Genomic DNA, 113765 nt, shown 5'->3' on the forward strand with positions numbered 1-113765 from the left:
TGGCCTGCGGGCCGCCGTGCCGGGAGCCGGTGCCCGAGGCGCCGACGCCGCCGAAGGGCGCCACCGCCTCGTCGTTGACCGTCTGGTCGTTGACGTGCACCAGCCCGCTGGGGATGCGCTCGGCGAGCTCGAGCCCGGCGGAGACGTCGCGGGTGAGGATGCCCAGGCTCAGCCCGTACTCGGTGCCCGAGGCCAGCTCGACGACCTCGTCGAGGCTGGCGAACGGCGTCACCGGCGCGACCGGGCCGAAGATCTCCTCCGCGTAGGCCGGGTGGTCGACCGCGACGCCGCCGAGGACGGTCGGCCGGTAGAACAGCCCCTCGTAGGTGCCGCCGGTGCGCACGGTGGCGCCGCGCTCGACGCTGGCGGTGACCAGCCCGTGCACGCGGTCGCGCTGGCCGGCGTCGATGAGCGGGCCGAGGGCCACCTCCTCGCGGTACGGGTCGCCGACCGGCAGCTTCTCGACCTTCTCGGTGAGCACGGCGGTGTACTCCTCGGCGATCGACTCGTGCACCAGGTGCCGGCTGGTGGCCATGCAGATCTGGCCCTGGTGGGCGAACGTCCCCCAGGCGCCGACGCCCGCCGCCGCGGTGACGTCGACGTCGGGCAGCACGATCAGCGCGGAGTTGCCGCCGAGCTCGAGGTGCGCGCGCTTGAGGTGCTGCCCGGCCAGCGCGCCGACGGCGCGGCCGGCGCTCGTCGAGCCGGTGAAGGCGATGACCCGCACCCGCGGTGCGGTCACCAGCGCCTCGCCGACGTCGGCCCCGCCGGGCAGCACCTGCAGCACGCCGGCCGGCAGCCCGGCCTCCTCGAAGACCCGGGCGAACAGCACGCCACCGGAGATCGCGGTGCGCGGGTCGGGCTTGAGGACGACGGCGTTGCCGAGCGCGAGCGCCGGGGCCACGGCCCGGATGGCGAGGATGGTCGGCACGTTGAACGGCGCGATGACCCCGACCACGCCGGCCGGGAGGCGGCGGGCGAAGGACAGCCGCGGCGCGCCGGTGCGCAGCAGCTCGCCGTAGGGGTGGCTGGGCAGCGCCGAGGCCTCGTAGCACTCCTGGGCGCTGGTGTGGACCTGGAAGTCGCCGAACGGCGGGATCGCGCCGGACTCCCGCGCCAGCCAGCCCCGGATCTCCTCGGCGGCGTCCTCGAGCACCTGCCCGGCGCGGCGCAGGACGCGGGCCCGCTCCTCGAACGGCGCGGCGGCCCACTCCCGCTGGGCCCGTGCCGCCCGCTCGGCCGCGGCGTGGACGTCCTCCGGGGTCGCCCGGCCGACCGGCGCGATGACGTCGCCGGTGGCCGGCTCCACCGCGTCGTAGGTGCCGCCGGACCCGTCGGTCCAGGCCCCGGTCCAGACCCTGCCCTGCCACGCGCCGTCGTCCAGGAGTGCCACGTCGGTCCTCTCGTCGGTGGTCCTGTTCCGATCCTCACCGAGGTGCGGCGCGCCCGCTGTGCAGGGGCCGACCCGGCGCCCGGACCGCGAGATCGGCGATCCCGTGGTCATCAGCGGCTGATGGCCACGAGACCGCCGGTCTCGGTGCCGACAGCGCCGCACGGCCCACGGCCGGGCGCGACCGGGGGCTGCCGGGGTGTGACGACGCGCCGGGCGGTCCGGACACGCGCCGCCGGTCGACCCGGAGCACGTGATCGGGGCCCGGGCCGTCCCTACCGTCGGAGGCCGTGAGGGATCCACGGTCGTACTGGGACGGCGTCCGCGGGCGGCTGCTCGTCGCGGTCCTCGTCGGCCTCGGCGCCGCCGGCCTGCTGTTCCTGCTGGACGACGACCTCACCGCGGTGGTCCTGGTCGGCGTCGTGACGCTGCTCAGCGTCGCCCTGGTGCCCACCCCGGAGGAGCGGGCGCGGCGGGCCTGAGCCGGCTCAGCCGGCGCGCATCTCCTCGAGCACGGTCCCGGCGACCTTGAACGCGTGGTTGGCCGCCGGCGCCCCCGCGTAGACGGCGGCGTGCTGGACCACCTCGGCGATCTCGGCCTCGGTCAGCCCGTTGCGCACCGCCGCGCGGACGTGCAGCGCGAACTCGTCCCAGTGCCGCAGCGCGATGCAGATCGACAGCGTCGCGACGCTCCGCTCCCGCCGCCCGAGCCCCGGCCGCTGCCAGACGTCGCCCCAGGCCACCCGGGTGATGAAGTCCTGGAACCCCGCGGTGAACGGCGTCGTGCCGGCCACCGCGCGGTCCACCCACGCGTCCCCCAGCACCTCGCGCCGGGTGCGCATCCCCGCCTCGCGGCGGGCGTCGTCCGAGTCGAGGGGCGCGTCGCTCACGCGTGCCGCCCCGCGGCGTCGAGGTGGGCCAGCAGCGCGCCGGTGACCTCGAGCGGCTGCTCCAGGTTGGGCAGGTGCGCCCCGGGGTCGACCGTCAGCAGGGCCGACCCGGCGATCCCGTCCGCGATCGCCTGCTGGTGCGGCGGCGGCAGCGCGGGGTCCTGCGCGCCCGACACGACCAGCGTCGGCGCGGTGATCCGGGCGAGGTCCTCCCGGCCGTCGAAGGAGCCGACCGCCTCGCAGCAGGCCGCGTACCCCTCGTCGTCGGCGCCGGTGATCATCGCCTCCAGCCGCGCCACCAGGTCGGGGTGCTGCGCGGCGTACCCGGGCGTGAGCCAGCGGCCGACGATCGTCGGCGCCAGCGGTGCGGTGCCACCCGTGCGCGCCTGCACCGCCCGGTCGAGGAACCCCTGCGGGTCGGGCGCCGCCGACGTGCACAGCAGCGCCAGCCGGTCCACCCGCGACGGCTCGCGGGCGGCCAGCCGCATCGCCGTCATCCCGCCCAGCGACAGGCCGGCCACGTGCGCCCGCCGCACGCCGAGCCGGTCGAGCAGCGCGACGACGTCGTCGACCAGGTCGTCGACCGTGTACGGCCCGGCCGGCGCCGGCGACTCCCCGTGCCCCCGGGCGTCGTAGGTGACCACCCGGTAGCGCTCGGCCAGCGCCGGCACCTGCGGGTCCCACATCCCGCGGGTGGCGCCCAGCGAGTTGGACAGGACGACGACCGGCGCGTCGGCCGGCCCGTCCACGGTGTAGCTGACCTCGACCGCGCTCACGGCGCTCCCTCCACCAGCCTCTCGTGCTCGGCCAGCGCCGCGTCCACCTGGGCGCCGGCCTCCCCCGCGTCCGGCGCGGCCGCGGCGAGCACCGCGGCGGCGTCGACGTCGTCGCGCGCGGCCACCACCTCGGCCAGCGGCCGGCCCGACGCGTGTGCCTCGCGGGTCGCCGCGGCCGCCGCGTCGTGCGCCGCGCCGCGTCCCAGCGCCGGCGCGAGGGCCTCGGCCAGCGCACCGGCCAGCGGCCCCTCGCCCGCCGCGGCCACGGTCGCGGCCATCCGGTCGACGTCGGGCCGCAGCCCGCGCAGGCCCTCCGCCAGCCACGACGCCGCCGAGCCGACCGTGACCAGCAGGTCGGTGAGCGTGGGCCACTCGCTGTGCCAGGCACCGGCCGCCCGCTCGTGCTCCTGCTCCATCGCGCCGAGCAGCGTGGCCACCAGCCCCGGCGCCCGCCGCGCGCACGCCCGCGCCGAGATCGCCGCCACCGGGTTGCGCTTGTGCGGCATGGCGGAGGACCCGCCGCGCCCCTCGCCGGCCTCGGTGACCTCCGCGACCTCCGACTGGGCCAGCAGCACCACGTCGACGGCGACGGTGGCCACCAACCCCGCGGTCGCGCCGAGCGCCCCGGCGAGGTCGGCCACCGGCAGCCGCACGGTCGACCACGGCACCGCCGGCGCCACCAGCCCGAGCGCGCCGGCCAGCGCCTCCCGCAGCACCACCCCGGCACCCGACGACGCCGCGAGCGTGCCCACCGCGCCGCCGTACTGCACCGGCAGCGTGGCCACCACCTCGGCCAGCCGCAGCCGCGCGCCGTCGAGCCCGGCCAGCCACGTCGCCGCCTTGAGCCCGAAGGTGGTCGGCAGCGCCTGCTGCATCAGCGTCCGGCCCATGACGGGGTCGTCGCGGTGCGCGCGGGCCAGCTCGGCGCACCGGCCGGCCGCGGCGGCGAGGTCGGCGTCGACCGCCGCGACCGCCGACCGGGCCAGCAGCACCAGGGCCGTGTCGACGACGTCCTGGCTGGTCGCGCCCACGTGCACGGCGACCGCGTCGCGCTCGCCCACCGCGTCCTGCAGCGCGCGGACCAGCGGCGGCACCGGGTTGCCGGCGTCGGCCGCGCGGGCGACGACGCCGGCGAGGTCGAGCCGCGACGGGTCGGCGCAGGCCGCGGCCACCGCGTCGGCCGCGGTCGCCGGCACCAGGCCCACCGACGCCGCGGCCCGGGCCAGCGCCGCCTCCACCTCCAGCAGCGCGCGGATCCAGGCGTCGTCGGAGACGGCCGTCGCCGCACCGCCGCGGGCGAAGGTGCCGGCGAACAGACCCGTCACGACGTCCTCCCCACCGGCCGTCGTGCTCAGACGGCGAAGAAGACCGTCTCGCGGTCCCCCTGCAGGTGCACGTCGAAGCGGTACCCGTCGTCGGTCGGGGTGGCCAGCAGCGTCGCCCGCCGGTCCTCCGGCAGTGACCGCAGGACGGCGTCCTCGGCGTTGGCCGCTTCCTCGTCGGCGAAGTAGACGCGGGTGACCACCCGGTCGAGCAGGCCGCGGGCGAACACCGAGACGTCGACGTGCGGCGCCTGCAGCCCGCCCTCGCCGTCGGGCACCCGGCCGGGCTTGAGCGTGCAGACGGCGTACTCGCCGTCGGGCACGGTCTGCACGCGGCCGAACCCGGTGAAGCCGGGGCGGGCGACCGCGCCCCGCGGGTCGTCGGGGTGGTCGAACCGGCCGTCGGGGTCGGCCTGCCAGGTCTCGATCATCGCGTCGGGGACGACGTCGCCGTCGCCGTCGAACACCGTCCCGCGGATCCAGATCGCGCCCTCGGTGCCGGGCGGGACGACGAACTCGCCGCCCTCCCAGGTCAGCCCGATCGCCAGGTACGGGCCGACGGTGGCGCTGGGCGTGAGAGGGAGGCGGCTCACGCGACGTCCCCGTCGTCCTCGGTCTCGAACGGCGTCCGGTCGGCGCCGCGCAGCACGACGTCCCACTCGAAGGCCAGCGCCCAGTGGTCCACCGTGCGCGAGTGGTCGTACCGGCTGACCGCCGCCGGCCGGGCCGCCTCGGGGATGGCGTTGTAGATCGGGTCCTGGGAGAACAGCGGGTCGTCGGGGAAGTACATCTGCGTCACCAGGCGCTGGGTGAAGGCCCGGCCGAACAGCGAGAAGTGGATGTGGGCCGGCCGCCAGGCGTTGTCGTGGTTGCGCCAGGGATAGGCGCCGGGCTTGACGGTGAGGAACTCGTAGCGGCCCTCGGCGTCGGTCACGACCCGGCCGAGGCCGTCGAAGTGCGGGTCCAGCGGCGCGGGCCAGGTGTCGACGACGTGCCGGTAGCGGCCGGCCGCGTTGGCCTGCCAGACCTCCACCAGGGTGTCGGGCACCGGCCGGCCGTCGCTGTCGAGCACGCGGCCGTGGACGACGATCCGCTGACCCACGGCCTCGCCGCCGGCGCGCCGGGTGAGGTCGGCGTCCTCGGGGCGCACGCGGTCCTCGCCGAGCAGCGGGCCGGTCACCTCGGTCAGCCGCTGCGGCAGGTCGACCGGGGTCCGCAGCGGCGCGCGCAGCGCGGTGCTGCGGTACCCGGGGAAGCCCACCGGGGTGCGCGCCGCGGCGTCCGCGCGCAGGTAGCGGGGCAGGTGCAGCCCCGGTGGCGTCACCTCGGGTGTGGTCCGGGTCATGCCGGGAACGTACGTCCGGGCGGGAGCCGTCCCAAGCGCCCGGTTCCGCTGGGAGGAAGTCCGGGTGCGGTCAGCGGCCGGCCGCGGCGCCGGCGAGCTCGGCCAGGTGGGCGTGCACCAGCGTCACCGCCAGCGCACCCTCCCCCACCGCCGAGGCGACCCGCTTGACCGATCCCTGGCGCACGTCGCCGGCCGCGAAGACACCCGGCGTGCTGGTCTCCAGCAGGGCCGGCGGCCGCTCCAGCGGCCACGCCGGCGAGGCGTCCTCGGTGGTGAGCGAGGAGCCGGTGAGCAGGAAGCCCCAGCGGTTGCGGGCCAGGGTGCCGGCGAGCCAGTCGGTGCGCGGCTCGCTGCCGATCATCACGAACAGCATCCCCGCCTCCTCGGTCTCGGCGCCGGTGTCGAGGTCGCGCAGCACCACCGACTCCAGGACGTCGCTGCCGCTCCCGCCGACCACCTGCACCCGGTACCGGATCTCGACCCGCGGCAGCGCCACCAGCTCGCGGATGAGGTAGTCCGACATCGTCTCGGTCAGCGACGCCCGGCGGACCAGCAGGGTCACCTTCTCGGCGTACCGCGAGAGGTACACCGCCGCCTGCCCGGCCGAGTTGCCGCCGCCGACGACGAAGACGTGCCGGCCGGCCATCGCCGGGGCCTCGCTAACCGCCGCCCCGTAGAAGACGCCGCGGCCGGTGAACGACTCCAGCTCCGGCACGCCGATCCGACGCCAGGCCGCGCCGGTGGCCACCACCACGGTCCGCGCCTGCACCGTGGACCCGTCGTTGAGGGTGAGCCGGTGCACGCCGCCCTCGGTGGTCAGCGCCGTGGCGGTGCGCATGAAGGAGAACGTCGTGCCGAACGCCCACGCCTGCAGGTAGGCGGAGAACGCCAGCCGGCTGCCGCTGACGCCGGTGGGGAACCCGAGGTAGTTGCGGATCAGCGAGCTGGTGCCGGCCTGCCCGCCGACCGCCTCGCACTCCAGGTGCAGGGTGTCGAGCCCCTCGGACGCGGCGTAGACGCTGGCGCCGAGACCCGCGGGCCCGGCACCGACGATGGCGACGTCGTGGACGGCCTCGGTGTCCAGCGGGTCGAACAGGCCGAACGCCTCGGCCACCTCCAGGTCGGTCGGGGCCTCGAGCACGGTGTGCTCGGGCCGGAAGCGGACGACGACCACCGGCAGCCGGGGCTGCTCGAGCTCCAGGTCGGCGAGCATCGCGCGGCCCTCGGGGGAGCCCGCCTCGTAGACGCCGATCGGGATGCGGTTGCGGGTCATCTGGTCGCGCAGGTGCTGCGCGTGGGGGTCCCACTGGTCCCCGATGATCCGCACCGCCTCGAACCCGCCGCCCCGCCGCGAGGACCACTCGTCGAGGATCTCGGTGACCGAGCGGTGGAACTCCTCGTCGGCGCGTCCCTGCGGCGCGTAGACCCAGCGGTCGAGCTGGCCCACGGTGATCGCCTCGAATATGGGCCGGGCGGTCTCGAAGGCCCCCCACCGCACCAGCGCCACCGCCACCGCGCCGGGGTACCGGCCGTGGCAGGCGCGCAGCACGTCGAGCCCGTCGGGGTCGGCGTCCCCGAGCCCGCCCAGCAGCACGGCCACCGGCGGGTCGCCCGCGGCGCGCATGGCCGCCTCCGCCTCGGCCGGGTCGGCGCCGGACACGATCCGGTAGTCGCTGCCGTAGCGGCGCTCCAGCTCCCGGGTGGTGGCGGTGCGCACGCCGGCGTCCCGGGTGACGACGACCAGCGCGGCGCCGGGGTCGTGGGCGGTCACGACGGCGCCCCGTCGCGGACCGGGAGGAGCCGGGAGGGACCGGGCTGGGCAGGGGCACGGGTCACGGTGGTCTCCGAGTGCGCGTCCCCCGTGCTGTCGTCGGCCGCCGGTATGCAACCACCCAGGCCGGGGCCCTGTCACCGGGTTCCGGGACGCCCGTGACGGGACGGCGGGCCGTCCCTAGACTCGCGGCGTCGGCAGACTCCCCGGCGTCGGCGACCCCGGACGGGCGGAGCGCCCGTCGACCGGGCGGGAGGTGCACGCACGTGACCGCAGTGGCGGACGTGCCCGGCGCCCCTCCCCCGCCCATCGCGACCCCCGACCGCCGGCTGCGCGTCTTCGTCTCCTCCACCCTCGAGGAGCTGGCGGCCGAGCGGCGCGCCGTCCGCGACGCCATCGCCCGCCTGCGGCTCACCCCGGTCATGTTCGAGCTCGGCGCCCGCCCGCACCCGCCCCGCGACCTCTACCGCGCCTACCTCGCCCAGAGCGAGGTCTTCGTCGGCATCTACGGCGACCGCTACGGCTGGGTCGGCCCGGACATGACGATCTCGGGTCTGGAGGACGAGCTCGTGCTGTCGGCGGGCATGCCCCGGCTGCTCTACGTCCGCACGCCGGCCCCCGACCGCGACCCCCGGCTGACCCGGCTGCTCGCGCGGGTGCAGGCCGAGGGCGGCATGTCGACCACCCCCTACCGCGACCCCGCCGGGCTCGCCGACCTGGTCGCCGACGACCTCGCCGTGCTGCTCAGCGAGCGCTTCGGCCGGCCCTCCCCGACGCCGTCCGGGCTGGCGGCGGGCTGGCTGCCGACGCCGCCCACCCCGATGGTCGATCGCACGGCCGAGCTGGCCACGGTGACCGGCCTGCTCCGCGACCCGGCCGTGCGGCTGGTGGCGCTGACCGGCCCGGGCGGCATCGGCAAGACCCGGCTGGCGCTGGCCGCGGCCGCCGCCGTGGAGCCCGGCCGCGACGGCACCTGGTTCGTCGACCTCTCCGCGGTCCGGGACGCCGCGGACGTCCCCGCCGCCGTCGCCGAGGCGGTCGGGGTGGCGGCCGAGGGCCGGCGTCCGCTGCTCGACCTGGTCGCCGACCGGCTGGCCGGCCGGCGGGCGCTGCTGGTCGTCGACAACCTCGAGCACGTGACGGCGGCCGTGCCCGGCCTGGCGACGCTGCTGGCCCGCTGCCCGTCGACCCAGCTGCTGGTGACCAGCCGCACCGTGCTGCGGCTGCGCGGCGAGCACGACGTGCCGATCGAGCCGCTGGGGACACCGGCGCCGGGCGACGCCGGTGTCGCGGACGTGACCGGCGTGCCCGCCGTGGACCTCTTCGTCGCCCGCGCCCAGCAGGCCGACCCCGGCTTCGCCCTCACCGAGGCCACCGCGGGCCCGGTCGCGGAGCTGGTCCGTCGCCTCGACGGCCTGCCGCTGGCGGTGGAGCTGGCCGCGGCCCGGGTGCGCACGCTGCCCCCGCGGCTGCTGCTGGCCCGCCTCGACCGCGCGCTCGACCGTGCCCTCGACATGGGCGACCCCGACGTCGACGTCCCCGACCGCCAGCGCACGCTGCGGGCCACGATCGCCTGGAGCCACGACCTGCTCGACGAGCGGGGCCGGGCGCTACTGGCCCGGCTGTCGGTGTGCGCCGACGGCTGCACGCTGGACACCGCCGAGGCGGTGGGCGCCGACGGCGACGACCTCGACGTCGTGGAGACGCTGTCGGACCTGGTCGGGCACAGCCTGGTGAGCCCCACCGACACCGGCGACGGCGAGCCGCGGTTCCGCATGCTGGAGCTGGTCCGCGCCTACGCCGCCGAGCGGCTGCGGGAGCGGGGCGAGGAGGAGGCGACCCGCGCCCGGTGGGCCGAGCACATGGCGGGCCTGGGCGCCGACGCGGGCGCCGGGCTGGCCGGCCCGGCGGCGCAGCTGTGGCGCGCCCGGCTCGACGCCGAGACCGCCGACCTGCGGGCCGCGCTGCGCTGGGCGGTGGCCACCGACCGCGCCGAGCTGGCCGTGCGGCTGACCGCGCCGCTGGTCCGCTGGTGGTGGGCGCGCGGGCTGCTGCCGGCCATGGCCGAGCTCGCCGAGCAGACCGCGCAGCTGCCCTCCGCCGCCGCGCTGCCGCCCGACCTCGCCGGCCGGCTGGCCTGGGCCCGCGCCGCGCTGCGGATCGCGATGGGCTCGCCGGCGACGGCGGCGCCGCTGCTCGACGGGCTGGTGGCCGACGCCCGCCGGCGCGGCGACGTCTGGCTGGTCGGCCACGGCCTGGGCGCGGAGGCCATGACCCTGCCGCCGGGCGACCCCCGCGTCGCCCCGCGGCTCGACGAGGCCCTCGCCGAGCTGCGGCGCAGCGGCGACGGGTGGTCGGTCGCGTTCAACGGGATGCTGCGGGGCGGGGTGGCGCTCGCGGCGGGGGACCTCGAGGGAGCCGAGCGGGTCGCCGACGAGGCCCGCGGCCTGGCCCGCGCGGCCGCCGACGACCAGCTCACCGCGCTGCTGACCGACACCCTCGCGCTGGCCGCACTGCTGTCCGGGGACCTGCCGCGCGCCCGCGCCCGGCTGGAGGAGGCCGCCGCGCTGCACCGCCGGACCCGCGACCTGGAGGGCGTGGCCTCCTGCCTGGAGGTGCTCGCCGGGCTGGCCCTCGCCCAGGGCCGGCACGCGCCGGCCGCCCGGCTGGCCGGCGCGGCCGAGAACGCCCGCGCCGCCCTCGGGGTGGCCCGCTGGTCACCGCACCAGGCGCTGGCCGACCGGCTCCGGGAGACGCTGCGGGCCGCGCTCGGCGACGCGGAGGAGGCGGCCGAGCGCGCGGCCGGCGCGGCGCTGGGCCCCTGGGCGGCGCTCGACGAGGAACTACCGGGCGGCGGCTGATCGTTCCAGCGCGCCCGCCGGGTACTGCGACATCGGTGCGGTCCCCGGGTGCGCCACGGTGAACCGGCCGAAGGGGGCGTCGCTGCCGGCGTACGGCGCGGGCGGCGCGGCGTCGGCGGCGCCGAGCGGCCGGCCCGCCGGCAGCGTGCTGCGGTACTCGACGGCGCGGAAGGCGGCCAGCGCCGGGGACAGCTCGAGCCGGCGCAGCGCGCCGGCCACGGGGTGCTCCCCCAGCACGAGCCCGGCCCCACCCGGGACCGGCCGGGCCTGCCACCGGGCGAGCACCGGGATCGTCGTCTCGTGCAGCCACCCGTCCCGCACCGACCACAGCCGGCGCGTGCCGGTCCCGCGCAGCGCCGGGCCCCACGTCCGCACGGTGTGGGTGAGCACCTCGGTCCCACCCTCGGACAGCCGCACCACCTGGCGGTCGGCGGCGTCGAGGAAGTCCATGTCGGCGAGCCACTTGGGCAGCCCCCACTCCTCACGGCCCAGGTCGCGGGCCTCCCGCGAGGTCACCGGGAGCTGCAGCACGAACCCCCCGATCGCGGGCCGGGTCCTGCGGCGCGCCGCCGGCCCGGCGAGGACGCCGGCGGTCACCCCGACCTCGCCGTAGGGCGCCACGGTGTGCGTGCCGCCGTCGGCGTCGGTCCAGGTGACGGTGCGGTAGCGGTAGGCGTGCACCGCGACCAGCGTGCGGCCGCCCGGCAGCGGGATCGGCCGCAGTAGCGGCCGGCCTCCGCGCCGCGGCAGGGCCGCGGCGACCGCCTCCGCCGAGGCGAGGTGGTAGGAGCAGGCCACCGCCGTGTCGTGGTAGGCCAGCGGCAGCCGGACGGACTCGGTCATGCCCACCTCCCCGGCGTCCGGCCCAGCACACCGCTCCGCGGAACAGACCGGCAAGACCCGAGGTCGCCGCGCTTCCGCTGGGTGGGAGACTGCCGCCGTGGCGGGCGGCGCGGCCGAGAGTGGGCGATCGGTGACCTCCCGCGCCCTGGCGCTGCTCGACGCGTTCGACGCCGCGGCGCCGCGGCTGTCGCTCAGCGAGATCGCCGAGCGGTCGGGCACCCCGCTCACGACGGCGCACCGGCTGCTCGCCGAGCTCACCGGCTGGGGCGCGCTGTCCCGCCGCGCCGACGGCCGCTACGAGATCGGCCGCAAGCTGTGGGACCTCGGCCTGCTCGCCCCCGTGCAGCTCGAGCTGCGCCAGGTGGCCACGCCCTTCCTGCTCGACGTGCACACCGCCACCCGCGACACCGTCCACCTCGCCGTGCGCGACGGGACCAGTGCGCTCTACGTGGAGCGGATCTCGGGCCGCGAGTCGGTTCCGGTGGTCAGCCAGGTCGGCAGCCGGCTGCCGCTGCACGCCACGGGGGTCGGCAAGGTCCTGCTGGCCGCCGCCCCCGACGAGGTCGTCGCCGAGGTCCTCGCCGCACCCGTGCGGGCCACCCGGCACACCGTGGTCGACCCCGGGCGGCTGCGCCGGGAGCTCGGCGAGGTGCGCCGGCGGGGTTGGGCGCGCACCGCGGAGGAGATGTCGCTGGGCACGCTGTCGGTCGCCGTCCCGGTGCGCGTGGAGCGCCCCGGCAGCACCGTCGTCGCGGCGGCGCTCGGGATCGTCGTCCCCAGCCACCGGCGCGACCTGCCCCGCCTGGTGCCGGTGCTCGAGGTGGCCGCGCGCGGCATCGGGCGCGCGCTCGCCGGCACGGCTCCCTTCCGCTGACCGGGAGGCGGCGGTGTCCTCCCGGGCGTAGCCGGGGTCACACTCGGCCGCATGCGCACCCAGGTGGGGATCATCGGCGCCGGCCCGGCCGGCCTGCTGCTGTCGCGGCTGCTCGCCCTGCAGGGCGTCGACTCGGTGGTGCTGGAGAACCGCTCGCGGGAGTACGTCGAGGCCCGGATCCGCGCCGGGATCCTCGAGCAGAACACCGTCGACGTGCTCACCGAGGTGGGCCTGGGCGACCGGCTGCACCGGCAGGGCCTCGAGCACCGCGGCATCCACCTGCAGTACCCGGGCGTGCGCGCCACCCTCGACTTCCCGCAGCTGTGCGGCCGCCGGGTGTGGGTCTACGGGCAGACCGAGGTGGTCAAGGACCTCGTCGCCGCGCAGCTCGCCGGCGGCCCGCCGCTGCACTTCGAGGTCTCCGACGTCGCCGTCGAGGACGTCGACACCGACAGTCCGCGGATCCGGTTCACCGACGCCGAGGGCCGCCCGCAGGTGCTCGAGTGCGACGTCGTCGCGGGCACCGACGGCTTCCACGGCCCGTCGCGCGCCGTCGTCGCCGAGGGCACGCGGCAGCGGCTGTGGGAGCGCACCTACCCCTACGCGTGGCTGGGGATCCTCGCCGACGCCGCCCCGGCCACCGACGAGCTCATCTACGCCTGGCACCCCGACGGGTTCGCGCTGTACTCCATGCGCTCGCCGTCGGTGTCGCGGCTGTACCTGCAGGTGGACCCGTCGGAGCGGATCGAGGACTGGTCCGACGACCGGATCTGGGAGTCGCTGGCCACCCGGTTCGCCCACGAGGGCTGGGAGATCAGCACCGGCCCGGTGACCGAGAAGTCGATCCTGCCGATGCGCTCGTTCGTCAGCGCGCCGATGCGCCGGGGGCGGCTGTTCCTCGCCGGCGACGCCGCGCACATCGTGCCGCCCACCGGCGCCAAGGGCCTCAACCTCGCCGTCGCCGACGTCGTGCTGCTGTCCCGGGCGCTGGTGCGGCTGCTGCAGGAGAAGGAGTCCGACCTCGCCGACGCCTACTCCGACACCGCGCTGCAGCGGGTGTGGCGGGCCACCCACTTCTCCTGGTGGATGACCTCGATGCTGCACACCACCGGCGACCCGTTCGACGCCGAGCTGCAGCTGGCCCAGCTGCGCCGGGTGTGCTCCTCGGAGACCGCGGCCCGCGAGCTGGCGGAGAACTACACCGGCCTGCCGCTGTAGCCCCCCGCCGACTGCGCAGTTGCCGCCGCCCGCACCGGCGCGTCGCCACGTGTCGGCGACCGGAACTGCTCAGTGGGCGTGCAGCAGCTCGCGCACCCGCCCGGCGGTCCCCTCGGCCAGCGGCAGGTGCGGCAGCACCCCGGTGACCTCCTCGGGCTCGAGTCCCTGCTCCACGAGGACGGCCAGCAGCCGGCGGGCCTCGGCCGGCGGCACCGGCGAGGGCAGCCCGGCCTCCCGGACGGCGGCCAGCGCGAGGAACAGCGCGCCCGAGAGGTCCTCGTCGCGCTCGTCCGGCGGCGGCGCCGGCGCGGCCGCCCGCGCGGTGGCCTCAGCGGCGCGCACCAGCGACAGCGGCAGCCCCTCGGACTCGACCTCCAGCAGCGGCGCCCGCCCCAGTGCGGCCAGCACGACGTGCTCGGCCTCGGTGCGCAGCGGCTCCTCCCAGTCACCGGCGCGGACGACGTCGGCCGGGTCGGCGTCGGCGGGGTCCTCCCCCAGCTCGTCGAGCAGCTCGGCCCACTGACCGGGCCGGGTGCGGCGGGCGCGGTCGGCGGCGAGCACGCAGGTCTCGTGCACGAACGGCTCGATCACCTCGCGGTCGAACCGGTCGGCGAACACGGTGCCGTCGGCGTCGACGGCGTTGAGCGCGTCCTGGAAGCTGCCGGGTGTGGCGTCGCCGAGCTCGATGCGGCCGTCCTCCTCCCCCGACAGCGGCTGGCCGGTGGCGGCCCGGTCGCCGATCGTCGAGCCGGTGGCCACCAGCCGGCCGCGCAGCCGCAGGTGGTGCGGCCGGTCGGACAGGCCCACGCTCCACGCGCAGGCCTCGGCGATGAGCGCGGCACGGCGCTCGCGGAGCAGCTCGCGGCCGAGCAGGCCGAACCAGTCGGGTTCGAAGTCGGGCACCGCACCGTTCTACCCGGCCGGCCGGGCTCGGGGACCGCGGACGAGGTCCTCGACCGTGGCCCGGACCCCCCGCTGCCGCAGCGAGGTCAGCGTCTCCACGAAGGCCGCGGCCACCCGCGGGTCGTCGGCGAGGTCGCCGAAGACGTCGGTCTCGCGGAGGAAGGCCAGCGGGTCGGGGTCCCGGGCGCGGGCGAGCAGCGCGTCGCGCCGCGGGTCGGACAGCTCGATCGGCCGGCCCGCGTCGTCGGCCCCCTCCGCCGTGCGCGCCCAGCCGGCCAGGACGGCCACCGACCGGCGGATCTCCCGTCCCGCGGCGAGGTCGTCGCGCAGCACCGGGAGGAGGAACTGCGGGATGCGGTCGGAGGCGTTCTCGCAGATCCGGGCCAGGGTGTCGCGGACGGCGGGGTTGGCGAAGCGGCCCACCAGGTCGGACCGGTAGCGGCGCAGGTCGATGCCGGGCACCGGCGGCAGGGTCGGGGTGGCCTCCTCGTCGAGGTAGCCGAGCAGCAGCGCGCGGAACAGCGGGTCCTGGCAGGCGTCGTGCACGTGTTCGTGACCGGCCAGCCGGCCGAGGTGGGCGAGCACCTGGTGCCCGGCGTTGAGCAGCCGCAGCTTCATCGTCTCGTAGGGGGCGACGTCGGCCACGAGCTGCACGCCGACGTCCTCCAGCGGCGGGCGGCCCCCGGGGAAGGAGTCCTCGAGCACCCACTGCGTCCACGGCTCGCACACCACCGGCCAGGCGTCCTCGACGCCGGTGGCGGCGGTGAGCTGGGCCCGGTCGGCGTCGGTGGTCACCGGCGTGATCCGGTCGACCATCGAGTCCGGGAAGGGCACCTCGGCCGCCACCCACTCCCCCAGCGCGGGGTCGCGCAGCGCGGCGAAGGCGGCGAAGCTCGCGCGGGCCAGGTGCCCGTTGCCGGGGATGTTGTCGCACGAGACGACGGCGAAGGGCGCCACCCCGCGCTCGCGCCGCCGCACCAGCGCCTCGGCGACCAGTGCGAACACCGTCCGCGGCGGCGCGCCGGGCTGCAGGTCGGCCACCACCGCCGGCGCCGTGGCGTCGAAGGCGCCGGTGTCGGGCGAGGTGTTGTACCCGCCCTCGGTCACCGTCAGCGACACGATCCGGGTGCCGGGCGCGGCCATCGCCTCCACGACCGCGTCGGGGTCGTCGGGCGCGAGCAGGTACCCCGTGAGCGAGCCGACCACCCGCGCGTCGAGGTAGCCGTCGGGGTGCTTGACGACCAGCGTGTACAGGCGGTCCTGGGCCGCCATGACCTCGGCCATGCGCCGGTCCGACGGCAGCACGCCCACGCCGCAGATCCCCCAGTCACGGTGCCCGGCCGCGAGCAGGTCGTCGGCGTACACGGCCTGGTGGGAGCGGTGGAAGCCGCCGACGCCCAGGTGCACGATGCCGGTCCGCACCGCCGGCCGCTCGTAGCGCGGGGTCCGCACCGACGCGCTCAGTCCGGACAGCGTGGTCGCGTCGAGCCGGGGCATGGGGGTCCTCCTCGGGTGCGGGCCCCCGGGCTACCCGGCCCGGCCGCCGTCACCCGCCGCGACGTCGACCCGCGCGGGCACCGGCACGCGCTGCAGGTCGGAAGCGACGACGAGGTCGCCGTCGTACTCCGCCCGCGCCTCGTCCTCGAACCGGCGGGGGTCGGCGTAGCGCTGGGAGAAGTGGGTGAGCACCAGCCGCCGCACGCCGGCCTCCGCCGCGACGCGGGCCGCCTGGCGCGCGGTGAGGTGGCCGTACCGCCGGGCCAGCTCGGCGTCCTCGTGCAGGAAGGTGGCCTCGATGACCAGCAGGTCCGCGCCGTCGGCCAGGGCCGCGACGTTGGCGCACAGGCGGGTGTCCATGACGAAGGCGAACCGCTGACCGCGGCGCGGGACGCTGACCTCCCCGATCCGGACCGTGCGCCCGCCGGCGTGCAGCACGCCCTCGCGCTGCAGCCGGCCGACGTCGGGGCCGGTGACGCCGGCCGCGGCGAGCCGGTCGGGCAGCATCCGCACGCCGTCGGGCTCGACGAGGCGGTAGCCGAAGGTCTCCACGGGGTGCTCGAGCCGGCGCGCCTCGACGACGCCGGCGGGGTCCTCGGCGACGGTGCCCTCGCAGTGCACCGGCTCGGCGCGGATGTCGGCGAGGTCGGCGAAGGCGCTGGCGTGCCGCAGCCGGTCGAAGAAGACCTGCCCCGATGCCGGGTAGTGCACCGCGACCGGGTGCGGGACGCCGTCGAGGGACATCCGCTGCACCACCCCGGGCAGGCCCAGGCAGTGGTCGCCGTGGAAGTGGCTGACCAGCACCCGGTGGACCGCGCTGCTGGGGACCCCGGCCAGCAGCATCTGCCGCTGGGTGCCCTCGCCGGGGTCGAACAGGAAGCCGCGGCCGTCCCAGCGCAGCAGGTAGGCGTTGTGGTTGCGGGTGCGGGTGGGCGCCTGGCTGGCGGTGCCGAGCACGACCAGCTCCCGCCCCGCCACGGCCGGGAACCTACCGGCGGCCGGCCGGGAGGTCCTGCCGTGCGCAGTCGTGCTCTGCCTACAGGTGTGTGCAGAGCACGACCGTCCGCGGAGGTGAGGTGTCGCCCTAGCCGAACAGGTCGGACAGGAACGACTCCTTGCGCTTCTTGCCGTGCGAGCCGTAGGAGCCGTGCGAGGAGTGCGACGACGACCGGGTCACCGCGCCGAGCACCTCGTTCACCACGGCGCCCAGGCCCGCTCCGCCGGCGGCCGGGTACTGCGCGCCGTGCTGCTGCGGAGCGCCGTGCGGCTGCGGGGTGCCGTACTGCTGGGCGGCGCCGTGCTGCTGCGGGGCCGGCCGGGCCCGCTGCTGCGCGCCGTGCCAGGAGTTCTCGGCGTCGATGAGCCGCTCGAGCTCACCGCGGTCGAGGAAGATGCCACGGCACTCGGTGCACTGGTCGACGTGGACGCCGTTGCGCTCGTAGGTGCGCATCGTTCCCTGGCACTTGGGACAGACGAGATCCATGCCGCACGGTACGACGCTCGGGAGTGCCCCGGACGGCGCCGGACCGTGCCACAGTGCGCGCCCGTGACGACGACCCGCACGGTGACCCTCCGGTTCGGCGCGGCCTCCCGCGAGGACCTCACCCACACCAACCTCTCCGCCGTCCGCAGCGACGGCCGGGTGCTCTGGGTCGCCGGCGACGAGACCGCCACCATCGAGCGGCTCGTCGCGGACGACCCCGCGGACCCCACAAGCTACGGCGACCAGACCACCTTCTCCCTCGCCGATCTCGTGCCCCTCCCGGGCGGGACCGGCCCCGGCGTCGAGGAGGAGGCCGACATCGAGGGCATCGCCCGCCACGACGGCGCGGTGTGGGCGGTCGGCTCGCACAGCCTGCGCCGCCGCCGGATCCGCGACGAGCACGACGGCCAGCAGGCGCTGCGCCGGCTGGCGAAGGTCACCGGGCAGCCGCGCCGGCAGATCATCGCCCGGATCCCGGTGGTCGACGTCGACGGGCTGCCCACCCTGGTCAAGGACGACGGCACCCGCAGCGCCGCCGTCTTCGGCACCCGCGGCAAGGACCTGCGCGACCTGCTCGCCGACGACGAGCACCTCGGCCCGTTCCTCGCCATCCCCAGCAAGGACAACGGCCTCGACGTCGAGGGCATCGCGGTCGCCGGCGACCGGGTGTACCTGGGCCTGCGCGGGCCGGTGCTGCGCGGCTGGGCGGTGGTGCTGGAGCTGCGGCCCGAGGTCGACGAGCGCGACCCCGCCCGGCTGCGCCTGCGGAGGTTCCCCGACGGGTGCCGCTACCGCAAGCACGTGCTGCGGCTGGCCGGCCTCGGGGTGCGCGACCTGTGCCCGCACGGCGAGGACCTGCTGGTGCTGGCCGGGCCGACCATGGACCTCGACGGCCCGGTGTACGTCTACCGCTGGCACGGCGCGCTCGTGTGCGAGGAGCCGGCCGTCGTCCGCGGCGACCGGCTCACCCGCGAGCTGGCGCTGCCCTACGGCGACGGTGACGACCACGCCGAGGGCATCGGGCTGCTCGGCGCCCCGGAGGACGGCCGGCTGCTGGTCGTCTACGACAGCCCGGCCCCCGAGCGGCTGACCGCCGACGGCGGCGTGGTCGCCGACGTCGTCCAGCTGCCCTGACCCCCGCTCAGCCGATCCGGACCGGGCGGGCGGCGGCCACCCCGGCCGCCGCCAGCCCGGCGCCGACGGCGAGCAGAAGCACCAGCGGCGCGGTCCACCCGCCGGTGGCCTCCGACAGCGCACCGACGACGACCGGGCCGAGCGCGCCGGCGGTGTAGCCGACCAGCTGGGTCATGCCCGACAGCCGGGCGGCGGTGCCCGCGTCGGCCGAGCGCAGCACGACGAGGGTCACCGCCAGCGCGATGCCGGCGCCCTGCGCCAGCCCGCCCAGCACCGCCCACAGCGGCCAGCCGCCGGGGGCGGCGAGCAGCCCGGCGACCGGCACGGTCCACAGCGCGGCGACGGCGAGCGCGAGCCCCGCCTGGCCCGGGCGGCGGGCGAGCACGACGGGCACCAGCAGGCTGCCGGCGATGCCGAGCACCTGGAACACCGACGCGGCCAGCGAGCCGGTGGCCGCGTCGGTGCCGGCGCGGTCGGCCAGCAGGGTCGGCAGCCACGCGGTGAGCGAGAAGTACAGCGTCGAGTGCAGCGCCTGGACCGCGGTGACCGCCCACGCCACCGGGGACCGCCACAGCCGCGCGCGCCGGGCCGGCGCCGGGCTCGCGGCGTCCGGGCCGGCGGTGGCGTCCCGGGCGGCCCGCGCCCACACCGCCGCGGCGGCCACGGCCAGCAGCCCCTCCGCGGCGAGCGCACCGCGCCAGCCCAGCACGGCCGCCAGCGGCGCGGTGAGCGCGGCGCCGGCGGCGGCACCGGCGACCAGCGCCGCGGTGTAGAGGCCGGTCACGGTGGCCGCGCGCCCGCCGAACCCCGCCTTGACCACGGCCGGCAGGAGCACGTTGCCCACCGTCATGGCCGCGCCGGCCAGGAGGGTGCCGGCCAGCAGCACCGGCGGCCCGTCGAGCACCCGCAGGCCCTGGGCGACGGCGAGCACCACCAGCGACCCGAGCACCGCCGGCCCGGCACCCAGCCGCCGCCCGGCCGCGGCGGCGGCCGGCGCGAGCACGGCGAAGCACAGCACCGGCAGCGCGGTCAGCAGCCCGGCCTCCGCGGCCGAGAGGTCCAGGTCGTCCCGGACGTCGCCGAGCACCGGGCCCACGGCGGCGATCGCGGCCCGCAGGTTGAGCGCGGTGAGCAGGACCGCCGCCAGCAGCAGGCGGTTCCCCCCGGGCACCCGCCCATCGTGCTCCGGGCCCGTCACGACGACCCGCCGCCCGTCCCGGCGACGGGTCCGCGACACCGCCCCGCGACGCGCGGGAGTCGCACGTACTGATCAGTAACCGGTGTGGGATCGTCGGAGGACACGTCGAGACGGCCGCCACCGGGCGCCGTCAGGAGAGAGGTCCCATGCGGTTGCAGCTTTCCCCGGAGATGGAGGCCTTCCGGGATGAGATGCGCACCTTCTTCACCACGCAGGTGCCGCAGGAGGTCCGCGACACGCTCGCGGCGCGCCGGCACCTGAGCCGCGAGCAGTACATCCAGGCCCAGCGGGTGCTCAACGCCGCGGGCCTGGCCGTACCGCACTGGCCGGTGGAGTGGGGCGGCAAGGACTGGACGCCGCTGCAGCGGCACATCTGGCGCGAGGAGATGCAGCTGGCCAACGTGCCCGAGCCGCTCGCGTTCAACACCAGCATGATCGGCCCGGTCATCGCCGCCTTCGGCAACCAGGAGCAGAAGGAGCGCTTCCTGCCGGCCACGGCGAACCTCGACATCTGGTGGTGCCAGGGCTTCTCCGAGCCCGACGCCGGCTCCGACCTCGCCTCGCTGCGCACCACCGCCGTCCGCGACGGCGACGACTGGGTGGTCAACGGGCAGAAGACCTGGACCACCCTCGGCCAGCACGCCGACTGGATCTTCTGCCTGGTCCGCACCGACCCGACGGCGGAGAAGAAGCAGCGCGGCATCTCGATGCTGGTCTTCCCGATGGACTCCCCCGGCGTCACGCTGCGCCCGATCCAGCTGATCGACGGCGGCCACGAGGTCAACGAGGTCTTCTTCGAGGACGTCCGCGTGCCCGCCGAGAACCTGATCGGCGAGGAGAACCGCGGCTGGGACTACGCCAAGTTCCTCCTCGGCAACGAGCGCGTGGGCATCGCCCGCGTCGGCGCCACGAAGAAGCTCATCGCGCAGGCCAAGCAGTTCGCCCGCGAGGTGCACGCCGGCGGCCGGCCGCTGTCGGAGGACCCCCGCACCACCGCGCGCATCGCCGAGCTGGAGAACGAGCTGCTGGCGCTCGAGCTCACCGCGCTGCGCGTGGTCGCCAACTCCGCCGACGGCAAGCCGCACCCGGCGTCGTCGGTGCTCAAGCTCCGCGGGTCGGAGCTGCAGCAGGCGGCCACCGAGCTGATCGTCGACATCGCCGGCCCGCTCTCGCTGGCCTCGTTCGCCGACGGCGGTTCGCAGGTCCCCGACTGGGCCCGGGTGGCCACGCCGGAGTACCTGAACTACCGCAAGGTCTCCATCTACGGAGGCAGCAACGAGGTCCAGCGGACCATCATCGCCGGCACGATCCTGGGGTTGTGAGGTAGCCGTGGACTTCACCTACGACAGCGAGCAGAACGACCTGCGGGAGGCCGTGCGCGGCCTGCTGCAGCGCGCCTACGCCGACAGCGAGCGGCGCCGCCAGGTCGTCGCCGCCGAGCCGGGCTTCGACGAGAAGACCTGGGCCCAGCTGGCCGAGATGGGCGTGCTGGGGCTGCCCTTCGCCGAGGAGCACGGCGGCATGGGGGCCGGGCCGATCGAGGTCGGCATCGTCGCCGAGGAGATGGGCCGGGTCCTCGCGCCCGAGCCCTTCGTCGAGTCGGTCGTGCTGGCCGGCGGGCTGGTCGCCGCCGTCGGCACCGACGCGCAGCGGACGGCGGTCCTCGGGCCGCTGTCGGAGGGCTCGAGCGTGCTCGCGTTCGCGCACGCCGAGCCGGCCGCGCGCTGGAGCCCCGCGGCGTCGGCGGTCACCGCCACGCGCGACGGCGAGGGCTGGGCGCTGACCGGCGCCAAGGAGCCGGTGCCGAACGGCGCCCGCGCCGACGTCCTGGTGGTCTCCGCGGCCGTCGACGGCGGCACCGCGCTGTTCCTCGTGCAGGGTGACGCCACCGGCCTCGCCCGCACCGGCTACCGCACGCACGACGGCGGCCGCGCGGCCAACGTGGTCTTCGAGGGGACCCCCGCCGAGCTGCTCGGCGAGGGCACGGCCGACCGCAGCGCCGACGTCGAGCGCGCCCAGGCCCTGGCCCGGATCGCCTACGCCAACGAGGCGGTCGGGGCGATGGACACCGCGCTGCGGACCACGTCGGAGTACCTGAAGACGCGCAAGCAGTTCGGCGTCACGCTCAACCGGTTCCAGGCGCTGACCTTCCGGGCGGCCGACATGTACGTGTCGCTGGAGCTGGCCCGCAGCACCGCGCTGTGGGCGAGCATGGTGGCCGACGCCGGCGGCGACGTCGTCACCGCCGGGCACCGCGCGCGGCTGCAGACCAGCCGCGCCGGCCGCCACATCGGCAAGGAGGCCATCCAGCTGCACGGCGGCATCGGGGTCACCGCGGAGTACTCGGTCGGGCACTACACCAGCCGGCTCACCGCGATCGACCACCTGCTCGGCGACGGCGACTGGGCCGCCGACCGGCTGGCGGAGACCGTCGACTCCTACCCGACCGTCGACCCGCTGGGCGCGCCCTACACGGGCTGACGACCCCGCACCCACCGCACCGCGGCCGGCGTAACCCCTCGGGGGCGCCGGCCGCGCGCGTCTGCGGGCCCGTCCGGGCCGGCGCCGCCTAGGGTGCCCTGCCGTGCACGTCGCCTGGCTGCTCCTCCCGCTCGCGATCGGCGTCGCCCTGGCCTGGGCGGCGGCCCGCCCGGTCCGCCGCCGCAGCGGGCGCGTCGCGGCGGGGTTGGTCGCGGTCCTGGTGTGGACGGCGGTGGCCGCCGGCGGGCTGCAGCTGTGGGCGCGGGCGTCGCTGGACTCCTCCGCCACCGCCCGCGCCGTCGTGTGGATGGACGCCGACGTCGACGACTGGCGCCGCTTCCCGGCCCTCCCGATCCCGGCCGGTGGGACCCCGCTGCCGCTGCGCCCCGGCACCCTGCCCGCCGGCGTCCTCGACCGGGTGACCGTCCCCGGATCCGGCGAGGAGGACCTCGACGACCTGCTGGCCCGCACGCAGACGACGGCCTTCCTCGTGCTGCGCGGCGACGAGCTGCTCGTGGAGCGCTACCCCGGCGGCGGGTCCCGGGAGTCGGTGCAGACGTCGTTCTCCGTGGCCAAGTCCGTGCTGTCCACGCTGGTGGGCATCGCGATCGAGCGCGGCGAGATCGGCGGCCTCGACGACCCGGTCACCGCCTACGTGCCCGAGCTGCTCGACCGCGACCCCGACGCCGCCCGGATCACCCTGCGGCACCTGGTCACCATGTCCTCGGGCCTGGCCTACGAGGAGCAGGGCCTGCCGTGGAGCGACGACGCGCTCACCTACTACGACCCCGACCTGCGCGCGCTCGCCCTCACCGTCGAGGTCGTCGAGCCGCCCGGGCGGACGTGGCTCTACAACAACTACAACCCGCTGCTGGTCGGGCTGGCGCTGGAGCGGGCGGTGGGCCGGCCGGTGGAGGAGTACGCCGCCGAGGTGCTGTGGGGGCCGATGGGCGCCGAGGCCGACGCCAGCTGGAGTGCCGACAGCGAGGCCACCGGCTTCCCGAAGATGGAGAGCGGGGTCAACGCGCGGGCGGTCGACTTCGCCCGCTTCGGCCTGCTGTTCGCCCGCGAGGGCCGCGCCGGCGACGCGCAGGTCGTACCCGCCGCGTGGGTCGCCGAGGCGACCGCGCGCGACACCGCCACCGACCCGGCCGAGCACTACCAGTACTGGTGGTGGGTCGACACCGAGCGGGAGGGCCGCTTCTCCGCCCGCGGCAACAAGGGGCAGTTCGTCTACGTCGACCCGGCCACCGACGTCGTCGTCGTGCGGATGGGCCGGGAGGCGGTGCTGGAGGACTGGACGGCGGTGCTGCGCGACGTCACCGACCGGGTCGCCGCGGCCTGACCGTCAGCCGGTGATCGCCCGGCGCAGGTCCTCGGCCGCGGCGGCCACCTGCTCCAGCACCGCCGCGACGCCGTCCTCGCGCAGCAGCCCGCCGCTGAGCCGCTCCACCGGCACCGGCTCGTGCGCCGGGTCGGCGGAGCGCGCGCCGACCTCGAAGGCGACGCGCAGCAGCGCGCCGTCGGGGGCGGCGGGGTCGTCGGCGGCGGCCAGCGGCCCGACCATGACGGCCGGGAAGCCCCACTGCTCGAGCGCCACCGCCGACAGCCGCAGCGCGGAGATGCCGTAGCGGGACACCTCGGCGGCGCGCCGTGCGGCGAACGAGCGGGCGCCGCCGGCCAGCGCCCAGTAGCCCGCGGGGTCGTCGCCGTGCAGCAGGGCCACCCCGACCTGGGCGAGCAGCCCGAGGCACAGGGCGTCCTGCGGCCGGGCGCCGAAGCGTGGCGCCAGCACCGACGCGGCCAGCGCCACCCCGGTGCTGGTCTCCCAGAACCCCTCGGGCAGGTGCTCCTCGTCGTCGAGGCAGGTCAGCGCGACCGTCGCCATGGTCCGCACCGCGGTGAAGCCGACCACCGTGACCGCGAACTGCAGCGTGGTCGCCCGGCCGCTCATGCCGAAGTAGGCCGAGTTGGCCAGCTTCATCACCCGGCCCGCCAGGGCGACGTCGCCGGCGAGCACCCCGGCCAGCCGGGTGGCGCTGGCGTCCTCGGTGGTGGCCACCGCGACCACCTGCGCGGCCACCGGTCGCTGCCCGGCCATCGTGTCCATCCGGGCGAGCAGCCGGTCGAGGTCGACCGCCGGCGGGGCGCCCAGCGACGGGACGGCGTGCAGGTGCGCGCTCACCGGGCACCGGCCCACGCGGCGGTGGTGGCGCCGTCCATCGGGCGGGCCAGGGAGAAGCCCTGCAGGTAGGTGGCCCCCAGCGCGGTGAGCGCCGCGGCCTGGCCGGGGGTCGCCACCCCCTCCGCGACCGTGGACAGCCCCAGGCTGCGGGCCATCGCGATCACGGCGGTGGCGATCTCGGCGTGGCCCTCGGCGAGCTCGGCGACGAAGGACCGGTCCACCTTCAGGCAGGTCACCGGCAGGTGCCGCAGCGAGGCCAGTGAGGAGTACCCGGTGCCGAAGTCGTCGATGGCCACCGCCACGCCGAGGTCACGCAGCGACTGCAGCACCGTGCGCGCCGCCGCGGGGTCGGTCATCAGCGCCGACTCGGTGATCTCGACCGACAGCCGGGCGGGGGCGAGGCCGTGCCGGTCCAGCGCGGCGACCACCGCGTCGCGCAGGCTCCCGTCGAGCTGCAGCGCCGAGACGTTGACGTTGACCCGGGGCGGGGCGGCCGGGCCCAGCTCGCGGTCCCACGCGGCCACCTGCCGGCAGGCCTCGTCGAGCACCAGCAGCCCCAGCGCGCCGATGAGCCCGCTCTCCTCGGCCAGCGGCACGAAGGTGGCCGGGCTGATCGGCCCCTGCTCGGGGTGCACCCACCGGGCGAGGGCCTCGACGGCGTCCAGCGACCCGTCCCCGGCGGCGAGGATCGGCTGGTAGTGCAGCGCGACCTCGCGCTGCTCGATCGCGTCCCGCAGGTCGGCGACCAGCCGCAGCTTGGCGCGGGCCTCGGCGCGTCCCGCCCGGTCGAGCACCCGCACCCGGCCCTTGCCGCCGGCCTTGGCCTGGTACATCGCGATGTCGCAGTCGCGCACCAGGTCCGCGGCGTCGGCGTGCTCGGGGGCCTGCACGGTGACGCCCACGCTGGCGTGCGGCCGGAAGAGGACCCCGGCCAGGGAGACCGGCGCGGCGAGCGCGTCGACGACCCGCGCGGCCAGCGCGGCGGCGGCGGCCTCGTCGACGTCGTGGCAGACGACGACGAACTCGTCCCCGCCGAACCGGGCCACGAGGTCCCCGGGTCGGACGGTGGCGCGCAGCCGGCCGGCCACCTCGACGAGCAGCTCGTCGCCGGCCTCGTGACCGAGGGAGTCGTTGACCACCTTGAAGTCGTCGAGGTCGAGGAACAGGCAGGCCACGCCCCGGCCGCCGGGGAGCGCGCGGGCCGCGGCGAAGGCCTCGGCCAGGTGCTGGTCGAGCAGGGTGCGGTTGGGCAGGCCGGTCAGCGGGTCGTGGGAGGCCTGGTGGGCCAGGCGCGCCTCGAAGGCCAGCCGCTCGGTGACGTCCTCGACGGTGCCCAGGAAACCGGCGCCCGCCCCGGGGGTGAACACGTGGCCCAGGCGCAGCAGCGCCGACCGCTCGGTGCCGTCGGCGCGCACCAGCCGGGCGCCGGCCTCGACGTCGCTGCCCTGCAGGACGGCGGCCACGGCCTCCACGACGGCGCCGAGGTCGTCGGGGTGCACGCAGTCGGTCCACCCGGTGCCCAGCAGGTCCGCGGCCGGCCGCCCGACGAGCCGGCAGAACGCGTCGTTGACGTGCGCCAGCCGCATGCCCTGCTCGGAGAGGACCGTCGGCACCGGCGAGCGCTCGGTGAGGGTGGCGAAGCGCCGTTCGGCCGCGGCGGCGGTGGCCCGCGAGGCCCGCTCGGCGTCGGCGGCCCCGGTGGCGACCGTCAGCGTCCACGCCCGCCCGGACGGCGCCGGCGTCGCCCGCACGACGGCGTCGACCAGGCGGCCGCCGGCGGTGCGGACGGGCAGCGCCAGCCGGGACGTGCGACCGCGGCGCAGCAGCACGGGCAGCTCCGCCGGCGGCAGGGTGGGCAGCAGGTCCGGCACCGGCAGGCCGGACGGCGCGTCGCCCAGCAGCGCGACCGCGCCCCGGTTGGCCCAGGCGACCCGCGGCGTGCCGGCGGCGGCCTCGACCACCAGCACCGCCTCGTCGCCGGCCGCGGCCGCGGCGAACACCGCGGCCACCACCTCCGGCGACGCGCCGCCGGGCTGGCCCGTCGTGCTCGGGCTGGCGGGCACGGGTCTCCTCCCTGCTGTCGGTGGCCTGGGTCGGCCGGCGTCCCGGCGTGGGGACTCCCCGGCACCCTCGGCACGTCGCGGGTCGGGCTCCAGCCGGGCGCACCCGGCCCTCACCCGGTCGGGGGACCACGCGGTTCCGTGCGATCGGGTCACGAATCCGTCGGGGGTGGCCCGGGACGGCGCCGGCGCCTGTCACGATGCAGCACCGGGGTCGGCCCGCCCGCCTCCCCCGCTGCACCACCCGGTCCGCCGGCGGGGTCGCCGGCCCGAGCTGTCGATGGAGTGCGCGTGCTGATCGGTGTGCCGGCAGAGACCCGACGGAACGAGACGCGGGTGGCCGCGACGCCGGTGAGCGTCGGGCGGCTGTGCGCGCTGGGCCACGAGGTCCTCGTCGAGGCCGGTGCCGGGGCGGCGGCGTCCTTCCCCGACGAGGCCTACGTCGCCGCGGGCGCGCGGATCGGGCCGGCCGCCGACGCGTGGGCCGCCGACGTCGTCCTGCACGTCAACGCCCCCACCCCCGAGCAGGTGGCGCTGCTGCGCCCGGACGCCGTGCTGGTCAGCCTGCTCGCGCCGGCGCTGTCGCCGGACCTGCTCGACGCGCTGGTCGCCCGCGGCGTCACCGCCCTGGCGATGGACGCCGTCCCCCGCATCTCGCGGGCGCAGTCGCTGGACGTGCTGTCGTCGATGGCCAACATCGCCGGCTACCGCGCCGTCGTCGAGGCCGCGCACGCCTTCGGCCGGTTCTTCACCGGCCAGGTCACCGCCGCGGGCAAGGTGCCCCCGGCCACGGTGTTCGTCGCCGGCGCCGGCGTCGCGGGCTTGGCCGCGATCGGCACGGCCAACAGCCTCGGCGCGATCGTGCGCGCCACCGACGTCCGCCCGGAGGTCGCCGAGCAGGTGCGCTCCCTCGGCGGCGAGTACGTGGGCGTGCCCGCCGACGAGGGCGAGCAGGCGGCCGCCGGCGGCACCGGCTACGCCTCGGTCACCTCCGAGGACTTCGACGCGCGCGCCGCCGTCATGTACGCCGAGCAGGCCCGCGACGTCGACGTCGTCATCACCACCGCGCTCATCCCCGGCCGGCCGGCGCCCCGGCTGCTCACCGAGGACATGGTGGCGAGCATGAGGCCGGGCTCGGTGGTCGTCGACATGGCCGCCGCGCAGGGCGGCAACGTGGCGGGCTCGGTGCCCGACGAGGTGGTGGTGACCCCGAACGGCGTGACGATCATCGGCTACACCGACCTGCCCGCCCGGCTGCCGGCCCAGGCCTCGCAGCTGTTCGCCACCAACCTGGTCAACCTGCTGACGCTGCTCACCCCCGGCAAGGACGGGCGGCTGGTGCTCGACCTCGACGACGTCGTCGTGCGGGGCATGACCGTGGCGCGGGCCGGCGAGAGGCTGTGGCCGCCGCCCCCGGTGCAGGTGTCGGCCGCCCCGGCACCGGCCGCCGCGCCGCCACCCGCGCCGCTGCCCCCACCGGCCGCGACGACCCCCGCCCCGCAGCGGCGGGCGGCGCTGGTCGGCCTGGCCGGCGCGCTGCTCTTCCTGCTCGCCGCCTTCTCCCCCGACGAGCTCATCGGCAACCTGACCGTGTTCGCCCTCGCCGTGGTCGTGGGCTTCTACGTGATCGGGCACGTGCACCACGCGCTGCACACCCCGCTGATGAGCGTCACCAACGCGATCTCGGGGATCATCGTGGTCGGCGCGCTGCTGCAGCTCGGGCACGTCAGCACGGTGGTGACCGTCCTCGCCTTCCTCGCCGTGCTGCTGGCCAGCATCAACGTCTTCGGCGGCTTCGCCGTGACCCGCCGCATGCTCGGCATGTTCCGGAGGGCCTGACCATGACCGCCACCACCGCCGCGTCGGCGGCCTACATCGTCGCCGGCCTGCTGTTCGTGCTCAGCCTGGCCGGCCTGTCCCGGCACGAGACCGCCAAGGCGGGCAACGCCTACGGCATCGCCGGCATGGCGATCGCGCTGGTCGCCACCATCGGGCTGGCCGCCCGCGACGGCGACGCGCTGTCGATCGGCCTGATCGCCGTGGCCATGGTGCTCGGCGCCGCGATCGGCATCTGGCGGGCCCGGATCGTCGAGATGACCGGCATGCCCGAGCTCATCGCGCTGCTGCACAGCTTCGTCGGCCTGGCCGCGGTGCTGGTGGGCTGGAACGGCTACCTGTCGGTGGAGGGCGCGCCCGCCGGCCAGGCCGAGGTGCTGGACCTGCCCGTGGGCATCCACTCCGCCGAGGTGGCGATCGGGGTGTTCATCGGCGCGGTCACGTTCACCGGCTCGGTCGTCGCCTACCTCAAGCTGTCGGGACGCATCCGCAGCAACCCGCTGGTGCTGCCGGGCAAGAACGCGCTCAACGTCGGCGCCCTCGCCGCGTTCGCCGTCCTGACCGTGGTCTTCGTCGTCTCACCGGGGCTGGGCGTGCTGGCAGCGCTGACCGTGCTGGCGCTGGCGCTGGGCTGGCACCTGGTCGCCTCGATCGGCGGCGGCGACATGCCGGTCGTCGTCTCGATGCTCAACAGCTACTCGGGCTGGGCGGCCGCCGCCTCGGGCTTCCTGCTCGACAACGACCTGCTGATCATCACCGGTGCGCTGGTCGGCTCCTCCGGTGCCTACCTCAGCTACATCATGTGCCAGGCGATGAACCGCTCCTTCCTGTCGGTCATCGCCGGCGGCTTCGGCAACGAGGGCGCCACCGCGGCCTCCGGCGACGTCGAGGGCGAGCACACCGAGGTGACCGCCGAGGAGGTCGCCGAGCTGCTCCGCGACGCCGGCAGCGTCGTCATCACGCCGGGCTACGGCATGGCGGTGGCGCACGCGCAGAACGCCGTCGCCGAGCTGACCCGCACGCTCACCGACAAGGGCGTCGAGGTCCGGTTCGGCATCCACCCGGTCGCGGGGCGGCTGCCCGGGCACATGAACGTGCTCCTGGCCGAGGCCCGGGTGCCCTACGACGTCGTCCTGGAGATGGACGAGATCAACGACGACCTCGCCAAGACCGACGTCGTCCTGGTCATCGGCGCCAACGACACGGTCAACCCGGCCGCCGCCGAGGACCCGGCCAGCCCGATCGCCGGCATGCCCGTGCTGCACGTGTGGGAGGCCGAGCACGTGGTGGTGTTCAAGCGGTCGATGAGCACCGGGTACGCCGGCGTGCAGAACCCCCTTTTCTTCCGCGAGAACACCCGCATGCTGTTCGGCGACGCGCGGGAGCGCGTCGAGGACATCCTGCGGGCCCTGTGAGGGCCCCTCCCGAGAGGAGCACCGTGAGCACGACCCCCACCGCCGGCGTGCTGGTCAGCCCGGCCTGGCTGATCGGCGGCCTGCGCAACGTCCCCGGCTTCCTGGCCACCGACGGGCGCGGGCTGGCCTTCGTCAGCGACACCCCCGTGTTCGACGTGCCGCTGGGCGCGGTCACGGACGTGAGCTGGCCGTGGTGGTGGTTCGGCGGCGGGCTGAAGCTCACCGCGGCCGGGCAGCGCTTCAAGGTCACCTTCGTCCGGCCCAACGGCATGCCGGCGCCGAACCCGGGGATGCTGGCGTCCTCGGTCGGCACGGTCGGGGTGCTCACCGGCACGCTGCCGCCGCACGTGCTCGCCGACCTGCACGCCCTGCGGGGGCTGGCCGACGTCCGCGACGGGCGGGCCGCCGGCCGGCGCTGGCGCGAGGTGCTGCCGGGCTGAGTTGCGGCGCGGTCGCCGGGGGCGCGACGGTTGCCGCTGTGGACCCCTTCCGCCTCGGCATGCCGAAGATCCCCGGCCTCACGGAGTTGCTGACCACGCTCCAGGCGCAGACCGAGGCGCTGGCGCAGCTGCCGCGCACGCTGACCGACCTGAACGCCGCCGTCCGGGACCTCATCGCCGCCACCGCGACGGCGACGTCGGCGATCTCCTCGGCGCAGCGGACCGCGGAACGGCTGGAGGACCTGGTCGGCGAGCTCGAGGAGCCGGTGCGGGCGCTGCGGCCGGGGCTGGAGCGGGTGGGCCGGGTGCTCGACGACCCCGCGGTCGACGCCGTGCCGGACATCATCCGCACCATCGACGAGGACCTCATGCCGATGATCTCGACGATCCGTCAGGCGCAGTCGCGGGTCGCCGGCGTCACCGGCCTGCTGCGCCGCCGCGGCCGCCCCGACGACGACGGGGACGCCGTGCCGTGACCGGTGCGGTCGCCGTGGCGGCCCTGGCCGGCCAGTGCGCGGGGCGCTCCAGCGCGGCCGGCAGGCGGGTGGCGCCGTCGCCGCGCGCCGCGGCCACCTGCGGGCGGGTGAGGAACAGCGCGCCGGAGAGGTCGGCGCCGCGCAGGTCGGCCGCGCGCAGGTCCGCGCCGAGCAGGTCGACGGCGGTGAGGTCGGCGCCCCGCAGGTCGGCGCCGATCAGGTAGGCGCTGCGCAGGCTGGTGCCGCGCAGGTCGGTGCGGCGCAGGTCGGCGCCCACCAGGTCGGCACCGCGCCGGTCCCGGCCGCCGGGGCGGACCGCGGCGCTGACCCGGCCGAGCAGCTCGCCGGCCTCGGCGCGGAGCGCGGCGGCGTCGACGCCGGCCAGCTCCGCAGGCCCCCCGGCGGCCAGCCGCTCGGTGCGCCCGGTGAGCGCGGCGACGTCGGCGCGCAGCGGCGCGGGCAGCGGCCGGTCGGCGGCCTCGGCGAGGTACCAGAGCAGCTCGTGCAGCTGCCGCAGGACGGGGAAGGCCGCGGCCACGCCCGGGTCGGCGGCCGGCCGCACGACGCCGGCGGCCCGCACCAGCCGCTGCCCGGCGCCGAAGCAGTCGAAGACCGTGCAGCCGGGGAAGCCGCGCTGCCGCAGGTCGGCGTGGATGCCGCAGCGGGCGTCCGCGGTGAGGTGGACGCACGGCCGGCCGGCGGGCTTGTCGATCGCGAAGTCGGCCGAGGCGGCGAACGCGGGCAGGACGCAGCACAGCCCCGCGCAGGCGGAGCAGTCGGCGCGCAGCTCCCGCCGCCGGTCGACGGGCGCCGCCGCCGGGGAGGCGGGAGGGGTCACCGCTCGAGGGTATGCGGCGCGGCTGCCTGCCCCGTCCCCGCCGAGATCACGCGATCTCGACGCTCCGGCGGCCCTGAGGCGTCGAGATCACGTGATCTCGACGCGGGGGCCGGGCCAGGATGGCGGCGTGGACGTGCTCAGCAGCCGCGTGCTCCTGCGGCCCACCGACGCCGCCCGGTCGCAGGCCTTCTACCGCGACGTCCTGGGGCTGGCCGTGTACCGCGAGTTCGGCCCGCCCGAGCACCGCGGCCTGGTGTTCTTCCTCGGCAACGGCCTGCTCGAGGTCTCCGGCCGGGCCGACGAGCGGCCGCGCGGCCTGGCGCTGTGGGTGCAGGTGCGCGACCTCGCCGCCGAGGTCGACCGGCTCGCGCGGGCCGGCGTCCCCGTCGTCGACGAGCCCGGGCGCCGGCCGTGGGGGCTGCTGGAGGCGACGGTCACCGACCCCGACGGCGTGGCGATCGTGCTGGTCGAGGTCCCGGCCGACCACCCGCTGCGGGTGGACGTGCGCCCGCCCGGCGAGGTACAGCCAGGGCCTGCCACGGTGGGCGAGTGACCAGGGAGCGGTTCGCGCACGAGGCACTGCTGTCGATGGAGCCCGGCGCCGACGACCGTGCCCCGGGGGGCGCGATCACCGTCGCGCTGTGCGGCAGCTGGGAGCACGAGCCGCCGTGCCCGCTCGCCCCGCACCACACCCGCGTCGAGCGGGCAGGCGACGAGGTCCGGCTGCGGGTGCTCTTCGCGGCCGAGGTCGACGACGCGCCGCAGGTGCGGGCCGCGATCGACGACGCCCTGGCCGCGGGCACGGGGGCGACGCCGGAGGGCGGGGCCGTGGCGTGGCGGCTCGTCCGCTCCTGGGCGTCGGAGGTGCGACCGGAGGAACAGGAGCACGCCGGACGTCTGGCGCGGAGCTGACCGCCCCGTCCTCCGATCGGGAGTGCAGCGCTACGCCGTCCGTCGGTGAGCCGGGCGCTCGACCCGGTAGCGGATGTGGGTGGCGAGCGGCGAGCTGTCGACCTCGACCGGGGTGAGGTCGACACCGGTGAGGTCGGTGAAGATCGGCTCGCCCCGCCCGAGCACCGCCGGGACGAGGTCGACCACCAGCTCGTCGAGTGCGCCGGACGCCAGCGCCTGGCGCACGGTGGAGGCGCCGCCGGCGACGTCGACCACGCCGTCGCCGGCGGCGTCGCTCGCCTGCCTCAAGGCGGCGTCGAACCCGCCGGTGACGAAGAAGAAGGTCGTGCCGCCCGCCATCTCGAGCGGCTCCCGCTCGTGGTGGGTCAGCACGAACACCGGGGCGTGGTACGGCGGCTCGCTCCCCCACCAGCCCCGCCAGTCGCCCTGCCAGGGGCCGCGCACCGGACCGAACATGTTGCGTCCCATGACGTACGCGTCGCCGCGGTCGAGGAGCCGCTCCTGCCAGGGGACGTCCGCCGGGTGCAGCCGGCCGATGTGCCACTGGTGCAGGGCCAGACCCCCGATCCCCAGCGGGTGCTCCTCGGACTGGTCGGGGCCGGCGACGAAGCCGTCGAGGGACATCGACATGTGCGAGATGACGGTGGCCATGCCGTGGTGACCGCCCGACGGCCCGGGACTCATCTCCGGGGTGCCTCGTCCGGGTTGTCGAGGACGGGGCGTCGGCTCCGTCCCGGGGACGAGAGTGGCCACGACAGGCCGCGCGACGGAGAGGGTGAACCACCGTGACGATCCAGCGGATGGACCACGTCAGCGTCGTCGTCGACGACCTCGAGGCGGCCAAGGCGTTCTTCGCCGCGCTCGGCATGGAGCTGGAGGGCGAGGCGCCGATCGAGGGACCGTGGGCGGACCGCGTGAACGCGCTCGACGGCATCCGGGTCGACATCGCGATGATGCGGACCCCGGACGGCCACGGCCGGCTCGAGCTGACGAGGTTCCACAGCCCGGAGGTGGTCAGCCCGCAGCCGGAGAACGCCCTGGGGAACACGCTGGGCCTGCGCAGCATCATGTTCGCCGTCGACGACCTCGACGCCACTCTCGCCGGCCTGCGAGCCCACGGCGCGCAGCTCATCGGAGAGGTGGCGCAGTACGAGGACAGCCACCGGCTCTGCTACGTCCGCGGCCCCGCGGGGATCATCATCGCGCTGGCCGAGCAGCTCGACTGAGCCCGGCTTTACCCCCTCTGTCGCCTCGGCGTCGGTGTCCCGCAGCGGCCCGGCGGTGGCCCTGCGACGTCCCGCACGGCATCGTCTCGTCGGGCGTGCACGTGAGCTGCGTCGAAGGGATCGGGCATGGCGGCCGAAGGAGAAGCGAGAGCTCAGGGCACCGCGGAGCCCCTGGCCTCGCTGGACGGCGAAGGCGTCGGTCCGCGGCTCGCGCTGCTGTGCCTCCAGCGCGATGGTCGGCTGACCGAGTCACGGTGGGCGGTCCGCGCAGTGCGGGCGGGGCTGCTCGTCGATCTCGCGCTGGCGGGCCGGCTGATCGAGGGTGAGGACCACATCGAGCTGCTGCCAGGCCCGGGAGCTCCGCTGTCGTCGCCGGCCGAGGCGCTGGCGCAGGAGTTGGTGGGCCCTCCACCGCGGACGCTGAGTGAGGTCGTCGACGACGGCGCGGTGGGTCTCGATCAGCTGGCGGCGGATCTGGTCGCCCGTGGGCTCTGGATACCGCAGACGCCGCGCCTGCTCCGATGGGGCACGCGCTATCGGGCGGCGTCGCCGCGGCTGTCGCGAGCCGAGTTGATGCCCGTGGTGGCCGACATCGCTCCCGGCGGAGTCGGCGTCGACGCCGGTTGGGCGGCCACCGCCGTCCTCGCGGCGGTGGCGGGCCTGCTCGCCGGCGAGTTCCGTCCCGCCGACGAGCACCTCGTCGAGGCCTGCGGCAGTGCTGCGTGGGTGGTCCAGGTGGCGGTGGACGACCTCGAGAGCGCATGCAGCCACCACGCGATCGTCGCCAGGGCGACGCGCCGCGACCTGCACACCCCGGGGTAGACGTGGCACGGGCGCGCAGGGCCGTACTCCCCTTTCCGGCGGGATCGGCGACTCCTAGCGTCGGCTCATGACTCGGAAGCCACTGCGGTGCCGGTTCGGGTTGCACTCCTACGTCCAGCGACACCCGGACGGCGAGGGACCCTCGGGTCCGGACGACAAGGTCTGCCGGCGGTGCGGGAGGCGCACGGGCGCCCCGTTCGGGAACGCGCCGTGGGTCTTCCCCGGGTGATGCTGTCGGCGGTGGTGGAGAGGGCACCGGCTTCCTGTTCGACGTCCGAACTCGAGGACGTGCGGTCGGGCTACAGCGGATCCCCGGCCGCCCGGTGACCGGTGACCGACCGGCGGCGGTCGATCCTCCTGCTGGTGCCAGGAGCGGCGCCGCAGACCGCGGACAGCGTCGCCCCCGCTGCGATCGCCGGGTTGACCCACCCGGGAACGAGGTCGTGGTCGGCGTTGCACGGCGCCCTGTAGGGCGGCAGGAGACCGCTGCGGTGGGCGGCCCAGTACTCGACGCCGAAGCGCTCCTGCTCGACGAGCGTGCAGGTCTCCCCGGCGTCCGTCCCGGCGAAGGTCTGCAGTAGCCCGAAGGCACACAGCGCAAGGGTGGTGACCACACCGAGCCGGGTAGCGCGCCGCGTGAGCTCCGTCCAGGAGGACCGTCGCCCGCGCATCGATCGGATGGTGTCAGATCCGCCCTCTGCCGCGTCCTGACGCGCGGACAGCCGCGCCGATGTGGCGATGCCCCCAGGCCGCCTGCGAGGAGTGACGGAGCGCCGCCCGTCCACCGCACGCTCCACCGCTGCATGCCTCACGGCGTTGGCCCAGGAGTGGGTGACCAGTACGACTGGCCGGTCGGCCGAGGGAGGGCCGGGATGGACGCAGGCCAGCGCGTGCTCGAGCACTTCACCGGAGTAGCCACTGGAGACAGCGACCTGGCGGGACGCTCGCTGCACCCGACCCATGTCGATCACACGGCCGCGGAGGAGCCTCCTGCCTGCTCCCTACCCGGCTTGCCCGGCCTCATGGCCACCAGCGCCTGGTTGCGTCTCGCCTTCGCCGATCTCCGCTTCGAGATCATCGAGACCGCCGCGGAGCGCGAGCGGATCATGGCCCACGTCTGGATGCGAGGACGGCAGCACGGGCCCCTCGTCGTGTTCCCTCCGGGTGGCCGGCCTGTGGCATTCCCGCCCACTGGACGCGAGTTCGCCGCCCGGCACTGTCATGTCTTCCGCCTGCAGGACGGCTTGTTCGCGGAGCACATCGAGGTGCGCGACGACCTCGGCCTGATGACTCGGCTGGGGCACCTGCCTCCCACGCCCGCAGCGATGATCCGGATGGCGAGGTGGCAGATCACCGGCGCCCACGGCCGCGCGGTCGAGACCGCGATCAGGGTGTCCCAGCAAGCCGCTGACACGGCGAAGCAGGCCGCCGACTCTCCCGGGAGCTCGGTCGTCTAGTGCTGTCGGCGAGGCCCGGGGTCGATCGTCATCCGGCGAACGGAGCCCACATCCGTGCCCGACAGGCCTCCTTCGCAGCGAGCCGGCTCGTGTCCTCAAGCGGCCCGCCAACGGACACCGTCACCGCTGTCGGATGCCGTATCGCTGACGGATCATGCGCGCATGACCGACCCCTCGCTCGCCCCCGACTTGGTCGGCCTCCACCCGGACGACGCTGCCCGACGTTGCTCGGAGCGGGGCCTCGAACTCACGATCGAGAACGCGGAGTCGGTGTCGTCCTGCTGGGGCCACGGTCAGCCCTGGTGCGTGACGGAGCCAGTTGCCCAGGCCCGGCGAGCGGTTGTCATCACGCGCGGTCGTGGTCCGTGTGAGCCTGCGCGACCGACAGGGCGGTGCAGGTGTCCGGGAACCGCGCCGCCCCTTGCTGCCAGACCTGCCCGTGCAGGCCGACGGCTCTCGGGACTGACCGGGCGTGTCCCCCAGCGGCCACTTGAGGACCGTGCGCGAGATGTTGAGACCCTCGTTCACTGCGAGGCTGCAGCCATGAGGAGCAGAGGCGTGACCTACCCGGCGCCGTCCGTGCGGGTCGTGCTGCTCGTCGGCCTCGGGTCGGCCCTCCTGATCATCGGGGTCATCGAGAGCGTGGGACGCGTGCCGCCGATGTGGGCGGCGCTCCTTGCCGGCGTAGGTGCAGTCATGCTGTCGGTCGGGCTGGGCATCTACTTCAGGCGCGAGGTCGCTCGTCGCCCATAGCGGCCCATCCAGGGACACACCTTGGTGGCGAGTGCATGATCACGTCGTGGCGCATGAAGGGCGACGGAGACGCGAGGTGTGGCCGACCGCGTTCATGCACCGCGCCACCTCGTGGACGGGCTCGCTCATCCTCGCCCTGGGCGCGACGGCACTCGTTCCAACGCTGACAGCGTGCGGAACCGGATCGCTGGACGGAGATGCGGGGCAGGTCTGTCCGGCGGTCGACTACGGCCGCACCCTCGTCGTTCGGTTGACCGGCGACTGGCCGGCGGCGGAAGGCCGCACGGTGGTCGCCCGATGCTCATCCCCGTGCGGGGCCGTCCAACTCGGCCGCGAGGACCTGGGCCCCGAGGTGACCGGCGCGCTGGTGGGCTCGACGGCCAATCTGTCGACGATGGCCACGCCCGACTTCGTGGCAGTGACCGTGGTCGAGCCGGACGGGCACCAGACCCGGGTCGATGCAGCACTCGACTGGACGCGCGTCGGCGGCACCGAGGAGTGTGGCGGGCCGATGGAGGCGGAGGTCGACGTTCCGCTCGGCTGACTCACCGCGGTACTGGTCGTTGCCGCTGTCGATCGTCGCGTCGTTCTGGGACTGTCCCTGGAGCCGCGCTCGGGGTCCGCCCGGCCACGTGCCCCTGAGCGGCCCGCTGTGGGACCCCAGGTTCCGAGGCGGCGGTGCCGGGGCTGACAAGGATGTCGACGACTGGTGAGGGGGCGCCACGTGCGGGTGACCAAGGAAGGCCGAGCTGGCCCTTTGGCTGAATGCGCCGTACATGATCAACGCATGAGCGATCCGAGCCGCCCACGTCCCGGTGCGGTTGTGGGCCTGGGAGCGGTTCTCGGAGCACTGTGCTGGATCGCATGGCTGGGCTGGGATCGGTCAGCGTCCTATGACGTCGTCACAGAGTCGGTTCAGACGCCGTACGTGACGCTGCAGGTGCTCGGATGCGCGCTGACCGTGGGGATCGTCACGGCGGTCCTGGCCGCCCGAACTTCCTCCCTGCATGCAGCGGCGGGCGTCTCGCTCGGCTTCTGGCTGCTCTGGACCGTGGATGCCGCATCGCAGGACGACAGCGGCCTGTTCGCGGTCGGCTCCGTCATGCTCGCGTGCGGATTGGCAGCCGGCACCGCGCTCGCCGCTGGCCTCGGATCCAGCCTGCGGGCCCTCTGGCTCCGCGCCCGCCGCCGACGCGGACGCGGACGCTGATCACCCACGATCATCCAGCGGCCAAGACGGCCCACCCCCGGCGGCTACTCAGCTTCCGATCCCGTTGGCACGAGCCTCGACGCTCGCCGAGGGCTGACGGCCGGCGCTCGCTCGGGCGACGGGTCGGCACCTCCGTCCCGGACTGCTCCGCAACGAGGTGTCCCTGAACCCTTCGCGGCGAGCCAACCAGTGTCCTCGAGCGGCCCACTCCGTGTCTCGCAATCGAGCTAGCGGGCGCTCGCGATCCAATGCCGCACTCGCCGCGACGCCGCCAGCGAGCCGGCCGCAACTGCTGGTGACCCGGCGAGCGCCAGCCAGATGGCGACTCCCCCCGCACCATCGGCACGCAACTCCTCGTCCAGCATGGTGCCGACCATCAAGACGACCACAGCACCAATGGCTCCGATGACCATCAGGGCCCAGCCCTGACGCGCGAGCAGGCGCCCATGCGCCAGGATCAATGTGGCCACAGTCGGGACCATGGCTACCGCCACCCAGCCGCCGAGCAACGAGTCGCTGATCAGGGGACTGCCGCCACCCACGAGGGTCGTGACTGTGGCCGCCACCAGCCCGAGGCCAGCCGCCGCAGTGGCCAGTCCTGGTCGCGCCTGACCTACCGGCCACGGCGCGGCAGCCCCTGCCCGCCCTGTGGGTGAAGATGGTGGGACTGTCGGTGTCACGGGCTGGAGAGTGACAGACGCCGAGCCCGAGGCGCTCCTGTTCGCGTCACCTGATCCCCTGGCAGGGCCGACACGCTTCAGCGGACGGCGACCAGAGGATGTGAGTCACGTCAAGCGTCCACGCGCACCCAGCCCTGTGTTCCTGAGCGGCCCACCGTGGGACACCCAACGCGACGGGACACGGAGTCGGGGGACAAGGTCGAAGCCATAGAGTGCCGAAGTGATCATGGCAGGGACCACCGGGGAGCCACAGTTGTGGTCCACCATCGTGACGGTTGTCGCGCTCGTCCTGATTGGCTGGCTCGGCTGGCGGCAGCGGCGCAAGAAGTAGGCCGCGAACAGCCGCGCCTTCTGGACGTCCACTGTCCCTCAGCGGCCCACTCAGGACCAATGGCGAGGCTGTTCGTCAGCGCCACCGTTCATCGGGTCGCCCTGCTCCCCAGCGACTGGTCGACGGGCGGACCTCTCTGGGGCCGTTGTGCCCAGCCGACCGGAAGTAGCAGCCTGCCAACACCAAGGCAGCGGTGAGTTGCGCCGCCGAGGCCCACCGGACTCCGACGCTGTCGGTCAGGATCAGTTGAGCCAAGGCGAAGGAGGAGATGGCCAGCCAGAGCCCTGCAAGGCCGCATGCCGCTCGACGCGACCCTGGAAAGAGCCACCACGGCTTCTTACGACGGGAGCCGTCCGACCTCTGGCTCATGGGCGTGAACCTACGTACGGCGCCATGGCGGCACCTCTCCGTTCACCAACCCGTGTGACGACCCACCTGCCGGTCAGACCCGTCGATGCTGAGGCTTCCGCCGGTGTCCCGTAACGGCCCACCCAGAGACGGTCTCAGGCTGCCGATCTGCACACCGAACTCGCGGCTCGGCAACGGGACACGTGGGCCTTGCCAGCGGACACCGGCGGCCTGCGGGTCAGCGGGCCGGCCACCCCTGGTTGTGGATCTCGTAGACCTCCCGGGCCTCGTTCGGCCACCCCGCGGCGTCCCATGTCGCCTGGAAGTCCTCGTTCTCGATCACGCATCGGAACACGTCTTCTCGAGACGCCCACACATCCACGATCATGATGCCGGAGTCGGTGCGTGCGCAGACGTGCACTTCCGGGCGCACCTCGGAAGTGGCGGTGGCGGCCGCGAGAGTCGCGTCATATCGGGCCACCAGGTCATCGGGGTCACCTTCGGCCCTGAAGATCGCTAGCACGGGCATCGGAGCCTCCTCGGGCGATCCCTCGCGGCGAGCCCGGTCAGGTCGGACGAGGCCAGGCCGTGACCGTCCGATCTCCGTCGGCCGAGTCGCCGAGAGGCTCATTGTCGGAGGGGTTGGAGCCTCCGTACAGGCTGAGCTCGATCCGAGTCAGAGTTCGCCGGTGAACACCGCTTCACCGGAGGGGTTCGAGCGCCGGTTGCCCCTGTCTGTGAAGCCGCCCCCAGGGACGTGGGTGGCGCACGGGCTCCGCAGGAAGCTCAGTCGTTGCCCGCTTCCATGGCGGCGCGGTCGAGCAGCTCGTCCTCCCCGGCGGGGCCGCCGCGTGCGGCGATGACCTCGGCCCCGCCCCGGGTCATCGTGCCGATGAGACCCGTGGCGGCGGCCTGGGCGGCGCCGATCGCGACCCGCTCGGGGCCGGTGCCCACCATGCCCAGCGCCGCGTACTGCTCGAGCTTGGCCCGCGAGTCGGCGATGTCGAGGTTGCGCATGGTCAGCTGGCCGATCCGGTCGGTGGGCCCGAACGCCGGGTCCTCGGTGCGCTCCATCGACAGCCGGTCGGGGTGGTAGCTGAACGCCGGCCCGGCGGTCTCCAGCACCGACCAGTCCTCGCCCCGCCGCAGCCGCAGGGTCACCTCACCGGTGACCGCCATGCCCACCCACCGCTGCAGCGACTCCCGCAGCATGAGCGCCTGGGGGTCGAGCCACCGGCCCTCGTACATCAGCCGGCCGAGCTTGCGGCCCTCGGTGTGGTAGGCGGCGAGGGTGTCCTCATTGTGCACGGCGTTGACCAGCCGCTCGTAGGCCGCGTGCAGCAGCGCCATGCCCGGCGCCTCGTAGATGCCGCGGCTCTTGGCCTCGATCACCCGGTTCTCGATCTGGTCGGACATGCCCAGCCCGTGCCGGCCGCCGATGGCGTTGGCCTCGAGCACCAGGTCGACGGCGGAGTCGAACTCCTTGCCGTTGATCGTCACCGGCCGGCCCTGGGCGAAGCCGACGGTCACGTCCTCGGTGGGGATCTCCACCGCCGGGTCCCAGAACCGCACGCCCATGATCGGCTCGACGATCTCGATGCTGGCGTCGAGGTGCTCCAGGCGCTTGGCCTCGTGGGTGGCGCCCCAGATGTTGGCGTCGGTGGAGTAGGCCTTCTCGGCGCTGTCCCGGTAGGGCAGCCCGTGCGCGGTCAGCCACTCCGACATCTCCCGCCGCCCGCCGAGCTCCTCGACGAACGCGGCGTCCAGCCACGGCTTGTAGATGCGCAGCGCCGGGTTGGCCAGCAGGCCGTAGCGGTAGAAGCGCTCGATGTCGTTGCCCTTGAAGGTGGAGCCGTCGCCCCAGATCCCGACGCCGTCCTCGAGCATGGCCCGGACCAGCAGCGTGCCGGTGACCGCGCGGCCCAGCGGCGTGGTGTTGAAGTAGCTGCGCCCGCCGGAGCGGATGTGGAAGGCCCCGCAGGTCAGCGCCGCCAGCCCCTCCTCGACCAGCGCCGCCCGGCAGTCGACCAGCCGGGCGATCTCGGCGCCGTAGGCGGCGGCCCGGTCGGGCACCGAGCCGATGTCGGGCTCGTCGTACTGGCCGATGTCGGCGGTGTAGGTGCAGGGCACGGCGCCCTTGTCGCGCATCCAGGCCACCGCCACGGAGGTGTCGAGACCGCCGGAGAAGGCGATCCCGACGCGTTCACCGACGGGCAGGGACGTGAGCACCTTGGACACGTCGAAGATTATGCACGACCACGCATGATCATGCAGTGACCGGGGTCAGGCAGGTGGCTCCCGGTCTCCCGGCGAGCGGCGGACGACGTCGGCGAAGGACTCCTCCAGCCGGGCCCAGGTGGAGCTCCACTCGACCAGCGGGTCGAGGATCCGCTCGAAGACGGCGAGCTGCTCGTCGAAGGCCTGCAGCTGCCCGATCAGGCCCTCGACGAGCTGCCGCTGGGCCTTCACCGACGCGGCGATCGACCGCACCTGGGCGGCCGACATCGCCCCGGGCGGCGAGGGCAGCCGCGGCAGCGACAGCCCGGACGGGACGGCGCCGGCGGCCAGCCGGGTGGCCCGGTCGGTGAAGCCGCGCAGCTGGGCGACGAACTCCTCGACCGAGCGCGCCACCAGCCCGCTGTCGCGGGGCCTGTCCTCGGACTCGCTCACCCTCCGCCTCCCCCGGCCCGGCCCGCCGCGGGTTCGGCGGGGCCCGGACCAGTCTGGCGTCCGGAGGCCGGGGCCGCTCAGCCGACGAACGCCCGCAGCGTCTCCGCGTTGCGCACGGCGTGACCGTGGCCGTCGTTGTTGAAGTACACGTAGACGTCGCGGCCCTGCCCCGCCCACTCCCCGATCCGGTCGGCCCACCAGCGCAGGTCGGCGTCGGGGTAGGAGCCGGCGTAGAGGTGCGCGGGGTCGGGGCCGTGCAGCCGCACGTAGACGAACGGCGCGGTCGCCCGCAGCACGCACGGCAGGCCCGCACCGCTCATCACGCAGTAGGCGGCGCCGTGCCGCTCGAGCAGGGCGAACACCCCGTCGTCGTGCCAACTGGGGTGGCGGAACTCGACGGCGACCCGCATCCAGTCCGGCAGCCGCGACAGGAAGAAGTCGAGCCGGGCGTCGTCGCGGGCGGCGGCCGGGTGCAGCTGCACCAGCAGCACCGCCCGGCGCGGGCCGAGCTCGTGCCAGGCCGCGGTCATCCGCTCGACCCACGCCTCGGGCGCGAACAGCCGCTTGGCGTGCGTCAGCCCGCGCGGCGCCTTGACCGAGAGCTGGAAGCCCTCGGGCAGCCGCCGCCGCCACGAGGCGAACGTCGCGTTCCGCGGCCAGCGGTAGAAGCTGGCGTTGAGCTCGACGGTGCCGAAGCGGGCGACGTAGTGGGCCAGCCGGTCGCGGGGCGGCGTCCCCGGCGGGTAGAGGACGCCGTCCCAGTGGTCGTAGCTCCAGCCCGACGTGCCGACGTGGACCGCCATCGACCGGCCCGCGCCCTCAGGCGCGGCGCTTCTCCGCCAGCCGGGTCGCCCCGGCGAGGAGCCGGCCGTAGGAGCCGGGCGCCAATCGCACCAGGACGTCGGGGACGGCGGCGCTGGCGCCGATGAGCAACCGGGGACGGCGTCGCTCGATCGCCGTGACGATGCGGGCGGCGGCCCGGTCGGCCGGGTAGCGCAGGAACTTCGCGAAGTCGCGCTTGCCCTGCTCGGCCTCCGCGGGGTCCACGCCGCTGCCGACCCGGGCGGTCTCGGCGATGCGGGTGGCGATGCCGCCGGGGTGCACGCTGGTCACGCCGACGCCGTCCTCGGCCAGCTCGTGCCGCAGGACCTCGGTGAAGCCGCGGATGGCGAACTTGCTCGACGAGTACGCCGCCTGCCCGGCCGGGGCCATGATGCCGAAGATGCTCGACACGTTGACCAGGTGCGAGCCGGGGTGCGCCTTGAGCGTCGGCAGCAGGGCGTGGGTGAGCCGGACGGCGGCGCGGAAGTTGACGTCCAGGACCCAGTCGAACTCCTCGAGGGTCACCTGGTCGAAGCGCCCGCCCAGCGCCACGCCGGCGTTGTTGACCAGCAGCGTCGTCCCGGGGTGGCCGGCCACGATCGCCTCGGCGGCCGCGCGCAGCTGGCCGGCGTCGGCGAGGTCGGCGACGACGGTGTCGATCGACCGGGCGGGGTGGGCCGCCCGCAGCGACGCGGCCACGCCGTCGAGCCGCTCGGCGTCGCGGTCGAGCAGGACCAGGTCGTTGCCGCGGGCGGCCAGCGCCGGCGCGAGCGCGGCGCCGATGCCGCTGGCCGCGCCGGTGACGACGGCCGTGCCGGTGAAGCCGTAGGGCCGCATCACGCCGCCACCCCGCCGACGCCCGCCGTGGCGGGCTCGCGGACCGGGCGGGTGAACCGGATCCCCTCGTCCTCGACCGGCCCGCGGCGCATGAGCAGCACGTCGCGGACGTAGTTCTGGTACAGCTTCCACGGCGCCCGGGCGCCCTGCTTGGGCAGGGCGGCGATGCTGCGCTGCACGTAGCCGGCCGACAGGCCGATGATCGGCGCGGTTCCGCCCTCGGCCGGGGCCAGCGGGGTGGCCGCGGCGTAGCCGTTGCGGTCGAGGTGGGCCAGCAGCCGGCAGACGTAGCGGGCGACCAGGTCGGCCTTCAGCGTCCAGGAGGCGTTGGTGTAGCCGATGGTCATGGCGAAGTTCGGCACACCGGAGACCATGAAGCCCTTGTAGGACACGGTGCGCGACAGGTCGACGTCCTCGCCGTCCACGCTCAGCTGCATCCCGCCGATGGGCAGCAGGTTCAGGCCGGTGGCGGTGACGACGACGTCGGCGTCGAGGTGCTCCCCCGACTCCAGGTCGATGCCGGTCTCGTCGAAGCCGGCGATCCGGTCGGTGACGATCGACGCCTTGCCGGCGCGCAGCGCGCGGAACAGGTCGCCGTCGGGGACGACGCACAGCCGCTGGTCCCACGGGTCGTACGGCGGGTTGAAGTGGGTGCCCACGTCGACGGTCTCGGGCAGCTCCTTGGCCGCCGCCTTCGCGAGGATGCGCTTCATCAGCTCGGGCCGGCGCCGGCTGAGCTGGAAGGAGGCCATGGACACCAGCACGTTCTTCCACCGCACCACCGGGTAGACGACGCGGTCGGGCAGCCGGCGGCGCAGCTTCTCGGCGAGCGCGTCGCGGCCGGGCAGGCTCACGACGTAGGTGGGGGTGCGCTGCAGCATCGTCACGTGCGCGGCCTCGGCGGCCAGGCTCGGCACCAGGGTGACGGCGGTGGCGCCGCTGCCGATGACGACGACGCGCTTGCCGGCCCAGTCGAGGTCCTCGGGCCAGTGCTGCGGGTGCACGACCCGGCCGAGGAAGCGCTCCTCGCCGGAGAACTCCGGCCGGTATCCCTGGTCGTAGCGGTAGTAGCCGGAGCACACCGACAGCCACGAGCAGGTCCACGTCTCGGTCCCGCCGGTGTCGGTGCGCTCGGCGGTGACCGTCCACAGCGAGTCCTCGGTGGACCAGGACGCGGCGAGCACCCGGGTGCGGAAGCGGATGTGCTCGTCGACGCCGTACTCGCGCGCGGTGTCGCGGACGTACTGGCGGATCGAGGGCCCGTCGGCGATGGCCTTCGGGTCGGTCCACGGCCGGAAGGAGTAGCCCAGGGTGAACATGTCCGAGTCCGAGCGCACGCCCGGGTAGCGGAACAGGTCCCAGGTGCCGCCGATGGCCTCGCGGGCCTCGAGGACGGCGTAGCTCTTGCCGGGGACCTCGCGCTGCAGGTGGCAGGCCGCGCCGATGCCCGACAGGCCCGCGCCGACGATCAGCACGTCGACGTGGCGGGCGGGACTGGTCTCGGTCATGACTCTCCCTGTCGGGGCCGGGGTGACCTGGGCGACACTACTCGACACCGTGTCGAGTACGTCGACGGGGCGTCGGTCAGGTGGGTGCGGCCGCCGGCCCGTCGCCGCCGTAGACGGCACGCAGCCACACGGTGAGCAGCACGTCGACGAGGTCGGCCTCGTCCAGCGCCGGCGCCTGCCCGGTGGCGGTCACGTGGATGACCCGCTCGTTCATCCAGTTGAGCGCCACGGCGAGGTCGCGGGCCGGCGGGCCGGGTGGGGCGGCGCCGCGGGCCCGCTCGGCGTCGATGGCCGCGGCGGTCTCGGCGACGAACTGCTCCATGACCTCCGACCACAGCGCGCGGGCCTCGGCGCTGGTGGCGAACAGCGACGCTGCCGCAGTGGTGAGGGCGTGGTGCGCGGCGAAGGTGTCGCGGACCGCCTCGAGCGCGCCCCGCCAGCCGGCGCGGACGTCGTCGCCGGCCCGGCGCAGCGCCGCCGAGCGGGACGCGCGGGCCTCCCCCACCACCCGGTCGAGCAGCGCGAGGACGACGGCGTCCTTGGACGGGAAGTAGAAGTAGAAGGTGGGCCGGGAGATGCCCGCCCCGCGCGCGAGGTCGTCGACGGAGATGTCGGCCAGCGGGCGCTGCCCGAGCAGCTCCTCGGCGGTGGTGAGGATGGCCCGCTCCCGGTCGTCGCCGGAGGGGCGGCGGGCCCGGCGGCCGCGGCCGCCGCCGGGGGCGACGGGGAGCGGTGCGGCCACGGCGGCGACCCTACCCACGACCGCGGGGCGCTCAGGGCAGTCGCCACACCGTTGTGCGGCGCAGGCCCGGGCCCTCGGTCTCGGGGACGTCGAGCACGGTGACCGGCTCGAGCCGCTCGTGCGGCAGGTACGGGCGGCCGGGGTCCCCGACGAGCACCTCGGCACCGCGGGCCCGCGCCCGGTCGAGGAACGGCAGCACCCGCCCGGTCATCACGCGGTCGTAGCAGACGTCCCCGGCCAGGACGACGTCGACGTCGGGCGGCTCGCGGTGCAGGACGTCGCCGATCACGCTGATGCCGCGCACGCCGTTGAGGACGGCGTTGACGCCGACCGCGGTCCGCGAGAACGGGTCGACGTCGCTGGCCAGCACGTGCCGGGCGCCGGCGAGGACGGCCGCGACGGCGACCAGGCCGCTGCCCGACCCGAGGTCGAGGACGCGACGGCCGGCGACCGGGACGGCGCCGTCGAGCACGGCGCGGGCCAGGGCCTGCCCGCCGGGCCAGGCCGCGGCCCAGAACGGCGGCTCCTCACCGGCGCCGCCGGCGGTCTCCATCGCCTCCCACAGGGCGACGACGTCGTCGGCGACGTGCAGCCGGACCTCGGGGACGAGGGAGGGCCGGCGGACCTGGGTGTGCGCGCGGACGAAGCCCGCGGGCACCACCCTGGTCACCGGCCCTCCCGAGGTGACGTGCTGGAACGGCTCCGCTGCAGGGTCCCGCGCCGAGCGTGCGAGGCGCGGGGGCAGCGGGGTCCTCCTAGTACCAGCCGGTGGCCTGCGAGTGCGCCCAGGCCTCGCAGGGCGAGCCGTAGCGCTCGTTGATGTAGATCAGGCCGGCGTCGATCTGGCGGTAGCCGTCGGAGGTCTTGGCGATGCCGGTGCTGGCCCAGGTGGAGTCGAGGAACTGCGCGATCCCGTAGGCGGTGCTGGTCGGGTTCTGCGCGTTGGGGTTCCAGTTGCTCTCCTTGCCCCAGAGCTTCTCGAGGCAGGAGAACTGCTCGGCGCCGACGAGGCTGAGCGCGTAGTCCTTGAAGGACCCGCGGCTCTCGGAGCTGGAGCTGCTCGGCGCCGGAGCCGCGGCGGACTCGGCGGCCTGGGCCTCGGCGGCCTCGGCGGCCTCGGCGGCCTCGGCGGCAGCAGCGGCCTCCGCGGCGGCGGCCTCGGCCTCGGCGGCAGCCTGGGCCTCGGCGGCAGCCTGGGCCTCGGCAGCGGCCTGCGCCTCGGCGGCGGCGCGCGCGGCCTCCTCCTCGGCGGCGATGCGGGCGGCCTCCTCGGCGGCGATGCGGTCGCGCTCGGCCTGGTCGGCCGCGGCCTGGGCCTGGACGGCGGCGGCGTCGATCGCGGTGCGCTCGGTGCGGGAGGCGGCGAGCTCCTCCAGCGGCGCGAGGTCACCGTCCTCGACGGCGCCGTCGGTGCCCTGCTCCGCGAGGCCGAGCGCCTCGGCCACGCCCACCGAGGCGCTGGCGGTGTCGGCCTCGGCACCGCCGGTGGCGGCGGGGCCGGTGCCGGAGAGCACCCCGACCAGGAGCGCGCCGGCGGCGGCGGTACCGAGCAGCAGGGCCGGGCGGCGGGAGCCCAGCAGGCCACCGCGGCGCGCGCGGCCGGGGGCGGGGGTCTCGTCGTCCACCTCGAGGACGGCGGTCTCGAGGGCGTCGGTGTCAGGGGTGTCGGGGGTCTCGGCGACGGGGGTGTCGGCGGCGGTGCGACGGGTACGGCTGAACATGCGGGTGGGCGCTCCGAGGGAGAGGGCGCGCGGCGGCCCGGGGCATGGGCACGCGCACGCAGCGCGGGTCTACGGCGTGTCTGGTCGGGAGGTCTCCGGCGGCCGCGGTCGGCGCCGGGGCGCGGCAGGGCAGGGTCGAGCCGGCGTCAGGAGGACGCGGGACCGCGCTGCGCGCGCGGGCGGCTGCACCTGCGGGCCGCGGGGGCCCGGAGGCGGGGCATGCGGAGGCTCTCCGTTTCTTCCGTGAGCCGCCTACCGAGTTAGCTGACGGGTTCGGGCGGGAAGCAGCCCTACACCCCCGCGAGCAGAGCTCGACGGGTGCGATTCACCCCAGTACTGCGGTGGGTCCCCGGCTCGCGTCCACGGGTGCGGACACGACTCGGCGGCGTCCGGCCAGGCTCCCCGGACGGGGAGAGACGACCGACCGGACGCCCGCCACCGTAGACACCGTTACCGGTCCGTGACAACACGGGGCCGGAGGGACCGGCGGGACGGGTGTGACCCGCCGGCCCCCCGGGCAGCTGCCCGCGCCGGTGTCGCTGCTGGTCAGGAGGCCGCGGCGACCTGGGGCCGGTCCGTGTCGCGCAACACAGTGACCTGCGACGCATCGGCAGCGGCGACCGGCTCCCGCGCGGCGCCCGCCGCGGCTTCCCCGACGGTCTCGGCCGCCTCGCGACGCTCGGCGAGGACGGGGACGTCGTCGGGCAGCACGCCGGTGATCACCGCCAGCGCCCGGTCGATCTGCCCGGTCAGCCCGAGCAGCCACTCGCGCGCCTGGTCGCGCTCGTCGCGCAGCGGCGCGAGCTCGGCCTCGGCGACCCGCCGGCGCTCAGCCGCCTCGGCGTCGGCGCGGGCGCGGACCTCTGCCGCCTCCCGGTCCAGGCGCTCGCGCACCGCGGCCGCCGCGCGGTCCAGCCGGGCGCGCTCCTCGGCCGCCCCCCGGCCCAGCTCCGCCGCCTCGCGGCGGGCCGCCTCGAGCACCGCCGCGGCCTCGCTGCGGGTCTGCTCGCGCAGGGCGATGACCGCCTCGCGCATCTCGGCGACCCCGCTCAGCCGCGCCTCGGCCTCGGTGCGGGCCTCCTCGACCACGCGCCGCGCTTCCTCCTCGGCGGCGGCGGTCCGGGCTGCCGCCTCGGCCTCGGCCCGGCGGACCAGTTCCAGCGCCTCGTCCGGCCCCGGCAGCGACTGCCGCTCGCGGACGAGCGCGGCCAGCCGGCGCCGGGCGTTCTGCAGCTCGGCCGAGGCGGCGGCGTAGCGGCTGAGCAGGTGGTCGTTCTCCCGGCGCAGGACGAGGACCTCGGTCTCCGCCCAGTTCACGTAGTCGTCGACCTGCGCGCGGTCGTAGCCGCGGACCGCCCCGGTGAACACCGGCCCGGTCCCCAGCAGGCCGTCGAGTCCGCCCGACGGCGGCCGCCCCCCGGTGCCGTCCCCCGGCGCTCCGGTCTGAGCGCCTCCCCCTGCCCGCTGCGACATCCCGGTCCCCCTCGGTCCGCCGTGCCGGTCCGGACTCCCCGGCCGGCCGTCGGGGTGATCACGATCCCACCCCGGATACCCACCGGCCGGGCGCCGACAGGGGGGCGCGGGGCCCGCCGGAGTGGGATCGCCGGGACGTGCCGGATCCGTCACCGAGCGCAGTCATTGCATCTCAGCACGGTCACGAGACCCTGGGAATGGACGCGGGGGCGCCGCCGTTGGACGGGCCGTAGCAGTAGTTGCACTCTCAACCACATGGAGCACGAGATGCAGTTCGGCGTCTTCTCGGTCAGCGACATCACGACCGATCCGACGACGGGCCGCACGCCGAGCGAGGCGGAGCGGATCCGGGCGATCGTCACGATCGCGAAGAAGGCCGAGGAGGTCGGCCTGGACGTCTTCGCCCTCGGCGAGCACCACAACCCGCCGTTCTTCTCCTCGTCGCCGACGACGACCCTCGCCTACGTCGCGGCGCAGACCTCGCGGCTGCAGCTGTCGACGGCGACCACCCTGATCACCACGAACGACCCGGTGAAGATCGCCGAGGACTACGCGATGCTGCAGCACCTGGCCGGCGGCCGCGTCGACCTGATGATGGGCCGCGGCAACACCGGCCCGGTCTACCCCTGGTTCGGCCAGGACATCCGCGACGGGCTGCCGCTGGCGGTGGAGAACTACGCGCTGCTGCGCCGGCTGTGGGACGAGGACGTCGTCGACTGGCAGGGGCGGTTCCGCACCCCGCTGCAGGGCTTCACCTCGACGCCCCGCCCGCTGGACGGCGTCCCGCCGTTCGTGTGGCACGGCTCGATCCGCAGCCCCCAGATCGCCGAGCAGGCCGCGTACTACGGCGACGGCTTCTTCCACAACCACATCTTCTGGCCGAAGGAGCACACCCAGCGGATGGTCGAGTTCTACCGCCGCCGCTTCGAGCACCACGGCCACGGTGCCGCCGACCAGGCGATCGTCGGCCTCGGCGGTCAGGTGTTCATGCGCAAGAACTCGCAGGACGCCGTGGACGAGTTCCGGCCCTACTTCGACAACGCGCCGGTCTACGGCCACGGCCCCTCCCTGGAGGACTTCTCCCGCGAGACGCCGCTGACCGTCGGCTCCCCGCAGCAGGTCATCGAGCGGACCCTCGGCTTCCGCGACTACGTCGGCGACTACCAGCGGCAGCTGTTCCTCGTCGACCACGCCGGGCTGCCGCTGAAGACCGTCCTCGAGCAGCTCGACATCCTCGGCGAGGAGGTCGTGCCGGTGCTGCGCCGCGAGTTCGCCGCGCTCAAGCCCGCGCACGTGCCCGACGCGCCGACCCACGCGTCGCTGGTCGCCGCCCGCGGCGGCGCGCAGGACTCCACCGTGTACGCCGCGGGTGACGACGTCACCGGCCAGGTCCAGGAGGAGGTCTCCGCATGACCACCCGCACCCTCGCCGTCGTCAGCGCCGGCCTGTCGACGCCGTCGTCGACCCGGCTGCTGGCCGACCGGCTGACCGCCGCCACCGTCGACGCGCTGCGCGAGCGGGGCGAGGACGCCGTCGTCGAGGTCGTGGAGCTGCGCGAGCACGCCCGCGACCTGGCCGACGCCTTCGTCACCGGCTTCCCCGACTCGGCGCTGCGCGCGGCGATCGACACGGTCACCGGCGCCGACGCGGTGATCGCGGTGACCCCGGTGTTCACCGCCTCCTACAGCGGGCTGTTCAAGTCCTTCGCCGACGTGCTGGACACGGACGCGCTGACCGGGAAGCCGGTGCTGCTGGGCGCCACCGCCGGCACCGCGCGGCACTCGCTGGTGCTCGAGCACGCGATGCGGCCGCTGTTCGCCTACCTGCGGGCGGTGACCGTGCCGACGGCGGTGTTCGCGGCGAGCGAGGACTGGGCCGGCGGCGACGGCGTCAGCGGCGAGCTGGCAGCGCGGATCACGCGTGCGGCGGGTGAGCTGGCCGACGTCGTCACCGGCCGGCCGGCCACGGCCCGCCCGGTCGACCCCTTCGCCGACGTCCCCGACTTCGAACAGCTCCTCCGCGGCGAGGCATAGCGGAAGGACCCTCCTGCCCCCACCGCTCGCAGGCTCGCGGCGGGCCCCTGCAGGAGGGCCGTCAGCGGACGGCGTCCTCCGAGGGGGGCGCCGTCCCGCCCTGGGGCGCCTCGGCGGTCATGAGCGCGATGGTCTCCGCGCGGTCGGCCGCCGAGGGCAGGCCCCAGCCGGGCTCGTAGCCGTAGACCTCGGCCAGCGGGGTCGACGCCGACCGCCCGGTGAGCACCTCCACCGACGAGGTGTCGATCAGTCCCGGGTGCTCGACGCCGCACGCCTCGGCCACCTTGAGCAGGTCCCGCCGCAGGGTGGCGACGTAGTTGGCCAGCCGCACCGACTTCAGCGCCGGGTCCAGCCCGTGGGCGAGCCAGGCGTTCTGGGTGGCCACCCCGGTCGGGCAGGTGTCGGTGTGGCACTTCTGCGCCTGGATGCAGCCGATGGCCAGCATCGCCTCGCGGGCGATGTTCACCATGTCGCAGCCGAGGGCGAAGGCCACGACCGCGTTGTCGGGCAGGCCGAGCTTGCCCGCGCCGACGAAGGTCACCTGGTCGGTGAGGCCGCGCCGGGCGAAGGTCGAGTACACCCGCGCGAACCCGAGCTGGAAGGGCAGCGACACCGAGTCGGTGAAGATCAGCGGCGCGGCGCCGGTGCCGCCCTCGCCGCCGTCGACGGTCACGAAGTCCACCCCGCGGCCGGTGGTGGCCATGAGCTCGGTGAGCTCGTCCCAGAAGGCCATGTCGCCGACGGCGGACTTGATCCCCACCGGCAGCCCGGTCTCGGCGGCGAGCAGCTCCACCCAGTCGAGCAGGCTGTCGGTGTCGGTGAACTCCGCGTGCCGGGACGGGCTGACGCAGTCGACCCCCTCGGGCACCCCGCGGGCCGCGGCGATCTCGGCCGACACCTTGGCCCCCGGCAGCACCCCGCCGAGGCCGGGCTTGGCGCCCTGGCTGAGCTTGACCTCCAGCGCCCGCACCGGGGCCCCCGCCACCAGGTCCTGCAGCCGTTGCAGGTCGAAGCGGCCGCGCTCGTCCCGGCACCCGAAGTAGGCGGTGCCGATCTGGAACACCAGCTCGCCGCCGTGGCGGTGGTGCACCGACAGGCCGCCCTCCCCCGTGTTGTGCATGCACCCCGCGAGCGCCGCGCCGCGGTTGAGCGCCTCGACCGCCGCCCCGGACAGCGACCCGAAGCTCATCGCCGACACGTTGACCACCGACGGCGGCCGGAAGGCCTGCCGCCGTCCGCGCGGGCCGCCGAGCACCTTGGCCGAGGGCAGCGTGACGTCGGCCGCCGAGTGGGGGTGCGACGGCGGCACGGCGCGGCCGAAGGTGCGGTGGTTGATGACCGGGTAGCCGGCGGTGTACTCGAGGTCGTTGTCGGTGCCGAAGCCGAAGTAGTTGTTCTCCCCCTTGGCCGAGGCGTACACCCACCGGCGCTGGTCGCGCGTGAAGGGCCGCTCCTCGTTGTTGCCGGCGACCAGGTACTGCCGCAGCTCCGGGCCAAGCGCCTCCAGCAGGTAGCGCGCGTGCCCGATGACCGGGAAGTTGCGCAGCACGGTGTGCTCCCGCTGCAGCAGGTCCCGGGCGGCCACCGCCGCCACCGCGCCCAGTCCGGCCACCGCGGCCCGCGCCGCACTCCTCATGTCGCACCTCCGCTCGCGGTCAGGGCGCCATCCTGGCGCGGAACGGCGCCGTCCGCGCCAGGAGCGGCGCCACGGACCCCGAGTGGGGCTACAGGAACAGGCTGAGCAGGAACGCCAGCGCGAACCCGATCGACCCGAGCAGCGTCTCCATCACCGTCCACGTCTTCAGCGTCGTCTTCTCGTCCATCCGGAAGAACCGGCTGACCAGCCAGAAGCCCGAGTCGTTGACGTGGGAGAGCACGGTGGCGCCGGCCGCGATCGCGATGACGATCAGGGCCAGGTCGATCGAGGACAGCCCGTCGGAGGCCTCGACCACCGGGGCCAGGAGGCCGGCCGTGGTGGTGAGGGCGACCGTCGCCGACCCCTGCGCGACCCGCAGCAGGACGGAGACGACGAACGCGGCCACGATCACCGGTAGGCCGATGTCACCGAGGACGTCGGCCAGCGCCGTGCCGATCCCGCTGGCCCGCAGCACGCCGCCGAACATGCCGCCGGCGCCGGTGATGAGGATGATCGCGCAGACCGGACCCAGGGCGCTGTTGACGATCGACTCGACCTGGGCGCCGCTCTCCCCGCGCCGCCGGCCGAGGACCACGATCGCCACCAGCACGGTGATGAGCAGCGCGACCGGGGTGGCACCGAGCAGCTGGCCGGCCCGGACGAAGAACGAGGCCTCGTCCACCGCGCCCGCGGCGGCCAGCGTGGTCAGCCCGGTGTTGAGGAAGATCAGCACCAGCGGCAGCAGCAGGATGCCCACGACCGTGCCGAACCCGGGCGGGGCCGACCGGGTCGCGGTCTCCGTGCGCCGCCCGCCGGAGGCGCCCGCCGTCCCCGGCGCCGTGCCGGCGACCGTCGGCTCGGGAGCGGCCGGCGTGCCGGGCTCGTCCTCGGCGGGCGGGACCGCGATGTCGTACCGCCGGCCGGCCCACAGGCCGAACAGGTAGCCGCCGAGGTACCAGGTGGGCAGGCCGATGAGCAGCCCGAACACCAGGGTCAGGCCGATGTCGGCGCCGACGAGCTCGGCAGCCGCGACCGGCCCGGGGTGCGGCGGGACGAAGGCGTGCATGACCGCGAAGGCGCCGGCGACCGGCAGGCCGTAGGTGAGCAGCGAGCCCCCGAGGCGACGGGCGACGGTGAACACGATCGGCAGGAAGACGACCAGCCCGGCGTCGAAGAAGATCGGGAAGCCGAACAGCAGCGCGGCCACGCCCAGGGCCAGCGGTGCGCGCTTCTCGCCGAACCGGCCGATGAGGCTGTCGGCGAGCACCTGCGCGCCGCCGCTGTGCTCGAGCAGCCGGCCGAGCATCGCGCCCAGGCCGACCAGCAGGGCGACGTTGGCCAGCGTGCCGCCGAACCCCTCGGTCAGGGTGGTGACGACGTCCTCGAGCGGGATCCGGGTGGCCAGCGCCGTCAGCAGGCTGACGAGGATCAGCGCCAGGAAGGCGTGCAGTTTGAGCTTCATGATGAGGAACAGCAGGACGGCCACCGCGGCGGCGGCGATGAGCAGCAGCGGGCCGACGCCCAGTACCGGTTCGACCTCGGGCATGGCAGTTCCCTCCTGGGTTCAGACGGGGTGCACCGTCGGGGTGTCGTCGAGGGTGTCGAGCGTGGTCAGGACCTCGGCCAGCGCGCGGGTGGACCGCTCGACCAGCGGACGCGTCCGGCGGTAGAGGTCCGCCGCGGCCGGGTCGGGCTGCACGGGGTCGGAGACGCCGATGAGCGCGGTCGCCTCGTCGAGGTCGGGCAGCGCGCCGACCGCGTGCAGGCCCAGCAGGGACGCGCCCAGGCCGGTGCCCTCGGGCGAGTCGGCCACCCGGACCGGCAGGTCGAGCGCGGCGGCCAGCGTCCGCACCCACAGCGACGAGGCCACCGCGCCGCCGGTGGCGCGCACCTCGGTGACCGGCAGGCCGGTGGCCGAGAACGCGTCCCGCACCAGTGCGAGCTGCTGGCACACCCCCTCGACCGCGGCCCGGACGAGGTGCGCCCGGCGGTGCTCACGGCGCAGGCCGACGTAGGCGCCGCGCAGCCCGGAGCGCCACCACGGCGCCCGCTCGCCGAGCAGGTAGGGCAGGCACAGCAGGCCCGCGCTGCCCGCCGGCACCTCCTCGGCCTCGGCCAGCAGCCGGGCGTCGAGGGCGTCGGCGTCCTCGCCCTCCGGCGCCGGCCCCTCCCCCGCGGCCAGCGCCTGCGCCGCCCAGCGCACCACCGACCCGCCGTTGTTCACCGCCCCGCCGACCACCCAGTGGTCGTCGGTGAGCGCGTAGCAGAACAGCCGGTGGGCGGGGTCGGCCGTGGGCTCGGGCACGACGACCCGCATGGCGCCGCTGGTGCCCAGCGACACCGCCGCCACCGACGGGCGGACCGCGCCGATGCCGAGGTTGGCCAGCACGCCGTCGGAGGCGCCGATGACCACCGGGGTGTCCCCGGGCAGCCCGGTCGCCGCGGCCACCTCCGGGCGCAGGCCCGGCAACACCGCCGTCGTCGGCAGCACCTCCCCCAGCTGGTCGGCGCGCACGCCGGCGACCTGCAGCGCCTCGGGGTCCCAGGAGCCGGTGCGGATGCCGTAGAGGCCGGTCGCCGAGGCGCACGCGCGGTCGAGCACCTGTGGCCCGCCGTGCAGCGCCGCGACGACGAGCTCCTTCACCCCGCCCCAGCGCGGCACCGCGGCCAGCCGGTCGGCGTCGTCGGCGCGCAGCCAGGCCAGCTTGAGCAGCGGGGACATCGCGTGCACCGGCGTGCCGGTGCGCTCGTGCAGCCCCGGCGCCCGGCCGTCGGCGCGCAGCGCGTCGGCGAACCCGGCGGCGCGGGCGTCGGCCCAGGTGACCACCGGGCCGAGCGGCCGGCCGTCGTCGTCCATGGGGACCAGGCCGTGCATCGCCGCCGACAGGCAGATCCCGACGACCCGGTCACCGCGGTCCCGGGCGGCGGCGCTCACGGCGGCCAGCGCCCGGACGGCGGCGTCGGCGAGGCGCCGCGCGTCGAGCTCGGCGCGGCCGGGCGCGGGCACCGACAGCGGGTAGCCGACGCTGACCAGGTCGCGGACCCGTCCGTCGGTGCCCGCGGTCACCGCCTTGGTGGCCGTCGTCCCGCTGTCCAGTCCGACCACGACGTCCATGCGGTGATCGTGCCGGGACCGACTCCCGGGCGCGAGAGGTCAGCGGGAGGCCGACGACCCGCGCAGCCGCGCGGTGACGGCGACACGCAGCGGCGCGAGGACCACGCCGCCGCGGGCCAGCCGCGCGCGCAGCACCCGGCGGTGGCGCAGCACGCCGACCAGGCCGATCGCCCAGAACAGGTACTGGACGGCGAACGCGGCGCGGAACGCGTCCAGGTCGTAGGCGGTCGAGGCGCCGGGGGTGAGCAGGTCGAGGACCGCCCCGATGGCCAGGATGGTCAGCAGCGAGGCCACGAACCCGCCGACGTTGACCACACCGCTGGCGCTGCCCTGCCGCTCGGCGGGGTTCCAGGTGCGGGCGAAGTCGAAGCCGATCATCGAGCCGGGGCCGTTGGTGCCGAGGACGACGACCAGCACGGCCAGCAGCCACAGCGGCGCGCGGCCCGGCCACAGCAGGACCACCGTCCAGGTGGTCGCCGTCAGGCCGAGGATGGTGAGCACCAGGACCGAGCGCCGCAGCGGCCACCGCCCGCACAGCCGGCCCAGCAGCGGCCCGACGGCCATGCCGACGACCACCAGCAGGCTGAGCAGCCCGGCCGCCGTCGCCGGGGAGAGCCCCTGGCCGACGACGAGGAAGGGATAGCCCCACAGCAGCGCGAACACGGTGCCGGAGAACTGGGTGACCAGGTGCGTGTAGAGGCCGATCCGGGTGCCGGGCTCGCGCCAGGTGAGCGTCAGGCTGCGGCGCACCTCGGCCAGCCCCGCGGCGCCGGGCGGCGGCGTCCCGGGCGGGGCGTCGCGCAGCGTGGTGAGCACCAGGACGGCGACGAGCACCCCGACCGCCGCGGCACCGACGAACGTGCTCTGCCAGCCGGCGGCGTGCAGCAGCGCCACCAGCGGATAGGCCGCCAGGATCTGCCCGACCTGGCCGAGGATGCCGGTGAGCTGGGTGACCAGCGGGACGGTGGGCCCGGGGAACCAGAGGCCGACCACCCGCAGCACGCTGATGAAGGTCATCGCGTCACCGGCGCCGACCAGCACCCGCGCGGCGACGGCGGTGGGGACGTCGGTGGCCAGCGCCAGCACCAGCTGGCCCGCGGCCATGGTCAGGCCGCCGGCGAGCAGCAGCCGGCGGGAGCCGAACCGGTCCAGCGCCACCCCGACCGGCACCTGCAGCCCGGCGTAGACGGCCAGCTGGAGCACGAGGAACAGCGAGACCGCCGAGGCGCCGGCGGAGAACCGCTCCTGGGCCTCCACGCCCGCGACGCCCAGGGAGGCGCGGTGGAAGACGGCGACGACGTAGGCGGCCAGCGCCGTGAGCCAGACGGCGTAGGCGCGCAGCGGCGCACGGGCGGGCGTCGGGGGCGTCACCCCGGTGACGACAGCGCCCGGCCGCCGGGTGTTCCCGGCCGCGCCCGTGAACCGCCTCACCGTGCCGCCCGCGCGGCGGTGTCGCCGGCCGTCCCGCCGGTCCGGCGGCCGTAGCATCCACCCGTGGACGCCCTGGTCTCGCCGGCCGACCTCACCGAGGACGACGCCGCCCGCCGGGTGCGCATCCTGCTCGCGCTGGCCACCTCCATGGCAGCCAAGGGCTACCGCGCCACGACGATCTCCGACATCGCCCGCGAGGGCCGGGTGTCCAAGACCGTCGTCTACGCGCACTTCCGCGACAAGGAGCACTGCCTCCTCGAGCTCTACACCCGCGCCACCGACAAGATGCTCGCCACCGTGCAGGCCGCCCAGGAGCACGCCGCCGCGGCGGGCCTGCCGTGGCGGGACCGGCTGCGGACGGCGGTGCGCGCCTACCTCGAGGTGCTGGCCGCCAACCCCGAGGTGGCGTGGGCGGCGCTGGTCGAGGTGCAGGCGGCCGGCCGGCCGGCGCTGGCCCTGCGGCGGCAGGTCATCGACCGCTACGTGGAGCTGATCTGCGGCGTCGCCGCCGACCTGGCCCGGCGGCACCCCGACGAGGTGCGCCCGGTCGACCGCGCGCTGGTGCTGGCCGCCGTCGGCGGGCTCAACGAGCTCATGCTCGCCCGCGTGGAGCGCGGGGAGGCCGCGGCGCTCGGCGACGACACCGACGTCGCCACCGAGGTGCTGGTCCAGCTGGTCGCCCACCGCGCCTGACGCCGGCTCCTCCCCCGGTGGGCTACCGGTCGGTAACCTGCCCCGCTTACCCTCTCCGAGACCTCGCTCACAGGATCGGAGTTCCATGGCTGCACCCGCGGACGTCGGCGCCCCCGCCGGAGGCCCGGCCGCCGGGGGGACACCGCCCGCCTCGTCCCGGCGCGCGGTCCTCCAGCTGAGCGTCGAGCGGGAGGCCCTGGTCCCGGCGGTCGCCGCGGTCCTCGTGGCCGTGCACCTGGCGGCGCGCGCGTGGACGGCGGCCGGCGGCTGGCTCACCCGACAGGACGTCCTGGCCGCGGCCGAGCTCATCGGCCTGACCGGCGAGGTCCCCGGCCCGCCCGGTGCGGCGGCGCTGGCCCGCGGCGTCGCCTCGGTCGCGCCCTACTCGTGGCCGGGGCTGGTCGCCCTGCTGGTGGTCGGCCAGCTCGTCGTCGACCTGCTGCTCTACCGGCTGCTGGTCGACCTGTTCGGGCGCCGGCCGGCCGTGCTGCTGCCCTTCACCGTGTACCTGGCCAGCTCGCTGCCCCTCGTCGGCGGCCTGTGGTGGAGCGCCGCGCTGGTGCAGCTGCCGCTCCAGCTGGTCCTGCTGACCGCGCTGGGCGCGCACGTGCGGTACCTGCGCACCCGCGCGCCCGGGCCGGCAGTGGTCGGCGGGCTGGCCGTCGCCGTCGGGCTGCTGTTCTCCGGGTGGGTGCTGCTGGTCCCGCTGCTGCTGGTGGTGGTCACCGCCCTGTGGGCGACGGCCGGCTCCGCGCGGGACAGGATGCGCGCGCTCGGCGCCGGGCCGGTCGCCTGGGCGGCGCAGGCGACCGGGGTGGTGGTCGGGCTGGTCGCGCGGAGCCTGGTCTCGGCCGGCCCGCTCGTCGACGCCGCCGTGTTCCGCGACGCGTCCGGCGGCCTGCCCGGCGAGCTGGCCCGGACGGTGCTGCCCGGGCTGGTCGGTGGTCCGTGGGTCTGGCGTCCCGTGGCGCTGCCGTTCGCGGTCCCGGCGCCGCCGGACGCGCTGGTGTGGGGCGCGGCGGCCGTGGTCGCGACCGTGGTCGCCGGCAGCGTCGTCCTCCGCCGCGGCGCGCTGCGCGCCTGGCTGGTGGCGGTGGCGACCGGTGGCGTCGTGCTGCTCGGCGAGGCGGCGTCCCCGGACCGCGCCGACGTCGTCGGCGGGCTGCCCACGGGCACGGTCCCGCCGGCCACCCTCGCGCTGGTCGCGGCGCTGGGCCTGGCCGCGGCGTTCCTGCCCGTCCGCGGCGCCCCGGCCGTGAACCGCCCACGCCGCGGCGCCGGGAGAGCCGCCGGGCGGGGGTCCGCCCGCCCGGCCCTGGGGGTCGCGGTGGCCGGCGCGCTCGCCGTCGGCTGGTTCCTCTCCACCGCCGGGTTCGGGCAGTTCTGGTCGGTGAACGCCACCCGCGACTACGTGGCCGAGGCGCGAGCCTCGGTGGGCGGCCAGCAGGCCCTCGTCCTCGCCGACACCCCGGTGCCCGAGGAGGTCCTGCCGGCGGCGCTGGAGCCGGCCAACCGGGCGTCGGTGGTGCTGTCGGGGCTGCCGGCCCAGCCGCACTTCCTGCAGGTCGGCGAGATCGGCTACCAGCTGGTGGTGCTCGACGACCGGGGCCGCGGGCAGCTCGCCGCGGTCGACCCGGTCAGCACGTCGGGGACCGGGCCCGCGCCCGACTGCGGCTGGCAGGTCGCGGCCGGCCCGGTGACCGTGCCGCTCCAGCGCCCGGTCCCCGAGGGCCGGTGGATCGTGCAGGTCGCCTACATCGCCGGCGCGGGCAACGCGATCACGGTGCAGGCCGGCGACACCCTCGGCGGCGCGCTGGTCGGCGGCGGGCTGCACGACCTCTACCTGCAGGTCGAGGGGCCGGTGGCGGAGCTCGTGGTGAGCGTGGACGACCCGCAGGTGCCGGTGTGCGTGGGCGCGGTGACGGTCGGCGTGCCCCGGCCGCTGGGCGGGGCGTGACCGCGGTGCGCTACCCCTGCCTCAACGGGCTGCGGGCGCTGGCCGCCCTCGCCGTCGTCACCACCCACGCCGCGTTCTGGGCCGGGTCCTACACGCCCGACCTCGGCGGGTACGCGCTGGCACGGCTCGACATCGGCGTCGCGGTGTTCTTCACCCTCTCGGGCTTCCTGCTGTCCCAGCCGCTGTTCCGGGCGGCCGCCGAGGGCCGCCCCGCCCCGCGGACCGGGGCCTACCTCTGGCGCCGGGCGCTGCGGATCCTCCCGGCGTACTGGCTGTGCGTCGCACTGGCACTGCTCTTCCTGCCGGGCAACCAGGGCACCACCGCCGGCGACTGGCTGCGCTTCCTCACCCTGACCCAGGTCTACGCGCGGGACTGGCACGCCGAGGGCCTCGACCACGCCTGGAGCCTGTGCACCGAGGTCGCCTTCTACCTGCTGCTGCCGCTGCTGGTCCGCGGCCTGGTCGCGGCCGGCGGCGGCGGATGGCGGCCGCGCCGGCTGTTCGCCGGTCTCGGCGTGCTCTCGCTGCTGGGCTTCGCGTGGAGCCTGTGGGCGGCGAGCGACCCACTGGTGCTCGGCTCCCTGACGCTGTGGCTGCCGGCCTACCTGTCGTGGTTCGCCGCCGGCATGGCCGTCGCCGTCCTGACCGTCTCCGCCCCCGACGGCGCGGCGGTCCGCCGGGTGCAGGTGCTCGCGTCGAGCCCGTGGACCTGCTGGGCCGGCGCCGCGGCGCTGTTCTGGGTGGCGTCGGGCCCGCTGACCGGCTCGGTGGAACTCGACCAGCCCCTCACCGGCGCCCAGGTCGTCGTCAAGCACGTGCTCTACACCGGCATCGCCGGCCTGGCGCTGCTGCCCCTGGTGTTCGGCGCGCAGACCGAGGGCCGCACCCGCCGGTTCCTCGCCTCCCGGCCGATGCACTGGGCCGGCGAGATCTCCTACGGCGTCTTCCTGTTCCACATGCTGCTGCTGGTCTCGTTCTGGGACCTGTTCGAGAGCCCCCTCCCGCTGGTGCTCGGTGGGACGCTCGCCGTGTCCGTCGCGGTGGCCGCGCTGTCCTACCGGCTGGTCGAGCGGCCGCTGGTCGAACGGCTGCGCTCGGTCGTCCCCGACCGACCGCCCGTGCGCGCCGCCGACCGGGTGATCGCCCGCGACGAGGACGAGGCGCAGGCGCTCGCTCCCTGAGCCCGCTCAGCGCGGGCGGCGCCCGGGCAGCCGGCCGGCCGCCCGGCGGAGGTCGGGAGCGGGCAGCACGGTGGCCGCCACGGCCGCGAGCGCGGCCACCGCGAGCACCTGCCGGACGGTGCCGGTGGCGGCGGGGACGGTGAACAGCAGGACGCCGGCGGCCGCCACGGCCCCTGCCGCGAGCCCACCCAGGACGGCGGACCGCCGCGCCCGGACCACGCCACCGGCGACCAGCACCGCCGCCGCCAGCAGACCCAGCCCGACGAGGCCGCCGACCAGGGCGGTGCCGGCGACCACGGCCGCGCCGACGACGGCGACCGCGCCGCGGGTGCGCCGGCCCGCCTCGACCGGCCGCGGGCGCCGGACGGGCAGCAGCGCGAGCACGGCGAGCAGCGCCACCGCGCCGGCACCGGCCGCCAGCGCGCCGCGGTAGGCCGCCCCGGGCGCGAACTCCAGCGACACCGTCCCCGCCGCGCCGGGCGGCAGCACGTAGCCCTGCTGCCAGCCGTCGACGACGACCGTCTCCAGGGCCGTGCCGTCCAGCGACGCCGTCCAGCCGGGGTTGGTGTTCTCCGGGACGACCAGCAGCGTGGCCTCGTCCCGCGCGGCCACCTCGACGGCGCGGTGCTCGGCGTCCCAGCGGGTCACGCGGGCGGCCTCGCGACTCCCCGGGGCGGTGGGTGCACCCGGGCCGGTCAGCGTCGCGGAGCGGACGGCGAGCACGTCGGTGCCGGTGGCGACCAGGCGGTGCTCGCCCGCGACCAGCGGCACCGGGACGCCGTCGCACAGCTCCAGGTCGAGGGCCCGCAGCTCACGCAGGGCACCGACGGTCGTCGTCACGGTCGTCCGGTGGGGCGCCCCGTCCACGGTGACCACCGGGCCCTCCCCGCACGGGACGGTGACGCGGGCGGCGGCATCGAGCGTGGTGGGCGCACCGCCGACCTCGAGCTCGCTGACCCCGACACCCAGCGGCGTGACGAAGCGGGTGGCGGGGTCGAGGGTCTGCAGCTCCAGCGGCAGCTCGAAGGACACCTCGAGCCGGTCGGTGGTCACCGGCGCGAAGCGGACGGCGCCGTCGTCGTCGAGGTCGAGGGTGCGCGGCAGCCCGCCCGCGGTGAGGGTGACCGCCGTCGGGAAGGACGCGGCCAGGCCCGGGGTCGTGACCACACGCAGCGAGTCGACGGTGCGCGGCTCGGGCCAGGCGAGCGTGAGGGTGGGTGCGTCGTCGTCCGCGGCCGCCCGCCAGGCGGTCGCCGGGTCGCCGTCGACGGCCGCCAGCGCGCTCGCGCGGGGGTCGGTCACCGCGGTGCTGCTCGCGGTGACACCGACGCCGACCCCGCCGGCCTCGGCGAGCAGGGCGTCCAGGGCCGGGCCCGGGCGCGGCGCGGCCGTGACCGCGAGCGCGGCCTCCCCCGCCGCGGTCGCGGTGAACGTGCGGTCGAGACCGACGCCCTCCTCGGCGCCTGCGGCGAGGACCGCGGCGCAGCGCGGGTCGCCGTCGGCGTCGGTCACGCAACCCGACGCCGCCCCGTGCGGGCCGAGCGCGTCGAACACCCAGGCGGTGACCTCGCCGTCGGGGGCCGGTGTCACGAGGGTGCGGGTGACGGTCACCCCCGGCAGCGCCACCTCGGCCAGCGCGAGCGCGGCGCCGGTGCCCGCGTCGACGCCCACGGTGAGGGTGCTGGTGCGGCCGGCGGGCAGCGGCAGGTCCTGCGGCTCGGCGGTGGCGCGCAGCGGCCGGGTGATGGTGCCGGTGTCGGTGGTGAGGCGGACCTCGGCGGGGGCGTCGTCGGCGGTGTCGGCGGACAGGGTGATCGTCACGCCGGCGGCGAGGAAGGGCCGGTCGGTGGTCAGCCGCCACTCCGCCGCACCCGCGCCGCCGACGACGTCGGCGGGCCGCCAGGCGGTGGAGACGTCGCCGTCGAGCGCCGCCCACGGGGAGGCGTCGGGGTGGGCGCCGCCGAGGTTGCCGGCGTCGGAGGCCGAGCTCGACGCGCCGGACGTGCCGCCCTCGTGGCGGACGACGGTCTCCGCGAGGACGGGGGCGGGCACCGCGTAGTCGCGGGCCGGGCCGGGGAGGCGGCGCGGGTCGTCGGCGGCGAGCGCGGCGGAGGTCGCCCGGGTGATCCGGCCGAAGCTGCGCTCCCGGCGGACCAGCGCGTCGCTGACCACCGTCGGACCCGCGCCCGCGGGTGCGGTGCCGGCCAGCACGGTGGGCCGCCCGGAGACCAGGCCGCGCTCCTCCAGGGCGAGCACGGCGTCGGGGCCGCCGGCCACCGTCACCGCGTCGGCCAGCGGAGCGGTCCACGCCCGCGGCGCCGGGTCCTCGACGGCGTAGACCTCCAGCGCCGGCGCGGGCTCCGCCAGGCCGGCGTCGAGGACGACGCCGTCGGTGTAGGGCAGCGCGGGCACGTCGGGCCCGAACGAGGCGACCGGCGTGATGCCCGGGGAGCTCCGCAGCGCCTGGCGCACCAGGACCGGCCGCGTGGACCCGGCCGCCCCCGTGTCGAGGTCGTTGCGCAGCACGAGGTGGGAGAAGCCGGCGCGGGCCAGGAAGCGGGTCAGCCCCGCCGAGCCCTCGCCGGTGGCGAGCTGGGCCTCGACGGCGTCGAGCACCCGGATGTGGCCCTCGGGGGTGAGCGGCACGGCGTTGCGGACGTCCCACGGCGAGTCCGCCAGCGGCTGCAGCGGCTCGTCCTGCGGGCTGCCCCACGCGTAGGTGCCGAACGACGAGCCGGGGACCAGCAGCGCCCGGCCGCCGGCCCGGTCGGCGGCGAGGAAGCCGGCCGCCTCCGCCCAGTAGCCGGGGACCTCCTCGAACCCGGTGGGTGGCGCCAGCCGTCCGGCCGCCGCCGGGGAGACCGTGGCGGCCAGGGCCAGGACGACGACGGCGAGGACCGCGCGGGCCAGCACGGTGCCCGGCCCCGGCCACCCCGCCGGCCAGGCCGGGAGCGCCGCGCACCCGCGGTCGGGGGCCCGCTCTCCCGCGCGGCGGGCCAGGACGGCGACCAGGTGCGCCAGCGCCAGCGCCAGCGGCAGCCGCAGGACCAGGTCGAACTTGTGCACGTTGCGCAGCGGCGCGAGCGGGCCGTCGAGCGCGGCGTTCAGCGGGCCGGCCAGCAGGCCGTCGACGGTCGCGAGGTGGCCGAGGGTGACCAGGGCGACGCCGGCGAGCACGCCGAGGACCAGCCAGGTGCGCTCGGGCAGGTCACGCCGGGTGAGGGACAGCAGGCCGGCGCCGGCGAGCACCAGCGTGCCGGTCGCGGGCAGCACGTCGACCACCAGCGACCACCCGGCCGGCCACAGCGGCCCGCTCGCGGTGCCCAGGTAGGCCACCCAGTGGTCGACCCCGCGCAGCACCGACAGCACGTCGGTCGGCGCGGTCGTGACGTCGGCGCTCTCGATGTAGTCGAGGAACGGCGGGCTGTACCGGCCGAGCAGCAGCAGCGGGCCGGCCCACCACGCGGTGGCCAGCGCGACCGCAACGGCCCACCAGGCGGCCAGCCGGCGCCGCAGCGGCCCGGCGGGGCGGGTGAGCAGCCACAGGACCGGCAGCGGCAGCACGGCGGCGGCGGCGACCGCGTTGACCCCGCCCGCGCAGAGCACCGCCAGCCCGGACACGGCCGCCGCCCGACGCGGCGAGCGGGCCGCGGCAGCGCCGACCAGCGGCACCAGCACCCACGGCGCGACGGCCATCGGCACCACCTCCACCGAGGTGGCGCCCAGCGCGGTGACCATCCGCGGGGCGAGGGCGTAGGCCAGCCCGCCGACCAGACCCGCGGCCGGGGTCCCGATGCTCAACCGCCGGGCCAGGACGACGACGCCGAGGAAGGCCGTGCACATCACCAGCGCCAGCCACAGCCGCTGCACGACCCACGCCGGCAGGCCCACCGCGTCGCCCAGGGCGGAGAACGGCCCCATCGGGAAGAGGTAGCCGTAGGCCTGGTTCTGCACCTGGCCGGCGAAGCCCTCGGGCTCCCACAGGTGCAGCGCCCGCCCGAGGAAGCCCCACGGGTCGACCGCGAGGTCGAGCTTGGTGTCGGCGATCACCCGCCCGGGTGACTGCGACAGCGCCAGCCCGAGCAGGGCCAGGCACACGACGCCCAGCCGCACCCGGTGCAGCAGCCGTCCCCCGCCCGCCTCCGGCGCGGGCGCCGTCGCCGCCCGGGACGCGACCGAGCCCGCCGGGAGGGTCCCGGCGGGCTCGGGGGCGAGCGTCGCGGTCACGGCTCCGGGAGCCGGCCGCGCGGGCCGATCGGCGTCACCGGGTCACGGTCACCGGCTCGGCCCGCTGGGGGGTGTCGGGGCCGGCGGACCGGTGGCCGCCCTGCCGGGAGCGGAGGAACAGGAGCACACCGGCGACGAGGAGCACGGCGCCCAGCCCGGCGAGGGCGAGCGGCAGGGTTCGCTGCACCAGCGTGATCTGGTCGCGGGTCTCGGCCGCGCCCTCGGCCGCGGTGCGCACCCCCTCCTCGGACGGGCCGAGGTCGGCGGCGAGGACGGTCACCCCGTCGTCGCCGGAGGGACCGCGGAGCACGGTGACCGGCTGCTCGACCGAGCGGACGATCTTGCCGCTGACCGGCTCGACGAGGATCTCCCGCTCGCTGCTGTAGACGACGTCGGCGGTGACGGTGTCGCCGGACGACTCGCCGGCCAGCGTCCCGGGGACCTCGACCTGGGAGATGACGGTCTCCGGGATCGACTGCACGAAGCGGTAGACCTCGACGCCCTCGACCTCGTCCTCGCCGTCGTAGCGGGCCGGGACCGCCTCCCGGACGCTGTTGTTCCACAGGTCGTAGTCGCGCTGCTCGGTGTCGAACGGGAAGGTGAGGGTCAGGCCCTCGATGTCGACCGGCTCGCCGTTGATCGACCGGGCGTCACAGCCGACGCTCGCAGCGGTGTCGCGGTCGAGGCAGTTGACGACCTCGGTGGGCGCGGTGACCAGCTCGCCGTCCTCGTCGGTGATGGCGGTGCCGTAGTTCCACACCGCGACGTCGTCGGAGGCCTCGTCGGCGGACGGGTCGCCCTGGACGGTCAGCCGCGCGGTGATCGGCCCCCGGACCTCCTGGAGCTCCCCGAGGTCGAGGTAGGTGGCCGCGTCGTCGCTCGCCTCGGACGTCGCCTCCTGGTCCAGCGGCAGGCTCACCAGCGCCGGCGCGAGGAACAGCCGGACGGCGAGGGCGGCACCGAGGCAGAGGCCTCCCAGGCCCAGGAGAACGAGCCCGAGGACACGTCGGCGCATGTGGAGGGACCTCCCGAGGCGTTGCGACGGCTCCTGCGGCGTCGCGGCGGCGTCACATTACTGTCGGGTAGGCCACACGCCAACTCCGGCCGGTCCCCGCGGGTACCGGTCCCCCGATCGGGTCGGTACCCGCCGTTATCGGCCCCGACGAACGAGCCGGTAACCGCCGTTACCAGCTGTCACGGGTCGTGACGGCGCAGCACCAGGACGACGTTCCACGACGCCACCTCGCGCAGCCCCGGCACGCGGGTGACCCACGCCGCCCACCAGGGGTGGTACCGCGGGAGGACGGCGAGCAGGTCGGCGTGAGGGCAGCGCCGCGCCCACCGCACCGCCGCCCCGGCCGAGACGGCGAACAGCGACTCGCCGTAGCGGTTCTTGGGCTCCCGACCGGTGCGGCGGCGGTAGCGGCGGCGGGCGCGGGCACCGCCCAGGTAGTGCCAGGGCGCGGTCTCGTGGCCACCCCACGGGGACAGCCACGGCGTGAACGACAGCAGGACCGTGCCGCCGGGCCTGGTCACCCGCACCATCTCCTCGGCCATCACCCACGGCCGCGCCACGTGCTCGAGGACGTTGGACGAGTAGCAGACGTCGACGGCGCCGGTGCGGACCGGCAGGGCCTCGCCGCTGCCGCGCAGGGTGCCCGGCTCGGGCGCGCCGCGCGCGGCCATCTCCCCGGCGTCGGGCTCGAGCCCCACGTAGGTCGCCCCGGCCGCGCGGAAGGCGCGGGCGAAGTAGCCCGGGCCGCCGCCGACGTCGAGGACGGTGGCGCCGGCGAGGTCGGTCCACCGCGCCAGCTGCCGCACGGAGTCATCGGCCAGCGCGCCGTAGAACGTGTCGGGGTCGGTCTGCTCGACCAGGAACGCGCGGAACAGGCGCACCGACCGTTCCAGAGTGGCGGTCCGGTCCATTCCGTGCTGTCTCCCTCTGTCGACCATTCGGGCGGCTGGAATGGCTGGTACGCGTCTGTATCGTGCCGCGGGTGATCCGCGTCTCCCGCCGCCGACGACCGCCGGCCGACGTCCTCTTCGTCAACTGGCGCGACGAGCGCCACCCCGAGGGCGGCGGGTCCGAACGGTACGTGCACCGCGTCGCCGAGGGCCTGGCGGCCGCCGGGCTGGACGTCGAGCTGTTCTGCGCGGCGCACGAGCGGGCGCCGCGCGAGGAGGTCGTCCGCGGCGTGCGGGTGGTCCGCCGCGGCGGGCGGCTGGCGGTCTACCCGCGGGCGCTGCTGCACGTGGCCCGGCGCCGGCCGCGGCTGGTCGTCGACGTGCAGAACGGGCTGCCGTTCTGCAGCCCGCTGGTCACCCGCGCGCCGGTGGTGGTGCTCGTCCACCACGTGCACCGCGAGCAGTGGCCGATCGTGTTCGGCCGGCTCGGCGGCGCCGTCGGCTGGTGGCTGGAGTCGCGGCTGGCCCCGTGGGTGTACCGGCGCTCCCGGTACGTGACGGTGTCGGACGCGACCCGCCGCGAGCTCGCCGGCCTCGGCGTGGCGCCCGCCCGGGTGACCGTCGTCCCCAACGGCGTCGAGCCGGCGCCGCCGGTGACGGTGGAGCGCTCGGCCGCTCCCCGGCTGGTGGTGCTGGGCCGGCTGGTGCCGCACAAGCGGGTCGAGCACGCGCTGGAGGTGCTGGCCCGGCTGGGCCGGCACCGGCCGGACCTGTCGCTGGCGGTCGTCGGGGAGGGCTGGTGGGACGAGCGGCTGCGCGCCGAGGCCGCGCGGCTCGGCGTCGCCCACCGGGTGGAGTTCCACGGCTTCCTCGGCGAGGAGGCCAAGCACGCCGAGCTCGCGCGCGCCTGGGTGCACCTGTGCCCCTCGGTCAAGGAGGGCTGGGGGCTGGTGGTCACCGAGGCAGGTGCCCACCGGACGCCGACGGTGGGCTACCGCTCGGCCGGCGGGCTCACCGAGTCGGTGCTCGACGGCCGCACGGGCCTGCTCGCCGACGACCTCGACGGGCTGACGGCGGCGGTGGAGCGGCTGCTCGACGACGCGCCCGCGCGGGCGGCCATGGGCGCGGCCGCGGCCCGCCACGCCGCCGGGCTGGACTGGGGGTCGAGCGTGCGGGGCTGGGGTGCGGTGCTGGCGTCCGCGCGGGCGGACGCCGGCACCGGGTCAGCCGCGGGTGCCGTAGTCGAGGACGTCGACCGGCTGCTGGTCGCTCTGCTCGACCGCGGAGGTGTCGGGGTCGACCACGGCGGTCACGCCCGCGACGGCGGCGGCACCGACACCGGCGCCGGCGCCGAGGGACAGCAGGACGGCCAGGAGGGTCTTCACGCGGCGACTCGATTCTCCGGGGGACGGCGACGCAGCGGGACCATAGACGCCGCGAGCGTGATCCACAACGCGGCACCCGCCACCGCGCCCAGCGCGGCGCCGTGAGCCAGCAGCACCGCCGCGGTCCGGAGCGCGCCGGGCCGCGGTCCCTCGACCGCGCCGGGCACGCGGTACAGCCGCAGCTCCGAGCCGTCGACGACCAGCGGCAGGGCGGTCACCGCCGCGGGCACCGGCGGGCCGGGCGTGCCGAGCTCGACCAGCACCCAGCCCACGCCGAGCCGGGCCAGCCGGTCGGGGTCCCCGGCGGCGGGGAGCACCCCCGCCGCGCGGGGGTCCTCGCCGCGCACGGGCGCGCCGTCGACGACCAGCGTGCCGTCGGCGACCACCGGCCGGGTCAGCCAGCGTGCGGCCGGGTCGAGCTGCGTGCGGCCGTCGTTCCAGGCGAAGGCGCGGTAGGCGCCGGCCGGGAGGACCAGCACGTCGCCCGGCGCGCCGTCGTCGGCCAGCACCTCGCGGACGGTCTGCCACTCCCCCGGCCAGGCGGCCGGCTGCAACCGGCCGCCGACGCCCCAGGCCAGGTCGGGGACGGCGACCAGCGGCAGCAGCAGCGCCAGCCCGGCTGCCGCCGCGGCGGCGGCGCGGGGCAGCACCGTGCCGGCGGCCGCGACCGCGCGGCGGGCGCCGAGCCCGGCGCCGACGGCCAGCGGCAGCGCCCACCAGGCGGCCCACTTCTGCCCGTCGCGCAGCAGGCCCGCGCCCGGCACCCCGGCGACGGCCGCCTCGAGCAGTGCCGCAGCGCCCGGCAGCACCCCGGCGAGGGCGAGCAGCAGGCCCGCGGCGCCGAGCGCGAGCAGCCGGGTGCCGGCGCCGCGGCGCGCACCGCGGCCAGCCCAGCCGGCGACGGCGAGCCCGAGCAGCAGCGCGGTGACCAGCGGGACCAGCGCCGACGTCCGGCTGTCGGGGACCGCCGCGCCGTTCCAGACACCGCCGGTGCCGAGCACCGCGCCCACCGCGCCCGCCCAGTTCTCGCCGCGCGCGGCGAAGGCGGCCACCCCGGCCGGGTCGGAGGTGCCACCGGCGGGGCTGAGCGCCCCGGCGACCACCCAGGGCGCCGACAGCAGCGCCACGGCACCCAGCCCGGCGGGCGCGCGCCGCAGGCCGGTGCCGGCGAGGACCGCGCCGGCAGCCAGCAGGCTGCTGGTGGGGGTGAGCGCCGCGGGCGCGACGGCGAGCACCAGCCGCGGCCACGCCCGCGGCTCGCCGGCGCGCAGCCGCAGGCCGGCCCGCACGATCCAGGGCAGCGCCGCCCAGCCGACCAGCAGCGCCCAGTGGCCGAGGAGCAGCCGCTCGGCCAGGTAGGGGCTCCAGCCGTAGACCAGCCCGGCGACCGCCCCGGCCAGTCCGCGCCGGCCGTCGGGCCCCGGGGGCACCAGCCGGGCGGCACCGAGCACCGCCGCGGCGACGGTCAGCAGCAGCACCGCCTTCTGCACCAGGTCCCCGGGGACGACGGCGGTGAGCAGCCCCATCGCGCCGTCGACCGGGACCGCCCGCGGCAGCGAGCCGCCCAGCCCGAGGGCGTCGAGGTCGAGGTCCTGGCGGGGCACCGAGACCATGTCGACGAGGTTCACGTGGCCGGGGGCCAGCGCCGGCGCCGTCACCAGCACGGCGACGACCACGGCGAGCACCCGGGCCGGCCACGGCGAGCGGTCGGGGGCGACGGCGGAGTCCACGGAGCCGTCGAAGGCGCCCGTCACGCGTCCTCCCCCCGGCTCCCGGTCCCCGCACCGGGGCCCCCGCAGGGTAGGGCGGCCGCGTGACGCTCTCCCGCCCGCGGCACCCGGAGGGGGGAGCCGCGCGCGTCGCCGGGGCGGTCCCGGCCGCCGTGCTGTCCGGGGCGCTGCTGGCCGTCAGCGCGCTGTCCTACGTCGTCACGGTGCTCGCCGCGCGGCTGCTCACCCCGGCCTCCTACGGCGAGCTGGCCGCGCTGCTCGGCGTCCTGCTCGTCGGCGTCGTGCCGGCCACGGGCCTGCAGACGGCGGCCGCGCTGCACCTGGGCGACCCGCGGTCGGGCCCGGCCGACGCCGCCGCCCGGCGCCTGCACGCCACCGCGCTGCTGGCCGCGGGCGCGGCCGGGCTCGTCGGCCTGGCCGCGGTGCTGCCGGTGGCCGCCCTGCTGCGGCTGCCCGACCCCACCCCGGCGGTGTGGATGGTGGCGGTGCTCGTGCCGCACACCCTGGTCGGCGCCTACGACGGGATCCTCCAGGGCACCGGCCGCTACGGGCGGCTCGCTGTCGTCGTGGGAGCGTTCGGGCTGCTCAAGGCCGGCGGTGCGGTGGCCGGCCTGCTGCTCGGCGGGACGCCCGCGGCGGCGCTGGCGGGCATGGCGGCCGGCTGCGCGCTGGGGGCACTGGTGTCGTGGGCCGGCTGCGGCCGGCCGGGGGTGTCCGGCGGCCTGCGCGGGCCGGCGCGGTCGACGCTGCGGGCGTCGGGCGCGCTGCTGGGCCTGGTGCTGCTGGTCAACCTCGACCTGCTGCTCGCCCGCCACCACCTGCCCGCGGCGCTGGCCGGCGAGTACGCGGTCGGCGCGGTGTTCGCCAAGGTCGCGTACTGGCTGCCCCAGGGCGTCGGCGTGGTCGTCCTCCCCCGGCTGGCCGACGCCGCCGGCCGGCGGCGGGCCCTGTCGTCGGCTCTGGCCGTCGTCGCCGCGGTCGGCGGGGCGCTCACGCTGGCCACCGCGGCCCTGGGCGCCGCCGCCCTGCCGCTGGTCGGCGGCGCCGCCTACGGCGCCCACCTGGGCGGGTGGACCTGGGTGTTCGCCGCGTCGGGCACCGCCCTCGCGCTCGCCCAGCTGCTGCTCTACAACGGCATCGCCGCGGCCGACCGGGTCGCCGCGGCCGCGGTGTGGGGCGCCGTGGTGCTGGAGACCACCGTCGTGGGGGCGCTGGCGGGCGCCGGGGCGCTGTCGGTGCTGACCGTGGCCGCCACCGCGGCGGGGGCCGGCGCGCTGCTGGTCTCCGTCGGCCTGCTGCGGCTGCGGCGCGCCCCCGCCCCGCCGGCGGACCCGCTGGCCGAGGCGGAGGTCGCGGGCGCGACGGTCAGCGGCGCGCCGGTCGCAGTGCCATCACCGCCAGCGCACCGGCCGCGCTGACGCCGCCGGCGGCCAGGGCGGCGGTGTCCCAGCCGGCGACCAGCCCGGCCGCGGTGCCCGCCGGGTCGCCGGCGGTGACCAGCAGCACCACGAGGGTGACCCCGACGGCGGCGCCCAGGTAGCGCGCGGTGTTGTTGGCGCCGCTGCCCATGCCGGCCCGCTCCGGCGGCACGTGCGCCACCGCCTCGCGGCCCAGGGCGGCGTTGACCACGCCGTAGCCGACCCCGAGGACGACCAGCCCGGGCAGCAGCCGCAGCTCCGAGGAGCCCGCCTCGAGGACCGCGAGCGCGGCCAGTCCCGCCGCCGACACGGCGAGGCCGGCGGCCAGCAGCAGCCGGCCGTCGACCGCGGGGAGCCAGCGCACCCCGACCGAGGTCGCCGTGGCCACCGCCGACCAGACCAGCACGAGCACGGTGGTGGCGAGCAGGGTGGCGCCGAGGGCGCGCTGCAGCACCGTGGCGAGGAAGGACATCAGCCCGACCGTGGCCGCGCCGGTGACCAGGGCGCCCAGCAGCGCGGCGTGGAACCCGCGGACGCGGAACAGCCCGAGGTCGACCATCGGCGCGCGCACGCGGGACTCGGCGAGGACGAACCCGGCGGCCAGCAGCCCGCCGGCGGCCAGCAGCGCCGCCGTCGTCGCGGTGCCGGCGCCGGACCGGGGGGCGACCAGGCCGACGAGCAGGCAGGTGACCGCGGCGACCAGCAGCACCGGCCCGGCGACGTCGACCCGCGGCCGGCGCCCGCGCGGGGACTCCGGCAGCAGCAGCCGGGCGGCGACCGCGAGCAGCACGGCGACGACGGCGGTGGCGACGTGCGTGGCCCGCCAGCCGGTGTCGCCGTCGAGCAGCACCGCGGCCAGCCCGCCGACGCCGGTGCCCGCACCGATGGCCGCACCCCACACCGCCGCGGCCCGCGCCCGCGCCGGGCCCAGCGGGAAGACCTGGGCGATCAGGCCGAGCGAGCAGGCGAGCACCGCGGCACCGCCGACCCCCTCGGCCAGCCGTCCGGCGACGAAGACGCCGGTGCCCGTCGCCGCGCCCGACACCGCCGCGCCCGCGGCCAGCAGCACCAGCCCGGCGGTGAAGACGCGCCGCCGGCCGAGGTCGTCGGCGGCCGCGCCGCTGACCAGCAGCGCCGCGGCCAGCCCGACGCTCATCGCCGAGAGCAGCCACGCCTGCCCGCCCGGGCCGGTGCCCAGCTCGCGCGCGGTGGCGACCGTGGTGGCCAGCGGGGTGACGAACGCGGCGAGCACCACCAGCGTGCTGGTGGCGACGACGGCCAGCGTCCGCGACTGCGGGGACGCCGCGTCGACGGCAGCGGGCGGACGGGACCGGACCGGGATGGACACGCACGCCCCCAGGGACTCGACGTTGTCAGTTGGATTCCCGAACTGACGCGGTCGACGGTAGCAGCCGCGCGCCGCCGGCGGGAGTGGCCGGCGGGAACGGGCGCGCATGGCCCGGACGGAGCGCGGGCAGGAGCAGCGGCGGGAGGCACCGTCCGGGTGCCGCAGGAGCAGGGAGGAGCGCGCCGATGGCGTCCGTCATCCACTTCACGATCGCGACCGTCGCCGAGGAGAGCCCGGACTTCCGCCGGGTGCTGTGGACCGGGGAGAACACGCAGCTCGTCGTCATGACCATCCCGCCGGGCGGGGAGATCGGCGAGGAGGTCCACGAGGACATCGACCAGATCCTGACCTTCGTCAGCGGGGTCGGGGAGGCGAAGGTCGGCGGGGCCACCAAGAAGGTGGCGCAGGGCGACCTGGTCGTCGTCCCGGCCGGGACCAAGCACAACTTCCTCAACACCGGGCCCAACCCGCTGGTCCTCTACACCGTCTACGGCCCGCCGGAGCACGCCGACGGCGCGGTGCACCACACCAAGGAGGAGGCCGACGAGGCCGAGGAGTCGGGGCAGGACGAGCCGCCGTCCCAGGAGTGACCGCCCTCCCCGGTGCCTCCCGCACCCGCGCGGGGCACCGGGGACACTGGTCCGGTGACCGTCGTCGACGCCGCCACCACCGAGATCGCCGAGGCCCTGCGACGGGCCGGGATCGGCGACGTCGACGACTCGGGCCTGGCCCGGGCGCTGTACTCCTCTGACGGCTCGCTGTACCGGGTACTTCCGCGCGCCGTCGTCCGCCCGCGGCACGCCGACGAGGTGCTCGCGGCCTTGGAGGTGTGCCGCGAGCTCGGCGTGCCGCTGACCATGCGCGGGGCGGGCACCTCGATCGCCGGGAACGCCGTGGGCACCGGCGTCGTCGTCGACACCAGCCGGTACCTCACCCGCGTGCACGCGATCGACCCCGAGGCGCGCACCGCCGTCGTCGACCCCGGAGTGGTGCAGGCCGCGCTGCAGGTCGCCGCCCGGCCGCACGGGCTGCGCTTCGGCCCCGACCCGAGCACCGCCAACCGCTGCACCGTCGGCGGGATGATCGGCAACAACGCCTGCGGCTCCCGCGCACTGGGCTACGGCCGGACGTCGGACAACGTCGTCGGCCTCGACGTGGTCACCGGCACCGGGCAGCGGCTGCGGCTGTCCTCCGGGTCGGCCGTCCACGGGCTCGACGACCTCCGCGTCCTGGTCGGCCGCGAGCTCGCCACCATCCGCACCGAGCTCGGCCGCTTCGGCCGGCAGGTGTCGGGCTACTCGCTGGAGCACCTGCTGCCCGAGCACGGCTTCGACGTCGCCCGCGCGCTGGTGGGCAGCGAGGGCACCCTCGCCCTCGTGCTCGGGGCCACCGTGCGGCTGGTCGCCGACGCCCCGCACCGCGGGCTGGTGGTGCTCGGCTACCCCTCGATGGCCGACGCCGCCGACGCCACGCCGGGGCTGCTGCGGCACGGGCCCACCGCGGTCGAGGGCCTCGACGAGCGGATCGTGCAGCGGCTGCGCGACGTGCCGGCCGCCGTCGTCCCCGACCTGCCCCGGGGCGCGGGCTGGCTGATCGTGGAGCTGACCGGCGACACGGTCGCCGAGGTGGCGGCCAAGGGGGCCGGCGTGGTCGCCGACGCGGGGGCGGTCGACGCGCTGGTGGTCACCGACGTCGCGCACGCCGCCGCGATCTGGCGGATCCGGGAGGACGGCGCCGGCCTGGCCGCGCGCACCTCCGACGGGCGGCCGGCGCACGCCGGCTGGGAGGACGCCGCCGTCCCGGTGACCTCGCTGGGCGCCTACCTGCGCGAGTTCGAGGCGCTGCTGGAGCAGCACGGGCTGCAGGGCGTGCCCTACGGCCACTTCGGCGACGGCTGCGTGCACGTGCGGATCGACTTCCCGTTCGGCCGGGAGCCCGACCGGGGCCGGGCCGCCTACCGGGCCTTCGTCACCGAGGCGGCCGCGCTGGTGGCCCGCTACGGCGGGTCGGTGTCGGGCGAGCACGGCGACGGGCGGGCCCGTAGCGAGCTGCTCGGCAGCATGTACTCCCCCGCCGCGCTGGACCTGTTCGCGCAGGTCAAAGGCGTGTTCGACCCCGCCGACGTGCTCAACCCCGGCGTGCTGGTGCGGCCCGCGCCGCTCGACGACGACGTCCGGGTGGCCGCCGCGCCGCGCCGCCGGGACGGGCTGGCGCTGGCCTACCGGCACGACGGCGGGGACCTCTCCAACGCCGTCCACCGCTGCACCGGCGTCGGCAAGTGCCGGGCCGAGCCCTCCGGCGTCGCGGTGATGTGCCCGTCGTGGCCGGCGACCCGGGAGGAGAAGGACACCACCCGCGGGCGGGCGCGGGTGCTGCAGGAGATGCTCGCCCCCGGCGGCCCGGTGCGGGACTGGCGCTCCCCGGAGGTGCACGCGGCGCTGGACCTGTGCCTGTCGTGCAAGGGCTGCTCGCGCGACTGCCCGACCGGTGTGGACATGGCCAGCTACAAGTCCGAGGTGCTGCACCAGTCCTACCGGCGGCGGCTGCGCCCGCGCTCGCACTACCTGCTGGGCCGGCTGCCGATGTGGGCCGACCTCGCCGCCCGGGCCCCGCGGCTGGTCAACGCGGTCACCTCCTCGCGGCTGGGCGGGCGGCTGGCGCGCTGGACCGCCGGGGTCGACCAGCGCCGCGACCTGCCGGCGTTCGCGCGGCGCACCTTCCGGCAGGAGTGGACCCCCCGCCCCGGCGACGGCACCCCGGTCGCGCTCTGGGTGGACTCGTTCACCGACCACTTCGCCCCGCAGGTGGCGCACGCGGCGGTGCGGGTGCTCGAGGCCGCCGGCTACACGGTGCAGGTGCCCGCCGACGACACCTGCTGCGGGCTGACCTGGACCACCACCGGCCAGCTCGACACCGCTAGGCGGATCCTCGGCGAGACCGTGCGGCGGCTGGCGCCGCTGGTCGACGCCGGGATCCCGGTCGTGGGGCTGGAGCCCTCGTGCACCGCGGCGCTGCGCAGCGACGCCGTCGAGCTGGTCGACGACGACGCCGCCGCGCGGGTCGCCGCGGGCACCCGGACGCTGGCCGAGCTGCTCACCGCGACCGAGGGCTGGGCGCCGCCGTCGCTGGCCGGCGTCGAGGTGGTCGCCCAGCCGCACTGCCACCACCACGCGGTCATGGGCTGGGCGGCCGACGAGCGGCTGCTGCGGCGGGCCGGCGCGACGGTCACCCGGCTGGGCGGCTGCTGCGGGCTGGCCGGCAACTGGGGCGTCGAGCGCGGGCACCACGACGTGTCGGTGGCGATCGCCGAGCAGCAGCTGCTGCCCGCGGTCCGCGCGGCCGGGAGCGACGCCGTCGTCCTGGCCGACGGGTTCTCCTGCCGGACCCAGCTCGACCAGCTGGCCGGCCGCCCCGGGCGCTCGCTCGCCGAACTGCTGGCCGACGCTCTGGACGAGGCATAGGAAGCTCTCCGCACGTCTCGGCGGCCGGCACGTGCGGATAGCTTCCTTTGCCTGGGGCCCGACCGGGGAATGACCGGCGGCCGGCGGCGTTGCGGCCGGGCATGACGACCATCGGCATCATCGGCGCCGGCCACATCGGCACGGCGCTCGCCCAGGCGGCCACCGACGCGGGCTACGACGTCGTGCTCGCCAACTCCCGCGGTCCCGAGACGCTGAGCGACCTGGTGCAGTCCATCGGGGCGCGGCCGTCCCGGCGGGGCTCGGTGCGGGCGGCGACCGCGGCCGAGGCCGGGACCGCCGGCGACCTGGTGGTGGTGACCGTGCCGCTCAGGGCGATCGGGGACATCCCGGTCGAGCCGCTGGTGGGCAAGGTCGTGCTCGACACCAACAACTACTACCCGGAGCGCGACGGGCACGTCGCCGAGCTGGACGACGGGTCCACGACCAGCTCGGAGCTGCTGCAGGCGCACCTGCCCACGTCGCGGGTGGTCAAGGCCTTCAACCACGTCCTCGCCGCGCACATCACCGCCCGGCGCAGCGTGCCCGGCACGCCGAACCGGCGGGCCGTCGCCATCGCCGGGGACGACGCCTCGGCCCGGGAGGCGGCCGCCTCGCTCATCGACGACCTCGGCTTCGACGTAGTCGACCTCGGCCCGCTGGCCGAGGGCTGGCGCGTGCAGCCCGGTACCCCCGGCTACGGCCCCGACCTCGACGCCACCGGCATGCGCCGGGCGACAGCGGAGGCCGCCCGGACCGCGTGAGCGCGGCCTAAGCGGCGCGGCGCGCCAGGCGGTCGCGGGCGGCGGCGAGCAGGGCCGGTGCCAGCGCGGCGGCGATCCGGGCGTAGCCGGCCGAGGACGGGTGGAACCGGTCGGCGGAGAACATCGCCGGGTCGGCGGTGAAGGCCCGGCCGACCTCGGCGGCCACCGGCGCGACGACGGCGCCGTGCGCCCGGGCGACGGCGGCCTGGCGCTGCTGCAGCACCGCGCACGCGGCCTGCACGGCGGGCCGGAACGCCGGCGGGACGAACGGCACGCTCGACATGTCCGGCGCCGGCACGACCACGACGTCGGTACCGGCGGCGCGCAGGTCGGCCACGGCGGCGCCGAGCGCGGCGGTGGCCGCGTCGACCGGCACGAACCGGGCGAGGTCGTTCGCGCCGATCACCACGACCGCGAGGTCGGCGCCGAGCGGCGCGGCCCGGCGCACCTGGGCGGCGAGGTCGCGGGAGACCGCGCCCGGGACGGCGAGGACGGTGAGGTCGGTGGCGATGCCCTCGTCGCGCAGCGCCCGCGCCAGGCGCGGGCCGAGGCCGTCCTCGACGCGGGCGGCCCCGGTGCCGAAGCCGATCGAGTCACCGAGGACGACGAGGCGGAGGGGAGCGGTCACGCCGGGTACAACGCCGGCAGCCCGGACGCTCTGCCCGCCGGTCCCACGACCGGCCGTGACCCGCGCCACCCGGCCCCGGCCGCAGAGGCCCTCGCGGCTGCCAGGATGCCCGCGTGGTGGAACTCGAGGAGACCCTGCTGCCCGGCATCGGCGTGCGCTACGGACTCACGACGCGCGCCGGTGACCGCCTCGCCGTCGTCGTGCAGCGGGAGGGCGGCATCGAAGTCTCCGTCTACGACCGTCGCGACCCCGACCGCACCCGCGGCGTCATCCGGCTCGACGCGGACGAGACCGGGGTCCTCGCCGAGCTGCTCGGCGCCCCCCGCCTGACGCAGCGCTTCGTGGACCTGTCCCGGGAGGTCCCGGGGCTCGAGTCCGGCCGCTTCACGGTGCGGCCCGGGTCGCCCTTCGAGAACCGCCCGCTGGGCGAGACCCGCGCCCGCACGCTGACCGGCTGCTCGGTCGTCGCCCTGGTCCGCGAGAGCGACGTCGTCACCTCGCCCGGGCCCGCGGACGTGCTGCACGCGGGCGACGTCCTGGTCGCCATCGGGTCGGCCGCCGGCCTCGGGCAGCTGGCCGCCCGGCTCGACGGCGACACCCGGGCCTGAGGAGTGCACGGCACCGAGGCGCTGCTGGTCGAGCTGGGGCTGCTCTTCCTCGGCCTGGCCGCCCTCGGTCTGCTGGCCCGCCGGCTGGACCTCTCCCCGATCCCGTTCGTGCTCGTGGCCGCCCTGGCCGTCGGCGAGGGCGGCATCGTCCCGTTGACGACGGCCACGCCGTTCATTGAGGCCGCGGCCGAGATCGGCGTGGTCCTGCTGCTGCTCGCCCTGGGCCTGGAGTTCTCCCCGGACGAGCTGTTCGCCTCGCTGCGCCACCACGGCCGCTCCGGCCTCGTGGACCTGCTGCTCAACGCGCCGCCCGGGCTGGTGGCCGGCCTGCTCCTGGGCCTGCCGTGGGAGGGGGCGCTCGCCCTGGCGGGCATCACCTACATCTCGTCCTCGGGCATCGTGGCGCGGCTGCTGGCCGATCTGGGCCGGCTGGCCAACCGCGAGACGCCGGCCGTGCTGTCGGTGCTGGTCCTCGAGGACCTCGCGATGGCGCTGGTCCTGCCGCTGCTGGCGGTGGCCCTGGCCGGGGGCGGCCCGGTGGCGGCCGCCGGCGGGCTGGCGCTGGCGGCCGGCACGGTCGTGCTGGTCCTGGCCGCCGCCCGGCGGCACGGGCACCACCTCGGGCGGCTGCTGTCCTCGCCCGACGACGAGCAGGTGCTGCTGCGCCTGGTCGGGCTGACCCTGCTGGTTGCCGGCGCGGCCCAGGCGCTGGGCGTCTCGGCCGCCGTCGGCGCCTTCCTCGTCGGGCTGGCCCTGCCCTCGCCCTTCGCGGAGCGGGTGCGGCGGATCCTGACGCCGCTGCGCGACCTGTTCGCGGCCACCTTCTTCGTGGCCTTCGGGCTGGCCACCGACCCGGCCGACGTCGTCCCGGTCCTCCCGGCCGCGCTGCTGCTGGGCGGTGTGACCGCGGCGACCAAGATCGCGACGGGGTGGTACGCCGCCCGCCGGGACGGCGTCGCGGTCCCCGGTCGCTGGCGGGCCGGGACCGCACTGGTCGCCCGTGGGGAGTTCTCGGTGGTGATCGCCGGCCTGGCCGTGGCGGCGGGTGTGGCCGAACTCGGCCCGCTGGCCACCGCGTACGTGCTGCTGCTCGCCGTCGCCGGTCCGCTGCTGACCCGGCTGGTCGAGCCCCGGCCGGCGCGTCCGGAGCGCCCGGCGGCCGCCTGAGGGGCACCCCGACGCGACGGGCCCGGCCGGGAGTCCTCCCGGCCGGGCCCGGTGACAGCTAGGCCTTGGGGCCGCCCGCGGCGTAGACGACCTGGCCGGAGACGAAGCCGGCGCCCTCGCTGACGAAGAAGGACACCAGGTGGGCGATGTCCTCGGGCTGGCCCACGCGCTGCACCGGGATCTCCTTGGCGGCGTAGGCGATGAAGTCGTCGAACCCGATGCCCATGCGCTCGGCGGTGGCCTTGGTCATCTCGGTCTGGATGAAGCCGGGGGCGATGGCGTTGGCGGTGACGCCGAACTTGCCGAGCTCGATGGCGAGGGTCTTGGTGAAGCCCTGCAGACCGGCCTTGGCCGTCGAGTAGTTGGCCTGGCCGCGGTTGCCCAGCGCCGAGGTCGACGACAGGTTCACGACCCGGCCCCACTTCGCGTCGACCATGTACTTCTGGCACGCGCGGGTCATGAGGAACGAGCCCCGCAGGTGCACGTTCATGACGACGTCCCAGTCGACCTCGGTCATCTTGAACAGCATGTTGTCGCGGGTGACGCCGGCGTTGTTCACCAGCACGACGGGGGCACCGAGCTCGGCGGCGACGCGGTCGACGGCGGCCTGCACCTGCTCGGCGTCGCTGACGTCGGCACCGACGCCCAGCGCCCGGCCACCGGCGGCCTCGATCTCCTGGACGGTGTCCTTGGTGGCCGCCTCGTCGAGGTCGAGCACGGCCACGGCGAAGCCGTCAGCGGCCAGCCGCTTGGCGGTCGCGGCGCCGATGCCGCGCGCCGCGCCGGTCACGATGGCGACGCGGGGGGTCCCCTCGCTCATTGCAGTTCCTCTCGCTGGTGGCGGCGGCGTCGGTGCCGGCCGTCCTCGTGGGGGCCACCGGCCCCCACCGGGGGGTGGCCCACGCTGCGACGGACACGTTACGTCGGGCGCGAGGCGCTCCCGACGGCGGTCCGGCGGCGTGTCAGGGCCAGATCGAGGCGACGATGATCGCGGCGACCGACAGCTGCGCGGCGCCGCTGACGAGGGCCGCCGGGTGCAGGCCGACCTCGGTGACCAGGTGCCCGAGCCTCCCCGGGGTGATCAGGTCCAGGCCGACGAAGGCGATCGCCTGCAGGACCACGCCGAGCAGGCCGAACACCACGGTGTAGAGCAGCGCCTGGCCGAACCCGGCGGTGGCGTTGGTCCAGATGGTGGTGAAGGTGATGGCGCCCTGGGCGAGGAACCCGGCGGCGAGGACGACCCCCGCGCTCACCGACCTGTCCTCGTAGATGTGCCGGCCGAGGTGGCCGGGGGTGAGCAGGTCGAGGACGAGGTAGCCCACGGCCAGCAGCACGAGGCCGACGGCGGTGTAGGCGACGGCGTAGCCGATGCTGGCCAGCACGGGCGGGACCTCCGGGGACGGACGACGGGGCGGACGGCCGTCAAGGTCTACCGCACCGCTCCCCCGACCCGCGCACGGCGGGCCTCAGCCGGCAGCCCGTGTCCCGTCGGCCCGGACGACGTCGACCCGGTCGAACCCCTCCGCCGCCGACGGCGGGACCAGCCGGGCGCGGGTGGCGTGCACCCCGACCAGGGGGACCCGCGACCGCCCCTCGCGGGCGTCGTTGCGGGCCAGGCAGGTCTCGAGCGGGGTGTCCAGCCAGACGGCCCGCACGGGGACGCCGGCGGTGCGGGCCGCCGCCACCAGGGCGACGCGCTCGGCCGGGGACGGGTTGGTGTTGTCGACGACGACGCTGCGCCCGGCGGCGAGGAGCTCGGCCACCACCCGCTGCTGCCGCGCCTCCCGCCGCCGCGCCCGCGGCCAGTGGTCCTTGCTGACCACCGCGTGCGTAGCCACCAGGTGCTCCTGCACGTACGTGGACTTGCCCGCCCCCTGCAGCCCCACCAGCACGACCAGCTCCCGGTCGCCGGTCGGGGCAGCGGGGTCCTCCATCACGCGGTGCGGCGCAGCGGGGTCACCGGCTCGTCGTCGTCGAGCCCGGGACGGGCCGCCGGGTGCTCGACGAGCGCGAGCACGCGCCCGGACATGAACCGCGCGGTGCGCACGGGCGTGCCGCCGCGGGTGGTCTCGGTGACCTCCACCAGGCCGCGGCCGTGGGTCACGTCGACCCGCCGTCCGGCCCGGGTGGCCTCGATCTCGTAGGTGCGGGTGCCGCCACCGGCGTCGATGACGACCTCGACACGATCACCCTTCACAGGGTCCTCCTCGGGGTCTCGCCGGACACTCCGCCCGACGTGTGGACAACGTCCCGCAGACCCCTGACATTCCGGGAAAGGGCTGGTCAGTCCGGGTGTCCGCGCCGTCCGGGCCAGTGCGGGTGCAGCGTCCGGACCGACGCCAGCGCCGCCCGCCGGGCCTGCGCGCGCTGGCGGGCGCGGCTGGTCCGCGGCGCCCTGGGCTCCTCCCGCAGCAGCGCGTCGAGCCAGTGCCCGCGCGGGTCGACGTCGACCAGCAGGGCCTTGACCAGCAGGGTGAGCGGGATGGCCAGCAGCGCCCCCAGCGCCCCGAGCACCCAGCCCCAGAACAGCAGGGCGAGGAAGGTGACCGTCATCGACAGGCCGACCGAGTCACCGACGAAGCGGGGCTGGACCAGCGTCTGGACGACGAAGTTCAGCAGCGCGTAGACGCCCAGGATGATCCAGAACTCGGGCCAGCCGCCGTCGAGCAGGCCCAGCAGCGCCGGCGGGATCACCCCGAGGACGAACCCGATGTTGGGCACGTAGTTGGTGATGAACGACAGCAGCCCCCACAGCACCGGCATCGGCACGTCGAGGACGGCCAGCGCGATCGTGTCGCCGACCGCGACGATCGCGCCGAACACGGTGCTCACCAGCAGGTAGGACCGGGTCCCGCGGGCGAACAGGCCCAGCGCGATGGGCAGGTGCGGCCGCTCCTCGGCCACCAGCGCCAGCCGGCGGCCGAACCCGCCGGACTCGATGGCGAGGAAGACCATCGCCGAGAGCAGCAGCACCAGGGTGCTGGCCGTGTCGGTGACCCGGGCGAGCAGGCCGGTGGCCAGGCCCACGAGCTGGCCGTAGTCGAACCGGTCGACGAGGTCCTGGATCTGCGTCGAGGACAGCCCCGCCTCGTCCAGCCGCCGCACCGTGTCGTCGAGCAGCACGGCGAACTGCGGGGCGTAGTCCGGCAGGAGGACGGCGAACTGCGCGATCGCCACCACCAGCAGCGATCCCAGCCCGAGCAGGACGCCCCAGACGAGCAGGAGCAGGACGGTGGCCGCGGCCCAGCGCGGCACCCCGTGGCGCAGCAGCCAGCGCTGCACCGGCATCAGCGCGACGACGACCACCAGCGCCAGCAGCACCGGCGCGACGAGCCAGGCGATCTCCCGCACTCCGGCGACGGCGATGGTGGCGGCCGCGGCGCCGACGAGCAGCACCAGCCAGCGGGGCAGCCCGCCGGTCGGCGCCGGGGCTGCGGCCGGCCCGGCGCCGGCCGGGGGCACCTCGACGTCGGGAGCCGGGGCGTCGGCCGGCGCGGCCGCGTCGGCGGCCTCCGCGTCGGCGGCCTCCGCGTCGGCCGGCGGCACCGGGGTGCCCCCGGTCCGTGCCCTCCCCGGACCCGGGCCGGGCACGTGCTGCCGCGTGGCCATGCAGCTCCCTTCCCCCGTCCGGCGCCCCTGCGGGTGCCCAGGGTGTCACGGCGCACACCGGACGCCGGGACGGGCGTCGGAGGGTGTCGCGCGCCGGCCGCGCTCACCCCCGCGCGGCGGGGCCGACCCGGTCGGCCAGCGCGAGGACGCGCCGCCAGGTGTCCCGGCACGCCTCCTGCCACTCGGCCGCGGCCCGGTCGGAGAACGAGTGCGGCGCGCCGTCGTAGACCGCGGTCTCCACCTCGGCCCCGGCGGCGGGCATCGTCGCGGCGAGCGCGAGCTGTCGGCCGCCGGGGCGACCGCGCCGGCGCCGGCGACCAGCAGCAGCGTCGGGCGGGAGGCGCGGGACGCGGCGTCGCCCACCAGGACCGGCCGGCCGTAGGAGCCCACGCCGGCGGCGACGTCGAGGTCGCCGCCGGACTGCCGCCACGAGTGGCTGCCGCCGAAGCAGGACCCGACGGTGACCACCGGCAGGTCCGGGCGGGTGCGTCGGCGCAGCTCGGCGACCGCGGCGGCGGGCTCGGCGTCGACCCCGGCCGGCGTGCTCCGCGGCGGTGCGTGTGGCCGGGCCCCGGGGTCGTGGCACCTGCCGTCGTCGCGCCGGTCTCCGGCGGTCAGTCGGCGTCGCTGGGGACCGCGGCCTCCGGCCGCCCGCCGAAGACGCCCGCGGCCACCTCGCGGCGGGCGTCGGTGAGCCACTCGTACTGGTGGTGGGCCTGGTCGATGAGGCGGTCGAGCTCGGCGCGGTCGAGCCGGCCGTCGACCTCGCTGACGATCCGCAGGGTCTCGAAGCCGCTGCGCTTGGCGCGCACCGCCGAGGCCAGGAACTCGAACTCGACGAGGTCCGACAGCGGCGAGCGGGACAGCAGCCGCCCGTTGAGCTTGGCGCGGGTCACCTTCTCGGCGACCCACACGCCGAGCTGCTTGTACTGCCGCACCGGCACGCCCAGGGCGGCCGCCACCCGCAGCAGCGACGCGCGCTCCTCGAACAGCTCACCGCGCAGCTGCTCGAGCGGCTGCTGCCAGCGGCTGCCGCGGTGGACGCCGATCATGCGGCCGACCAGCTCGATGCCGCCGGTGGCCGCGGCCAGGTGGTCGTTGAGGTAGATGCCGAGGAGCTCGGCGTTGCGCTGGGGCTCGGGCACGGCGGGCCTCCTCGGGGGCGTTCCGGACGCTTCATCCTCGCCGACCGCCGCCGCGGCGCGCGCGGCGGCGTCCCCCGTGCGGGCGGTCAGACCGCGGCGCGGGCGAGCAGCCGGGCGGCGGCGGGCCGCAACTCGCGCTCGAGGTCGAGGCCGCCGGCGGCCAGCCGCTGCGCCACGGCCTGCCGGGAGACGCCCAGCGCCGCGGCGGCCGCTCCCCGGGTGGCGCCGCCGGCCACGAGGTCGACCGCGGCCCAGGCCGCGGGGCTGCGCCGGGTGAGCAGGACCGCCAGTGCGGTGAGCACCGCCTGCGCGTCGGCCGCGGCCTCGGGGTCGGCGCCGCGCACGGCCAGCCGGACCGGCCGCCGGGAGGCCGCCTCGAGCGCCCGCCGGGCGGCGAGCGCGACCGGCGCGTCGTCGGCCGGAGCGGCACCGATCCCGATCCGCCAGCCGCCGGCGCGCACCAGGGCCACGACCGCGTCGACGGCGGCCGCGGCGTCCGCGACGGCGGCGGTCCAGCCCTCCCCCAGCGGGCGGGCGCCGGGTCCCAGGACCTCCGGCGGCCCGGCGGCCCCCGCGGTCAGCGGCGCGCAGGCGAGGGCCAGGGGCACGCGGGCAGCGTCGCGGCTCCCGCCGGGCGGGGCAAGCTCCTGGGCTTGCCCGGCGCGCCGCTAGTCCCGGGCGAGCTCCGGCGGGAAGCCGCCGGTGGCCACCGGTCCCCAGGACTCGATCGTGATCCGCAGCAGGCACTTGCCCTGCCGGGCCATCGCCGCGCGGTACTCCGCCCAGTCGGGGTGCTCCCCGCTGATCGAGCGGAAGTACTCGACGAGGGGCTCGAGCGCCTCGGGCAGGTCGAGCACCTCGGCGCGCCCGTCGACCTGCACCCACGCGTCGTCGAACTCGTCGGACAGCGCGCACAGCGAGACGGCGGGGTCGCGGCGGGCGTTGCGCACCTTGGCCCGCTGCGGATAGGTGGACACGACGACCCGGCCCTCGGCGTCGACGCCGTAGGTCACCGGCGAGAGCTGGACGCCCTCGCGCCGGCGGGTGAGCAGCACCGCCCGGTGGCGCGGGCGGAGGAAGTCGAGCAGAGCAGCACGGTCGACACGGTCGGCGGTCGCGGTCCTCGGCACGACCCCGACGCTAGCGGCGCCCCCGTCCGCCGGCGCCGGGGCCGTGCCGCCGGTGGGCTGACGGACCCTCAGTCCCCGGCCTTCTTCACGCCGAACATGAGCACCCGCCGGCCGACGTCGTAGTGCACGGTGTCGTTGTCGGCGAGCAGGTCCTGCAGGTTGTCGGCGTCGTCCGGGTCGAGCGTCAGGACCTCCTCCCACGCGCCCTGGTCGAGGACCAGCTGCAGGGTGTAGGTGCCGGGCTCGCCGGGCTCCCCGGCGACCCAGCTGAACTGGTAGTGCGACAGCTGTCGCACCTTGATGCTGTCGTCGGTGACCGGCTGCGGGACCTCGGGCATGGCTTACCTCTCGGACGTCCCGGGGCGGGTTCCCCGGAGCCACCCCCCTACCCCGTCGCGCGGGTCCTGACCCGGCCCGCCGGCCTGCTCCCGTGCGGTGCGGACCGCTGATCTGTGGTGCGATCTCCCCATGAGGTTCCGCCTGCCCGGACGCCCGGACGCGCCGCCGTCCGCCGGTGGCGCCGCGCCCCCGGCCGGGGCCTCGGCCGCCTCCGGGGCGTCCCCGGCCGGCCCGGGCCGAGCGCAGGACCCGGCGCAGGGCCCGGCGCAGGGCCCGGCGCAGGGCCCGGCGCAGGGCCAGGGTCCCGGCCCGGCCCCCTCGCTCACCGGCGAGGGCGGGGAGGGCGACCCGCGGTCGGCCGACCACGAGGCCACCGTGGCCCCGGCCCCCACGTGGAAGCGCGGCGAGCGGGCGGTGTCGGCGATGAGCACGCTGGCCATCGCCTCGGCGCAGCTGCTGCTCATCAGCGGCGCGGTCGTCGTCCTGTTCTGGGTGCTGGGCCGGCTGTGGGTGATCCTGCTGCCGGTCATCCTCGGTCTGCTCTTCGCCACCGTGCTGTGGCCGCCGACCCGGTTCCTGCGCCGGCACCGCTGGCCGCCCGCCCTGGCCGCCGCGGTCGTGCTGCTGCTGTTCCTGGCCCTGATCGGCGGCCTGATCGCCGTCATCGCACCGCAGGTGGCCGACCAGGTCACCGAGCTCGCCGACCAGTTCGCCAGCGGTCTGCAGCAGGTGCAGCAGTGGCTGCAGGGGCCGCCGCTCGACATCGACGAGGACCAGCTCGGCCAGTACGTCGACCAGGCGATCAACTCCGTGCAGTCCAACGCCTCGAACATCGCCGGCTACGCCGCCACCGGCGCCACGGCCGTCGGCAACGGCCTGCTCAACCTCGTGCTCGCGCTGGTGCTGGCGTTCTTCTTCATCAAGGACGGCCCCCGCTGGGTGCCCTGGCTGGCGGCCCAGACCGGCCCGCGCGCCGCGCCGCACGTGACCGCGCTGTCGCAGAAGACCTGGACGACGCTGTCGGAGTTCATCAAGCAGCAGGCGCTGGTCGGCTTCATCGACGCGTTCTTCATCGGCCTGGGCCTGTGGATCTTCGACGTGCCGCTGGTCATCCCGCTGGCGGTGCTGACGTTCTTCGGCGCCTTCATCCCGATCATCGGCGCCTTCGTCGCCGGCGCCTTCGCCGTGCTGATCGCGCTGGTCGACGAGGGCCTCACCGTCGCGCTGATCGTCTTCGGCATCGTGCTGGTCGTGCAGCAGATCGAGGGCAACGTGCTGCAGCCGATCATCCAGGGCCGCGGGTTCAACCTGCACGCCGCGGTGGTCATCCTCGCCGTGACCGCCGGCGGCAGCCTGGCCGGGATCATCGGCGCCTTCCTCGGGGTCCCGGTGGCCGCGCTGATCGCCGTCGTCTACCGCTACACCCGCGACGCCCTCGACGGCCGCCACCCCGAGGTGGCCGGCGACGGCACGCGGGCCCGCGTCGCCGGCGACGACGACGGCGCCGTCCTCACCCGCGACCCGGCTCCCGGGAGCGCCGGGCGCTGACCGGGCGGGAATGCCGGCACCCCCGCCGGCGCTGACCCCTGCGGACGTCGACCAGCAGGAGGTGCCGCCGTGGCGCAGCGACCGGAGGAGCTCGTCGAGCTGCTGCCCGACGCCGAGCCGTTCCTCACCCGGGAGGCCGGGGTGACCGGGCCCGGGGACCGGCGCGGCCTGGTGCTGGTGCACGCCCTCTCCGGCGACTTCGACGCGGCGTCCTCCGCCGCGCTCGCCGCCGCCCACCTGCTGGCCACCCTGCCGCACCGCCCCGTCGCGCGATTCGACGCCGATGCGCTGGTCGACTACCGCGCCCGCCGGCCGCGGATGTCCTTCGCCGGCGACCGCTACCAGTCCTTCACCGCGCCGGAGATCGTCGTCTCCGCGCTGGAGGACGACTCCGGAGAGCCGTTCCTGCTGCTGCACGGGCCCGAGCCGGACTACCGGTGGGAGGGCTTCGTCGCGGCGGTCGCCGGGCTGGTCGAGGGCCTGGGCGTCACCTCGGTGGTGGCGATGCAGGCCATCCCGATGCCGGTGCCGCACACCCGGCCGGTGACGGTCACCGCGCACGCCACCCGCCGCTCGCTGATCGAGACCTACCCCGTGTACTGGGGCGACCTGGTCATCCCGGGCAGCGCCCCGGCCCTGCTCGAGCTGCGGCTGGGCGAGGCCGGCGTCGACGCGCTCGGCGTGGCCGCGCACGTGCCGCACTACCTGGCGCAGGCCACCTACCCGGCGGCGACGCTGACCCTGCTCGAGCACGTCGGCCGGCTGACCGGCCTGCTGCTGCCCACCGAGACCCTGCGCGAGGCGGCCCAGCAGCACCGCACGGAGGTCGACGAGCAGATCGCCCGGTCGGCGGACAACACCGCCGTCGTCGCGGCACTCGAGCAGCAGTACGACCAGTTCACCGCCGCCCGCGAGGACAGCACCCTGCTCGGCGCCGTCGGCGAGGTGCCCAGCGGCGAGGAGCTCGGCGCGGAGTTCGAGCGGTTCCTCGCCGAGCAGGACCGCCGCCGCGGCGAGTGAGGGCCGAGGGGCGGTTCGACGACCTCGCCGGCGGGACGGCGCTGTCCTTCCCCGCGACCTCCCGCGTCCTGGTCGCCACCACCCCGGACGACGTCGTCCCGGTGCTCGCCGAGGTCGAGCGGGAGACCGCCGGGGGGTGCTGGGCGTTCGGCTACCTCGCCTACGAGGCCGCGACCGGGCTCGACCCGGGCCTGACCGTCGCGCCCCGGCCCGCCGGCGACCCGCTGCCGCTGGCCGTCTTCGGGCTGACCGACCGGCCGCTCGAGGTCCCCGTGGTCGTCCCCTCGGACGGGCCGGGGCACGCCGTCGGCGGGTGGACCCGCTGCTGGACCGAGGCCGGTCACCGCGCCGCCGTCGAGCGGGTGCGCGAGCACATCGCCGCCGGCGACACCTACCAGCTCAACCTGACCGTGCGGATGTGCGCGCCGGTCTCCGGCGACCTCCGGCGGCTCTACGCCGACCTGGCCTGGGCCCAGGCCGGGCGGCACGCCGCCTTCCTCGACCTCGGCCGGCACGCGGTCCTCTCCGCCAGCCCCGAGCTGTTCTTCCGCTGGTCCGGTGAGGAGCTGCTCACCCGGCCGATGAAGGGGACCGCACCCCGCGGGGCCACGCCTGCCGAGGACGAGGCGGCCCGCGCCCGGCTGCTGGCCAGCGACAAGGAGCGCGCCGAGAACCTCATGATCGTCGACCTGCTGCGCAACGACCTGGGCCGGGTGGCCGAGGTCGGGAGCGTCGAGGTCCCCGCGCTGTTCACCGCCGAGCGGTACGAGACGGTGTGGCAGCTGACCTCCGACGTCACCGCCCGCACCCGGCCGGGCACCGGGCTCGTCGACGTCCTCCGGGCGCTGTTCCCCTCCGGCTCGGTCACCGGCGCGCCCAAGCGGCGGTCGATGGAGCTGGTCGCGGAGCTCGAGGACGGCCCGCGCGGGGTCTACTGCGGCGCGGTCGGCTGGGTCGCCCCGCCGGGGTCCCCGGACCGCGCGGTGTTCAGCGTGGCCATCCGGACGGTGACCGTCGACCGCGCGACCGGCACCGCCGAGTACGGCACCGGCGGCGGCATCACCTGGTCCTCCGACCCCGCGGCCGAGCACGCCGAGCTGCTGGCCAAGGCTGCCATCCTCGACCGGCGTCCCGCGCCGTTCGCGCTGCTGGAGACGATGGCCGCCGGGGCCGACGGCGCGGTGCGCGACCTCGACCGGCACCTGGCGCGGCTGGCCCGCTCCGCCGCCGAGCTGGGCTTCCCGTTCCCCGAGACGACCATCCGCCGGGAGCTGGCGGCCGCCGCCGGACCGGGCCCGGCCGCGCGGCTGCGGCTGGCGCTGCACGCCGACGGGCGGGTCGACGCCGGGACGCACCCGCTGCCGGCTCCCCCCGCCGGGCCGGTGCGGCTGGCGGTCGACGGCGAGCCGGTCGACCCGGCCTCGCCGTGGCTGCGGCACAAGACCACCCGCCGCGACGTCTACACCGCGGCCGCCGCCCGCCACCCGGACGCCGACGACGTGGTGCTCACCAACACCGCCGGCCACGTCACCGAGACGACGATCGCCAACCTCGCCGTCCGGCTCGACGGCGCCTGGTGGACCCCGCCGCTGTCGGCGGGGCTGCTGCCCGGGGTGGCCCGCGGCCGGCTGGTCGAGGAGGGCCGGCTGCGCGAGCGCGACCTCACCCCCGACGACCTGCGCCGCGCCGAGGCGCTCGCCGTCGTCAGCTCGCTGCGCGGCTGGCGCCCGGCCGTCCTGGTGTAGAGCCGGAGTCGTGTGGGGAGGGCCCCCTCGCAGGGTCCCGTCCCGAGCCTGCGAGGGGCGGGGGGCGAGGGCCGTCCTGCGTTAGGCGAAGACGATGGTGCGGTCACCCTCCACGATCACCCGGTCCTCGACGTGCCAGGTCACGGCCTGGGCGAGCACCTGCCGCTCGACGTAGCGGCCCACCCGGCGCATGTCCTCGACGGTGGCGCGGTGGTCGACCCGGGCCACCTCCTGCTCGATGATCGGCCCGGCGTCGAGGTCCGGGGTCACGTAGTGCGCGGTCGCCCCGATCAGCTTCACGCCGCGGTCGTGCGCCGCCTGGTAGGGGTTCGCGCCGACGAACGCCGGCAGGAAGCTGTGGTGGATGTTGATCAGCCGCTCCGGGAACCGGCTGCAGAAGTCCGCCGAGACGATCTGCATGTAGCGGGCGAGCACCACCAGGTCGACGTCGCCGACGATCTCCAGCGCCCGGGCCTCGGCCTGCGCCTTGGTCTCCGGCGTCACCGGCACGTGGTGGAAGGGCACCCCGGCGGCGGCCGCCACCGGCTCGAGGTCGGGGTGGTTGGAGACGACGGCGACGATGTCGGCCCGCAGGTCCCCGGCCCGGACCCGGTAGAGCAGCTCCTGCAGGACGTGGTCGGTCCGCGACACGAACACCGCCAGCCGCGGCCGGTGCGACGCCTCGGTGAGCCGCCAGGTGAGCTGCCACTGCTGCGCCAGGAGCTCCAGCGCGCCCTCCAGGTGGGTGCGCCGCGCCGACAGGCCGGGCAGCACGAACTCCAGCCGCAGCGTGAACACGCCGCCGGTCGGGTCCGAGGAGTGCTGCTGGGACTCGGTGATGTTCGCGCCGACGTCGGCCAGCAGCCGGGAGAGCACCGCGACGATGCCCGGGCGGTCGGGGCAGCGGACCACCAGCCGGCCGGTGTCGGCGGTGTTCACGGCGTGGGCGACGGGGGCGGCGGACACGGTGGGGATGGTCGCAGAACCGGCCGCTCCTGCCGCCCGGGCTCCCCCCGTCAGAGGGAGGGCAGCCGGGCCCGGGTGCGGCCGGCGACGTCGAACAGGTCGCCGTACTCCTCGACCCGCGCCAGCACCTCGTCGGTGCGGAACCGCAGCTCCGCGGGATCGGCGCCGTCGCGGACGGCGTCCACCTCGTCCCACCCGACCGGTGTCGAGACCGGGGCGTCGGGCCGGGCGCGCAGCGAGTACGGCGCCACCGTCGTCTTGGCCGGGTTGTTCTGGCTCCAGTCGACGAGCACCTTTCCCGGCCGCAGCACCTTCTCCATCCGCCAGACGACCCGGTCGGGGGTCTCGGCCGACAGCTCCTGCGCCAGGGCCCTGGCGTAGCGGCTGGGGTGCTCGCGGTCGGTGACCCGGATCGGCGCGTACACCTGCATGCCCTTGGAGCCGGAGGTCTTGACCACCGGGTCCAGCCCGTCGCCGACCAGCCGCACCCGCAGCCGCTCGGCGACGTCGCAGCACTCGGCGATGCCGGCGTCCGGGCCCGGGTCGAGGTCGAGCACCAGCAGGTCGGGCAGCGCCGGCTGCAGCCGGCTGCCCACCTGCCACTGCGGCACGTGCAGCTCCAGCGCGGCGAGGTTGGCCGCCCACGCGAGGTCGGCGACGGTCTCCAGGACCACCATCTCCAGGACCTCGCGGTCCCTCGAGCTGCCCGGGCTCGGGATCGTCACCCTCCGCACCCAGTCCGGCGCGTGCCGGGCGCTGTTCTTCTCGAAGAACGCCTGACCCTCGACGCCGTCCGGCCAGCGGGTGAAGGTCACCGGCCGCCCCGACAGGTGCGGCAGCAGCGTCGGGGCGATGCGCACGTAGTAGTCGATGACCTGGGCCTTGGTGAACGAGACCTCGGGGAAGAGGACCTTGTCGAGGTTGGACACCGACAGCTGCCGGCCCTCGACGCGCACCCGCTGGCGGCTCACGCCGCCCATCCCATCGCGCCGCGCCTAGGGTGACCACTCGACCACGACGTCGTCGACGTCGAGGTCCTCGCGCAGCCCCCGCCAGGCGGGGTGGCGCATCCGGCCGTCGGCGGTCCACGCGGCGAAGGCGACCTCCCCGACGAGGACGGGTTCGGTCCAGCGCGCGTCGCGGGCGACCTCGCGCGGCAGGGCGTCGGCGAACGGCGACGTGCGCCGCGGGACCAGCAGCCCGCCGAGCTCGCGCAGCACCGCGTCGGTGAAGCCGGTGCCCACGTGCCCGGCGTAGACGAGTCGGCCGTCGTCGTCGTGGACGCCGACCAGCAGCGAGCCCACTCCCCCGGCGCGCCGCCCCTTGCCCGGCCGCCACCCGCCGACGACGACGCTCTGCATGCGCAGGTGCTTGACCTTGCGCCACTCCGGCGCGCGGACGCCGGGCCGGTAGGGCGAGTCCAGCCGCTTGGCGACGACGCCCTCGAGGCCGTTGGCGCGGCTGGCGGCGTGCACGTCGGCGCCGCCGCCGCGGAACCAGGGAGTGCCGACCCAGCGCTGCCCCTCGGCGCCCAGGCCGTCGAGCCGCTCGCGCCGCTGCTCGTAGGGCAGGTCGAGGAGGCTGCGGCCCTCGACGCTGAGCACGTCGAAGACCAGGTAGGAGACCGGGGCCGCAGTGGCCATCCGGGCGACCTCGGCCCCGCCGGTGCGGTGCATGCGCGCCTGCAGCAGCCCGAAGTCGGGCCGGCCCAGCCGGTCGAGGGCCACCACCTCGCCGTCGACGACGAGGTCGGCCCGCCGCAGCGCCACCGGCAGTGAGCTGAGTTCGGGATAACGGTTGGTGACCAGCGTGCCGCTGCGCGCCCACAGCTCGACCCGGCCCCCGCGCACCGCGGCCACCGCGCGCACGCCGTCCCACTTGAACTCGTAGCCCCACTGGCCGTCCTGGGCGCGCGGCGGCAGCTCGCCCGCGACGGCGAGCATCGGCGCCGGCACCGGAGGCCCGGGCGTCGGGGCGGGGCGCACGGGTCAGGCGCTGCGGCGCGGGGCGCGCTTGGCCGGCTCCTTCTTCGCCGCGGTGACCTTGCGCGCCCGGGTCGGACGGGCCGGCGCCTCCTCCGCGGCGGCCGCGGCCTTCCTCACCGGCGCCTTCTTCGCCGCGGTCTTCTTCGCCGGCGCCTTCGCCGCGGGAGCCTTCCGGGCCGGGGTCTGCGCCGCGGGGGCCTCGTCCTCGTCGGCCGCTCCGCCGCGGGCCCGCTCGACGCTGCGGCGCAGCGCGCTCATCAGGTCGACGACGGCCGCGCCCGGGTCGGCGGTCTCGGGCACCGGCTGCACCTCGCCGCCGGTCTGCTTGGCCTCCAGCAGGGCGGTCATCGCCTCGCGGTAGTCGTCGGTGAACTCGTGCGGGTCGAACTCGCCGGCCATGGACCCGATCAGCGCCTCGGCCATCTGCAGCTCCTGCGGCCGCACCGACACGTCGTCGTCGAGGAAGCCGAAGTCGGGACGGCGGATCTCGTCGGGCCAGCGCATGGTGTGCAGCACCAGGACGCCGTCGCGGACCCGGAGCGCGGCCAGCGACTCCCGCTGCCGCAGCGCGATCTTGGTGATCGCCACCCGGCCGGTGTTCTCCAGGGCGTCGCGCAGCAGGACGTAGGGACGGGTCGCCGGGCCGTCGGGCTCGAGGTAGTAGGTCTTCTCGAAGTGCACCGGGTCGATGTCGCCCTGGTCGACGAACTGCAGCACCTCGATCTCGCGCCGGGTGGCCAACGGCAGCTCGGCGAGGTCCTCGTCGGTGAGGATCACCAACTGGCCGTCGGGCAGCTCGTAGCCCTTGGCGATGTCGGCGTACTCGATCTCCTCGCCGTCGATCGAGCAGACCCGCTTGTACTTGACCCGGCCGCCGTCGGCGGCGTGCACCTGGTGGAAGCGGACGTCCTTGTCCTCGGTGGCCGAGTAGAGCTTCACCCCGATGCTGACCAGGCCGAACGAGACCGCGCCGCGCCAGATCGAGCGCATGTCCACTCCCCTTCCCCGGGCTCCGCGACCGCGGGGCGGCGCGGCCCGCAGGATAGGTGCGGGCCGGTGCCCCGGCAGTGCGACCGCCGACGGTCTCCTCCGCCCGGGGGAAGCGGGCATGCCTCCTAGGCCTGCTCGGCGTGCCGGCCGGCCGTGTCGTCATCCTGCCCCGGATCGCCGCTCCCGGGGCCGTCCTCGTCCCCGGTGACGCTGCTCTGCAGGGCGTCGTAGGCGAACTGCAGGACGTCGGAGCCGGCCACCATCGTCATGGTGAGGGCCGCCAGCCGGGTGGCGCGGGGCGCGGCGACGTAGCCGAACACGAACCCGGTGCCCACCCACTGGGCGAGGCAGAACGGGCAGGTGACCAGCTCGCCGACCGCGTGCTTCCAGCCGTGCTCCACGCGCAGGTCCTCGGCGAGCTCGGCCTCGCCCGAGGCGCCCTGGAAGCGGGCGAACGGTGCGCGCAGCGGGCTGGTCACCGGGTCCTTGGCGATCCGCCGGGCGAGCCGGAAGGTGCCGACGGTGAGCAGGACGGCGTCGCCGAGGGGGATCCGCGCCGGCAGCTCCCGGCCGGACGCGCGGAGGACGGCGGCACCGGCGGCCACCGCGGTGCTGTAGACGCTCATGGCGCCGAGGAAGCCGCCCAGCGGCCGGCCCTCGCCGCCGTCGTAGCCGCGCGCCTGCTCCCTCGCCCAGCGGCGGACCGGTTGCCCGATGCGCGCCACCTCGTCCTGGATCGCCATGCCGGCTGCGCTACCCCGCCGCCGGGGGCGCCATGCCGCGCGCGGTGCGCCGTCGGGCACACCCCGGGCCCGCATGGGACGGCGGCACCCGGGTAGGCGGAGGGCAGTCCGCCGCCGGAGCACCCCGGTCCGGCGGCCCGAGAGGGAGGAACCCATGACCGATCCGGAGCCGGACACCACCGGAGCGCTGCACTCCACGCAGAACGACGCGGAGTTCCCCGACGACGAGCGGGGCCTCACCGGGACCCGCGACGACGTCCGCGGCGACAGCGGGGCCACGGGCCCCGAGGGCCAGACCGCCCGGGACGTCTTCCCCGAGGACAACGGCGTCCCGGACGTCGCCCAGGACGACTTCCCCACCATGCAGCGGTCCGAGGACCCGCAGTTCGCGCCGGAGCCGGGCGACCGCGAGAGCCACGAGACCGTGGGCTTCGGCACGACCGCCTTCGAGCAGCAGCAGGGCAAGTCGCTGTCCGGGCGCCTGGAGGAGGAGATCGCCGACGACGTCCCCGACGTCCGCCCCGCTGAGGACCCCGCCCGCGGCATCGGGCAGCTCGAGCAGGACTACGACACCACCCCGGACACCGACTCCGGGACCAACCGCACCGCCGACGACGTCGAGGCGGCACTCGACCCGGTGGTCGGCGGCGAGGGTCCCGAGGAGGCCGCCGTCCACCTCGTGGATCCCTGACCCGGCCCGCACCCGGCTCACCGCCCGGCCCGGCAGGTCACCCGCTCCGGGGGTCCTGCCGGGCTGGTTGGCGTGCGACCATCCGGTTGTCTACGTTGTAAATGCGGTTGAGCAGGCAGCCGCGCGCGTCGGCGGCACCGGCCGGCGCGTTCCCCGACCGACCGCCCACCGGGGGCTGCACCACTCCCCGTGTCCGCGGCGGTAGATTGACCGGTGGCCGCACCGTTCGGCGTGGCCGCTGAGAGGAGCTTCGTCCGTGACCGCATCCGACCTGCCCGCCGGGGGGCAGCCCGACGTGTCCACCGAGGGCACGGAGGCACCCTTCGACGACGTGATCACGCTCTCGACCTCCACGGGTGAGGACGGCGCGGTCACGGTGACGGTCGTCGGCGAAGTCGACACCTTCACCGCCCCGGTGCTGCGTTCCTCGCTGGACACCCAGCTCGAGCAGCAGCCCCGTGAGCTGGTCATCGACCTGTCCGGCGTCCAGTTCCTGGGGTCGGCCGGCCTGGCCGTCCTCGTCGAGACCCAGAAGTCGGCCCGCGCCCGCGACGTCGGCCTGCGCCTGATCGCCACCACCCGGGCGGTCACCCGCCCGCTGGAGGTCACCGGCCTGATCGACCTGTTCACCATCGTGGACGGCAGCGCCCGCTGACCTCCCCCGCAGCACCCGTCACGAGGCCCCGCTCCGGCGGGGCCTCGTGCGTTCCCGGGGTCGGCCGCTACGCGGACAGCAGGCGACAGACCGCCTGCTCGAGCACCTTCTGGACCTCGCGGGTGTCGTCGGCCTGCTCCAGCTCGCCCAGCGCCTCGGCGACGGTCTCGCCGTGCTCGTACCGGTCGACCACCCGCGGGTCGACGTAGCTGGCCTTGCACACCGCGGGGGTGTTGCCGAGGTGCTCGGACACCCGCACGTAGGCGTCGCGGATCGTCTTGTTCCGCTCGGTCCTGGTCCTCGGTGAGGGGCGCTCGGCCAGCGTGGCGGCCATCAGCACCGTCGCGTTCCAGGTCCGGAAGTCCTTGGCGGTGATCTCCGCGCCGCTGACCTCCTTGAGGTAGGCGTTGATCTCGTCGCTGGTCACGTCGCGCCAGCTGCCGTCGTCGAGCTGGTAGGCCAGCAGCTCGTCGCCGGCGTCGTCGGGACGGTCGAGCAGGTGCCGGACGACGGTCGCCGTCGGCCGGTCGGTGATCTCCACCTCGCGCTCGATGCCGCCCTTGGCCGTGTAGCGGAAGAACGTCCGCTCACCGCGCACGCTGACGTGCTCCCGGCGCAGGGTGGCCAGGCCGTACGTGCCGTTCTCCTCGGCGTACTCCTCGCTGCCGATGCGGAAGGTGCCCAGGTCCAGCAGCCGCAGCGCGCAGGCCAGCACCCGCTCGCGGTTGAGCCCGCGGGTGCGCAGCGCCGCGGCCACCTGCTCGCGGACGTCGGGCAGCTCGGAGGCGATGGCGAGGACCCGCTCGTGCTTCTCCGCGTCCCGCCGCGCGCGCCACGCGTCGTGGTAGCGGTACTGCCGCCGGCCCGCGGCGTCGAGGCCGGTGGCCTGGATGTGGCCGTTGGGCCACGGGCAGATCCAGACGTCCTTCCACGCCGGCGGGATGGCGATGCCCCTGATCCGCTCGAGCCGGTCGGGGTCGCGGATGAGCGCGCCGGTCTCGTCGCGGTAGGCGAAGCCGCGCCCGGCGCGGCGCCGGGTCCAGCCGGGGCCGTGCACGTTGCTGCGCCGCAGTCTCACGCCCCGTGGATGGGCAACTGGACCGGCCCGTAAACGGGGACGAGGTCAGCGCAGCTCGACCAGCCGCTGCAGCCCGCTGACCTCGAGGATGTGCCGGGTGACGCCGCCGGCCGGCGCGTGCACCACCAGCCGCCAGCCCTCCGCCTCGGCGATGGCCGCGACGGCGAGCACCACGCGGACCGCCGCGCTGCTGAACAGGGTGACCGCGGTCAGGTCGAGCTCGACCCGGACGGTGCCGCCGTGGCTGGCCTCCAGCAGCCGGATCCGCAACTGCTCGGCGCTGACCATGTCGACGTCGCCGGCCGCCCGCACCACCGGGCTGCCGCCGCCGCGGTCCACGACGACGGTGGCGCCCGTGCCACCCACCGGGTGCTCGGGCTCCTCGTCGGGCGTCTGCCGCAGCCGGGTGCGCAGCGTCACCGTGGTGCCCTGCTCGCCGCGCAGGACCATGCCGTCGACCAGTTGGCGCATGATCAGCAGCCCCCGGCCACGGTCGCCGGGATCCCGGTCGGGCGGGCGCCAGGTGCCCTCGTCGTGGACGGTGACGGTGAGCACCCCGTCGACGTCGACCGCGGCGGTGACCTGCATCGGGCCGGGCTCGGTGTCGCGGTAGGCGTGCTCGGCGGCGTTGGCGCAGGCCTCCCCCACGGCCACCATCACCCCGACCCGGTCCTGCTCGCCCATGCCCAGGGCGGTCAGCCACGCGCCGAGCCGGCGGCGGACCGCAGGCAGCGCGGACGGGATCGCGACCAGGTCCAGCTGCAGCGGCTCCACCGACCGGGCGCGGCGGTGTGCCACCAGGACGGCGACGTCGTCGGGCCGGCCGTCGTCGGAGAACAGCGCGCCGGCGATCTCGGCCGCGAGCCCCGCCACGGCCCCGCCGTCGAGCGCGGCAGGGTCGGCGAGCGCCGCCCGGGCGACCTGGCTGAGCCGGCCGAGCCCCTCGGCCGGCGGCGGGCCGGAGGCCGCCACGGCGCCGTCGGAGTAGAGGACCAGGGTGGCGCCGGGCTCGAGCTGCGCGCGGGCCACCGGGGTGGCGGCGCCCGGGAGCGTGCCCAGCGGCGGGCGCGCGGTGACCGGCAGGTAGGTGCTGGTGCCGTCGGCGTGCACGAGCAGCGGCGGCGGGTGGCCGGCCGCGGCGAAGGTCAGCGCGCCGGTGGCCGCGTCGAGGACGGCGTAGAACACCGACGCGCCCTGGACGTCGTCCATCTGGGCGGCGAAGTCGTCGAGCGCGGCGAGCACCGCCGCCGGGGCGGGGTCGCGCAGCGCGCTGGAGCGCATGGCGCCGCGCAGCCGGCTCATCGCGGCCGCGGCCGGCACGCCGTGGCCGACGGCGTCGCCGATGACCAGCGCCAGCCGGCCGTGGCCGAGTGGCACCGCGTCGTACCAGTCGCCGCCGGCGGCGCGCGCCGAGGTGGCGGGGTGGTAGCTGCCCGACAGCCGCACGTCGGGCAGCAGCGGCAGGGACGGCGGCAGCAGCGAGTGCTGGGCCTCCCCGACGACGTCGACGGGCGGGGCGGCCGGCGGGACGTCGCCCGCGTCGCGGCCCGCACCGCCCTCGAGGCCGCCCTCGAGCACGAGCACCGCGCCGGGGTCGGGGCCGGCGGCGAGCGGGCGGACGGCCACGGTGACCGGCGGGCCCTCCTCGTCCAGGACGCCGGTGAGGATCTCGGGACGGCCGGTGCGCAGCACGCTGGCGACCAGGTCGGCGACCGGGCGGCCGCCGACCACCGGCAGGCCGTCCGGCGCGGGGCCCAGGGCGCGGGCGCGGGCGTTGGCCCACACCGTGCGCTGGTCGGGGCCGGTGACGAACCACAGCGCCGAGGGGGCCTCCTCCAGCGCCGCGACCAGCGCGGCCGGGCCCTCGTCCACGGCGGGACGGGGCCCCGACGGCAGGCTGCCCTGGCTGGCGTTCATCCGGCACAAGCAGACAACAGCGCCTGCACCCCGGCAACCGCGCGGACGGTCCCGTCCGGAGGGTGTTTGACCAGCCCGGAGGCGGGGTAGCCCGTCGCGCTGGCACGCGGCCGGGGACCCGACCCCGCCCCCGTGCGGAGTCAGGACGGCCCGGCGGGCAGGATGGAGTCGGGCGCCCGCGCACCCGCCGACCCGGGCGGAGCGGGTGGCCGCAACGGATGAGGAGCAGACGACGGATGGCGGACTCGAGGAGTGCCCTCGCCCAGGACGGGCGGCGCGCCGAACGACTGGAACTGCGCGTGCCCACCACGCCGACCCAGCTGCCCGCGGTGCGGGCGATGGCCGGCGACCTGGCCATCCGCATGGACTACGACCTCGACTCGGTCGAGGACCTGCGCCTGGCGGTCGACGAGGCGTGCGCGACCCTCTCGGCGATCGCCCGGGGCGACGAGCCGCTGACGGTGGTGTTCGAGACCTCGCGCGCCGGGCTGCACATCGACGCGTGGGTCCCCACCGCCGACGGCACCGAGGTCCCCCGCGACGGCTTCGGCTGGGCGGTGCTGGCGACCCTCGCCGACAACGTCGACGGCCGGCGCGCGACCCAGGCGACGGTGCCCGGAGGTGACGGCAGCGACGCGCCGGTGGCCCTGATCAGCATGGACAAGTACCTGCCCGGCCAGCGACCGGGCGAGCTCGCCGGCCGCCCGGGCAACGGTGTGGGCAGCGACCTCTCGGTCGCCCCGTGACGTCGGCGGCCGCCAGCAGCCGGGCCGTCGAGGAGGACACCCTGGACGACGACCAGCCGGAGAACACGCCCGACCCCGTCGAGGTGGCCGAGGCCCCCGTCCCGGGGGACGAGGACACCGCGCACGACGAGAGCGCCGACGAGAGCACCGACGACGACAGCACCGAGGAAGCCGCCGACGACACCAGCGAGGCCCCCGAGCCCGACAGCGCCCCGGTGTCGGACAACCGCCGCCGGGCCGAGCGCACCGCTCCGCTGTTCGCCGAGCTCGCGACGCTGGAGAAGGACGACCCGCGGCGCGAGCGGCTGCGCGAGGTCCTGGTGGAGGAGCACCTGCCCCTCGTCCGGCACTTCGCCCGCCGGTTCAGCAACCGCGGCGAGCCCTTCGACGACCTGCTGCAGGTCGGCACCCTGGGCCTGATCGCGGCGATCGACCGGTTCGACCCCAACCGCGGGGTGGAGTTCCTCTCCTTCGCCGTGCCGACGATCACCGGTGAGATCAAGCGGCACTTCCGCGACCAGGGCTGGTCGGTGCGGGTCCCGCGCCGGCTGCAGGAGCTGCACCTGTCGCTGAACTCCGCGGTCGGCGAGCTGGCGCAGAAGAACGGCCGGGCGCCGACGCCGTCGGAGCTCGCCGAGCACCTGGGCATCCCCCGCGAGGAGGTGCTGGAGGGCCTCGCGGTGGCCAACGCCTACCGCAGCAGCTCGCTCGACGAGCGGCTCTCCGGCGAGGACGACTCCCCCACGCTGGCCGCCACGCTCGGCGAGGAGGACGCCGCGCTCGAGGGCGTGGAGTACCGCGAGTCGCTGCAGCCGCTGCTGGCCACCATCCCGGCCCGCGAGCGGCGGATCCTCATCCTGCGCTTCTTCGGCAACATGACCCAGTCGCAGATCGCCGCCGACATCGGCATCTCGCAGATGCACGTCTCCCGGCTGCTGTCCCAGACGCTGGCCAAGCTCCGCGAGGGCCTCCTCAAGGACTGACGACCGGTGCACCTCCGCGGAAGTGCACCGGTCCTCAGGCGTCCGGGCGGGCGCCGTTGCCCTCGTGCGGCGCGACGCCGTGCTCGGCGGCCCGGGCCAGGTCCGTCGTCGGCGGCAGCTGCGGTGACGGGAGGGCCGGGCCGGCGTCGGCGATGCTGGACATCTCGATCCGCGCCTCGGGCTGCGCGGCGGCCGGGGGCAGCTGCGACTCGAACCAGCTGCTGGTGTCGATCGGCTCGGCCGCCGGCGCGCCGTCCCCGGGCGGCGGGACGTCGAGGAACGAGCGGCTCTCGCCGTCGCCCCCGCCGAGCCGGGACAGCCCCTCCAGCGCCTTGCTGAACTCGCTGGGGACGATCCACATCTTGTTCGCGTCGCCCTGGGCGATCTGCGGCAGCGTCTGCAGGTACTGGTAGGCCAGCAGCCCCTGGTCGGGCCGGCCGTCGTGGATGGCCCGGAACACCGTCTCGATGGACTTGGCCTGACCCTGCGCCTGCAGGAACAGCGCGGCCCGCTCGCCCTCGGCGCGCAGGATCCGGCTCTGCCGCTCGGCTTCCGCGTCGAGGATCGCCGCCTGCTTGCGGCCCTCCGCGGAGAGGATCGCCGCCGCCTTCTGCCCCTCGGCGCTGGTGATCGCCGACTGCCGCTGCCCCTCGGCCTGCAGGATGACCGCCCGCTTGTCGCGGTCGGCACGCATCTGCTTCTCCATCGAGTCGCGGATGGTCGGCGGCGGGTCGATGGCCTTGATCTCGACGCGCGCCACCCGCAGGCCCCAGGGCCCGGTGGTGCCGTCGAGGACCTCGCGCAGCTGGCTGTTGATGCCGTCGCGGCCGGTGAGCGTGCCCTCGAGGTTGAGCCCGCCGACCACGTTGCGCAGCGTCGTCGTGGTCAGCTGCTCCATGCCGGTGATGTAGTTCGCGATCCCGTAGGTGGCCAGCCGCGGGTCGGTCACCTGGAAGTAGACGACGGTGTCGATGCCCACCTGCAGGTTGTCGGAGGTGATCACCGGCTGCGGCGGGAAGGAGACGACCTGCTCGCGCAGGTCGATGGTGGCCCGCACCCGGTCGACGAAGGGCACGAGGAACGACAGGCCCGGCGTGAGCGTGCGGCTGTAGCGGCCCAGCCGCTCCACCACCTTCGCCTGGGCCTGCGGGACGATCGTCACGGCCTTCGCCATCACCAGCACGAACACGGCGGCGACGACGATCAGCGCGATCAGGGCGGGGGTCACGGGCGGCCTCCAGGGGGTCGGTGCCTGACCGTGATCATCCCCCACCCGTCGCCGCGGGTCACGGTTGCGCTCAGCGCTCCCCGAAGGCCTCGCCCACGACCGCGGTCGCGCCGTCCACCTGCAGGATGCGCACGGTCTCACCGACGTCGAAGGTCTCGTCGAAGCCGGTGCGGGCGGTCCACTCGTCGGCGCCCACCTGGATGCGGCCGCCGGAGCGACCCACGGCGCGGGTCACCACGGCGGTGCGGCCCACCAGCGCCTGGACGCCGTCGACGTGCCGGGGCGTCCGGTTCTCCAGGTGCGCCTTGGCCACCGGGCGCACGCTGGCGATGAGGAATACCGAGACGGCGACGAAGGCGATGAGCTGGAAGGGCACCGAGGCCCCGGCCAGGGCGGCCACCATGCCGCCCAGCGCCCCGCCGGCGAACATCAGCAGGACCAGGTCGAGGCTGGCCACCTCACCTGCGGTGAACAGGCCCGCGGCCACCAGCCAGAGCACCCACGCAGCCATGTCCCGCAGTCTCCCAGACCGTCCCCCTCCGGGGCGCCTCCCTCCGCGCCCGGCGCCGGCCCGACGTAGCCTCGCGGGGTGCACGACCTCCCCGCCGGCCGGTTCGCGGTCTGGGCGACCGCCTGGCTCTCCGGCCGCACCTCCACCGACGCCGCGCTCGACGCGCTCGCCGACGACCGCGCGCACCCGGTGACCGGCCTGCCCGGCGCGTCGGGCACCGTGCCGCTGAGCTGGGCGCTGACCGCGCTGCGCGGGCTCGGCGAGCGCCGGGTCCGCCTGGTGCTGCCGGTGCCCGGCGACGTCCGCGGCCTGCCTGCGGCACCGGGACTGGCCGCGCTGGCGCTGGAGGCCGGCCAGGCGGCGGTCGGCGAGCGGGTGGCGCTGGTCCCCGAGAGCGCCGGCCCGGAGGTGGTGGCCTGGACGGCGGTCGACCTCGCCGGCGTCGCGCCCGCCCCGCCGCCGGCGGAGGGCCCGCTGCGCGCCGTCTCCGGGGCGCTGGACCTGGCGGTGGTCGACGCCGCCCGCACGCTGGCCCGCCTCGACCTCGCCCGCTGGCACCCCGAGGTCCCCGCGCTGCTGACCGGCCTGGCCGGCGCGCGGGCGCCGGAGCTGCCCCCGGACACCGACCCGCTGGCGTCCTCCGTGCTCGCCCGCGCGCGGCGGCTGGCCCGGGTGCTCGACCTCGCGACCGCCGACGCCCCCGGCGGCGCGGTGACCGGCGGCCAGGCCGCCGCCCGCGACGACGCCCTGCGGCCGCTGGCCGCCGCCGTCCGCGAGGCGACCCTCGCCGCCTACAACGCCGTCCCGCGGTAGCCGCCGGCGGGCTGACCGCCCTCACGGCCGGACGGCGGTCACCAGCCAGGCCGCGGAGGCGAACTCGACGCCGTCCGGGCCGGCGTGCGCCTCGAGCCGGCCGCGCAGGTCGGCCACCGCACGCTCCCGGGCGGCGTCGTCCAGGCCCTCGAGCAGCCAGCCGGCGAGGCCGAGGACGAACGTCTGGGCGTCGTCGGGGTCGGCGCCGAACCACTCCGGCTCGGCCAGTCCCTCGATCTCCACCTGGCGGTGCCCCGCAGCGGTCAGCACCTCGCGGATGCGCCCGGGGTCGGCGAGCGAGAACGGTCCGGGCGCGCCCGGCGGCGGCGCGGGCAGCGGACGCCCGGCGGCCAGCGCGCCCAGGATCTCGGTCATCCACTCGTTGGCCTCGAGCGCCTGCCACACCAGCAGGACCAGCCGGCCGCCGGGCACGAGCGCGCGGCCGACGTTGGCCAGCGCGGCCACCGGGTCGGCGAAGAACATCGCGCCGGTCCGGCTGATCGCCACGTCGAAGCCGGCCGGCGGAAAGGCCGCCACCTGGGCGTCGGCCTGCTCGAACCGGACGCCGGTCAGCCCCTCCTCGGCGGCGCGCCGGCGGGCGACCCCGAGCATCGCCGAGGACAGGTCCACGCCGAGCGCGGACCCGGTGCGGCGCGCGGCCTCCCGCGTGGTGCGGCCGGTGCCGCAGCCGACGTCGAGGACCCGGTCCCCCGGGTGCAGGTCGGCCGCGGCGAGGAAGGCGGCGTCGTAGCGGGCGATCGACCGGTCGAAGCGGTCGGCCTGGGCGGCCCAGTACGCGCCCTGGTCGCCGTCCCAGGCGGTCAGCTGCGCGGCGTTGGCGGGGTGGACGTCGACCACGGCACACCGTCCTCGGAACGGCCCCCGGTGGTCCGACGGTCTACCCGCCGCACCCGGCCGGGGTCAACGGGGGCGCGACGTTGCGGGCGTTCCTGGCGCTCTGCCGGTGCTGCAGGACCGGCACAGCGTGAGGAACACCCGTAGTGCGGGTCAGGCCGGGCGGGGCCGCGCGACGTGACAGCAGGCGGCCGGGCAGTTGGTGCCCAGCCGGGGCTCCCCGCCGGCGCGGCGCTGCTGCAGCAGCTCGCGGACCATCGCCACGAACGCCGGGTGGGTGCCTGCGGTGCCGGCGCGGACGAAGGCCAGCCCCAGCTCCTCGGCGGTCTCCCGCGCCTCGTTGTCGAGGTCCCAGACGACCTCGAGGTGGTCGCTGACGAAGCCGACCGGGAACAGCACGACCGCCGTCTCGCCGTTCTCGTGCAGCGCGCGCAGGTGGTCGTTGACGTCGGGCTCCAGCCACGGCACCGACGGCGGGCCGCTGCGGCTCTGCCACACCAGGTCGAAGGCGCGACCGGGCTCGACGGCGTCGACGACGGCGCGCGCGGCAGCCCGGAGCTCGGCCTCGTAGGCGTGCCCGTCGGGACCGGCGACGGCGGCCATCGCGTCGGGGATCGAGTGCGCCGTCGCCACCAGCCGGGCCGTGTCCCGGTGCTCGGGAGGCAGCTCGGCCAGGGCGGCGGCGAGCGCGTCGGCGTTGGCCCGCACGAAGCCGGGGGTGTCGAAGTAGTGCGGCAGCTTCTCCGCCGTCGGGCCGCCGCCGGTCGCGATCCGGGCCCGGGCGAGGTCCTCGTGGTACTGCCGGCAGCCGGAGTAGGAGGCGTAGGCCGAGGTCGCCAGCACGTAGACGTGCTCGACGCCGTCGTCGGTCATCTGCTGCCAGACGTCCTCGACGTAGGGGTCCCAGTTGCGGTTGCCCCAGTAGACCGGCAGGTCGACGCCGTTCGCGGCGAGGTCGGCCCGGACCGCGTCGACCAGCGCCTGGTTCTGCTCGTTGATCGGGCTGACCCCGCCGAAGTGGTGGTAGTGCTCGGCGACGTCGAGCAGCCGCTCGCGCGGCACCCCGCGGCCGCGGGTCACGTTCTCCAGGAACGGCATGACGTCGTCGTGGCCGCGCGGGCCGCCGAAGGAGAGGACCAGCAGCGCCTCCCGGCGTCCGGCGGGCGCGGGCGCGGCCGGCGGGGGCGTCCCCCCGTTGTTGCGGACGGCGAGCGAGGGCTCCTCGTCGGGTCGCTGGCCGGGGTGCAGGTCGACGGTGGCGCGGGGCACGGACTTCCTTCTCGGTGGACTGCGGGGCCGGATGCGCTCACACGCCGACGGCGTGGAAGCCCCCGTCGACGTGGACGATCTCGCCGGTGGTGGCCGGGAACCAGTCCGACAGCAGCGCGACGACGGCCTTGCCGGCGGGCTCGGTGTCGGTGACCGACCAGCCCAGCGGCGCGCGGCCCTCCCACGCCTCCTCGAACTGGGCGCTGCCGGGGATCGCCTTCATCGCCATGCTGCGCAGCGGGCCGGCGGCGACGATGTTGGACCGCACGCCGTCGGGGCCGAGCTCGCGGGCCACGTAACGGCTGACCGACTCCAGGGCCGCCTTGGCCGCGCCCATCCAGCCGTAGACCGGCCAGGCGACGGAGGCGTCGAAGGTGAGGCCGACGACCGAGGACGGGTTCGCCAGCAGCGGGCGGCAGGCCTGGGTCAGCGAGGCGTAGGACCACGACGACACCTGGAACGCCGTCGCGGCGTGCCCCCAGGAGACCTCGGGGAAGCCCTCCCCCATCGCCTCCTGCGGGGCGAAGCCGATCGAGTGGACGACGCCGTCGAGGGTGTCGAAGCCCTGCTCGCGCAGCCGGTCGGCCAGCGTGGCCAGGTGCTCGGTGTCGGTCACGTCGAGCTCGACGACCGGTGCCTCCTGCGGCAGCCGCTTGGCGATCCGCTGGCACAGCGACAGGGCGCGGCCGAAGTTGGACAGCACGACGGTGGCGCCCTGCTCCTGCGCGATCCGGGCGGTCGCGTACGCGATCGACGCCTCCGTGAGCACGCCGGTGACCAGGACCTTCTTGCCCTCGAGAATCCCCATCAGTGCCCCATCCCCAGTCCGCCGTCGACCGGGACGACCGCCCCGGTGACGTATCCGGCCGCGTCGCTCGCGAGGAAGCGGACGACGGCGGCGATCTCGTCGGCCTCGGCGTACCGGTTCAGCGGCACCTGCCCGAGGATCTCCTGCTGCCGCTTCTCCGGCAGCTCCGCGGTCATGTCGGTGCGCACGAACCCGGGCGCGACGACGTTCGCGGTGACGTTGCGGCTGCCGAGCTCGCGGGCGATCGAGCGGGCCAGGCCGACGAGGCCGGCCTTGCTCGCGGCGTAGTTGGTCTGGCCGGCCGAGCCGAGCAGCCCGACGACCGAGCTGACGAACACCATGCGGCCCTTGCGCGCGCGGACCATCTTCGGCGTCGCCCGCTTGGCGACCCGGTAGGCGGCGGTGAGGTTGGCGTCGAGGACGTCGGTGAAGTCGTCCTCCTTCATCCGCATGAGCAGCCCGTCGCGGGTGATGCCGGCGTTGCTGACCAGCACCTCGACCGGGCCCTGGTGCTCCTCGACCTCGGTGAACGCGCGGTCGACGGCCTCGGCGTCGGTGACGTCGCACTGCACGCCGAACAACCCCTCGGGGGCGCCGCTGCCACGGTGGGTGACGGCCACCGCGTCGCCCTGCTCGGCGAAGGACCGGGCGATGGCCAGCCCGATCCCCCGGTTGCCGCCGGTCACCAGCACCGACCTGGCCACGTGCACCCCCTGTCCGAGGACCTCGTCCGGCGTCCAACCTAGTTGGACCGCTCCGGTCCCACCCGGCCGCGGGTGGTCAGCCGGGCGTCTGCAGCTCGACGTCGTAGGAGGTGATGGTCGAGAGCGCCCCGCCGCGGAACTCGTAGACGTCGCAGGAGGCCACCACCGACGTGCCGCCGCGGTCGGTGTAGCGGGCGACGGTGTCCACGGCCGCGGCGTCGCCGTCGGCCACCACGACGAAGCGGGTGAACTCCACGTCGGTGGCCGCGAGCGCGGCGAGGGTCTCCTCGCACGCGTCGACCACGGCCTGCCGGCCGACGAACTGCCGGGTGCCGACGGCGGTCCAGACGACGTCGGGGGCCAGGGCCGCGTAGACCTCGCGGAAGCGGTGCCGGCTGAAGGCCTCGGCGACCTCACGGGGTGCGGTCACGGCGCCCTCCGCGTCGCGGCCTCGCGCACCAGCGCGGCCACCTCGGGCGTCGCGGCGTGGGCGCCGGCCTGGATGAACGACTGCTGGATGACCTCGTCGAGGCGGTTGCGCGACATCATGTCCGCGCCCATCGCCTCCTGTTCGGTGGCGCCCGGCGTGAAGACCGCGGTCCGGATGCCGGCGGTGTGCAGGGCCCGCACCTCACGGTCGAGCACCCGCTGCGAGAAGCGGCGCACGGCGGCGGTGACGTCGGGCCGCCAGCCCGGCGACCCGCTCATCGGGGCGACGACGAGCACGAGGCCGACGCCGGCGTTGCGCATCACCGCGGCGTTGGTCGCGGAGTGCACGCCGCCGTCGACGTAGGCGTGCCGGCCGATGCGCACCGGGGCGAAGTACCCGGGCACCGCGCAGGAGGCGGCGACGGCCAGGTGCAGCGGCGCCGGCGGTGCCCCCGGGCGGCCGAAGACGACCCGGCGCCCGTCCCGGCGGCGCACCGCGGTGATCCAGAGGTCACGCTCGGGCCACCCGGGCCCCTCGACCTCGCGCAGGGCGGCCAGCTGCTCGACGACGTCGTGCTGCCCCGGCGCGAGCAGCGTCATGGCGGCGGCCATCGGGTTGAACCGCAGCGGCCGGGCCACCGCCCGGGCGATCAGGTGCGGGCCGGGCAGCCGCAGCGGCCGGCGCAGCACCTCCAGCGGCCGGAAGGGCGCCAGCTCGGGCACGACGGTCGCGGCCATGGTCTTGAGCACGTCGTCGTCGCCGGACAGCGGCGCCTTGACCGTCCAGGCCGCGAGGTCCTCGGCGGAGACCCCGGCCCGCAGCAGGGTGCCGGTGATCGACCCGGCCGAGGTCCCGACGACGACGTCGACGCCGCGGGCGTCGAACCCGAAGTCGTGCTGGAGGACCGCGAGGACGCCGGCGTGGTAGGCCTGACCGACGACGCCGCCCCCGCCCAGCACCAACCCCACCCTGACCACGGAACGAGGGTGCCACGGGCCTGGTCCGCAGGCCCGGCGGGGCGGGCCTGCGCTGCCTACGCTGACCCGGTGTTCCTCCTCTTCGGGTTCGGCACGAAGCAGCAGCACCTCGGCCCCGGGCAGCTGCGGACCTGCCCGCGCTGCTCCCACACCACGGTGTGGTCGCGGATCCGCCAGTTCCGGCAGTTCAGCGTGTTCTTCGTGCCCGTCCTGCGCTGGCGCCGGCAGCACCTCGAGGTCTGCGGCGTCTGCGGCACCGCCGTCGCGGTCTGAGCCGGCCGCGGGCTCCCGGCCCGCTCAGTCCGACCAGAACGCGTCGAAGGCCTCGGCGTCGAGGTGGCCCTCCCACACCTCGGACAGGCGGCCGTCCCGGACGTGCCCGATGAGCGCCAGGCGGGCCTCCAGGGAGCGCCCCGCCCGCTGCCCCCGCTCGGTGTGCAGCCCGACGACGTGCTCGTCGCCGGCGACCACGTCGTGGAGGTCCGACCGGAAGGTGCCCTCGGTCAGCGCCGCCAGGCGGCCGAAGAGAGCCACCACCTCGTCGAACCCCTTGTAGTCACCGGCGAGGACGTTGCGGCCCGGCACGTGCCAGACCAGCTCGGGGTGGAACAGGCGCCGGAGCGTCTCGACGTCGCCTGCGGCTGCTGCTGCGTAGAGGTCCCGGAGCAGGACCTCGTTCGGGTGTGGCACGACCGCCTCCTGGCCTCCCGTCGGGCTGGGCGGCCGATGCTGCTCCCAGCCGGGGACGGGAGCGAGGGGTGTGCGTACCGGTACTCCGGAGTCGGGCGCGTGCGCACGGTGCGTCACCGGCCGTGCCCGCGCCGGCACGAGCCGGTCAGCCCGTGGTCCGCCGGGCCCGGACGGCCTCGGCCAGCTCGGCGAGCACGGCCTCGGTCGTCGCGGGGTCGATGCAGGCGTCGGTGACGCTCACGCCGTGGGCCAGCCGCTCGGGGTGCCGCTGGTCGAGGTCCTGCCGGCCCTCCACCAGGTTGCTCTCGACCATGACGCCGCGGATGGCCCGCTCCCCGCCGGCCACCTGCCCGGCGAGGTCGCGCACCACCGCGGGCTGGCGCCGGTGGTCCTTCTGGCTGTTGCCGTGCGAGGCGTCGACGACGAGCACCTCCGGCAGTCCCCGCTCGGCCAGCCTGCGCCGCGTGTCGGCGACGTGCGCGGACGAGTAGTTGGGGCCGTGGCGGTCGCCGCGCAGGATGACGTGGGCGGTGTCGTTCCCGGTCGTCGACAGCTGCGCCGACACCCCGTGCGGGTCGACGCCGAGGAACTCGTGCGGGGCCCGCGCGGTGAGCACGGCCGAGATCGCGGCGTCGATGCTCCCCTCGGGCGAGTTCTTGAAGCCGACGACCGACGAGAAGCCCGACACCCGCTCCCGGGCGGTCTGGTCGGTGACGTTGCGGGCGCCGACGCCGTTGTAGGTGACCAGGCCGTTGACGTACTGCGGGGTCAGCGCGTTCAGCGGCTCGGCCGCCACCGGGACGCCGAGGCCGGTGATCGCGATCATCAGCATCCGGGTGGCGACCAGCCCGACGCTGATCCGGCTGGACCCGTCGAGGAAGGGGTCGTAGGCGAACCCCTTCCAGTCGACCTCCGTCCGCGGCTTCTCGGTGTAGGTCCGCATGAGGATCTCGAGGTCCGCGCCGTGCCGCTCGCGCATCCGGGCGAGGAAGCCGGCGTACACCAACGCCGCCTCGGGGTCGTGGATCGAGCAGGGGCCGGCGATCACGGCGAGGCGGTCGTCGCGGCCGGTGACGATGTCGGTGACCGCGCGGCGCCCGGCGGCGGTGGTCGCGGCGGAGGCGGCCGACAGCGGCAGCACCGTCGCGACCGACGCCGGGGTGACGACCACGCTCAGGCCGGTGATCCGCGTGTTGACCAGCCCGGAGACGTCGGCGCCGTCGGCCGGCCGGACGCCGAGCCGCTCGAGCACGCCGGGCAGCAGCGCACCGAGCGCGGCGTCGATCTGCCCGTTGACCTGCGTCTGCACCTCGACCAGGAGGTCGGCGACCCGGGTCGCCGCGTCCAGGATCCGCTCAGCCGGCACGGGACTGGCCGAACGTCGTCATGCGGACCGTCTCGGGCAGTGCCTGCAGCGCGGCGTGCAGGGTCGGGGGCAGCTCGCCGTTGACGTCGGTGACGACGTAGCCGAGCTCGCCGCGGGTGGCCAGCACCTGGCCGTCCACGTTGAGGCCGTGCTCGCCGACCAGCGCGTCGACCCGGGCCATGACGCCGGGCACGTTGCGGTGCAGCAGCGCGAACCGCGCCGCCGAGGACCCGTGCAGCGCCACCGCGGGCAGGTTGACGCTCAGCGTCGTCGTCCCGGTGCGGGTGTAGTCGGCCAGCTTGCCGGCGACGAAGCGGCCGATGTCGTACTGGGCCTCCTGGGTCGACCCGCCGACGTGCGGGGTGAGGATGACGTTGGGCAGCCCGCGCAGCACCGAGTCGAACGGGTCGCCCTGCTCCTTGGGCTCGTCGGGGAACACGTCGACGGCGGCCCCGGCGATGTGCCCGCTGAGGACGTGCTCGCGCAACGCCTGGTGGTCGACGACGAAGCCGCGGGAGAGGTTGAGGAAGAGGCTGCGCCGGCGCATCCGGGCGAACTGCTCGGCGCCGAACAGGCCCGCGTTGCCGGCCCGCCCGTCGACGTGCAGCGTCACCGTCTCCGCCCGCTCGAGCAGCTCCTCCAGGCTGCCGCAGGCCTCGGCGTTGCCGAGCGCGAGCTTGTCCTCGAGGTCGTAGAAGAGCACCCGCATGCCCAGCGCCTCGGCGAGCACCGACAACTGGCTGCCGATGTTGCCGTAGCCGACGATGCCCAGGGTCCGGCCGCGGATCTCGTGGCTGCCGGTCGCCGACTTGTCCCACACCCCGTCGTGCAGGGCGCGGTCCCGGTCGGTGAGCCGCCGGGCGAGGCTGATGATCTCCGCGATGGCCAGCTCGACGACGCTGCGGGTGTTGGAGTACGGCGCGTTGAACACCGCGACGCCGGCCGCGGCCGCCGCGGGCAGGTCGATCTGGTTGGTGCCGATGCAGAAGGCGCCCACCGCCGCGAGCGCCGGGCAGCTCTCCACGACCTTCCTGGTCACCTGCGTCTTCGACCGGATGCCGAGCAGGTCGACGCCGTCGAGGGCGGCGACCAGGTCGGCCTCGTCGAGCGCGCCCCGCAGGGACTCCACCTCGTAACCGGCCGAGGACAGCAGTTCCACCGCCACCGGGTCGATGTTCTCCAGCAGCAGGGCTCTGGGCATGTCGGACTCGTCCTCCCTCAGACAACGCGACTGCCCATGCTCCCAGGCCCGGCCGCGCCGCCGGTGGGGGCCGGCCGGACCGCACCCCCTTCGGGCGGGCCAGCGCGGACCGTCGGCGCCTGCCGATCGATGCCGTCGGGGCCCCGCCCGCCGCACGACCTAGCCTCAGCCGCATGCGTGCCGTGCAGATCACCCGCTTCGGCGGCCCCGAGGTCCTCGACGTCGTCGACCTCCCCGACCCCGTCCCCGGCGACGGCCAGCAGCTCTACGAGGTGTCGTCGGCGGGGGTGAACTACGCCGACACCCACCAGACCGAGGACAGCTACCTGGCTCCGCAGCAGCTGCCGCTGGTCCCCGGGGCCGAGTTCGTGGGCCGCCCGGCCGGCGGCGGGGAGCGGGTGGTCGGGCTGCTCGAGGGCAGCGGTGGCTACGCCGAGAAGGTGGTCGCCAACCCGCGGCTGACCTGGCCGGTGCCCGACGGCGTCACCGACGAGCAGGCCCTCGCCCTCGTGCTGCAGGGCACCACCGCCTGGCACCTGCTGCGCACCAGCGCCCACCTGGCCGCCGGGGAGTCGGTGGTCGTGATCGCCGGCGCCGGCGGGGTCGGCTCGCTGGCGGTCCAGTTGGCGAAGCGCTGGGGCGCGGGCCGGGTGATCGCCACCGCGTCGAGCGCGGAGAAGCGCGCGCTGACCGAGGAGCTCGGCGCCGACGCCAGCGTCGACCCCGCCCTCGCCGACGACGACCCCAAGGCGTTCGCCGCCGCGCTGCGCGAGGCCAACGGCGGCAAGCGGGTCGACGTCGTCCTGGAGATGACCGGCGGCAACGTCTTCGACGGCGCGTTCTCCGCCCTGGCGCCCTTCGGCCGGCTCGTGGCATACGGCATGGCCGGCCGGCGCCCGCCGAAGCCGGTGCAGGCGCCGGCGCTCATGGGCACCAGCCGGGCGGTCGTCGGCTTCTGGCTGGCGCACTGCTTCGGCCGGCCGGCCATGCTCGACGAGGCGATGGGCGAGATGCTGCCGCTGGTCGCCGACGGCGCCCTGAAGCCGGTCGGCGGCGGCCGTTTCCCGCTGACCGCCGTCCGCGAGGCGCACCAGGACCTGCTCGCCCGCCGCACCACCGGCAAGCTCGTCCTCGACCCCACCCGCTGACGCCCGCGGGTGCCGGGGCCCCTCCCCGGCACCCGCGCCCCGTCAGCCCTGGGTCGGGATCTTGTACGGCGCTGTCGCTCCGGCGTCGATCATCATCGTCGTGCCCGTGACGTAGCGGGACTCGTCGGAGGCCAGGTACAGGACGGCGTTGCTGATGTCGACCGCCTCCACCCAGGGCACCGGCAGGGCGTTGAGCGGCCGGAACGCCTGCTCCGCCTCCTCGCGGCTGAGGTCCTGCCGCCCGGTGAACAGCTCGTAGCTCGCCGGGTTCTGCACCATCGGTGTGTCCACGGTCGTGGGGTGCACCGAGTTGACCCGGATCCGGTGTGGCGCCAGCTCGACGGCGAGCGCACGCATGAGCCCCACGACCCCGTGCTTGGCGGCGGTGTAGTGCGCCAGGTTGGGGAAGGCGATCACCCCGGCCGTGGAGCTGGTCAGGACGACCGAGCCCCCCTCGCCCCGCTCCACCATCGACGGCACCGCCGCTTTGACCGTCTTCCACACGCCGGTCAGGTTGACGTCGACGACGTCCTGCCACTGCTCCTCGGTGAGCTCGAGGGCGGGGGCGTAGCTGCCGATCCCGGCGTTGGCGCAGACGACGTCGACGCGCCCGAACTGGGACAGCCCCTCGTCGACGACGCGCTGCAGCGAGCCGAGGTCGCGGACGTCGGCCTGCTGGGCGACGATCCGCCGGTCGAGCGCCTCGACCGCCTTGACCGTCTCCTGCAGGTCGGCCTCGGTCGCGCCCGGGGAGGGCACCGTGGCGATGTCCTGGCAGATGTCCACCGCGATGATGTCGGCACCCTCCTCCGCCAGCCGGATGGCATGGGCGCGACCCTGCCCGCGTGCGGCACCGGTGATGAAGGCGACCTTCCCCTCGACCCGTCCCACGGTGACCCCCTCCGTCGCGGGGTGCACCCCGGTGGCCACCCCGGTGCCGGATCACTGTGATCCGGAGCGCACAGGAGGTCAAGGACCCTCCTGCCGTGCGGAGGAGCGAATGCGCCGGGAGGCCGCACCTCTCGCCGCAGGGGCCTCCCCCC

110 protein-coding genes and 1 riboswitch (1 of these 111 running past the window's edge) are annotated in these 113765 nt (G+C 76.1%); of the genes, 42 read left to right on the forward strand and 68 right to left on the reverse strand.

Annotated features, from left to right (window positions below; translation table 11 throughout):
* Positions 1-1393, reverse strand: the 5' portion of a protein-coding gene (locus tag ACI79V_RS00805; RefSeq protein ID WP_456885934.1) for a benzaldehyde dehydrogenase. Its footprint begins 68 nt before the window's first position; only the first 1393 of its 1461 coding nucleotides appear in the window; it begins with the start codon at positions 1391-1393; its stop codon lies beyond the left edge, outside the window.
* 287 nt (positions 1394-1680) lie between these two features.
* Between ACI79V_RS00805 and ACI79V_RS00810 the strand changes: the two genes are divergently transcribed.
* Complete coding sequence (locus ACI79V_RS00810; RefSeq protein WP_456885936.1) at positions 1681-1872, forward strand: hypothetical protein; 192 nt, start codon at positions 1681-1683, stop codon at positions 1870-1872.
* A gap of 6 nt (positions 1873-1878) precedes the next feature.
* On the opposite strand, the gene pcaC is transcribed toward ACI79V_RS00810, so the two are convergent.
* The 6 genes from pcaC to ACI79V_RS00840 all read right to left on the reverse strand — a co-directional run bounded on the left by pcaC (position 1879) and on the right by ACI79V_RS00840 (position 7494).
* Complete coding sequence (gene pcaC / locus ACI79V_RS00815; RefSeq protein ID WP_456885938.1) at positions 1879-2280, reverse strand: 4-carboxymuconolactone decarboxylase; 402 nt, start codon at positions 2278-2280, stop codon at positions 1879-1881.
* Positions 2277-3056, reverse strand: coding sequence for a 3-oxoadipate enol-lactonase (gene pcaD, locus ACI79V_RS00820; RefSeq protein ID WP_456885940.1), 780 nt, complete (start codon positions 3054-3056; stop codon positions 2277-2279). The genes pcaC and pcaD overlap by 4 nt, the downstream gene beginning before the upstream one ends.
* Positions 3053-4381, reverse strand: coding sequence for a 3-carboxy-cis,cis-muconate cycloisomerase (gene pcaB / locus ACI79V_RS00825; protein ID WP_456885942.1), 1329 nt, complete (start codon positions 4379-4381; stop codon positions 3053-3055). Before pcaB ends, pcaD begins: the two co-directional genes overlap by 4 nt.
* A gap of 26 nt (positions 4382-4407) precedes the next feature.
* Positions 4408-4971, reverse strand: coding sequence for a protocatechuate 3,4-dioxygenase subunit alpha (pcaG, locus tag ACI79V_RS00830; RefSeq protein ID WP_456885945.1), 564 nt, complete (start codon positions 4969-4971; stop codon positions 4408-4410).
* Complete coding sequence (pcaH, locus tag ACI79V_RS00835) at positions 4968-5723, reverse strand: protocatechuate 3,4-dioxygenase subunit beta (protein WP_456885947.1); 756 nt, start codon at positions 5721-5723, stop codon at positions 4968-4970. The genes pcaG and pcaH overlap by 4 nt, the downstream gene beginning before the upstream one ends.
* 70 nt (positions 5724-5793) lie before the next feature.
* On the reverse strand, positions 5794-7494 hold the full coding sequence (locus ACI79V_RS00840) for an FAD-dependent oxidoreductase (protein ID WP_456885949.1): 1701 nt from the start codon (positions 7492-7494) through the stop codon (positions 5794-5796).
* Positions 7495-7760: 266 nt separating this feature from the next.
* Here ACI79V_RS00840 and ACI79V_RS00845 point away from each other — a divergent pair, with 266 nt between their 5' ends.
* Positions 7761-10355 (forward strand): ATP-binding protein, encoded by a 2595-nt coding sequence (locus ACI79V_RS00845; protein WP_456885951.1) that lies wholly within the window; start codon positions 7761-7763, stop codon positions 10353-10355.
* Here ACI79V_RS00845 and ACI79V_RS00850 read toward each other — a convergent pair.
* On the reverse strand, positions 10338-11198 hold the full coding sequence (locus ACI79V_RS00850) for an acetoacetate decarboxylase family protein (protein ID WP_456885953.1): 861 nt from the start codon (positions 11196-11198) through the stop codon (positions 10338-10340). The genes ACI79V_RS00845 and ACI79V_RS00850 overlap by 18 nt on opposite strands.
* Before the next feature lie 130 nt (positions 11199-11328).
* Here ACI79V_RS00850 and ACI79V_RS00855 point away from each other — a divergent pair, with 130 nt between their 5' ends.
* Together ACI79V_RS00855 and ACI79V_RS00860 are read left to right on the forward strand one after the other, a co-directional pair.
* Positions 11329-12072 (forward strand): IclR family transcriptional regulator, encoded by a 744-nt coding sequence (locus tag ACI79V_RS00855; RefSeq protein ID WP_456885955.1) that lies wholly within the window; start codon positions 11329-11331, stop codon positions 12070-12072.
* A gap of 51 nt (positions 12073-12123) precedes the next feature.
* Positions 12124-13290, forward strand: a complete 1167-nt coding sequence (locus tag ACI79V_RS00860; protein WP_456885957.1) for a 4-hydroxybenzoate 3-monooxygenase — start codon at positions 12124-12126, stop codon at positions 13288-13290.
* Between the two features lie 69 nt (positions 13291-13359).
* Here the strand turns inward: ACI79V_RS00860 and ACI79V_RS00865 are convergent, their stop codons facing one another.
* From ACI79V_RS00865 to ACI79V_RS00880, 4 genes are all read right to left on the reverse strand, one after another.
* Positions 13360-14193, reverse strand: a complete 834-nt coding sequence (locus ACI79V_RS00865) for a hypothetical protein (RefSeq protein ID WP_456885959.1) — start codon at positions 14191-14193, stop codon at positions 13360-13362.
* A gap of 9 nt (positions 14194-14202) precedes the next feature.
* Complete coding sequence (locus ACI79V_RS00870; RefSeq protein ID WP_456885961.1) at positions 14203-15690, reverse strand: mannitol dehydrogenase family protein; 1488 nt, start codon at positions 15688-15690, stop codon at positions 14203-14205.
* A gap of 30 nt (positions 15691-15720) precedes the next feature.
* Complete coding sequence (locus ACI79V_RS00875) at positions 15721-16668, reverse strand: ribonuclease Z (RefSeq protein WP_456885963.1); 948 nt, start codon at positions 16666-16668, stop codon at positions 15721-15723.
* A 106-nt stretch (positions 16669-16774) separates the two neighbouring features.
* A complete protein-coding gene (locus ACI79V_RS00880; RefSeq protein ID WP_456885965.1) occupies positions 16775-17173 on the reverse strand; it encodes a TFIIB-type zinc ribbon-containing protein in 399 nt (132 codons plus the stop codon).
* Positions 17174-17236: 63 nt separating this feature from the next.
* Between ACI79V_RS00880 and ACI79V_RS00885 the strand changes: the two genes are divergently transcribed.
* A complete protein-coding gene (locus ACI79V_RS00885; RefSeq protein WP_456885967.1) occupies positions 17237-18307 on the forward strand; it encodes a DUF3616 domain-containing protein in 1071 nt (356 codons plus the stop codon).
* A gap of 7 nt (positions 18308-18314) precedes the next feature.
* Here the strand turns inward: ACI79V_RS00885 and ACI79V_RS00890 are convergent, their stop codons facing one another.
* On the reverse strand, positions 18315-19478 hold the full coding sequence (locus ACI79V_RS00890; RefSeq protein WP_456885969.1) for an MFS transporter: 1164 nt from the start codon (positions 19476-19478) through the stop codon (positions 18315-18317).
* Positions 19479-19651: 173 nt separating this feature from the next.
* Between ACI79V_RS00890 and ACI79V_RS00895 the strand changes: the two genes are divergently transcribed.
* The 3 genes from ACI79V_RS00895 to ACI79V_RS00905 all read left to right on the forward strand — a co-directional run bounded on the left by ACI79V_RS00895 (position 19652) and on the right by ACI79V_RS00905 (position 23331).
* Entirely contained in the window at positions 19652-20827 is a 1176-nt protein-coding gene (locus ACI79V_RS00895) for an acyl-CoA dehydrogenase family protein (protein ID WP_456875712.1), read from the forward strand.
* 7 nt (positions 20828-20834) lie between these two features.
* Positions 20835-21986: an acyl-CoA dehydrogenase family protein gene (locus ACI79V_RS00900; protein ID WP_456885971.1), complete on the forward strand. Its 1152-nt coding sequence runs from the start codon at positions 20835-20837 to the stop codon at positions 21984-21986.
* A 103-nt stretch (positions 21987-22089) separates the two neighbouring features.
* A complete protein-coding gene (locus ACI79V_RS00905) occupies positions 22090-23331 on the forward strand; it encodes a serine hydrolase (RefSeq protein WP_456885973.1) in 1242 nt (413 codons plus the stop codon).
* A 3-nt stretch (positions 23332-23334) separates the two neighbouring features.
* Here the strand turns inward: ACI79V_RS00905 and ACI79V_RS00910 are convergent, their stop codons facing one another.
* Positions 23335-24171 (reverse strand): HDOD domain-containing protein, encoded by an 837-nt coding sequence (locus ACI79V_RS00910; protein ID WP_456885975.1) that lies wholly within the window; start codon positions 24169-24171, stop codon positions 23335-23337.
* Positions 24168-26234, reverse strand: a complete 2067-nt coding sequence (locus ACI79V_RS00915) for a putative bifunctional diguanylate cyclase/phosphodiesterase (protein WP_456885977.1) — start codon at positions 26232-26234, stop codon at positions 24168-24170. The genes ACI79V_RS00910 and ACI79V_RS00915 overlap by 4 nt, the downstream gene beginning before the upstream one ends.
* A 300-nt stretch (positions 26235-26534) precedes the next feature.
* On the opposite strand from ACI79V_RS00915, the gene ACI79V_RS00920 reads away from it, so the two are divergent.
* The 4 genes from ACI79V_RS00920 to ACI79V_RS00935 are packed head-to-tail and all read left to right on the forward strand — an operon-like array spanning position 26535 to position 30398.
* On the forward strand, positions 26535-28070 hold the full coding sequence (locus tag ACI79V_RS00920) for a Re/Si-specific NAD(P)(+) transhydrogenase subunit alpha (RefSeq protein WP_456886250.1): 1536 nt from the start codon (positions 26535-26537) through the stop codon (positions 28068-28070).
* Positions 28071-28072: 2 nt separating this feature from the next.
* Positions 28073-29482, forward strand: a complete 1410-nt coding sequence (pntB, locus tag ACI79V_RS00925) for a Re/Si-specific NAD(P)(+) transhydrogenase subunit beta (RefSeq protein ID WP_456885979.1) — start codon at positions 28073-28075, stop codon at positions 29480-29482.
* A 23-nt stretch (positions 29483-29505) separates the two neighbouring features.
* On the forward strand, positions 29506-29922 hold the full coding sequence (locus tag ACI79V_RS00930) for a hypothetical protein (protein ID WP_456875718.1): 417 nt from the start codon (positions 29506-29508) through the stop codon (positions 29920-29922).
* 38 nt (positions 29923-29960) lie between these two features.
* Positions 29961-30398, forward strand: a complete 438-nt coding sequence (locus ACI79V_RS00935) for a hypothetical protein (RefSeq protein ID WP_456875719.1) — start codon at positions 29961-29963, stop codon at positions 30396-30398.
* On the opposite strand, the gene ACI79V_RS00940 is transcribed toward ACI79V_RS00935, so the two are convergent.
* Positions 30340-31236 carry a pentapeptide repeat-containing protein gene (locus ACI79V_RS00940; RefSeq protein ID WP_456885981.1) on the reverse strand — a complete coding sequence of 299 codons (897 nt, stop codon included), beginning with the start codon at positions 31234-31236 and terminating at the stop codon, positions 30340-30342. The two genes, ACI79V_RS00935 and ACI79V_RS00940, sit on opposite strands and share 59 nt — an antisense overlap.
* 127 nt (positions 31237-31363) lie before the next feature.
* Here ACI79V_RS00940 and ACI79V_RS00945 point away from each other — a divergent pair, with 127 nt between their 5' ends.
* Together ACI79V_RS00945 and ACI79V_RS00950 are read left to right on the forward strand one after the other, a co-directional pair.
* Positions 31364-31789 carry a VOC family protein gene (locus ACI79V_RS00945; protein WP_456885983.1) on the forward strand — a complete coding sequence of 142 codons (426 nt, stop codon included), beginning with the start codon at positions 31364-31366 and terminating at the stop codon, positions 31787-31789.
* Positions 31786-32148 carry a hypothetical protein gene (locus tag ACI79V_RS00950; RefSeq protein WP_456885985.1) on the forward strand — a complete coding sequence of 121 codons (363 nt, stop codon included), beginning with the start codon at positions 31786-31788 and terminating at the stop codon, positions 32146-32148. Before ACI79V_RS00945 ends, ACI79V_RS00950 begins: the two co-directional genes overlap by 4 nt.
* 30 nt (positions 32149-32178) lie before the next feature.
* On the opposite strand, the gene ACI79V_RS00955 is transcribed toward ACI79V_RS00950, so the two are convergent.
* The gene (locus ACI79V_RS00955) at positions 32179-32799 is read right to left on the reverse strand and encodes a dihydrofolate reductase family protein (RefSeq protein ID WP_456885987.1); all 621 of its coding nucleotides are present in this window, start codon (positions 32797-32799) and stop codon (positions 32179-32181) included.
* Positions 32800-32933: 134 nt separating this feature from the next.
* Here ACI79V_RS00955 and ACI79V_RS00960 point away from each other — a divergent pair, with 134 nt between their 5' ends.
* Together ACI79V_RS00960 and ACI79V_RS00965 are read left to right on the forward strand one after the other, a co-directional pair.
* Positions 32934-33374 (forward strand): VOC family protein, encoded by a 441-nt coding sequence (locus ACI79V_RS00960; protein WP_456885989.1) that lies wholly within the window; start codon positions 32934-32936, stop codon positions 33372-33374.
* Positions 33375-33500: 126 nt separating this feature from the next.
* On the forward strand, positions 33501-34196 hold the full coding sequence (locus ACI79V_RS00965) for a GPP34 family phosphoprotein (protein ID WP_456885991.1): 696 nt from the start codon (positions 33501-33503) through the stop codon (positions 34194-34196).
* 299 nt (positions 34197-34495) lie between these two features.
* On the opposite strand, the gene ACI79V_RS00970 is transcribed toward ACI79V_RS00965, so the two are convergent.
* Positions 34496-34810 (reverse strand): hypothetical protein, encoded by a 315-nt coding sequence (locus tag ACI79V_RS00970; RefSeq protein ID WP_456885993.1) that lies wholly within the window; start codon positions 34808-34810, stop codon positions 34496-34498.
* A gap of 258 nt (positions 34811-35068) precedes the next feature.
* Here ACI79V_RS00970 and ACI79V_RS00975 point away from each other — a divergent pair, with 258 nt between their 5' ends.
* The 4 genes from ACI79V_RS00975 to ACI79V_RS00990 all read left to right on the forward strand — a co-directional run bounded on the left by ACI79V_RS00975 (position 35069) and on the right by ACI79V_RS00990 (position 37616).
* Complete coding sequence (locus ACI79V_RS00975) at positions 35069-35653, forward strand: ester cyclase (RefSeq protein WP_456885995.1); 585 nt, start codon at positions 35069-35071, stop codon at positions 35651-35653.
* 558 nt (positions 35654-36211) lie between these two features.
* Positions 36212-36406: a hypothetical protein gene (locus ACI79V_RS00980; RefSeq protein ID WP_456885997.1), complete on the forward strand. Its 195-nt coding sequence runs from the start codon at positions 36212-36214 to the stop codon at positions 36404-36406.
* A gap of 76 nt (positions 36407-36482) precedes the next feature.
* Complete coding sequence (locus ACI79V_RS00985; protein ID WP_456885999.1) at positions 36483-36950, forward strand: hypothetical protein; 468 nt, start codon at positions 36483-36485, stop codon at positions 36948-36950.
* A 243-nt stretch (positions 36951-37193) separates the two neighbouring features.
* Positions 37194-37616, forward strand: coding sequence for a hypothetical protein (locus ACI79V_RS00990; protein WP_456886001.1), 423 nt, complete (start codon positions 37194-37196; stop codon positions 37614-37616).
* 227 nt (positions 37617-37843) lie between these two features.
* On the opposite strand, the gene ACI79V_RS00995 is transcribed toward ACI79V_RS00990, so the two are convergent.
* From ACI79V_RS00995 to ACI79V_RS01045, 11 genes are all read right to left on the reverse strand, one after another.
* Complete coding sequence (locus ACI79V_RS00995) at positions 37844-38182, reverse strand: hypothetical protein (protein ID WP_456886003.1); 339 nt, start codon at positions 38180-38182, stop codon at positions 37844-37846.
* 1031 nt (positions 38183-39213) lie between these two features.
* Positions 39214-39498 carry a hypothetical protein gene (locus ACI79V_RS01000; protein ID WP_456886004.1) on the reverse strand — a complete coding sequence of 95 codons (285 nt, stop codon included), beginning with the start codon at positions 39496-39498 and terminating at the stop codon, positions 39214-39216.
* Positions 39499-39761: 263 nt separating this feature from the next.
* Entirely contained in the window at positions 39762-41213 is a 1452-nt protein-coding gene (gene argG, locus ACI79V_RS01005) for an argininosuccinate synthase (protein WP_456886006.1), read from the reverse strand.
* A gap of 45 nt (positions 41214-41258) precedes the next feature.
* The gene (locus ACI79V_RS01010; protein ID WP_456886008.1) at positions 41259-41645 is read right to left on the reverse strand and encodes a hypothetical protein; all 387 of its coding nucleotides are present in this window, start codon (positions 41643-41645) and stop codon (positions 41259-41261) included.
* Positions 41646-41722: 77 nt separating this feature from the next.
* Positions 41723-42448: a DUF72 domain-containing protein gene (locus ACI79V_RS01015; protein ID WP_456886010.1), complete on the reverse strand. Its 726-nt coding sequence runs from the start codon at positions 42446-42448 to the stop codon at positions 41723-41725.
* Between the two features lie 16 nt (positions 42449-42464).
* Positions 42465-43304 carry an SDR family NAD(P)-dependent oxidoreductase gene (locus tag ACI79V_RS01020; protein WP_456886252.1) on the reverse strand — a complete coding sequence of 280 codons (840 nt, stop codon included), beginning with the start codon at positions 43302-43304 and terminating at the stop codon, positions 42465-42467.
* Positions 43304-44812, reverse strand: coding sequence for a flavin-containing monooxygenase (locus ACI79V_RS01025; RefSeq protein ID WP_456886012.1), 1509 nt, complete (start codon positions 44810-44812; stop codon positions 43304-43306). Before ACI79V_RS01025 ends, ACI79V_RS01020 begins: the two co-directional genes overlap by 1 nt.
* A 76-nt stretch (positions 44813-44888) precedes the next feature.
* Positions 44889-45554, reverse strand: a complete 666-nt coding sequence (locus tag ACI79V_RS01030) for a TetR/AcrR family transcriptional regulator (RefSeq protein WP_456886014.1) — start codon at positions 45552-45554, stop codon at positions 44889-44891.
* Positions 45555-45585: 31 nt separating this feature from the next.
* Positions 45586-46224, reverse strand: a complete 639-nt coding sequence (locus tag ACI79V_RS01035) for a class I SAM-dependent methyltransferase (RefSeq protein WP_456886016.1) — start codon at positions 46222-46224, stop codon at positions 45586-45588.
* 85 nt (positions 46225-46309) lie between these two features.
* Positions 46310-47275 (reverse strand): aggregation-promoting factor C-terminal-like domain-containing protein, encoded by a 966-nt coding sequence (locus ACI79V_RS01040; RefSeq protein WP_456886018.1) that lies wholly within the window; start codon positions 47273-47275, stop codon positions 46310-46312.
* A gap of 234 nt (positions 47276-47509) precedes the next feature.
* A riboswitch (cyclic di-AMP (ydaO/yuaA leader) is annotated at positions 47510-47670 on the reverse strand.
* 151 nt (positions 47671-47821) lie between these two features.
* Positions 47822-48643 (reverse strand): hypothetical protein, encoded by an 822-nt coding sequence (locus ACI79V_RS01045; RefSeq protein ID WP_456886020.1) that lies wholly within the window; start codon positions 48641-48643, stop codon positions 47822-47824.
* A gap of 360 nt (positions 48644-49003) precedes the next feature.
* Between ACI79V_RS01045 and ACI79V_RS01050 the strand changes: the two genes are divergently transcribed.
* Together ACI79V_RS01050 and ACI79V_RS01055 are read left to right on the forward strand one after the other, a co-directional pair.
* On the forward strand, positions 49004-50161 hold the full coding sequence (locus ACI79V_RS01050) for an LLM class flavin-dependent oxidoreductase (RefSeq protein ID WP_456886022.1): 1158 nt from the start codon (positions 49004-49006) through the stop codon (positions 50159-50161).
* Positions 50158-50781 (forward strand): FMN reductase, encoded by a 624-nt coding sequence (locus ACI79V_RS01055; protein ID WP_456886024.1) that lies wholly within the window; start codon positions 50158-50160, stop codon positions 50779-50781. Before ACI79V_RS01050 ends, ACI79V_RS01055 begins: the two co-directional genes overlap by 4 nt.
* A 61-nt stretch (positions 50782-50842) precedes the next feature.
* Here ACI79V_RS01055 and ACI79V_RS01060 read toward each other — a convergent pair whose 3' ends face one another.
* The 4 genes from ACI79V_RS01060 to ACI79V_RS01075 all read right to left on the reverse strand — a co-directional run bounded on the left by ACI79V_RS01060 (position 50843) and on the right by ACI79V_RS01075 (position 56903).
* Complete coding sequence (locus ACI79V_RS01060) at positions 50843-52417, reverse strand: FMN-binding glutamate synthase family protein (RefSeq protein ID WP_456886026.1); 1575 nt, start codon at positions 52415-52417, stop codon at positions 50843-50845.
* 88 nt (positions 52418-52505) lie between these two features.
* Positions 52506-53963, reverse strand: a complete 1458-nt coding sequence (locus tag ACI79V_RS01065; RefSeq protein WP_456886028.1) for a GntP family permease — start codon at positions 53961-53963, stop codon at positions 52506-52508.
* An 18-nt stretch (positions 53964-53981) separates the two neighbouring features.
* Positions 53982-55532 carry a gluconokinase gene (locus ACI79V_RS01070; RefSeq protein ID WP_456886030.1) on the reverse strand — a complete coding sequence of 517 codons (1551 nt, stop codon included), beginning with the start codon at positions 55530-55532 and terminating at the stop codon, positions 53982-53984.
* A 39-nt stretch (positions 55533-55571) separates the two neighbouring features.
* Positions 55572-56903 (reverse strand): MFS transporter, encoded by a 1332-nt coding sequence (locus tag ACI79V_RS01075; RefSeq protein ID WP_456886032.1) that lies wholly within the window; start codon positions 56901-56903, stop codon positions 55572-55574.
* A gap of 123 nt (positions 56904-57026) precedes the next feature.
* On the opposite strand from ACI79V_RS01075, the gene ACI79V_RS01080 reads away from it, so the two are divergent.
* The 3 genes from ACI79V_RS01080 (at position 57027) to ACI79V_RS01090 (ending at position 60794) form a co-directional block, all read left to right on the forward strand.
* Positions 57027-57656, forward strand: coding sequence for a TetR/AcrR family transcriptional regulator (locus ACI79V_RS01080; RefSeq protein ID WP_456886034.1), 630 nt, complete (start codon positions 57027-57029; stop codon positions 57654-57656).
* Positions 57657-57741: 85 nt separating this feature from the next.
* Positions 57742-59613, forward strand: a complete 1872-nt coding sequence (locus tag ACI79V_RS01085; RefSeq protein WP_456886036.1) for a hypothetical protein — start codon at positions 57742-57744, stop codon at positions 59611-59613.
* Positions 59610-60794, forward strand: a complete 1185-nt coding sequence (locus ACI79V_RS01090) for an acyltransferase family protein (protein WP_456886038.1) — start codon at positions 59610-59612, stop codon at positions 60792-60794. The genes ACI79V_RS01085 and ACI79V_RS01090 overlap by 4 nt, the downstream gene beginning before the upstream one ends.
* 6 nt (positions 60795-60800) lie before the next feature.
* Here ACI79V_RS01090 and ACI79V_RS01095 read toward each other — a convergent pair whose 3' ends face one another.
* The 3 genes from ACI79V_RS01095 to ACI79V_RS01105 form a co-directional block, all read right to left on the reverse strand.
* Positions 60801-65021 (reverse strand): alpha-(1->3)-arabinofuranosyltransferase domain-containing protein, encoded by a 4221-nt coding sequence (locus ACI79V_RS01095; RefSeq protein WP_456886040.1) that lies wholly within the window; start codon positions 65019-65021, stop codon positions 60801-60803.
* Positions 65022-65055: 34 nt separating this feature from the next.
* Complete coding sequence (locus ACI79V_RS01100; RefSeq protein WP_456886042.1) at positions 65056-66036, reverse strand: DUF3068 domain-containing protein; 981 nt, start codon at positions 66034-66036, stop codon at positions 65056-65058.
* Between the two features lie 179 nt (positions 66037-66215).
* Positions 66216-66947 carry a class I SAM-dependent methyltransferase gene (locus ACI79V_RS01105; RefSeq protein WP_456886044.1) on the reverse strand — a complete coding sequence of 244 codons (732 nt, stop codon included), beginning with the start codon at positions 66945-66947 and terminating at the stop codon, positions 66216-66218.
* 71 nt (positions 66948-67018) lie between these two features.
* Between ACI79V_RS01105 and ACI79V_RS01110 the strand changes: the two genes are divergently transcribed.
* Positions 67019-68416 (forward strand): glycosyltransferase family 4 protein, encoded by a 1398-nt coding sequence (locus tag ACI79V_RS01110; RefSeq protein ID WP_456886046.1) that lies wholly within the window; start codon positions 67019-67021, stop codon positions 68414-68416.
* Here the strand turns inward: ACI79V_RS01110 and ACI79V_RS01115 are convergent.
* Positions 68308-70065: a hypothetical protein gene (locus tag ACI79V_RS01115; protein WP_456886048.1), complete on the reverse strand. Its 1758-nt coding sequence runs from the start codon at positions 70063-70065 to the stop codon at positions 68308-68310. The two genes, ACI79V_RS01110 and ACI79V_RS01115, sit on opposite strands and share 109 nt — an antisense overlap.
* Before the next feature lie 59 nt (positions 70066-70124).
* Between ACI79V_RS01115 and ACI79V_RS01120 the strand changes: the two genes are divergently transcribed.
* Positions 70125-71459: a hypothetical protein gene (locus ACI79V_RS01120; protein ID WP_456886050.1), complete on the forward strand. Its 1335-nt coding sequence runs from the start codon at positions 70125-70127 to the stop codon at positions 71457-71459.
* On the opposite strand, the gene ACI79V_RS01125 is transcribed toward ACI79V_RS01120, so the two are convergent.
* Positions 71407-72807: an MFS transporter gene (locus ACI79V_RS01125; protein WP_456886052.1), complete on the reverse strand. Its 1401-nt coding sequence runs from the start codon at positions 72805-72807 to the stop codon at positions 71407-71409. The two genes, ACI79V_RS01120 and ACI79V_RS01125, sit on opposite strands and share 53 nt — an antisense overlap.
* 185 nt (positions 72808-72992) lie before the next feature.
* Between ACI79V_RS01125 and ACI79V_RS01130 the strand changes: the two genes are divergently transcribed.
* The 3 genes from ACI79V_RS01130 (at position 72993) to ACI79V_RS01140 (ending at position 77029) form a co-directional block, all read left to right on the forward strand.
* Positions 72993-73397, forward strand: a complete 405-nt coding sequence (locus tag ACI79V_RS01130) for a cupin domain-containing protein (protein WP_456886053.1) — start codon at positions 72993-72995, stop codon at positions 73395-73397.
* 54 nt (positions 73398-73451) lie between these two features.
* Positions 73452-76268, forward strand: a complete 2817-nt coding sequence (locus tag ACI79V_RS01135) for an FAD-binding and (Fe-S)-binding domain-containing protein (RefSeq protein WP_456886055.1) — start codon at positions 73452-73454, stop codon at positions 76266-76268.
* 101 nt (positions 76269-76369) lie between these two features.
* Entirely contained in the window at positions 76370-77029 is a 660-nt protein-coding gene (locus ACI79V_RS01140; protein ID WP_456886056.1) for an NADPH-dependent F420 reductase, read from the forward strand.
* Positions 77030-77036: 7 nt separating this feature from the next.
* Here ACI79V_RS01140 and ACI79V_RS01145 read toward each other — a convergent pair whose 3' ends face one another.
* The gene (locus tag ACI79V_RS01145; protein WP_456886058.1) at positions 77037-77657 is read right to left on the reverse strand and encodes a GDSL-type esterase/lipase family protein; all 621 of its coding nucleotides are present in this window, start codon (positions 77655-77657) and stop codon (positions 77037-77039) included.
* A gap of 113 nt (positions 77658-77770) precedes the next feature.
* Here ACI79V_RS01145 and ACI79V_RS01150 point away from each other — a divergent pair, with 113 nt between their 5' ends.
* Positions 77771-78265, forward strand: coding sequence for a cation:proton antiporter regulatory subunit (locus ACI79V_RS01150; protein ID WP_456886060.1), 495 nt, complete (start codon positions 77771-77773; stop codon positions 78263-78265).
* A 3-nt stretch (positions 78266-78268) separates the two neighbouring features.
* Entirely contained in the window at positions 78269-79432 is a 1164-nt protein-coding gene (locus ACI79V_RS01155; protein ID WP_456886062.1) for a cation:proton antiporter, read from the forward strand.
* Positions 79433-79490: 58 nt separating this feature from the next.
* Here the strand turns inward: ACI79V_RS01155 and fabG (ACI79V_RS01160) are convergent, their stop codons facing one another.
* The 10 genes from fabG (ACI79V_RS01160) to ACI79V_RS01205 form a co-directional block, all read right to left on the reverse strand.
* A complete protein-coding gene (fabG, locus tag ACI79V_RS01160) occupies positions 79491-80252 on the reverse strand; it encodes a 3-oxoacyl-ACP reductase FabG (RefSeq protein ID WP_456886064.1) in 762 nt (253 codons plus the stop codon).
* Positions 80253-80394: 142 nt separating this feature from the next.
* Entirely contained in the window at positions 80395-80814 is a 420-nt protein-coding gene (locus ACI79V_RS01165; protein WP_456886066.1) for a DUF350 domain-containing protein, read from the reverse strand.
* Positions 80815-80898: 84 nt separating this feature from the next.
* Entirely contained in the window at positions 80899-81366 is a 468-nt protein-coding gene (locus ACI79V_RS01170; protein WP_456886255.1) for an AAA family ATPase, read from the reverse strand.
* Positions 81366-81629 carry a hypothetical protein gene (locus ACI79V_RS01175; protein WP_456877837.1) on the reverse strand — a complete coding sequence of 88 codons (264 nt, stop codon included), beginning with the start codon at positions 81627-81629 and terminating at the stop codon, positions 81366-81368. Before ACI79V_RS01175 ends, ACI79V_RS01170 begins: the two co-directional genes overlap by 1 nt.
* Positions 81630-81715: 86 nt before the next feature.
* Positions 81716-83041, reverse strand: a complete 1326-nt coding sequence (locus tag ACI79V_RS01180; protein WP_456886068.1) for an AI-2E family transporter — start codon at positions 83039-83041, stop codon at positions 81716-81718.
* A gap of 103 nt (positions 83042-83144) precedes the next feature.
* Complete coding sequence (locus tag ACI79V_RS01185; protein ID WP_456886070.1) at positions 83145-83303, reverse strand: hypothetical protein; 159 nt, start codon at positions 83301-83303, stop codon at positions 83145-83147.
* Between the two features lie 352 nt (positions 83304-83655).
* On the reverse strand, positions 83656-84186 hold the full coding sequence (locus tag ACI79V_RS01190) for a hypothetical protein (RefSeq protein WP_456877840.1): 531 nt from the start codon (positions 84184-84186) through the stop codon (positions 83656-83658).
* 86 nt (positions 84187-84272) lie between these two features.
* Positions 84273-84794, reverse strand: a complete 522-nt coding sequence (locus ACI79V_RS01195) for a hypothetical protein (protein WP_456886072.1) — start codon at positions 84792-84794, stop codon at positions 84273-84275.
* A 60-nt stretch (positions 84795-84854) separates the two neighbouring features.
* The gene (locus ACI79V_RS01200) at positions 84855-85316 is read right to left on the reverse strand and encodes a PPOX class F420-dependent oxidoreductase (protein ID WP_456886074.1); all 462 of its coding nucleotides are present in this window, start codon (positions 85314-85316) and stop codon (positions 84855-84857) included.
* Between the two features lie 68 nt (positions 85317-85384).
* The gene (locus ACI79V_RS01205) at positions 85385-85654 is read right to left on the reverse strand and encodes a hypothetical protein (protein WP_456886076.1); all 270 of its coding nucleotides are present in this window, start codon (positions 85652-85654) and stop codon (positions 85385-85387) included.
* A 130-nt stretch (positions 85655-85784) separates the two neighbouring features.
* Here ACI79V_RS01205 and ACI79V_RS01210 point away from each other — a divergent pair, with 130 nt between their 5' ends.
* The 3 genes from ACI79V_RS01210 (at position 85785) to pabB (ending at position 89968) form a co-directional block, all read left to right on the forward strand.
* A complete protein-coding gene (locus ACI79V_RS01210; RefSeq protein WP_456886078.1) occupies positions 85785-87203 on the forward strand; it encodes an AI-2E family transporter in 1419 nt (472 codons plus the stop codon).
* Between the two features lie 69 nt (positions 87204-87272).
* Entirely contained in the window at positions 87273-88223 is a 951-nt protein-coding gene (locus ACI79V_RS01215) for a proteasome assembly chaperone family protein (RefSeq protein ID WP_456886080.1), read from the forward strand.
* On the forward strand, positions 88220-89968 hold the full coding sequence (gene pabB / locus ACI79V_RS01220; RefSeq protein WP_456886082.1) for an aminodeoxychorismate synthase component I: 1749 nt from the start codon (positions 88220-88222) through the stop codon (positions 89966-89968). Before ACI79V_RS01215 ends, pabB begins: the two co-directional genes overlap by 4 nt.
* 81 nt (positions 89969-90049) lie before the next feature.
* On the opposite strand, the gene purU is transcribed toward pabB, so the two are convergent.
* The 5 genes from purU to ACI79V_RS01245 form a co-directional block, all read right to left on the reverse strand.
* Positions 90050-90934, reverse strand: a complete 885-nt coding sequence (purU, locus tag ACI79V_RS01225) for a formyltetrahydrofolate deformylase (protein ID WP_456874143.1) — start codon at positions 90932-90934, stop codon at positions 90050-90052.
* A 50-nt stretch (positions 90935-90984) separates the two neighbouring features.
* A complete protein-coding gene (gene ligD, locus ACI79V_RS01230) occupies positions 90985-91905 on the reverse strand; it encodes a non-homologous end-joining DNA ligase (RefSeq protein ID WP_456886084.1) in 921 nt (306 codons plus the stop codon).
* 24 nt (positions 91906-91929) lie between these two features.
* Positions 91930-92877, reverse strand: coding sequence for a non-homologous end-joining DNA ligase (gene ligD, locus ACI79V_RS01235; protein ID WP_456886085.1), 948 nt, complete (start codon positions 92875-92877; stop codon positions 91930-91932).
* 45 nt (positions 92878-92922) lie between these two features.
* Complete coding sequence (gene ku, locus ACI79V_RS01240) at positions 92923-93909, reverse strand: non-homologous end joining protein Ku (protein WP_456886086.1); 987 nt, start codon at positions 93907-93909, stop codon at positions 92923-92925.
* Positions 93910-94034: 125 nt separating this feature from the next.
* Positions 94035-94652 (reverse strand): DUF1360 domain-containing protein, encoded by a 618-nt coding sequence (locus ACI79V_RS01245; protein WP_456886088.1) that lies wholly within the window; start codon positions 94650-94652, stop codon positions 94035-94037.
* 154 nt (positions 94653-94806) lie between these two features.
* Here ACI79V_RS01245 and ACI79V_RS01250 point away from each other — a divergent pair, with 154 nt between their 5' ends.
* The gene (locus ACI79V_RS01250) at positions 94807-95343 is read left to right on the forward strand and encodes a hypothetical protein (RefSeq protein ID WP_456874148.1); all 537 of its coding nucleotides are present in this window, start codon (positions 94807-94809) and stop codon (positions 95341-95343) included.
* Between the two features lie 256 nt (positions 95344-95599).
* Positions 95600-95998 (forward strand): STAS domain-containing protein, encoded by a 399-nt coding sequence (locus tag ACI79V_RS01255; RefSeq protein ID WP_456874149.1) that lies wholly within the window; start codon positions 95600-95602, stop codon positions 95996-95998.
* 67 nt (positions 95999-96065) lie between these two features.
* Here the strand turns inward: ACI79V_RS01255 and ACI79V_RS01260 are convergent, their stop codons facing one another.
* The gene (locus ACI79V_RS01260) at positions 96066-97076 is read right to left on the reverse strand and encodes a DNA topoisomerase IB (protein ID WP_456886090.1); all 1011 of its coding nucleotides are present in this window, start codon (positions 97074-97076) and stop codon (positions 96066-96068) included.
* Positions 97077-97121: 45 nt separating this feature from the next.
* Complete coding sequence (locus ACI79V_RS01265; RefSeq protein ID WP_456886092.1) at positions 97122-98993, reverse strand: SpoIIE family protein phosphatase; 1872 nt, start codon at positions 98991-98993, stop codon at positions 97122-97124.
* A 236-nt stretch (positions 98994-99229) separates the two neighbouring features.
* Between ACI79V_RS01265 and ACI79V_RS01270 the strand changes: the two genes are divergently transcribed.
* Entirely contained in the window at positions 99230-99739 is a 510-nt protein-coding gene (locus ACI79V_RS01270) for an ATP-binding protein (RefSeq protein ID WP_456874152.1), read from the forward strand.
* Entirely contained in the window at positions 99736-100722 is a 987-nt protein-coding gene (locus ACI79V_RS01275; protein WP_456886094.1) for a SigB/SigF/SigG family RNA polymerase sigma factor, read from the forward strand. The genes ACI79V_RS01270 and ACI79V_RS01275 overlap by 4 nt, the downstream gene beginning before the upstream one ends.
* A 34-nt stretch (positions 100723-100756) precedes the next feature.
* On the opposite strand, the gene ACI79V_RS01280 is transcribed toward ACI79V_RS01275, so the two are convergent.
* Positions 100757-101950, reverse strand: a complete 1194-nt coding sequence (locus tag ACI79V_RS01280; RefSeq protein ID WP_456886096.1) for an SPFH domain-containing protein — start codon at positions 101948-101950, stop codon at positions 100757-100759.
* Between the two features lie 70 nt (positions 101951-102020).
* Positions 102021-102461, reverse strand: coding sequence for an NfeD family protein (locus ACI79V_RS01285; protein ID WP_456874155.1), 441 nt, complete (start codon positions 102459-102461; stop codon positions 102021-102023).
* A gap of 78 nt (positions 102462-102539) precedes the next feature.
* Here ACI79V_RS01285 and ACI79V_RS01290 point away from each other — a divergent pair, with 78 nt between their 5' ends.
* Positions 102540-103274: a hypothetical protein gene (locus ACI79V_RS01290; RefSeq protein WP_456886098.1), complete on the forward strand. Its 735-nt coding sequence runs from the start codon at positions 102540-102542 to the stop codon at positions 103272-103274.
* Between the two features lie 21 nt (positions 103275-103295).
* Here ACI79V_RS01290 and ACI79V_RS01295 read toward each other — a convergent pair whose 3' ends face one another.
* The 6 genes from ACI79V_RS01295 to ACI79V_RS01320 all read right to left on the reverse strand — a co-directional run bounded on the left by ACI79V_RS01295 (position 103296) and on the right by ACI79V_RS01320 (position 108317).
* On the reverse strand, positions 103296-104132 hold the full coding sequence (locus ACI79V_RS01295; protein WP_456886100.1) for a methyltransferase domain-containing protein: 837 nt from the start codon (positions 104130-104132) through the stop codon (positions 103296-103298).
* A gap of 150 nt (positions 104133-104282) precedes the next feature.
* Complete coding sequence (locus ACI79V_RS01300) at positions 104283-105398, reverse strand: ferrochelatase (protein ID WP_456886101.1); 1116 nt, start codon at positions 105396-105398, stop codon at positions 104283-104285.
* Positions 105399-105435: 37 nt separating this feature from the next.
* Entirely contained in the window at positions 105436-106206 is a 771-nt protein-coding gene (fabI, locus tag ACI79V_RS01305) for an enoyl-ACP reductase FabI (RefSeq protein ID WP_456886103.1), read from the reverse strand.
* Complete coding sequence (gene fabG / locus ACI79V_RS01310; protein WP_456886105.1) at positions 106206-106910, reverse strand: 3-oxoacyl-[acyl-carrier-protein] reductase; 705 nt, start codon at positions 106908-106910, stop codon at positions 106206-106208. Before fabG (ACI79V_RS01310) ends, fabI begins: the two co-directional genes overlap by 1 nt.
* 76 nt (positions 106911-106986) lie before the next feature.
* Entirely contained in the window at positions 106987-107340 is a 354-nt protein-coding gene (locus tag ACI79V_RS01315; protein WP_456886107.1) for a nuclear transport factor 2 family protein, read from the reverse strand.
* Entirely contained in the window at positions 107337-108317 is a 981-nt protein-coding gene (locus tag ACI79V_RS01320) for a patatin-like phospholipase family protein (protein WP_456886109.1), read from the reverse strand. The genes ACI79V_RS01315 and ACI79V_RS01320 overlap by 4 nt, the downstream gene beginning before the upstream one ends.
* Positions 108318-108386: 69 nt before the next feature.
* Between ACI79V_RS01320 and ACI79V_RS01325 the strand changes: the two genes are divergently transcribed.
* On the forward strand, positions 108387-108590 hold the full coding sequence (locus ACI79V_RS01325) for a zinc-ribbon domain-containing protein (protein ID WP_456886111.1): 204 nt from the start codon (positions 108387-108389) through the stop codon (positions 108588-108590).
* 24 nt (positions 108591-108614) lie between these two features.
* Here ACI79V_RS01325 and ACI79V_RS01330 read toward each other — a convergent pair whose 3' ends face one another.
* From ACI79V_RS01330 to serA, 3 genes are all read right to left on the reverse strand, one after another.
* Positions 108615-109007: a nuclear transport factor 2 family protein gene (locus ACI79V_RS01330; protein ID WP_456886113.1), complete on the reverse strand. Its 393-nt coding sequence runs from the start codon at positions 109005-109007 to the stop codon at positions 108615-108617.
* Positions 109008-109152: 145 nt separating this feature from the next.
* Positions 109153-110373, reverse strand: coding sequence for a 3-deoxy-7-phosphoheptulonate synthase (locus ACI79V_RS01335; protein ID WP_456886116.1), 1221 nt, complete (start codon positions 110371-110373; stop codon positions 109153-109155).
* Positions 110363-111574 (reverse strand): phosphoglycerate dehydrogenase, encoded by a 1212-nt coding sequence (gene serA, locus ACI79V_RS01340; RefSeq protein WP_456886118.1) that lies wholly within the window; start codon positions 111572-111574, stop codon positions 110363-110365. The genes ACI79V_RS01335 and serA overlap by 11 nt, the downstream gene beginning before the upstream one ends.
* Positions 111575-111747: 173 nt before the next feature.
* Between serA and ACI79V_RS01345 the strand changes: the two genes are divergently transcribed.
* Positions 111748-112722: a quinone oxidoreductase family protein gene (locus tag ACI79V_RS01345; protein WP_456886120.1), complete on the forward strand. Its 975-nt coding sequence runs from the start codon at positions 111748-111750 to the stop codon at positions 112720-112722.
* A gap of 42 nt (positions 112723-112764) precedes the next feature.
* Here ACI79V_RS01345 and ACI79V_RS01350 read toward each other — a convergent pair whose 3' ends face one another.
* Entirely contained in the window at positions 112765-113613 is an 849-nt protein-coding gene (locus tag ACI79V_RS01350; protein ID WP_456886121.1) for a mycofactocin-coupled SDR family oxidoreductase, read from the reverse strand.
* Positions 113614-113765: the final 152 nt, after the last annotated feature.

Source organism: Geodermatophilus sp. SYSU D00700, from assembly GCF_054050255.1.

Coding starts and splice junctions, on each gene's coding strand:
- pcaH (WP_456885947.1), bottom strand. CDS start 5,723: ATGACCCGGACCACACCCGAGGTGACGCCACCGGGGCTGCACCTGCCC.
- ACI79V_RS00850 (WP_456885953.1), bottom strand. CDS start 11,198: ATGACCGAGTCCGTCCGGCTGCCGCTGGCCTACCACGACACGGCGGTG.
- ACI79V_RS00860 (WP_456885957.1), top strand. CDS start 12,124: ATGCGCACCCAGGTGGGGATCATCGGCGCCGGCCCGGCCGGCCTGCTG.
- ACI79V_RS00870 (WP_456885961.1), bottom strand. CDS start 15,690: ATGCCCCGGCTCGACGCGACCACGCTGTCCGGACTGAGCGCGTCGGTG.
- ACI79V_RS00880 (WP_456885965.1), bottom strand. CDS start 17,173: ATGGATCTCGTCTGTCCCAAGTGCCAGGGAACGATGCGCACCTACGAG.
- ACI79V_RS00895 (WP_456875712.1), top strand. CDS start 19,652: ATGCGGTTGCAGCTTTCCCCGGAGATGGAGGCCTTCCGGGATGAGATG.
- pntB (WP_456885979.1), top strand. CDS start 28,073: ATGACCGCCACCACCGCCGCGTCGGCGGCCTACATCGTCGCCGGCCTG.
- ACI79V_RS00955 (WP_456885987.1), bottom strand. CDS start 32,799: ATGGCCACCGTCATCTCGCACATGTCGATGTCCCTCGACGGCTTCGTC.
- ACI79V_RS00965 (WP_456885991.1), top strand. CDS start 33,501: ATGGCGGCCGAAGGAGAAGCGAGAGCTCAGGGCACCGCGGAGCCCCTG.
- ACI79V_RS00975 (WP_456885995.1), top strand. CDS start 35,069: ATGGACGCAGGCCAGCGCGTGCTCGAGCACTTCACCGGAGTAGCCACT.
- ACI79V_RS00990 (WP_456886001.1), top strand. CDS start 37,194: ATGAGCGATCCGAGCCGCCCACGTCCCGGTGCGGTTGTGGGCCTGGGA.
- ACI79V_RS01015 (WP_456886010.1), bottom strand. CDS start 42,448: ATGGCGGTCCACGTCGGCACGTCGGGCTGGAGCTACGACCACTGGGAC.
- ACI79V_RS01020 (WP_456886252.1), bottom strand. CDS start 43,304: ATGCGGCCCTACGGCTTCACCGGCACGGCCGTCGTCACCGGCGCGGCC.
- ACI79V_RS01025 (WP_456886012.1), bottom strand. CDS start 44,812: ATGACCGAGACCAGTCCCGCCCGCCACGTCGACGTGCTGATCGTCGGC.
- ACI79V_RS01040 (WP_456886018.1), bottom strand. CDS start 47,275: ATGTTCAGCCGTACCCGTCGCACCGCCGCCGACACCCCCGTCGCCGAG.
- ACI79V_RS01050 (WP_456886022.1), top strand. CDS start 49,004: ATGGAGCACGAGATGCAGTTCGGCGTCTTCTCGGTCAGCGACATCACG.
- ACI79V_RS01055 (WP_456886024.1), top strand. CDS start 50,158: ATGACCACCCGCACCCTCGCCGTCGTCAGCGCCGGCCTGTCGACGCCG.
- ACI79V_RS01060 (WP_456886026.1), bottom strand. CDS start 52,417: ATGAGGAGTGCGGCGCGGGCCGCGGTGGCCGGACTGGGCGCGGTGGCG.
- ACI79V_RS01065 (WP_456886028.1), bottom strand. CDS start 53,963: ATGCCCGAGGTCGAACCGGTACTGGGCGTCGGCCCGCTGCTGCTCATC.
- ACI79V_RS01070 (WP_456886030.1), bottom strand. CDS start 55,532: ATGGACGTCGTGGTCGGACTGGACAGCGGGACGACGGCCACCAAGGCG.
- ACI79V_RS01085 (WP_456886036.1), top strand. CDS start 57,742: ATGGCTGCACCCGCGGACGTCGGCGCCCCCGCCGGAGGCCCGGCCGCC.
- ACI79V_RS01100 (WP_456886042.1), bottom strand. CDS start 66,036: ATGCGCCGACGTGTCCTCGGGCTCGTTCTCCTGGGCCTGGGAGGCCTC.
- ACI79V_RS01105 (WP_456886044.1), bottom strand. CDS start 66,947: ATGGACCGGACCGCCACTCTGGAACGGTCGGTGCGCCTGTTCCGCGCG.
- ACI79V_RS01130 (WP_456886053.1), top strand. CDS start 72,993: ATGGCGTCCGTCATCCACTTCACGATCGCGACCGTCGCCGAGGAGAGC.
- ACI79V_RS01140 (WP_456886056.1), top strand. CDS start 76,370: ATGACGACCATCGGCATCATCGGCGCCGGCCACATCGGCACGGCGCTC.
- fabG (WP_456886064.1), bottom strand. CDS start 80,252: ATGAGCGAGGGGACCCCCCGCGTCGCCATCGTGACCGGCGCGGCGCGC.
- ACI79V_RS01170 (WP_456886255.1), bottom strand. CDS start 81,366: ATGGAGGACCCCGCTGCCCCGACCGGCGACCGGGAGCTGGTCGTGCTG.
- ACI79V_RS01180 (WP_456886068.1), bottom strand. CDS start 83,041: ATGGCCACGCGGCAGCACGTGCCCGGCCCGGGTCCGGGGAGGGCACGG.
- ACI79V_RS01185 (WP_456886070.1), bottom strand. CDS start 83,303: ATGCCCGCCGCCGGGGCCGAGGTGGAGACCGCGGTCTACGACGGCGCG.
- ACI79V_RS01205 (WP_456886076.1), bottom strand. CDS start 85,654: ATGCCCGAGGTCCCGCAGCCGGTCACCGACGACAGCATCAAGGTGCGA.
- ACI79V_RS01210 (WP_456886078.1), top strand. CDS start 85,785: ATGAGGTTCCGCCTGCCCGGACGCCCGGACGCGCCGCCGTCCGCCGGT.
- ligD (WP_456886085.1), bottom strand. CDS start 92,877: ATGCTCGCCGTCGCGGGCGAGCTGCCGCCGCGCGCCCAGGACGGCCAG.
- ku (WP_456886086.1), bottom strand. CDS start 93,909: ATGCGCTCGATCTGGCGCGGCGCGGTCTCGTTCGGCCTGGTCAGCATC.
- ACI79V_RS01245 (WP_456886088.1), bottom strand. CDS start 94,652: ATGGCGATCCAGGACGAGGTGGCGCGCATCGGGCAACCGGTCCGCCGC.
- ACI79V_RS01250 (WP_456874148.1), top strand. CDS start 94,807: ATGACCGATCCGGAGCCGGACACCACCGGAGCGCTGCACTCCACGCAG.
- ACI79V_RS01265 (WP_456886092.1), bottom strand. CDS start 98,993: ATGAACGCCAGCCAGGGCAGCCTGCCGTCGGGGCCCCGTCCCGCCGTG.
- ACI79V_RS01270 (WP_456874152.1), top strand. CDS start 99,230: ATGGCGGACTCGAGGAGTGCCCTCGCCCAGGACGGGCGGCGCGCCGAA.
- ACI79V_RS01285 (WP_456874155.1), bottom strand. CDS start 102,461: ATGGCTGCGTGGGTGCTCTGGCTGGTGGCCGCGGGCCTGTTCACCGCA.
- fabI (WP_456886103.1), bottom strand. CDS start 106,206: ATGGGGATTCTCGAGGGCAAGAAGGTCCTGGTCACCGGCGTGCTCACG.
- serA (WP_456886118.1), bottom strand. CDS start 111,574: ATGCCCAGAGCCCTGCTGCTGGAGAACATCGACCCGGTGGCGGTGGAA.
- ACI79V_RS01345 (WP_456886120.1), top strand. CDS start 111,748: ATGCGTGCCGTGCAGATCACCCGCTTCGGCGGCCCCGAGGTCCTCGAC.